Source organism: Thalassotalea montiporae, assembly GCF_053485855.1.
The window spans coordinates 1-115,343 of the sequence record NZ_JBQRUO010000007.1; the positions used below are offsets into that span (position 1 = coordinate 1).

A 115,343-nucleotide genomic window follows, 5' to 3' on the forward strand; every position below is an offset into this window, starting at 1 on the left:
GTAGAACCACCTGACCCCATGCCGAACTCAGAAGTGAAATGCAACTGCGCCGATGGTAGTGTGGGAGGTCCCATGTGAGAGTAGGTCATCGCTAGGCACATATTTTAAAGCCCAGTATAAACTGGGCTTTATCCCGTTTTTGGAGGGGTTCCCGAGTGGCCAAAGGGATCAGACTGTAAATCTGACGGCTCCGCCTTCGGTGGTTCGAATCCACCTCCCTCCACCATATAAATAAAGCTCGACTGATGTCGGGCTTTTTTTATGTCTGAATTAAATATACTGTTTTAACAGGGTGAGCAAATAAGAGTTTCACCTAGCGACAATAGCGTTGTAGAACCATCTGGCCCCATGCGCTATGCAATAGAAAGGCAGAAGTGAAATGCAACCTAGCGTCTATGGTCTATGGGAGGTCCCATGTGAGAGTAGGTCATCGCTAGGCACATATTTTAAAGCTCAGTATAAACTGGGCTTTATCCCGTTTCTGGAGGGGTTCCCGAGTGGCCAAAGGGATCAGACTGTAAATCTGACGGCTCCGCCTTCGGTGGTTCGAATCCACCTCCCTCCACCATATAAAAAAAGCTGCCTAATCGGCAGCTTTTTTTTCGCCTAAAATATATTGCTGCCTGTTATTCAGGGGCGTTTTCTAAATCCTCTCTAAGACTTCTAGCACCATAAATAAAGTGGCAAACGGACCAGAAGCTTACGATCGGCAGAATATAAAGCATTGCATAGCGTAATGAATCAGCACCATAAGTTGGTGCTAAAAAGTCGCTAAGTAAGCCGATTGAAGATGGCCCCAAGCCTAAGCCAATAATATTAATAATTAAAAAGAATATTGCTGATGACATAGCACGCATCTTCAAGCCAACTAAGCTATGCGTAGTTGCTACAACGCATCCGAGGAATAAGTTACCCATCATTGCAGGAATAACTAAGCTAGATAGTGCCATATGTTTATCATCAGCAATACAAAACAACACTAAGAAAGGTAAACCGATGAACGCGGCTAACGCCGGTAACCAGGCATACCATCGCGGATCTTTCTTTGCTAACTTGTCAGCCAGCACGCCGCCACCAAATACACCCACAGCGCCACCTACACCAATGATCAATGCTAACCATGCGCCAAGCTCTGTCGTTGAGATACCGTAGCTGCGAATCATAAAAGACGCTGCCCAGTTAACAAATCCATAGCTCACAAAAGCAGTAAGTGCTGAGCCAATTGCTAAATGAACAAACGAAGAGCGGCTAAGTAATAACTTGAAAGTTTGCTTGAAGCTCGGTGCAGCTTCTTGAGCGGTAACTTTATTTTCGGATAAGCCCCTGATCGGTTCTTTTAAAGTAAATCGAACGACAATCGCTAATATAATGCCTGGTGCACCGACAACGAGAAATGCGGTTCGCCAACCAAATACTTCATTAAGCCAGCCGCCTAGCAAGAAGCCGAAAAGAATACCGATATTAACCCCGGTTGAATAGAAACCTATCGCTCCAGCTCTTGCTTCTCGGGGAAAAATGTCTGAGATAATGGAATGAGATGGTGGACTACAGCCTGCTTCCCCAACACCAACGCCAATACGGGCAAGTAACAACTGAAAGTAATTTTGTACAAAGCCGCTGATTGCCGTCATGAAGCTCCAGACAAACAAAGCGATTGAAATGATATTGCGACGATTACCGCTGTCAGCCCATTTTGCTATCGGTATGCCAGCGAGTACATAAAATAGTGCAAAAGAAAAACCTGTTAACAAGCCAAGTTGTCCGTCAGATAGACCTAAGTCGGCTTTGATCCCTTCTTGTAATATCGACAAGAGTTGCCGGTCGATAAAATTGAAGCTATAGACAATGGTTAGCAGCACTAGCGCGTAATATTTTTGAGGTTGCGTAGCGTATGCTGTTGAGGTTGACGTGATGACCGGATTACTTTGTGGTGTGCTACTTTGCGCCATTATCAGTTTCCTATCCGTCTATTATTGTTGTTTTTGCACAAATAATAGTCAGGTCTGTTGGCTGATAAGTCAACACTGAATTTATTTTATAAATAGTAGATATAGTTAACTATTTAAATGATTGATAGTGTTCGTTTAGTATTTGATAGCGATGATGGGCAGGGTGAGAGTCAGGTAAACCTACCAGCGAAGCTAATAACTCGCCTGCTTTTACAAGCTTCGCTTCGTCATTTTGTTGTTTATGACAAGCAAGTAGTGCTTGAATAAGGTTGAGCTTTATACCGATATGCTGAGGATACAAGCTTTGCGCAGCAGATAAACCGGCCAGCGCTTGCTGATAGTGATTTTGCCGAAAGTATGCTGATGCTTGATTAAGGGCTTGTTGTGCAATTGCTTGTTCGTCTTTTTGCACTGAACCGTCAACTATCATATCAACGTGTGCCATTAATTCTATATTGTCTTGTTCACGTTCAACTACTTGATTAATCAGCTCATTCGCTGTCTCGTTCCTGTTCAAGTCAATCAACAGCTTTGAAATACTGATCATCGATGAAGATTCAAGCTGTTCTGCTACTGAATGAATATACTTTTCCGTTCTAGAGAGCAGCTGTTTAGCATCATATTCGCCATGACTTTTCAGCATTAAACGAGCTGTATGTAGGTTCGATTGCACTCTTACATCAGCTTGGTTAAAGGTTTTACTTGTTTCGTGCAAGGCGTTAATTACACGATTCTTTTTGACCTTTAAGTCGTGTTCGCTAAGCTCAGGGGCAAGTTGGTTAAGTGCCTCTGAAAAGTTAAAGGCGTTATCCGCTTTGTGATGAATTGAATTAAATGAAAGCTGATAATTTTGTTCAAAAGCCCGAGTGGCTTTTTCATAATTCCGCGTATCAAAGCAGAGCTTAGCAAAACGCTCCAATCGCTTTACCGACAATGGTGAAATATTTAATGCGCTCTCTAGTATGTCTTGCGCTTTAGTATATTGCTCAATCGTTTCATAACTTGTGGCAAGCCAATCATATGAAGCAAGATACAGTGGATGTTTATCGACTAATTCTGAAAAATAGTTAATTGCCGTTGAGTAATCTTGCTCCTGAAGGGCGATTTTTCCCAGACCAATACTGGCCCATTGGCAGTTCCTTACCGACTTAAACTGGTGATAAATTTTTGCGGCTTGCTTAAACTGATTTTGCTCGAATAATTGGCGTGACTTTATTCCAAAACATTCAGTCACGTATGGTGTGTTTCTTTCAATCGCGCGGTCACATAGCGCAATGGCAGCTTCTGAATCTTGGGCATCTAGTGCTTGATAAATGTCCTTCATATGGCGCTTTTTGTTATAGCACCTATCTAAACGTTGTAGTAAATCTTTGGGACGATAAGGTTTTGTTAGGTAATCGTCAGGCTTATGTTCTAAAGCTGCCAACACCATGGCTTGAGAGTTTTCTGCAGTGATCAGGATAACCACAGACTGGCGGTTTACTAGTCCGTTTTCTCGCAGCTCTTCCAACAGTTGCTGGCCATTCTTTTGACTTTCGCCCAAGTCATAACCAAGTAATAATACATCGTAGTGATTCTCGGCACAACGCAGCATTATATCTTTCGTGTATCCACTTGCCTCAACGACCTCTGGATCTAAGTTAAATGCAAACTGTTTTAGCAAGTCTCGGGAAGGCTTAACGCTGTCGATAATTAAGAATCGCTTGTCGCGATATTTATTAACAGCCATTTTTATCCTGATTGATCATTTTAGTATTAGTGTTTTTAGCTAAAGTTGGCAGCAATGTCTAATAGATTAGGCCAAGTTGCTCTGCAAAGTTAGCTAAGTTTGCTATAGCTTAAGTTAAACGTAATTACGAAAACTTTAGTACAAATATATTGCTTGAATATTAATCGTTTGTTATAACTTTTTATAAGTATATCAGGAGGATGTAATGGAGTACGGCGAGTCAACAACAAATGGCGGTGTGACATATCAACATCAGTGTTCGCATTGTGGAGGTAATAAGCATCATGTTAAAGGCTGTATACGTTACGCTTATGTTTTTTTGCAGAGTCTGCCCCTATACCCTGTGGGGCGAAGAATTGAGCTAGAATGCACAGAGTGCTTAACTCGTGTGGACCAGCAAGGAATTGATGCTCAACTATACAAACAATTGCTAGGTTCGGCATTTACTATCTATCAGTTCCTGATCAAATTCACCGGCCTAATTCTCCTAATTTATTTGGCCGCTAGCTGGTGGCAGGAGCGACAAGCAGAGCAGCGTCAGCTTGAGCAACTCGTTAGCTATCCGCAGATTAATGACTTTCTGTTAATTGATTATCGAAAACTCAATAATCACTATCGCCCGCATGAAAAGTTTCGCATTGCGAAAGTTGTTGATTTAACTGGCGATACTGTTTCTGTTATTTATGGAAATTTCTTTTATCAACATCAGTCATCCTTTGAAGAAGCAATTTCGTCTGGGCAGACAAGGGCATTCAGTTATTTTGGCAAGAATAGCCATAATTTTACACAAGCCCAGTTCACGGACTTGTATCAACGAGAAGGCATAGTTAAAGCAGCTAGGCCGGAAGGCAATATGCTGTTTGGCAACTTTATTATTAGTGATACGGGTTATCAGGTAAGCACGAGCTACATCCCTGGTGAGCGTGAATACGCCTCAGGTTTAGCCTTTGAAAGAGCGAGCTATATTGAAGATCACTTGGTTAAGGCATTTATGAAGTTTGAACAATCTGCAACACAGGGCTTCGCTGCGGGTCAGATAAAGCTAGCAGAAATCTACTTAGCGGGTGATGTGGTCAAATCGGACTTTGATACTGCACTTTATTGGCTCGAGCAAGCGTCACTGCAAAGCAATAAACGAGCTATCAAAAAGTTTGCGATTGTATGTCAGCAAACCAAAGCCTGTGACTTAGCCAGCTTCTATCAAAGACTGTTAGATTTCGGCGTGAATATTACCGTCAATAAAAAGAACTTATAAAAAAAGCGATGCTATTCATCGGGAATGCATCGCTTTCTCATTAGCAGGTTACAATTTATTTATGATGCTCAAACTGAGTAACTAAGGTATCAAGTGTTTCGGCCAGCTCATTCAGCTGCTCTGTGCTATTAGCAATTGCCTGAACATTGTTCATGTTCTCTTCTGAGATCTCACGAATTTCTGACATATTATTGTTAATATCGTTTAGTGAAATCGCCTGTTGTTCAGTTGCAGTTGCCACCAAATGATTAGTGTCAGAGATTTGTAGCGTTAGCTCACCGCTCAGTTGCAGTTTGTCCTGCGCCTCATTAATCGAGGCATTCGTACTTTCTGATTGCGCGATAATCGCTTTGATCTCTGCGGTAGCAGCGGTAGATGTTTGTTGCAGTTGCTCCATTATGGTCTGAATTTCCGTGGTCGAGTCAGCCGTTTTGCCTGCTAAACTGCGGACTTCTTCAGCGACCACCGCGAAGCCACGACCGTGCTCGCCAGCTCGCGCTGCTTCAATTGCAGCGTTAAGTGCTAACAAGTTAGTTTGATCTGAAATCGATTCAATGACACCTAAAGCTTGCGCGATGGTTTCGGTGTTTTCCGTTAGATTAGCAATAACCGTAGACACGTCGTGAATTTTGCCACCAAGCTGATCAATATCTGATTTCGCATGGGTGATCACTGTTGCGATTTCACTGCCGTTGTTACGTACGTTCTCTGCCAAGTCAGACGCCTGAACAGCACTTTGGGCAATTTCTGAAACTGTGGTGTTGATTTGCGACAGGGCATTAGAAATATGTTGTGTGTTGGTGTCGTTATTAGCGGCACTTGTCTTAGTCTGCTCACTTTTCGAGGCTAGCTCGTCAGCGGTTTTATGTAACTCTCGGCTACTCTGTGCAATCGTCTCAAATAGCTCGGCTAGTTTACCGATAAAGGCATTGTAACCTTTGGCAACTGCAACTAATTCCTGTTGACCAGTTTCCGGAATTCGGTGATTTAGATCGGCTTCACCTTGTCCCATTTGGGTAAATAGCTGTGCTAACTGATTAATTGGCTGAGAAATCGATCGTGCAATTAACATCGCAACAGCGGCAGTTACTACTACAATAAGCAATGTCCAGATGATCATGTTTACTGTGGCATTGTTCAGCTGCTCATAGGCTTCCGCTTGTGACAATTGCCCAATCACAAACCATTGTGCGGAAGGCACATAGCTTGAGCTAATTAGTAAGTTTTCACCGTTAACTTCGGCATCAATTTGATTGTAGCTTGCAGCATTTAGTAACTGTTTGGCCGCAGGGCCATAGACATCAGTGATATTTTTGCCAATAAACTGCTCGTCGTTGTGGAGTTGAATCTTGCCGTCTTTATCGACTAAATAAACAAAGCCGGTTTTCTCAAGACGAAAGGTATTCAGTAGGTTAACCGCATCTTCAAAAGATTTACCAATGCCTGACAAGCCTAAACCGTTAAGCTGTTGGTGATTAACAAACAAATCTACTCGTTGACCGCCGGGGTAGCGATAGATACTAATTGAGGTATCTTGGCCACTATCGCGATATGCAAAGAACCAGCCGTCTTCACCATTGTTTGCTTCCAGTTGCCTTAAAAAGCCTTTTTCATTCCAATAATTACCATTTCGTCGATCGACAAATGAAGTACTACTAAAGCCATTAACGCGGCCAATTTCGGCAAGTTTCTCAATAACCAGTGGCTCTTCGCCTTTGTCGCTGCCAGCTTCTGCCCATTTGATAAGAAAAGGGTCGTTTGAAAGTTGCTTGGCAACGATATGCATCAGCGCGATTTCTTTTTCAATTTCACCACTGATTTGTTGCATGGCACTGGGCAACTCTTTTTCTAACAAGCGCGCTTCAACTACATCGCGTGCTACCCATTGACTAAAAGTTCCTACTGATAACGCGGTTAGTAACACACATAAAAGTAACGCGAATGTTATTTTTTTGTTAATGGAAAACAACAACTTATTCCTTGATCTAAAACAAAGTTACATATTTTAACAGTTAAATTTTAGAAGCCAATTGAACTATACAATCAATCTTTTCATTTGTTGATAAGCCAATGAATCTAGTATTTTTTTATTACTATAGCGATTTGTTATATAGCATATGGCTTTAGCTTTTGGTTGATTGTTGAACAATAAAGGGGGGGGAATGCTTACAACTGCAAAAGAAGTGGTTTATTTTAGCGATATAAGAAGGCTTGATTAGTGCTAACAAAGATCATTGCTTGATGATGGATGGGTGACATTCGCAATGGCTGATAGCAAGTTCAGTCACCCGATTTGCAGCGAGCAAATTTAAAGAAATAGGTAAATCTATAGTTAGTTACTTAGATTAAACTGCAGATAAGGTGTTGCTCACCTTATCTGCATAACTTACCTGAGTATCTTATCTAAGTATTTGTGTATTGAAGAGAATTAAAGATCTGCTTCAACAATACGCTTCATATCTGTCATATAGCCACGTAACTCTTTACCAACAGTTTCTACAGGGTGAGTACGAATCGCTTCATTCACTTCAATTAAACGCACGTTATCAACACCATTGTTGGCAGTAGCTAAGCCTTCACCTAAATCTGCTAGGCTTAATTTGCTAACAAAGTCAGACAATAATGGTACTGCCGCATGGCTGAATAAGTAGTTACCGTATTCCGCTGTATCTGAGATTACCACGTTCATTTCGTACAACTTATTACGTGCAATACAGTTCGCGATCAATGGCGTTTCATGCAGTGATTCGTAATAAGCTGACTCTTCGATAATACCGGCAGCCACCATAGATTCGAACGCTAATTCAACACCTGCTTTAACCATCGCCACTAAGAAAATACCGCGGTCGTAGTATTCTTGCTCAGTAATTTCAGCATCGCTGTCTGGTGCCAATTCAAACGAGGTTTCTGCCGTTTGTGCGCGCCACGTTAATAGGTTTTTATCATCGTTAGCCCAGTCTTCCATCATAGTGGCAGAGAAGTGACCTTCGATAATATCATCCATATGCTTTTCAAATAGTGGGCGAAGGATTACTTTTAACTCTTCTGCCATATCGTATGCTTTGATTTTCGCAGGATTTGACAGGCGATCCATCATATTGGTGATACCGCCATGCTTTAAGCCTTCGGTAACGGTTTCCCAACCGTATTGAATAAGCTTGCGAGCGTAGCCCGCGTCAACGCCATTGGCGACTAACTGCTGGTGGCCTAAAATAGCACCCGTTTGCAACATACCACATAGAATGGTTTGCTCACCCATTAAGTCAGATTTCACTTCTGCGATAAATGATGACTCAAGTACACCAGCGCGATCACCGCCTGTAGCTGATGCGTATGCTTTCGCAATTGCTAAGCCGTTACCGTTTGGATCATTTTCAGGGTGAACAGCGATTAGGGTAGGTACACCGAAACCACGCTTGTATTCTTCGCGTACTTCAGTACCCGGGCACTTAGGCGCTACCATCACAACTGTGATGTCTGGGCGAATTTGCATGCCTTCTTCAACGATATTAAAACCGTGAGAGTATGCAAGTGTAGAGCCGTGCTTCATTAGCGGCATTACCGCGCTAACCGCTGAAGTGTGTTGCTTATCTGGTGTCAGGTTAAGTACTAAATCCGCTTGTGGAATTAACTCTTCGTAAGTACCTACAGTAAAGCCATTTTCTGTTGCCCAGCGCCAAGATTGACGTTTTTCAGCAATCGCCGCTTCACGCAAGGCGTAGCTGATATTTAGGCCAGAATCACGCATGTTTAAACCTTGGTTTAAACCTTGGGCACCACAACCGACAATAACGATATTCCAGTCCTTGATAAAGTTACAGCCGTCAGCAAATTCTTCGCGTTTCATAAAACGACATTTGCCAAGTTGGGCAAGCTGCTCACGCAAGCTTAAAGTGTTGAAGTAGTTAGCCATAGCGGATTCCATTTTTCTAAATTAATTGGTTGAGCACACCATAGCGCAGGGTTATTATTGCCTAAAGTGAATTATTTGCATTGTTGTGTTGCAAAATACGCAACGTAATTCTTTAAGAACTCAGTCGAATTTGTATGGCAGGGAGTTAACCCTATGGATACCAAATCGTTGGCGATGTTTCATCACCTCGCCAAGCAGCTGCATTTTGGCAAAACTGCCGAGCAGTTTTATGTCAGCCCTTCAACGCTGAGTCGCACCATTACGCGCTTGGAAGAAGAGCTAGGTTGCCAGTTGCTGATCCGCGATAACCGCACGGCAAAGCTTACATCTGCAGGTGAACAACTTAAACACTATGCCGAGCAGCAGCTAGAGCAATTATCCCTATTAAAGCTCTCGCTCAACCAACAACAAGCCCAGTTAACAGGTCAGCTTCATATTTATTGCTCAGTTACGGCTGCCTATAGTCATTTACCTAAATTAATTGACAGTTTTCGACAACAACACCCGCTCGTTGAACTAATGCTAACCACTGGTGATGCGGCAGGCGCTCTGCCGCAAGTGCAGCAACAGCAGGTTGATATCGCCATAGCCGCGATGCCAGAGAACTTATCCAGTAGTTATCATTTCCACCATATCGAGCAAGTTCCGCTTAACATTATTGCCCCGACCATGGCATGCCATGTTCAACAGCAATTGCAGGCGAAGATGATCAACTGGTCCGAAATTCCGGTGATATTGCCAGAGCATGGCTCAGCGCGTACGCGATTTGAAAAATGGCTGCGCAGTATGCAATTTGGCAAGCCCAATATTTACGCCACCGTGTCCGGCCACGAGGCAATTGTCAGTATGGTGGCGCTTGGTTGTGGCATTGGCATTGCGCCACAGGTGGTTGTGGATCTTAGCCCAGTGAAAGACAGGGTCTATGCGCTAGATATTGAGCACGGTATCAAGCCCTTCGATCTTGGTGTGTGCTGTTTAAATATTCGCAAAGAGCAGCCACTAGTGAAGGCGTTTTTACAATCAATCAGCCACAGTGCGGCTTAAAGTGCAGCCTAAGCTGTAAGACTAAACTGCGAGCGCATCGGTTAGATGGCGTAAAATGCGATCCATCGCTCGGTATGAGAGTGCTTCAATTAAATGACTATGGGCAATCGCCTCACTGTTATCCATATCTGCCAAAGTGCGGGCAATTTTAAGAATTTTATGATGGGCGCGGGTCGACAGCCCAAGTTTTTCCACGGCTAACTCTAAAAACTCGTTATCTTCTGGCGATAACGTACAATGCTCGCGCAGCTCACTGCTGCTGAGTAAGGCGTTGGCCTTTCCTTGTCGTGTTAACTGAATTGAACGACAGTGCATTACCCGCTCTCGTACCGCCTCGCTGCTTTCCTCATGTTGTTGGTTATCGCTCCAAATGCCTCTGGGCAAGCGTGCCACTTCAATTTGAATGTCAATGCGATCGAGAAAAGGGCCCGATAGGCGGTTGAGGTAACGTAGCGTTTGTTCGGGTGTACTGCGTTTGTCGTTGTAAAACCCCGTTGGGCTTGGGTTCATTGCCGCCACTAATTGAAACTGTGCAGGGAAGGTTTGTTTGTGGTTGGCACGCGAAATGGTGACTTCACCTGACTCCATTGGTTCACGCATAACATCCAACACTTTGCGATCAAATTCTGGTAGCTCATCTAAAAACAGCACACCATTGTGCGCTAAAGATACTTCGCCCGGTTGTGGATATGAGCCACCGCCAATAAGTGCCGCTGCGGTGGCGGTGTGGTGGGGCGAGCGGAAAGGTCGGATCCCCCACGTGGTGCTATCAATATCATGTTGGCTGATTGATTGTATGGCGGCGCTTTCAATTGCTTCGTCGCGACTCATTTGCGGCAATATACCCGGTAAACGGCTAGCCAGCATGGTTTTGCCTGTGCCCGGTGGGCCAACAAATAATAAATTATGGCCACCGCTGGCAGCGATCTCCAACGCCCGCTTAGCCAGTGGCTGGCCAATCACATCCTTCATATCTAATGATACTTGTTGGCTCGGCGGTTGCTTATCTTGGCTGGTAAAAAATGGGAGAGGCGATTGTCTGGCAAAGTGGGGGAAAAGCTGTTGTAAGTGATCTATCGCGATCACTTTAGGGGCTTCAAGCCATTGCGCTTTCTCTGCATTTTTACTGGGGATTACTAAGGTTCTACCTGCTTGCTGGCAGGCAAGCGTCAATGGAATTTCGCCAATAATGGCTCTGAGTTCACCTGATAAGGCCAGCTCGCCCGCAAACTCGTATTCGCTTAAATCGTGATTGGGTAGTTGGTTTGAAGCGGCGAGAATGCCCATGGCGATCGGCAAATCAAAACGGCCACCTTCTTTGGGTAGATCTGCAGGTGCAAGGTTCACCGTAATGCGTTTGGCGGGAAACTCATAGCCGCAATTAATAAGCGCACTACGCACTCTGTCTTTTGATTCTTTAACTGAGGTTTCAGGCAAGCCAACAATCGAAAATGCTGGGAGCCCATTGGAAATATGCACTTCAACCGTCACTAAAGGCGATGATAAACCAAGGCGAGCACGGCTATAAACACAGGCGAGAGACATAAAAATCCTTTTTAAATCAATCCATTTTTATAGAGTGTAGTGGCTATGTGCTAAGTTCGCGAATTAGCTGTTGAATCAGCTAAGTTAGACCCGATTCAGGCATAGATAAATGCTAAGAATAGTAACTATTTCGTAGTCATTAAAATTTGATCTGAAAAGTGCTTGCACACGGGTGATGGGCTGTGATACTAATTTAAAAAGATTAACCAGTTAAATATTTTTTCAGAAAAAATAAATAACTATTCACATTTTTGTCAGTAGAATTTTAGCAAAACATGAATAACGTAAGCGCAGTGATTATTAACATTCTCGTCGTGGTGATTATTAAATCATCGCGGGGAAGTTGGTTGCGCTAAGAAAAATTTCTGAAATCAAAATACCAACCCCCGCTCCGAAAGGACCGGGGGTTTTGTTTTACTTAAGGCTTGAATTTTTTGTCGTAAAGCAGAGCTTGCTCTTAAGTAGTTAAACTGAAACTTAATTAACTCATTGATTAACGATATATTATAGCGAAAACCGCAATGACAACTGAACACACACATACAGGTGCAACCATGCTTTTAAATGTTTTACAGCAGCATGGTGTAAAGCATGTTTTTGGCTACCCAGGCGGCGCGATTATGCCGATCTATGATGCCCTGTATGACAGTGAGGTTCAGCATTTCTTGTGTCGCCATGAGCAAGGGGCGGCGTTTTCTGCGGTCGGTTATGCACGTGCGGCTAAACAAGTGGGTGTCTGCTTTGCAACTTCAGGCCCAGGTGCAACGAATTTGATCACTGGCTTAGCCGATGCTTATGCCGACTCTATTCCAGTAGTCGCCATTACTGGCCAAGTGGCGACAGGTGCGATGGGCTCAGATGCATTTCAAGAAGTCGATATTATCGGCTTGTCGCTGGCGTGCACTAAACACTGTTTTCAAGTACGTGATGTCAATGAACTTGCGTCAACGCTTCACCAGGCGTTTGATATTGCGCTATCTGGCCGACAAGGGCCGGTGCTGGTTGATATTCCAAAGGATATTCAATTAGCTGTGGTCACCAAAACGCTTGAAGCGGTACCGACGAGTGTGATGCCCGCATCAAATGAACCAGCCAATATGGGAACCGCTCTGGCATTGCTTAGCCAAGCGCAAAAGCCGATTTTATATGTTGGTGGCGGCGTTGGAATGGCCAATGCTGTACCTGAGCTGCGTGAATTCTTAGCGCAAACCAAGATGCCGAGTGTTTCAACGTTAAAGGGCTTAGGCACAGTGCCAGCGGATGATGAATACTACTTGGGTATGTTAGGTATGCACGGCACTAAAGCCGCTAACTTGGCGGTGCAAGAATGTGATTTGTTGATCGCTGTTGGTGCTCGCTTTGATGACAGGGTAACAGGCAAACTAGCTGAGTTCGCACCGCATGCCAAAGTGGTTCACTTTGACATTGACCAAGCGGAAGTGGGCAAGCGCAGAACTGCCCATGCTGCGGTATTAGGCGAGCTAAAAGTGAACTTGCCTGCGCTTGCCATGCCACTGTCGATTGAACCGTGGCAACAAAAATGTCAGCACCTAAAAGACAGCTTTGCTTGGGACTATAACCATCCGGGCGAGGGCATATATGCCCCTAAAGTATTAAACGAAATCTCGCTAAAAATGCCGGCGGACTCAGTGATCACCACAGATGTTGGTCAGCACCAAATGTGGGCGGCGCAGCATATGGCGATTAATGGCCCAGAGAATTTTTTAACCAGTGGTGGCTTAGGCACCATGGGCTTTGGTTTACCTGCTGCCATCGGTGCGCAAGTTAGTCGTCCAACCGATACCATCATCGCGGTGACCGGCGATGGTTCATTTATGATGAACGTGCAAGAGATGGCAACTATCAAGCGCTTTCAACTACCGATCAAGATCGTGTTAATCGACAACAGCAAGTTAGGCATGGTGCGTCAATGGCAAGACTTATTCTTTAATGGTCGATTAAGTGAAACAGACCTGTCAGATAATCCTGATTTTGTCATGTTGGCCAACGCTTTTAATATCAAAGCGAAACAAATTACCACTAAAGCCGAGGTGTCTTCGGCTATCGATGAAATGCTCGCGCATAACGGCCCGTATTTATTGCAGGTCAAAATTGATGAAGCAGATAACGTTTGGCCACTGGTGCCGCCGGAAACTGCGAACGACAAAATGATAGAAACCCAAGATAAAGTGAACTAACGCAACGCCGCTAATGCAATTAAGGCTAAACCAAAACGAGACTATTGATAGGAATCGCCATGAACACTGCTACACCAGAACATACGTTAAGAATTTCTGCCGCTCAGCAAAACACGGTACTAGAGCGTATTTTACAAGTGACCCGTTATCGTGGTTTTCAGGTCAATGGTATCAATATGTTTTCTGAGCAAAGCAGTGATGCGCTTGATATTGAAATGACAGTCTCATCAGAGCACCCAGTTAGCCAGTTGCAGTTACAATTAAGTAAATTGTTCGATATTAAAACAATTGAAATTCAAGATACCGCTAGCGCGCAATGTCGCGCATAATGTAGGCGGAATAACAGATAAGGTCAGCAAGACCCAATAGATAGGAATTATTATGGCTAAAGTAAGCGCAGAACTCATTTGGTTTAACGGTAAACTCATCCCTTGGGCGGATGCGACCGTGCATGTCATGAGTCATGCTCTGCACTATGGTTCATCAGTGTTTGAAGGTATTCGCGCCTACAACACGCACAAAGGCACCTGTATTTTCAGGTTGCAAGAACACGTTGATCGTCTATTCGATTCAGCAAAAGTTTACCGTATGGATATTCCATACACCAATGAAGAAGTGGTACAAGCGTGTAAAGACGCCGTGGTTAAAAATGGTTTAAAAGCCGCCTACTTACGTCCATTAGCATTTTTGGGTGATATTGGTATGGGTCTTCGTCCACCACTAGATGCGCAAGCGGATCTAATGGTTGCCGCATTTAACTGGGAAGCTTATTTAGGTGCCGATGCCATTGAAGGTGGTGTCGAAGTGGGCGTTTCAAGCTGGAACCGCTTAGCACCGAACACTATGCCAACAGCGGCAAAAGCTGGTGGTAACTACTTATCGTCGCAGTTGATTTCGATGGAAGCGGGTCGCCACGGTTACACTGAAGGTATTGCATTAGACGTCAACAATATGGTGAGCGAAGGCGCTGGCCAAAATTTATTCCTAGTGCGCAATGGTGTGATTTACACGCCATTTAGTACTGCGTCTATTTTACCGGGCTTAACCCGTGATGCGGTGATCACCCTAGCGCGTGACTTGGGCTATGAAGTGCGTGAAGAGCCAATTTCTCGCGAGTCGCTTTACCTAGCGGATGAATTCTTTATGACAGGTACTGCAACTGAAATTGTGCCAGTGAAGTCAGTTGATGGTTTACCTGTAGGCAAAGGCTCGCGTGGCCCTGTCACTAAAGCCTTACAAGATGCCTTCTTTGGTATCTTTGATGGTACTACCGAAGATAAGTGGAACTGGTTAGAGCCAGTCGAATAAGGAAGCTTAATCGCACTATGACCGTTACCTAGTTGATGGTTGGGAATGCTCACTTATGCTAATAAGCTGCGCGTCCCCGCCTTGCTCTAGCGCGATTAACCCATCCTTATTAATTTAAAGCAGTTAACGAATACAGCAATAGTAGGACAAGAAAATGCCAAAATTACGATCAGCAACGTCAACACAAGGCCGAAATATGGCAGGCGCTCGCGCATTGTGGCGAGCAACAGGGATGACGGATGGAGACTTTGGCAAGCCTATTATTGCCGTAGTTAACTCATTTACTCAGTTTGTGCCGGGCCATGTTCATTTAAAAGATATGGGTCAGTTAGTGGCGTGTGCCATTGAAGAGGCTGGCGCAAACGCAAAAGAATTTAACACCATTGCCGTTGATGACGGTATTGCCATGGGGCACAGTGGCATGCTGTACAGCTTGCCATCGCGCGATCTCATCGCTGACTCGGTGGAGTACATGGTCAATGCTCACTGTGTCGATGCTATGGTGTGTATTTCTAACTGTGACAAGATCACGCCGGGCATGCTGATGGCGGCCATGCGCCTGAATATCCCCGTTATTTTTGTTTCAGGTGGCCCAATGGAAGCGGGTAAAACCAAGCTTTCTGATCAAATCATCAAGCTTGATTTAGTTGATGCCATGATCCAAGGTGCCGACCCAACGGTTAGCGACGAGCAAAGTGATCAAATCGAGCGCTCCGCTTGCCCAACCTGTGGCTCTTGCTCTGGTATGTTTACCGCCAACTCAATGAACTGTTTAGCCGAAGCATTAGGTTTAGCATTACCGGGTAACGGTTCAATGTTGGCGACGCACGCCGACCGCGAACAGCTATTTAAAAAAGCCGGTAAGCAAATTGTAGAACTTACAAAGCGTTACTACTTTGACGAAGACGAGTCTGCACTACCGCGTAATATCGCCAACCGCGATGCGATGCACAATGCCATGTGTTTAGACATTGCCATGGGCGGTTCAACCAATACGATTTTGCATTTATTAGCAGTCGCGCAAGAAGCGGGCATTGATTACACCATGGCCGACATGGACAAGTTATCTCGCGAAGTACCACAACTATGTAAAGTGGCGCCGTCGACGCAAAAATACCATATGGAAGATGTCCACCGTGCTGGCGGTGTTATTGGCATTTTAGGTGAATTGGCTCGTGCCAAACTATTAAAGCCTAACGTGACCAACGTGTTGGGCACTTCGTTAACTGAGCACTTAGCCCAGTACGATATTAAAGTGACTGACGACGAAGACGTTAAGAAATTCTATCGCGCAGGCCCTGCCGGCATTCGCACCACCAAAGCGTTTAGCCAAGATTGCCGCTGGGACACCTTAGACGATGATCGTGAAAATGGCTGTATTCGCTCACTTGATAACGCGTTTTCAACCGAAGGTGGCCTAGCGGTATTATCTGGCAACCTTGCCCTTGATGGCTGTGTCGTGAAAACCGCTGGCGTCAGTGAAGACAACTTGACGTTTACCGGACCTGCTCACGTTTTTGAAAGCCAAGACGATGCCGTTGAAGGTATTTTAAATGGTAGCGTTGTCGCTGGCGAGGTTGTTGTGATCCGCTACGAAGGCCCTAAAGGTGGCCCAGGTATGCAAGAAATGTTGTACCCAACAACGTACCTTAAATCTATGGGCTTAGGTAAAGCTTGTGCGTTGATTACTGATGGTCGTTTCTCGGGCGGTACTTCTGGTTTATCAATTGGCCATGTGTCGCCAGAAGCGGCAAGTGGCGGGGCGATTGCTTTAGTCGAAAATGGCGATGAGATTGTGATTGATATTCCAAGCCGTTCAATCAAGTTGAATATTAGCGATGACGAACTAGCGAAACGCCATGCTGCGATGGATGCTAAGCCTAACAGTTGGCACCCAGCAAGCCGCGTTCGCCCAATTAGTTACGCCTTGAAAAACTATGCGATGTTAGCCACAAGTGCTGATAAAGGCGCGGTACGTAATCGCGAGTTACTTGATAGTGCCGTATCAGACGGCTCAGATAAAACCTAGGGCAAGTAAGAGGCAACCAATGGCAAATCATGCAGGTGAACATCAAGCACAAAGCGCACAAGAACTAGGCGTAGATTACTTACGCCGAATTTTGCTGGCGCCAGTTTATGATGTCGCCAAAGAAACCGATTTAACGCCGCTAACGAAACTCTCTGCGCGCTTGGGCAATCAGATTTTCTTAAAACGAGAAGACCAACAGCCAGTACATTCGTTTAAGTTGCGCGGTGCCTATAATAAGTTAGCCAACCTACCTGAAGCGCAATGTATTCATGGGGTAGTTGCCGCCTCTGCAGGAAATCACGCGCAAGGGTTAGCACTTGCGGCAAGTAAACTTGGTATTAATGCGACCATCTTTATGCCGATCACTACGCCCGATATTAAAGTGGATAATGTCCGTCGCTTAGGCGCGGAAGTACGCTTAGTGGGTAAAAGCTATAATGATGCGCAACAAGCCTCGATTGAGTGTGCAGAGCAAGAGCAAAAAACGCTGATCCACCCCTTTGATGATGTTGATGTCATTGCCGGACAAGGTACTGTAGCTAAAGAATTACTACAGCAACATACTAAGCTTGATGCGGTGTTTGTGCCTGTGGGTGGTGGTGGCTTGTTAGCGGGTATGGCGGTGTATTTAAAGCAGCTACGACCTGATATTAAAGTGATTGGTGTTGAAGCAGAAGACTCCGCTTGCTTAAAAGCCGCGATGGACAAAGGTCAGCCAACCGATTTAAGCCAAGTAGGCTTATTCGCCGATGGTGTTGCGGTTAAGCGAATTGGCCAACATACCTTTGATGTGATTAAGCATTACTGTGATGATGTGATCACGGTTAATAGTGATGAAATTTGCGCAGCCATTAAAGATGTTTTCGAGCAAACAAGAGTCATTGCTGAACCTGCAGGTGCGCTGTCATTGGCTGCGATCAGTAAGTATTGTCAAACCAGCAAAGGTGGTGAGAACTTAGCGGCAGTGCTTTCTGGTGCTAATATGAATTTTCATAGCTTGCGCTATATTTCGGAGCGCTGCGAGCTAGGCGAGCAAAAAGAAGCGGTGTTTGCGGTCACCATTCCTGAGCAAAAGGGCAGTTTTAGACGCTTCTGCCAAACCTTATCAGGCCGTGGCATTACTGAATTTAACTATCGCTTTGCTGATGAGAGCAGTGCCAATATCTTTGTCGGTATCCGTATTGCTGGCGGTGTCGAAGAGCGCTTGCAGCTACAACAAGAGCTCACTAAAGCTGGTTATCAGGTGAAAGACTTTACCGATAACGAGCTGGCGAAATTACATATTCGCTACATGGTCGGTGGACAAAGCTCGGTAGCGGTTGATGAACGTATTTTCCGCTTCCAGTTTCCTGAATATCCGGGGGCATTGGAAAAGTTTTTAGATACACTCGGCGAGCATTGGAACATTACCCTGTTCCACTATCGCAACCACGGCGCGGCGTTTGGTCAAGTGCTGGCGGGCTTCGATGTTAATGAAAAAGACCAATTAGACTTTTTCCGACATCTTAAAGACCTCGGTTATGAGTGGCAGGAAGAAACACAAAACCTTGCTTATCATGCATTTCTAAAGCAGGGCTAGCAGCCTAGCTATTTACTAACTTCTTTGATTCAAGCCCTCATTTTGAGGGCTTTTTCACTCGGCGAACACTATTAATTTCAGCTTTGCGTTAAATAGCCATTGGGCTTCTAACGGCTATTTTCAAAGCTACCCAGCTTTAATTCTCGCCTAGTTTGATTTCACGCTTATTTACCTTTTTATAATTAATCGTTCTGATAAATTTTTGCAAAAAACTAAAAAGCATGACATATTATGTCAATCCGTATTGAGAATTGATATTACCAATACGTTTCACTCTGTAATTGCAAACTTGGCCAATAGTATGTGCCGATATTACAGAGCTCTCTGGGCTCAGTTTAATAGCCCTTGTTGTCAATTTATCTGGCAACGTTCAAACAACATAGAGGAGAATGTTTATGTTTAGTAAAGGATTAACTCAATCAAGCAACACTGAAAATCCTCCAATTTTTCGTCATGCCAAGCTCGGCGGCGTGGCTATAACAGCTTTTATCCTAGTATGGATGGTGTTTTTTACTATCGATGAAGGTCACGTTGGTATTGTTAAACGCTTTGGCGAAGCAACTACCCAAGTAAACCCGGGCTTACATTTAAAAGTTCCTTTTGCCGACTCCGTTGAAGAGCTTGAAATTCGTACCCGTAAAAATACCGAGGCGTTAAAGGCGTCAACTTATGAGCAGATGCCCGTGCAAGCGGAAGTGTCGGTTAACTGGACGGTAATTCGCTCTGAAGCTTTTGAATTGTATAAAAATTACGGTGGTTTAGATCAATTCGAAAACCGTATTCTTGACCCGCGTTTACGCTCTGCGGCAAAGGATGCGTTAGCACGCTTCAAAGCTGAGGAAATAGTGCAAAATCGCGGTAAAGTGATTCAAAAAATAGAAGAAACACTATTGGCGACTATGTCAGAGTTTCCAGTAAAGTTAGACAGTGCCCAAATCGAAAACTTAGTACTTCCAGCAAAATATCTGCAAAGTATTGAAACTAAGCAGACCGAGAAGAACTTAGCAGCGGCTGAAAAACATCGCTTAGAGCGTCAAAAACTAGAAGCACAACGTGAGGTAAATACAGCAGAAGCCAAGCGTGACGCCGAAAAAGCCCGTGCTGACGGTTCCGCTTATGCGATTATGACGGAAGCGAAAGCCGAAGCTGAGGCTATTCGATTGAAAGGTTTAGCTGAGGCTGAAGCGATCAAGAAAAAGGCCGAGGCAATTAAAACCAGTAAAGTGTTGGTTGAATACGTGAAAGCGCAGCAATGGAACGGTCAAATGCCAACAACGGTAATGGGTGAAGGCCAGGGTATTTTGTGGAATATGAAAGAGCAATAAGCTCGAAAAACTAACGGAAAGCCAGACTAAACGTCTGGCTTTTTTATTGCGCCGTATTTGGTCATTGCGACTCATAAAAAATACTAAGTTTCCTGTTTATTCAAGGAAATTCCCTGATATTCTGCTTTCTATTAACCGAGGAATAGCCAAGAATAATAGCCAATCCAATCGAGATAGGGCGGCCGGCAGCCTTATCTTTGTTGGGTTTCTTCAGGTTGTTAACTTTTGTATAAGTAGAAATAGGGAAAAGATAATGAGTTTAGGTGAACAGTTAAAATCGCTTCGACAAGCGAAACAATTAAGCCAGCCGGAGCTAGCAGAATTAGCTGGAATCGAGCAATCGTATTTATCAAAACTAGAAAATGATAAAGCACAGCCTTCAAATGATATGTTACGCAAGCTGATCTCAGCATTGGAAATTGGGTTGGAAGAGTTATTGCGAAAACTGCCAACCACCAGCGTACAAAAGTTGGCGTCATTACCAGATGTTGAGCAGTGGCTAAATAAACAAAACCAACAACAATTTACCCAGCGAAGAAATTATCTACTTATGTCGAGCGCGTTAATCGTATTTGCCATCACATTGTTTTTTACCGGCTACAGCAAACTGATTTTTTCAGAGCAGCAATATGAATATGTTTCAGACGGTGTGGTGCGTGACGGTGAGATCAAAACCATTTTTGATGATTGGCCGCGCTTATTGCCACGAGGCGAAAAAGACGGTCATAAGTTACGCGAGCAAAAAGCCATTGAAATGACAGGGCGTCGTGATGTTGAGCATATTCGCATTGCGACTTGGCTTGGCAATCCTATTGAAAAACCAGTTGATGGTGGAACACGCTATTACTGGTATTCACAAATGGTTGATCAGGCACAACCGATAAATGCTTGGCTGCAGGTGGTTGGTATATTTTTATTTGCTGCGGGTGTGATGGGGTTTGCAATTGAACGCAAACTGTTTAGATAACAGCGAATGAACCATCATTTTGGGAAACAAAAATGCCGCACAAGTTTGCGGCATTTTCTTAATTTTGGTAACAGATGTTTTTACTGATAAGTTAGTGCTACTTGTGTACAAATATTTTGATCTTCCCATAATCCTGGGTAGTCAAAATAAATCTTTCCTTCGACCCTAAATATATATTCTTCACCAGCTTCCGCGAAAAACTCTAATGCATTTAAGTCTCCGCCAGGGAAAAGTAATTCGTTCTCTGGGTTATTGCCTTTTATTGAAGCGTCTAAGTTGTAACTGTGAATACGGTCTTTCTCGTCGGTAACTTCTTCGCTGGTTATCGTCACCATACCTGTTTTATTTGCTTTAAATTTAACGAGCCTTACCGTACCAGGCCTTAACGTATAGCCACTATGTGCACCACTGAAGCAAACGTTGGTGTTTTGACCAGACTCTAGAGGAATATGGATAGGAAGATAGGAGTCCTGTTCCATTAAGCGATCAGTTTCAACAAGAAAACTTGGAATTTCACTTTGGTTATTACCAAAGCTATCTTCTAAATGGCTGTTTAGTTTACTCCCTAACTCTTCAATTTCACTAGCAAGCTCAGGGTTGAGCTTTTTAAGTGCATTGGCTAGCGAGTAAATTGATGTATTTGCGTGCTCCTCAGCCATTAACTGAAGCGCATCGTATAAGCCCTGCATACCCACTTCATTTGCAAGGTTAGTGGTTAACTCACTTGTCTCCTTACTTTTGTCAATGAAAGAGAGAATAAAGTACATAATACCAGCATCATTAAAAGGCGTAGGGATATAACAAGGTCTTCTAATTTCTCTGCCGTCTAGCAATGTTGTTTCGCGATAACAATCTCCTGTGTTTCCCTTTGCTATTTCATAGTAATCATCACCATTTACGTCGCTCGAGAAGTTTGAGGGTACACGAAAATCACGCCAATCCTCTAATACAGCAAAGGGAACCGCTGCTGCCAAGCCTTCCGACAGTGCTAGGGAAATTTCTGAATCTGTAAATAGGCTGTGTGTTCCTCCTCTGTTATCGTCACGACCAATAACTTTAGCTTGGAAGAAATGAGTGAACTCATGAATGATGGTGCCTTCATTCCACTCTTCGACGGCGGGAATGTTGAATGCCTCTTCATCATCTGCCCCAATGGCACTTGGATTAAGGTAGCCATTGAGGAATATTCGGTTTTCAAACTTAGAATAAAAACCCAAGTCACTTTCAACATGATCAGCGCTTCGGCTCCAGTTTATTGTCAATACTGGGAGGTCATCGGATAGCTGTATTTGGTTGTCTTTCATAAAGCTCATTGCTTTGTAGACCGACTCTAAAATGGCAAATGGTTGGGCATTTGAAACAGCAGGATCAAAAGTATTACTATCTGCTAGCCAACCATCCGCTAATTTCATTTCGCCTAATGCAATTCCGTTCGAGAGTGTCTCTTCAGCAAGCGTTACTGAGTATACCTCTTGGGAAGCTAGGTCTTCTGACGTTGACTGATCAGTTACCTTGATATAAAAGCCATCATCCACTTGACCATCAAACTCGAGCTGTGCATAGGCCACAACTTTGATCGCTTTTCCTAGGTGTGATTTGTCAAAATCAAGCACGAATTGACCTTGTGAATTGGTAACTGTACTAGCCAATTCCTCGCCTGATTCACCTATTAAACGAACGACTACAGCTTTAGCATTAGTTGTTACTGGGTTATCAGTGTCAAAAGCTGCATTACCCAATGTTTCACCGTCTTTAAAGCCAAAGCGGTTGAAGGTTAATTGCCCGGTAATCGCATTCTCTTGGATTGGTTCTGGATCAGAATTATCTGTAGTGGCACCTTTTTTATATGCCGCCAGTAAAGGTTGATAGTCTTTATCAAGACCAAAGATATGACGTTGAATGCCATCATTTCTAGTTGAATTAAAATTTGAACCTGTTGAGTTTTTAATAAACCAACTTGAACTTTCTGGACGATAAACAGCAAAATCTGCCAAGCCATCACCATCATAGTCGCTGATTACTGGAATATCGTTGACATTGCGACCAAAAACAACATGCTTGATTTCGCTCGTAGATGATTGCAGCACATACCATGCATGAGTTGAAGCGCGTCTCACAGCAAGGTCGTCAATACCATCGCCGTCGTAGTCAGCAGGAACTGGAATATCATCAATTTGGCGACCAAATACGCGCCTTTGAATGCCATCACCATTTGTGCTTTTGTAATTAGTGCCACTTGAATTAAGGATGTACCAAGTTTGATTTTCTGCTCTTCGTACCGCAATATCTGCTTTACCGTCTCCATCATAATCTGCAGGAACAGGGATATCCGCTTTATCCCGGCCAAATGTGACTTCGACAATATTATTTGTGCTTGATTGGCGAATGTACCAAGTAAAGTTTTCTGGTCGTCTAAGGGCAATATCAGTGATTCCGTCGCCATCATAGTCGGCTGGAACAGCTATATCGCCAGACTTAGTTTCTAAAAAAATACGTTGAATACCATCTTTCTGGGTACTACCAAAATTACTGTTACTTGAGTTCTTGATATACCAAGTAGATGTAGAAGGTCGATGTACGGCAATATCTGCTTTGCCATCACCGTCAAAATCTCCATTAATGATGACGTCAGCAGCGTTTCGTCCAAATACGACAGTTTTAGTTTGATCGTTAGAGGAGAGCTTGAGAGATTGATAAAAGTCAGCTGCTGAGCGTAATGCTAAATCAGCAATTCCATCGCCATCATAATCGCCTTTTGTGTATGATTTAGCTGCCGTTTTTTGGGGTTTTATCGATGAACTAAAAGCTTGCTTTTGCAGCACTCTATTGACCGTTTCGGGTTGATATTTCTTTTTGTGGGATATGACAACATCGGCAAGTGATGGTAAAGAATAGCTAGTCAATACAACAAGAGATAAGAGACTAAAACGCAATTTCATTGTTTATTCCTTTGATACAACAAGATTTAAAATTCTAATTTAAACAGCTATTTATCTCAACCTAAGTGTTTCCTGTTACTTGATGTAAGCTATGTGTCGGGAAAGTAACATCATAAAAATTTAAGCAGTGAGTTAGCTAAAAATGAAATGAAGTGAAATAGGCTTGCACTCTGCTTTTGAGCAAATAATTTAAAAGCAGAGTGAAAATCTGGTTGGGTACTTTGGAAAGTAATTATTCGACTGCCGGTGCAGAACTGTTTTCCAAATCTGCTAACTTTTGCTCTAAGGTTGCAACGGTGGCTTCCAATGCTGAAAGCTTTTCACGGGTTTTGATCAGTACTTGTGTTTGTACATCAAACTCTTCGCGTGTGACAACATCTAGCTCAGATAACTTACGTTGAATCACGGTTTTTGTGCGTTCTTCAATTTCATTTGCAACAGACTTAACGCCCGGTGGAATGGCATCGCTGACTTGCTTCGCGATTTCTTCAATTTTTTTTGCGTTGATCATTTTGGCTGCCTTATCGTTGATTCGAACACTTGCTTGAAAGTCTACCGTAAAAGCTAAGCTAATCGCATAAATTTTTGCGTGATCTACTGGCCTAGGTCAGAAAACAAGGTAAAATTTGCCGCCTTAATAGAGTACGCCGAAATTAACCCATAGGTAGAGCCAAGTAATGCAATTAAACCCTCGCCAAGATGAAGCAAAAAAATATGTCAGTGGCCCTTGTTTGGTACTGGCGGGCGCGGGTAGTGGTAAAACCGGGGTTATTTGTCAAAAAATCGCTTACTTGATCCAAAAGTGCGGTTATAAAGCGCGTAATATCGCTGCGGTGACCTTTACCAACAAAGCGGCACGAGAAATGAAAGAGCGTGTCGCGAAAATGTTAGGGCGCGATCTTACCCGTGGCCTGATCGTTTCTACCTTTCACTCGCTTGGTTTAGATATTGTTCGCCGTGAAATCAAAACCTTAGGCTATAAGCCGGGTTTCACGCTGTTTGATGACCAAGACACCATTGCCTTGCTTAAAGAGCTTACCGAGCAAGAGCTAGAGGGTGATAAAGATTTACTGAGCAAGCTGCAAATGATGATTTCTAACTGGAAAAATGATTTGTTGCTTCCGGATCAAGTACTTAAACAAGCAGGCGATGCTGATACTGCCTTATACGCCGAGTTTTACCAGCGTTATCACAATCATATGAAGGCCTACAATGCGCTCGACTTTGACGATCTGATTTTAATCCCTACTTTGCTGCTTAAGCATTATCCGGAAGTGCGCGCCCGTTGGCAGAAAAAAATTCAGTATATGTTGGTGGATGAATACCAAGATACTAACGCTAGTCAATATGAATTAGTAAAGCTGATCACTGGCGAACGTGGTCGTTTAACTGTGGTTGGCGATGATGACCAATCGATTTATTCATGGCGCGGTGCTAAGCCGCAAAACCTAGTGCTTCTCGGCCAAGATTACCCTAATTTGAAACTGATCAAGCTTGAGCAAAACTATCGCTCTAGTGGCCGTATTCTGCACTGTGCCAATATTTTGATCGCCAACAACCCACACGTTTATGATAAAGCGCTATTTAGTGAGCATGACTACGGTGTTCCGATTCGTATTGTACAAACGCGCAACGAAGAACATGAAGTGGAGCGTGTTGTCGGTGAGCTGATTGGTCATCGCTTTATGAATAAAAGCCACTACAAAGATTACGCGATTCTTTATCGAGGTAACCATCAATCACGGTTGCTGGAAAAAGCGCTGATGACAAACCGCATCCCCTACAAAATTAGCGGTGGCACGTCGTTTTTCTCACGCGCTGAAATTAAAGACATCATGGCTTACCTGCGTTTACTGGTAAATCATGACGACGACAATGCGTTTTTGCGTATCTGTAATGTCCCAAAGCGCGAGCTTGGCCCAGCCACTTTGGAAAAGTTAGGGAATTACGCCAATAAACGCCAAATTAGTATGTTTGCTGCCAGCTTTGAATTTGGCTTAGAACAAACGTTAACGGGACGTGCACTGGTTAACTTACAAAAGTTCACCCGTTGGATAGTTGAAACGGCAGACAACGCCGAGCGTGGTGATACGCCTGCGGTATTACGCTCGATGATCCGTGAAATGAACTATGAAGATTACCTCTACGACAGCTCGCCCAGTGGTAAAGCGGCGGAAATGCGAATGAAGAACGTCACTCAGCTGTTTAGCTGGGTCACCCAAATGCTTGAAGGCGATGAACTGGACGAGCCAATGACGTTACCGCAAGTGGTGTCGCGCTTAACCTTGCGTGATATGATGGAGCGCAACGAGGAAGAAGAGTTTTCCGATCAAGTACAGTTAATGACGCTGCACGCGTCAAAAGGTCTGGAATTTCCTTATGTCTTCCTCATTGGTATGGAAGAAGGTTTATTGCCCCATCAATCCAGTATCGATGAAGACAATGTCGAAGAAGAGCGTCGCCTCGCCTATGTAGGGGTTACTCGTGCTAAGCGTGAGCTGATTTGTACTTATGCCCGTGAACGTCGCCAATTTGGTGAAGTAGCGCGCACTGATCCAAGTCGCTTCTTATATGAAATGCCGCAAGACGACTTAAATTGGGAAAATGAGCGCGCACCGAAAAGTCAGGAGCAAAAACAGGAAACGGCTAAAGCGGGCGTGGCGAATTTACGTGAGCTGCTGAAGAAAAAAGGCAGTTAGCCAAGCGTATTCAGTAGTGTAAAACGTTTGATACAGCGAATTTAAAAAGGAGTGAATAACGAAATGGAGCCAGACTACAGCAAATATTCATTAAGCGAGCTCTATCAAACGTACAATGATATTGATAAACAAGTATATCCAGAAAGAGCACTAAGACTGGAGCGCGAAATCAATGCTAGACAAAGCGATTCGGATTCTGAATTAGTCGTTGATAGTGAAAGCGGGCGATTTGAACTTACTGAATTTAAGTTCATTGCTGTTAAAACCGTAAACTGTGTATTTGTTATTCCTTTGCTTGTTTATATCTTCATTGATGCCATTTTAACTGGTGAAATTAAAACGAGACAGTTTGTTTACTCAGTTGATGGTAATTTAGGTGGCTATATTCTTTTCTTAGTCGCTATTTTTGTTTTAATTTCGCTGTTACTTTCTAGCTTGTTTGTGAAATACAAAGCACCAAAAGACAAGCAATAACTCAGGACAATCCTACCAATAAGCTCGGCTCAACCGCTTGGTGGTTAAGAAGCTTTTGCAGGCTTTCAATTGTCGTTTGTGCGATAGTGGCGATCGCTTCTTCGGTAAAAAAGCCTTGATGCCCGGTGATCAATACATTGGGGAAGCTGCTTAATCGAGCAAAGGTATCATCCTGTAAAATTTCACCACTAAGATCTTCAAAAAACAGGTTGGTTTCCTGCTCATAAACATCAATACCTAAGTAACCTAATTGCTTGCTTTTCAGCGCTTTTATTACCGCTTTAGTGTCAACCAGTGCGCCGCGACTCGTATTAATTAACATGGCATTTGGTTTCATCTGGCTCAACGTTTGTTCATTCACAAGGTGCTTGGTTTGCGGCACGAGTGGGCAATGCAGCGAGATAATATCTGATTGCTGAAAGAGTGTGGCTAGTGGAACATAGTTTGCGGTAAGTATATTGGCTTCGGTTCTAGCCTCTAAGCTTGGGCTTGGGTCATAGCAAAGAAGCTGACAGCCAAAGCCCTCTAAAATTCGCAAGGTCGCCATGCCTATGTTGCCTGTGCCAATAATGCCGACAGTTTTGCCATAGAGGTTAAAACCCATCAGGCCATCTAAAGCAAAATTGTCTTCACGAATACGATTATAGGCTTTGTGAAATTTGCGACTTAAGGTCAGCATTAAACCTACCGTGTGTTCAGCCACCGCTTGGGGTGAATACTCAGGTACGCGACAAACCTTGATATTTAAGCGCTTGGCTTCGGTAATATCGACATTGTTAAATCCGGCGCAGCGCAGTGCTATGGTTTCAATACCAAAGCTCGCCAATTTTGCTAACACATTGGCATTTACTTGGTCGTTCACAAACACGCAGATGGCATTAAAGCCTTGCGCAAGCTCTACCGTTTCTTCGCTAAGCCGACAGTCAAAGTACTCAAAGGTTAACTCGCAGGTGGTATTAAACTTGTCAAAAAAGGTGCGATCATACTTTTTACTGCTAAAGACAGCGATTCGAAACATAGATTGCTCCTGCTTTTGCTATTTAGATATTTGCTGATTACAGTTTGGCTGAATGGTAGGGGGTTATCAAAGCCGTTTAGGTGAAATGATTTCAGTTGTTGTGCGATATCAAATAAATAAACTTATCACGTGATTTCGGCATGCAAAAACTAGGCGTTTGAATATTGTTCGCGATTACCAAGCCAGCGCTGAATAATCGCTTCCGCTTGTTTGGGGTGCTGTTGCCATAGCAGATAGGCGTGTTGTTGTACTTCTGGGATCAGGTCTTTATCACGAATTAAATCAGCAATTTTTAGATCGGCTAAACCGGTTTGTTTGGTGCCTAGCAGCTCGCCGGGGCCGCGGATCTCTAAATCTTTTTGCGCAATAACAAAACCGTCGTTACTTTCTCTAAGCACGCCTAAACGCTTGGTGGCAGTTTTAGACAGTGGTGACTTGTACATCAGCACGCAGTGTGAGGCAACTGAGCCTCGACCAACTCGGCCGCGTAATTGATGCAGTTGGGCTAAACCTAAGCGCTCAGGGTTTTCAATCACCATTAAACTGGAGTTTGGCACATCAACGCCAACTTCAATCACTGTGGTCGCCACCAATAAGTGTAAATCACCGGCTTTAAACGCTTCCATGACCTGCTGTTTTTCAGCGGGTTTCATACGGCCGTGCACTAGGCCAATTTGTAGCTCGGGCAGGGCTTCTTGCAGATAGTTGGCCGTATCTTCAGCTGCTTGGCATTGCAGCACTTCTGACTCTTCAATTAGGGTACATACCCAGTAAGCTTGGCGATTATCATGCATACAACCTTGGCGAATACGTTCAATTACATCATCGCGGCGGCTGTCGGGCAGGGCAATGGTATTGATCGGCGTTCGCCCCGGCGGTAATTCATCAATGACTGAAGTGTCGAGATCGGCATAAGCAGTCATTGCCAGTGTCCGTGGGATCGGCGTTGCCGTCATGATCAGCTGATGGGGGTACTTGTTATCAAACGCGCCTTTTTCTCGTAGCGATAAGCGTTGATGAACACCAAATCTGTGCTGCTCATCAATAATGATTAAGGTCAGCTTGTGAAACTCTACTTGCTCTTGGAATAGGGCATGGGTACCAACCGCCATTTGAATGGTGCCATCGGCGATTTTAGCGAGTGCTTCGCGGCGCGCTTTGGCTTTGGTTTTCCCTGCTAACCAACCCACTGTGATATCAAGAGGCTCGAACCAGCGCTGAAAGTTAATGGCGTGCTGCTCGGCGAGAATTTCAGTCGGCGCCATCAGCGCCACTTGGTAGCCTTGGCTAATGGCGGTAATTGCTGCTAGTGCTGCCACTAAGGTTTTCCCTGAGCCAACATCTCCTTGAACTAAGCGCATCATCGGCACTTCTTTCGCCAGGTCGTCGCGAATTTCTTTAACTACCCGTGCTTGTGCGCCAGTTGGCGCAAACGGCAAGCTATCAAGGAATTTCTGGTTAAGTTTAGTATCCACATGCATTGGCATGGCGTCGTGTTTATCTGCTGATTGACGCAATTTGACCATGCTCAAGTTGTGAGCCAGTAATTCTTCTTTAATTAGTCGGAGCTGCGCAGGGTGCTTACCATTTTCCAATTGCTCGGTGGAAACATCCGGTGGCGGGCGATGAATCAGTTTTAGCGCTTCGGCGAGCGTGTATGGCTCGTTAAGAAATTGCGCTGGAAGTAACTCTTCAACACTACCATGTTCTAGACGCTTTAGTGCCTGTTCGCTGATATTGCGAAAGGTAATTTGCCTTAAGCCGTCTGTTGTTGGGTAAACCGGTGTAAGTGTTTCTTCAACGGCGGTCAATGCTTGGTCGTTATCAAGCGGCTTGTATTCAGGGTGTACTATTTGAAAGCTGCGCGGGCCGCGCTGCACTTCACCATAACAACGTAATTCGGTGCCTATGGCTAAGGCATTTTTCTGCGCTGCAGAGAAATGGAAAAAGCGCAGGTCGACACTGCCTGTGCCATCGTTGATGGTGACTACTAACATGCGCTTGCGGCCAAGCACCACTTGGTTATTAGTAATTTCACCAATAATGTTAGTGTAAATGCCGGGCAGTAAATCGCGCACCGCCGTGACCCGAGTGCGATCTTCGTAACGCAGCGGTAAGTGGAACAATAAATCTTGCACAGAGTTTAAGCCCAGCTTGGCAAATTTGTCTGCCATGGCTGGACCGACACCTTTTAACGAGGCGATAGTGACTTGCGCTAAATTAGTGGTTCCCGACATTTTATTCTTATTTTGATTGAGCTTAGCTTTATTCCGTTAGTGCTATTTCGTTAACGATTATTCGTCGTCAATATCGGCCCAGGCCTCTTGGCTCATTTGCATTTTTTGCCACCAGTCATCTGAGGCAATAATTTCGCCGTCATCGTTAATGTGTGGGTAAGGTAAACCTTTTGACTGGCAAACTTTAGCAAAAATAGGGTGCCCACCTTCAAATAACATACGCTGGCGAGTATCTTCGTCAATGGTTGCGCGGCCATACATACCTGCGGCTTCACGTTGGCGCTGTGCTTCATATAACACCACCGCATTGGCCACTGACACATTCAGCGATTGCACCATGCCCACCATAGGAATTATGATATCTTGATCTGCCATTTCTTTGGCAATATCTGAAGCGCCAAACTTTTCTTGGCCTAAAATGATCGCCGTTGGTTTGGTGTAATCGATTTCACGAAAATCCACTGCTTTGTCAGATAAATTAGTCACCAATACCTGCATATTCTGGCGTTTTAGTTCACTAATCGCATCTTTGGTTGATGAGTAATTGTGAACATCCACCCAGTTCTGACTACCAGCCGCAATGCCACCAGATGCCCGCATTTGCTCATTTTTCCAAACCGCATGTACGGCGCTCACGCCAATGGCGTCACAAGTACGCACTACAGCAGCCAAGTTATGTGCTTTGTGCACACCTTCCATACACACGGTTAAATCCGGTTGGCGGTGGTTGAGCATGCTTAAAATACGGTTATGTCGTTCTGGAGTCATTTTATTCACATTTAAGATTAATTCGATACTGCTGTGTATTTTAACAGTAATTGCTGAGAATGTATGCTGATGAGTAAAAATGGTGTTGGGTTTGGTGATGTGCACCTAAATCTAGCGGTGGCTGACTAGCCAAGTGTAGCGACGTTTAGGTGCGAGTAGGAAATCAACCGACAAAAATCGGTTGATTGATACCAATTAAGCGACGTTAGGAATTTCCATAATACCGTCAATTTCAATATCTACGCCTTTTGGCAGTGCCGATACTTGAATAGCCGCGCGTGCAGGGTATGGCTCCGCAAAGTACTTGCTCATAATTTCGTTAACGGTGGCGAAGTTGGCTAAGTCAGTCATAAAAATATTTACTTTAACCATGTCGTTAATTTCGCCGCCAGCCGCTTCACATACCGCAACGAGGTTTTTAAATACTTGCTCTGCTTGTTCGGCAAAATCATCAGAAACTACTTCCATAGTTTCCGGTACTAGTGGAATTTGGCCTGATAAATATACCGTATTCCTGACTTTAACAGCTTGGCTGTACGTACCGATTGCGCTTGGTGCATTTTCGGTTGAAACAATAGTTTTCATAATCTTCCTTTTTACTACAGGCTTACAAGCTTTGTTGTTAAAAGCTTTTGACGAGCTCTGTTTATTACTTATTGCGAACGACTTTTTGTACGTCGATCATCTTTTTAATTTTGCGAATAATTTCGGCTAAATGAACGCGATCACGACAGGTAATTTCCATGTCGATGGCGTATAAGCCAGTGTCTTTTTCGCCGGAATTCATCGAATGCACGTTGGACTCATTCTTTGCGACAACATTGGTTAGCGCCGCTAATGCCCCTTGATGATTAACAATCTCAACGCGAAGTTTAGCGATAAACTCTTTATCGATATCGCTGTCCCACTTCACTGGGAAAAGCTTACTCTCGTGCGTTTTAACGTTTTTACAGGTTGCTTGGTGAACAATTAAGCCTTTACCTGGGCTAAGGTAGGCCAAAATGGTATCGCCAGGGATTGGTCGACAACATTTACTGTAAGTCACCAGCATACCCTCTGTACCTTTGATTGGCATCTTATTTTTCGTTGGTACGGTTTCTTCGCTGTCGTCAGTAAATTCATCGGTTAAGCGGCGAGCTATACCAATGCTCAGGGCATTACCTAAACCTATATTAACCAGTAACTGATCTAAACTTTCATTACCTGTTTCGGCAACTACTTCAGCAATTTTCTCTTCTGAAATATCTTCCAGTTTGGTGGTACCCAGCGCATGACTAAGTAAACGCAGGCCAAGTGCTTGTGATTCATTTTCTTCTTGTGAGCGTAAGTAAGTGCGCACTTGCAGCCTTGCTTTTGCTGTTACCACAAAGTTTAACCAAGTCGCATTGGGGCGCGCCGCTGAAGAGGTGACAATTTCGATGGTTTGGCCCGAATCAATCGGCTGGCTTAATGGGTAAGGTTTGCGATCAACTTTACAGCCGACACAAGAATTACCCACGTCGGTATGTACAGCATAAGCAAAATCTACCGCAGTAGCGCCCATCGGCAATTCGATAATACGGCCGTCTGGCGTGAATACGTAAATCTCCTCAGGGAAGAGATCTGATTTTACGTTTTCGATAAATTCAAACGAGCTACCAGCACTTTGCTGCAGTTCCAGCAGACTTTGCATCCAACGACGCGCTTTCATTTGTGCAGTTGTGCCTGTGTCGTCACCGTCTTGCTTGTAAAGCCAGTGGGCGGCAACCCCTTTATCCGCCATTTGATCCATATCGTTAGTACGAATTTGGATTTCTACCGGAATACCGTGTGGGCCAATCAGTGAGGTATGTAGCGATTGGTAACCATTGGTTTTTGGAATAGCAATATAGTCTTTAAAACGGGTTTCGATTGGCTTAAATAGGTTGTGTACCGCGCCAAGTGAGCGGTAACAGTCGTCAATTTTTTCCGGCACGATGACGCGGAAGGCGTAAATATCCATTACTTCGTTAAACATCAGCTCTTTGTTTAACATTTTGCGGTAAATCGAATACAAGTGCTTTTCACGGCCAATAACTTGCGCTTGAATACCCGCTTCCGCTAAGCGCTGTTCAATTTCGCCCTGAATATTGTTAATAATTTCTTTACGGTTGCCACGTGCTTGCTTAACGGCAGAGCGCAGTGCTCGCGAGCGCATTGGGTATAGTGCTTCAAAGCCCAGTACTTCCAACTCATTTTTAATATCGTGAATACCTAAGCGGTTGGCAATTGGTGCATAAATCTCTAAAGTTTCACGGGCAATGCGGCGGCGTTTGTCGGGACGCAGTGACTCTAGCGTGCGCATATTGTGGGTGCGGTCGGCCAGTTTAATTAAGATCACGCGAATATCGCGGGTCATCGCTAACACCATTTTGCGGAAGTTTTCCGCCTGCATCTCTTCTTTGTTGTCGAACTTCAACTTGTCGAGTTTACTAACCCCTTCGACCAATTCAGCAACCGTGGCACCAAATTGCTCTGCCAGTTCGTCTTTGGTGACTTCGGTGTCTTCAATCACATCGTGCAGAAGTGCTGCCATTAAGGTTTCGTGATCTAAATGCATTTTCGCCAAATTTAAAGCAACGGCAACGGGGTGAGTGATATAGGGATCGCCACTTGAACGCATTTGACCATCGTGGGCATCGTGTGCCACTACATAGGCTTGCTTAAGTAAATCGAGCTGCACTTTCGATAAGTAACTGGAGGCAAACTCTTTTAATGGTTCAAATAGATACACTCAAAACTCCCAAAATAGGTTGACGAGAAAATTAGAGAAAGAGGGAAAACGCAGCTAAATCAACGGTTGAATAAATTTAACTCACGATATCGCTAGGATAAGCAATATTCGCGGCCTTGCCAAGGGTTAGTGAGGCCAGTTAAAGAGGAAAAGATGGAATTTTTGTTGCTGACCGATTGGCAATAGCAGACATAAAAAAACGCGCTGAAGGTGTTAACCATCAACGCGTTTCTGATTGAATTTCTGGCTAGACTTTTTGCTAGCACAGCAAAGACAAATTAGTCTTGCTGACCACCAACAATGGCAGCAACAGCAGCTAACTCAGCAGATTCTTGCTGAACTTGCTCGTGACGCTCAGCGTCATCCATAATTTCCGAAGAAATTAAATCTGACTCGATTTCACGTAACGCTAATACCGTTGGTTTGTCGTTCTCTAACTCAACTAGAGGGTCTTTACCGCCAGTGGCGATTTGACGAGCGCGACGTGATGCAACTAACACCAAGTCAAAGCGATTGCCGATTTTTTCTACTGCATCTTCAACAGTTACGCGAGCCATGTAGCTACTCCACAATGATTATTTTCAAAAATAGCCGCTTATTATAGTAAACGATCAATCATTAGCCAATAGATCCGTGAATAAATCTTGATGGGCTTGTGCTTGCTGGCTGCGCTTCAATCTTTGATTTTCAACGATCGTGGTTAGGTCGGCCAATGCCGTGTCAAAATCATCGTTAACGATGATGTAGTCAAACTCTTGATAGTGTGAGCATTCTGCTTGCGCTTTGGCCATGCGATCGGCGATCACTTCATCACTGTCTTGGCCGCGACCACGTAAACGATTTTCTAGCTCTTGGCGTGATGGTGGGGCAATAAATATAGATGTTACATCAGGGCGCTTCATACGTACTTGCTGGGCACCTTGCCAGTCGATATCTAAAAATACGTCAATGCCTTTCGCTAACTGCTCGTCAATCGCGGTTGCTGACGTGCCATAGTAGTTACCAAATACTTCGGCATATTCGTAAAATGCGCCGCTTTTGATTTGTTGTTCGAAATCAGCCTTATCAACAAAGTGATAATGAACACCATTTTCTTCACCAGGACGAGGATCGCGAGTGGTGGTTGATACCGATACTTGCAATGGGCGCGCTGAGCCTTGTTTCAGTAGCGCAGAAATTAAACTGGATTTACCTGCACCACTTGGCGCTGAAAGAATAAATAAATTGCCTTGCACTGTCATTTATTTCTCCACAGTTAGGGGGTCTACAGCAAAATGTAGCCGAACTATACAGAAGCTGTCGAAAAATGCCTAACTTTATGGCTAAAGCTTTTACAACTTAAGCCTAGGTTCAATAGGCATTTATAATCTCGGTTGTGTTAATCCTGTATTCCGATTTTGAAACCATCACTCATTTTGACCTACTTTATCTTCCGGCAATTCGTTCAGAAGTTAATACAGACAGTGGTGGTGAATAATGGTTAGTCACCCAAATGGTTGCTCTACTGAGAGATATTGTTGAATTTAGTCGATAGGTGTTGAAGTATTTTTTCCAAATACCTGTTGATCTAATTGACCTAAACTCAGCCCTAGCCTCTCCATTTAAAACAAGGTATTTACAGCTCTTTTGGCTGAACGCACTGCAACATGAACGCTACTCCAATCTGACATAAAACCATAACCGTCGCCTGCAAAATACAGTTTATCACCTACGCTTTTTGCAAGCCGCGTTATATTTCGCCAATGCTCTTGGTCGTGAATATAGCCACCCTTGGCGTAGGGTTCTTGACCCCAATGTTGAGAAGTTAGTTGTTTAAAATGTGATGAAGCTTGACCATCAAAAATTTGATCGAGCTCAGTTAACAGTTTATTTTGCAGCTCGGCATGAGAAAGTTTGCCTAGCGTTTCTGCTGGCTTGCCAACGGTAAAAAGACCTAATACGTGCCTTTCAGAGTTTTGCCCATAAGCTGCGTCGTAATATAGTTTTTGTCCATCTGCTTCGGGTTCAATATCAAAGCTGTACAAGGTTGGATAAAATTTTTCCGAGAATTCGATAAATGCTTTAAAGCCGTCCCAAACAGTTACTTCGTTAATCGCCTGTTGTTTTGAAGTTGGAAGTGGGGGCGTAAAGCCAATGTCGCCAGCTTGCAGTATTTTTACGGGCACAGTGACAATCACTTTATCCGCAATATGCTGCCCATTTTGAGTATCGACAACTACTTTTTGCCCAGAGTAGTTAATGTGTTGAGCGACTTGTTGGTAAGTAATTTTGTTACTAATTGAGGGAAGAACGTAGGTTTCGTAGAAGGTTAACCAAGTGTTGTTGATAAATTTTAAGTCACCACTAAAGCCCGCATCTTTGATCGATATTTGCTCGCCTTCGTGCAGGGCATTATCGGTATTTGGGTTATAAGCTAAGGTTGGAACATCAATTGTCGCATTAGGGGTGTTGACTATTTCGGCTAGAACGTTCTTTCCGGCGTGTATCCATTCAGCGCCAAGTGGTATCGGAAAATCGACAAAATCTTTATTGGTTTTTACCCTGCCACCCACAATTGAAGAGGCTTCAAGAATTTCAAAATCAATACCCTGTTGCTGCAACAAATAGCCAGCTGTTAAGCCAGCAACACCCGCACCAATGATAATGACTTTACCTTTAAATTTTGCTACTTGAGGGGACTTGCATGACATTAGAATCCCGCCTGCTGGCAACCCTATACCTAGCAAAGCACACATCTGTAAAAATTCTTTACGTGTCATATTTTTTATTCACATACTAAACTAATTCAAGAAGTACGTAGCTTGCTCATTATTCTTTAAAGCTATCGAACTTAAATTTCTCCAACAACCTCTGCAACCGAGCTAGCCAAAACTCCATAACCAACAAACCAATAAAAACAAAAAAGCTCGCATTTAGCGAGCTTTCCCATCTCATTAGTTATTACTAATATAGCGCTTAAAGCACTTTGGCAATAGATTGCGCTAGGTAATCAACATTTGCTTTTGAGATACCAGCAATGCTCATGCGGCTTGAACCGACCATGTAAACGCTAAATTCGTCTTGCAAGCGTTGTACTTGCTCTGGCGTAATGCCAAGGAATGAGAACATACCTTTCTGACGAACAATATGGCTAAAATCGCGTGTTACGCCATTTTCGACTAGCTTATCAACGATCATTTGACGGTTGCCGTTAATGCGATCGCGCATTTCTTTCAATTCGTCGTACCATTGATTGCGTAACTCGTCTGAGCTTAAAATGGTTTCTACTAACGCCGCGCCATGTGCTGGTGGCATTGAGTAAATTACGCGAACTACGTGCAATAATACTGAAGTAGCGATATCTGCTGCCGCTGCTGATTTAGCGATCACGGTTGTCGCCCCAATGCGCTCGCGGTATAAGCCGAAGTTCTTAGAACACGAGCTACAAACTACCATTTCTTCTACGCTATCTGCCATTAAGCGCAGGCCGTAAGCGTCTTCGTCTAAGCCGTCACCAAAGCCTTGGTAAGCCATATCTATCACAGGTAAGAAGCCAATTGATTTAGCTACTTCGGCAACTTGTTGCCATTGCTCTTGGCTTAAGTCCATACCACTTGGGTTATGACAACAAGCGTGCAACAACACAGCGTCGTCAGCACTAACTTCTTTTAGGGCAGCTAACATGCCATCGAAGTCTAGCTTTTTGTTTTCAAAATCGTAGTAAGGGTAAGTTTTTACGGTCAGGCTGGCTGCTTGGAACAAACCTGTGTGGTTAGCCCATGTTGGATCGCTCACCCAAATGGTTGCGCCCGCCTTACAAGATTTAATAAATTCTGCAGCAACGCGCAAAGCGCCAGTGCCACCTGGCGTAGAAACAGTGCGGGCACGGTTATTGGCCAGCACTTGATGCTCACCAAAAATTAACTCAGCCATTTTTTCGTTGAATAACGGCGAGCCGGTCGGGCCAATGTAGACCTTGGTATCTTCGGTATCGAAACGATGTTTCTCTGCTTTTTTAACACAATCTAAAATTGCGGTGTGACCAGCTTCGTTCTTATAAACGCCGACACCTAAATCAATTTTTTGCGAGTTTTCATCTTCACGATATTTTGCCAATAGACCCAGAATTGGATCTGCAGGACGTGGCTTTAAGCTACCAAACATGACTCCATTTACCTTCTTGTTTGCGGGAGAGAAATACTGCGAAAGGACAGTACGATTACTGCCTAAGCATAGCTATTTAGATGGCTAAATAAAAGCGAAAAAAGCAACTTTCGCTTATCGTCAAAATAAAAATAGCGAATGAAAATTTTCATCCGCTATGACAAACAGTTAGAGAATTGATTAAAGTGATTTAGAAGGTATTGGTTAAGGCGGCAATCAAGCCAATAATACCACCAAATACACCGCCCCAAACCACGAGCCAGCCCAAGTGTTTGCGGATCATATCTTGAATAATCTCTTTCACTAGCTGCGGGGTGAGTTCATCCAGTCGTTGCTGAATAATGTCGCTGACTTTTTCTTGCATATGGGCAATATTGCTATCGCCTTCTAAGGACTCACGCAAATTTGTATGAAAGTCATCGGTTTGGGTAATGTCTTTAACCGCACTTTTCATTTTTTCGATAAAGGGCTCACGCATCGGCTGTAGCGCTTCACTACCACCAACCATGGCCAGCATGCCGCCGAATTGAGAATTTTCAATCACATCGACCAAGCCATCAAATGCTGGGTTTAAATCCACTTTTTCAATCACTGGCTCTAAGTTAATACTGGCAGCGCCACCTTTGTCATCTGATAAGAAGCGGTCGATATTTTCCTTGGTGAAAAACTGCTTCATCATCAGCTCACGAATACCGACTTTGAAGTCTTCAAAGCGCGCAGGGATCACGCCAGAGCCATATAAACCGGGCACTTTTTCGAACAACATATGCACGGCTAACCAGTTGGTCACGGCGCCAGATAGAGCAAATAAGCCAATGGCAAAAAGAATAGGCTGTGCACTTATATGGCCGATGATCACCAGCACCAGTGCGATAAGGTTAGTGACACTGCTTTTGTTCACTTGCGATCCCTTATTGGTAGATAGTTTTCGATGATGGCAATGGTAGCAAGTCTATTGAATTGCTGACAATAGTTGCGCAAGATAAGTAAAAACAAGGCAATAAAAACTTAAGAAAATAGGCTATGTTGAAAAAACTCCTCACCAGCTTGGTAACGGCTGGCATTATGTTAGCGAGCAGTCAGACGCTTGCTGAAACCCAATGGCGTACCGTTAGTCCAGATAATTTAATGGTCATGACGCTGCCGCATGGCAAAGTTGTGTTCGAACTGGCACCACAGTTTTCACCTAAGCATGTTGCTCACTTTAAAGCGTTAGCCGCGAGTGGCCATTATGATGGCAATCAGTTTTATCGGGTCATTGATGGCTTTGTCGCCCAAGCAGGACCAGATGAAAGCGCGCCAGAAAACAAGGACAAGAAACCTCAGACCATCGCCATGGAAAGCGAATGGCCTTTGGCGAAATCACCTAAGATTACGCCAGTGCAATCGCCGGATTTATTTGCGGAGCAAACCGGTTTTAGTGGCGGTTTTGCACTCGCTAGTGATAGCGAAGCAAACAAAGCTTGGCTTACCCATTGTCCGGGCGTGCTGGCGCTAGCGCGCGGTAATGAGCCAGATTCTGGCAGCAGTCACTTTTATATTACTAATGGCCAAGCACCGCGTTATTTAGATCGCATTATGACCATATTTGGCCGCGTGGTTTACGGCATGCCACATGTACAAGCCATAACCCGCACAGCGGTAATTGAAGGCGAGGCGCCAGTCGATAAAGCGGACTTTACGCCCATTGTTAACATGGCCTTGATGTCGAGCTTGCCTGAGAATGAGCAAGTGGTGATCCAAGTAGAAGATACAGAATCAGCAGCGTTTGCTCAAAAACTCGTAGATCGTCGTAATCGCTCCCATGCATTTTTCTACAAAAAACCACCGCCCGTGTTAGATGTTTGCCAAGTACCAGTGGCAAGCAGAATCGTGCCCGCGAAAACCAATAAAAGCTAATAAAAGTTAATAAAGGTAAAGGCTAACGGCAATGTGTCGTTAACCAATCAGTGGTGCGTTTTGCTAGCGCAATGCGGTTCCATGAAAAACTATGATCGCCGGCCATTTCTAAATAGCTGGCATTAGTTGCCCCTTGCTGTTTAGCACTGGCAATTAAGTTTGCGCTGTCTTGTGGTGAAATAATCACTAAATCGCCGACTTGGTAGGTATCTTGTTTGCCTTGCACGATCAATACTGGCTGCGCTTTAAACTTACCCATTTGTGGCGCTAAGTGAAAGGTCTCTGCTTTCGCCTCTTTTAACGCATCAACAAATGAATAGCCTTTGAGCGGTAGCAATGGATAGCTCATGTAGGGATCGCTGGCAATGACACTAAAATCAGTAAGCTGTTTCGCGACACCGCCAATATCGGTTGGCGCAATCGCTAAGGTACATTGTGTGCTTTGGTTGATGCCAGAATAGAGCGCATTAAAGCCACCTAAGCTGTGACCCACTAGGCTAATTTTCTGGTGATCAATGAACTCACCGTGTGGAAATTTACCTGTGCGAATGAGTTTAATGACATTCGCCGTATCAGCCACTTGATTGGCAATGCCGTACTGACCTTCGGCGCCCCAAGCGCCGCGATAATGGAAAAAGATCACGTTAAAACCTACGCGGCGATAGACTTGTGCTAAGTCCAAGTTTTTCTCATTGCCGGGAAAGCCATGCAGTAAAATGATGGTAGGGTGTGGCCCTTTGCCATTCGCCTTGTACATGATCATTGGCATCGCTGAGCCATCTGATTCGATATTGCCCTCAAAAATGCTGGGTGGCGAGCTAAAGTCCACTTTGTCGAGATCTTCAACTACAGGGTTAAAGGTATTGGCAAGCGCACCAGTTGCTAGTGATAGCGTTGAAACAAACAACATCAAGCGTAAAAGTAAGTGAAGCATCTCATTGTCTCTTCTCTTAGTTAATTATTTTAGTCAGTTATTTTTCGTCCATTGAATTCACCATAAGCTTTGTCATTGAGATCTGCAACAGGAGTGGATTACCTAACAGTGAAGATTAATGTCATCTTATCTTGGCCTGACAACGTAATGTAAACACATGCTGTTTTAGCAAGTTATCGTCTGGGTAGGCATCACGTGATGAACACTGGCATATTTATTTTTAGCAATGATTTACGCATTCAAGACAATCGTGCGTTATTTGAAGCGGCGCGCCAATGCCAGCGGCTGATACTTTTGTATGTGATTGATGAAAGGCAAAATAACCACGAGCAGTATCAATGCAAGGCGGTTGGCCAGCATCGACAAGCATTTATTGCACAAGCACTGACTGACTTGGCGCAACAAGTACTTTTGCTCGACCAGCACTTAGTCATTCAAAAAGGTGCTACATCAGAGGTGCTGAAGCATCTGGTCACCGTTTACGATGTGGATACCATTTATTACTCGGCAACAGGCGATCACCGTCAACAGCGATTGTTTGCCCATTATCAACAACAAATCACGCCGATTAGAATCGGTGCTGGGAAAGCTGATGTTAAATGGCAAGGCATTTGGCAGCACACCTTGTTTGAGCAAGCCCAGTTACCTTTCGCGCTTGATGATATTCCCACAACGTTCAGTAAATTTCGTCGCCAGCTTGAGAAACAGTTGCCCGCCATTGCTAAACCACAGCAGCTTACTAGCTTGCCGCCAAGTCCTGAATTACTGGCTTTTGATTTAGGTAGTGATGCAGCCTTGACCGCGCTGTTAAACCCAGACACCACCAGCTTTTTTGACGGTGGTAGCCATGCTGGCGAATTACAGTTGGCGATTTATTTTCAAAGTGAACTGCCACAGCACTACAAAGAAACCCGTAATGCCCTTGATGATTGGTCGTCGTCAACCAAGTTTAGCCCATGGTTAGCTACTGGCTGTTTGTCGCCACGACAAGTGTATTGGGCGCTAAAAAAACATGAAGGTCAGCAAGGTGAGAACGAGTCAACCTACTGGATATTCTTTGAGTTACTGTGGCGTGACTACTTTCACTGGTTGGCACAAAAGATTGGTGCCCATTTGTACGCATTTACGGGTATGCATGATCACAAACCGCTAACGAGCTTTCACGGTGAGCGCTTTGTTAAATGGCAGCTGGGCCTAACACCTTATCCACTGGTTAATGCCATTATGCATCAGCTTAATGACACGGGTTATATTTCAAATCGAGCGCGGCAAATTACCGCTAGCTGTTTAGTTAATGAGTTGTCGTTAGATTGGCGTTATGGCGCCGCTTATTTTCAACAGCAATTAATTGATTATGATGCCGTGGTCAATTGGGGTAATTGGCAGTATATCGCCGGTGTTGGTGCTGACCCACGCGGTGGTCGCCACTTTAATCTTCAAAAACAACAGCAGTTGTTTGACCCCAACAATGAATATATTGCTAAGTGGCACGGTGAGCAGCTAGCGGAGCCGATTGATTCTGTTGATATGGTTGATTGGCCGATAGCCAAATAGCCAAATAGCTGTTAGAGCTTGGCTCACTATGGCTTAGCTAATAAAACATGGTGTTGAATGTAATGCATAGCAAACCGCATTTACCTTATAAAACTTGCCCTGTGTGTGATCGCCCGTTTTCTTGGCGCAAAAAATGGCGCAACTGTTGGGCTGAGGTGATCTACTGCTCTAAGCGTTGCCGTAGCAACAAGCCCCAACGAACCTTAACAGAGTGACGAGGATGTTTAGATGCCACTTCAACGTTTGATGCCTGAGAACAGCGCCAATGAAGGCGCTAACAAAGGCAACCCAAAAGCATACAAAGAACTTAGATTAATTTTAGGTGATCAGTTAAATGCTCGGCACTCGTGGTATCAAACCAAACATAGTGATGTCTTGTATGTGATTGCTGAACTCAAACAAGAACAGAGCTATGTGAAGCATCATGTGCAAAAGATTCAGGCATTTTTCTTGGCGATGTCACAATTTGCCAATGCACTTAGCCAAGCAGGTCATCAAGTCTTGTACCTGACCTTAGATGATACGCAAGATTTTCAAGATTTACCGAGTTTACTTACTCATTTACTAACGCGTTATCAATGCCAATGCTTTAGCTATCAGCGCCCTGATGAGTATCGCTTAGCGGAGCAATTATTTGATTTTGCTAGCCGTTTTAGTCGCCAAAGTCGATGTGTTGAAACAGAACACTTTTTCTTAAAATTCAATGAGCTTAGTGATTATTTTCAAGCCGACAAACGCCACCGTTTGGAAGTGTTTTACCGCAAAATGCGCAAGCGTTTTAATTACTTAATGGCGGGTGATGAGCCAGCAGGGGGGCAGTGGAATTATGATCAGGACAATCGCCACAAGTTAAAGCCCAAAGATATTGAACAGCTACCTGAACCACTTGTGTTTGCCAATGACGTTGCTGCGATCAATCAACGTTTGCAAAAGCACAATATTGCTCATTTTGGCGAGCAATCGGATCAATTGCTCTGGCCAGTTAATCGCCGTCAAGCAAAGGAATTACTGGAACACTTTTGTGCCAGATGTTTACCAAAGTTTGGCCAATTTCAAGATGCGATGACCTGCCAAGGGCAAGATATGATGTCCGATCGTCAGTGGAGCTTGTATCACGCCCGCTTATCGTTTGCGCTGAACGCGAAAATACTGTCACCACAGCATGTGGTAGACGCGGCAATTGATTACTATCGTGGGCAACCTGCACTTATATCGCTCGCGCAAATTGAGGGCTTTGTTCGTCAAATTCTGGGGTGGCGTGAGTTTGTTCGCGGTATTTATTGGGCGAATATGCCTAATTACGCTGAGCAGAATACTTTGTCAGCTAATGAACAACTACCAGCTTGGTTTTGGACGGGTAAAACGAAAATGAACTGTCTGCACCATGCGATACAACAGTCATTGCAGTATGCCTATGCCCATCATATTCAGCGTTTAATGATCACTGGTAATTTTTGCTTGCTGGCGGGGATTCACCCCGATCAGGTCGATGCTTGGTACCTTGGCATTTATATAGATGCCATCGAATGGGTTGAAATGCCAAATACGCGTGGCATGAGCCAGTTTGCTGATGGTGGTATTGTAGCTTCTAAAGCCTATGCTGCGTCGGGTAACTATGTTGATAAAATGAGTGATTACTGCAAGTCGTGCGCGTACAAAGTGAAAGAAAAAACAACCGATGACGCTTGCCCACTCAACAGCCTGTATTGGCACTTTATGACCCGTCATCGCGATAAATTTGGTACGAACCCGAGGCAGGCGATGGTCTATCGCAATTGGGACAAGCAGTCAGAGAGTCAGCGGGCTGCAATTCTAGCGAAAGCAGATCGCTTGCTATTGCAGCTTGATAAGCTGTGAGCCGCGTTTAAATCGCCAATAGGTTTTAATTTTTCTGGTTAGTTTTCGACAATCGCAAATTGCCCATCAAATGACGTCGATTGTTTGCCGTCTAATGTCAGGTTACTGACTGGTTTATCGGGTTTTGCATAGCTTAAGCGCGATAGTCGCTGGGTAACGTGATAACTGTCTAATCCTGAAATAGCCACAGTTTCAATGGTTTCAATATCGAGATAACCGTCAGCGCGTAGGGCATTTTCCGCAACGTGAATTTGTTGTATTTCACCGATAATAAACTCCGTGTTGTTGGCTTCGATTGGCTTAATATCAATTAACTTAACACCATATTTTAACTGACTTTCCCCAACAAAAGGGGCGTCGAAATCGGCAAGAAACTCAGCGCTCAGGCCGACCAAATCAAATTCACTTTGCTCTTGTGCATAACGTGCTGAGGTTTGATGCGCGGCTTGCCAAAATTCTGCTGAAACTTGGTTAACGGTAAACAGGCCGGTTTCAGTAATATTTGAAAAGGTATGGCGTGGCACTGAGTTCGGTCGCATGATTAACCCAATCAGCGGCGGGTTTGCTCCTAAATGAACGACTGAGCTCACAATCGCGAGGTTTAGCTGACCGTCAGCGTCTTGTGAGCCAATAAGGTTAGCACTCTTAAAGCCAGACAAGCTGTTGATCAGTCGAGCGCGGTATCTGTGCTCTAAATTGTTTAAATCATCACGTTCAAATGTTTTCATTACTGCCTATACCTATTGCTGTCTTTATACCTTGCTTACTGGTGTGGTTTACTGATGTCGATTATTGGTTTCAAATACTGCTGTAGATCATGGCCAATAGTTACTGCCAACCCTGACGCCATGTTGAAGAATCTTTTAGATCGCGCCAATTAATCGCTTGAATGCGTTTACTCATCACCGCTTGCAGTTCACAAAGGATTACTTTGCCGTCTTCATCAAATTCAACCTTAGTCACGGCAAAGTGCTTTTCTTTATTCACAGGTTGGGTGTGCGTCCATTTCGAATGGAGCAACTTACGTGGTGCAACTTGATTCATGCTAGAGAATGCGTTTTAACAACTGATTAGATAGCTTCAAGCACTTCAATCGCTTGCACTTGCAGTTTGAACTTGCCCGCGGTTTTATCGCCAATCAACAAGCCAACTTGTATGGCATCGCCAAACTTAAGTGGTGGCGCATCTTGAATATCGCGTCCACGAAAGCGTGGACTAAAATCATCCTCGGTAAAGCTGAGTTGTTGCCATTGGTTGGGTTTGGTGGTGAACTCAGCTACGTAGGCAGCACCTTGATAAACGTCGTGAGTCTTAAGGCGTAATTGATATTTGCGGCCGTCACCTTTAACAACCAAGCGAACCACGCCACCATTGCTGAAATCCGGTGAAATAACACGTCTAATCGAGGCAAAACCGCCGTTATTTGCCAGTGACACGTCACCTTCAAACACGCCATAGCCAAATTCGCCTTGGTCATATTGAAAATAAAAGCGACTGGTAGAAATACCGCCCATCACAGAGTCGTTAATGGTCTGCCAATGCTTGGTTTCGATATTGTCAAAAAGGATGTCATTCGCTAAAACTAGTGACGGAAATGCTGCGAGCAAAACAAGTACCTTGAAAAATTTCATTGCGATAGCTCCAAATGAAGCCTTGAGCTTTTTACTAGTACTGTTTTACGCGCAGAGTGCTTGGAAAGTTCAACGCTCCCTTGTTGACTGCTTACTTATACCAGATTTCGATCACTTCGAGATAACGCTCGCCCTCAGGGGTTTTAACTACCACTTCGTCATCAACTTGTTTGCCGATCAGTGCGCGTGCGACCGGTGAATCAATGCTAATTTCACCTTTTTTAACATCCCATTCATCAACCCCGACAAGGCGATAAGTAAACTCGTTATCGTCTTCATCAATCAGCTTGACCCAAGCGCCAAAGAACACTTTGCCTTCTTGCTGTTTTTCAGGGTAAACGATTTGTAGATCTTCAAGGCGTTTACTTAAAAAGCGCACGCGGCGGTCAATTTCTCTGAGGCGTTTTTTACCATAGATATATTCGGCATTTTCACTGCGATCACCCAGTGCTGCGGCCTCAGAAACCGCTTTGGTGACTTTTGGGCGCTCGTCTTTCCATAGGTATTTCAGTTCGCGATCAAGGCGTTCATAGCCTTCACGGGTAATGTAATTTGATTTTCGCATGGGTGCCGAGTTTATCTTAAAAGCAGTTATAACAGTAAATTATCATCAATTGCGGTAAAGCTATCAACCGCATTGACTAGGGTGTTGGCGGTTAGTTGCTCAACGCCAAACACTTGGGTAGTTACTTGATGTTTATCGCGAATATGGTGCATTAGCAAATCAAAGTCGCCATCGCCAGATAGTAAGATCACTTTATCAAGCTCAAGCCCAGCCGCAGCCTCCATTATATCGATGGTAATGCCGACATCCCAATCGCCTTTGGCGCTGCCATCTGAGCGTTGAATAAAGGGCTTGAGTTTAACGTTAAAACCTATGTGTTTTAGTGCTGTTTGGAATTTGTGTTGCTGATCATCACTGTGCTGTATTGCATAGGCATTGGCGAGCTGAATATCGTGGTCTTGGCTAAGCTGCTGCCAAAATGCGCGATAGTTAAACTGACGACCATAAATTTGGCGAGTAGTGTAGTAGATATTTTGTACGTCAACGAAAATCGCGGTTTTTATCATGAGGAGCGGTCATCAGGTTAAGGAAGTTTTTTAACGGTTACTGAGCATATATTGAGTGCAGTTAATAGTCGAATTGAATGCGGGGCTGATAGCGAAATTGCGAGTAGAATAAACACAGCGCATGTGGCCACTAGCTGATACAATTAGGCTCTAACAGTTATATACCCAAACCACTTTTAAAAGGGCATCGATTTGCAGTCAGCCAAGTTCTCAACCTTGCCGTTGAAAAAACCATTGTTAACTAATTTAGACACCTTAGGCTATGTCGAAATGACCGACATTCAAGCGCAAAGCTTACCGCTGATTTTGGCGGGTCAAGATGTGATTGGCCAAGCCAAAACGGGCTCAGGTAAAACCGCCTCATTTGCACTAGGGTTGCTAAATAAGCTGGATGTGAAAAAGTTTCGCGTACAAAGTTTGGTGTTGTGTCCAACGCGTGAACTTGCCGATCAGGTGGCAAAAGAAATTCGCCAACTGGCACGTGCGATCCACAATATTAAAGTGCTGACGTTGTGTGGCGGCATGCCGATAGGCCCACAAATTGGCTCGTTAGAGCATGGTGCACATATTATTGTTGGCACGCCGGGTCGCATTGAAGATCACCTTAGCAAAGGGCGATTGGATTTAACGCATTTGAATATGCTGGTGCTCGATGAAGCTGATCGCATGTTGGAAATGGGCTTTCAGCAATCACTCGATGCAATTATTGATTATTGCCCTGTGGTAAAACAGTCGCTGCTGTTCAGTGCCACTTTCCCTGACAAGATCAAGGCCATTGCGAGTCGATATTTATGCAAACCTGAGCATATTAAGGTGGAGTCGGTGCACCAAACCAGCACGATTGAACAAGTGTTTTATCAGGTGGACAGTAATGATGACCGATTAGATGCCCTAAGGCGCTTGCTGCTTGCTCATAACCCCGCCTCAACCGTGATTTTTTGCAATACCAAAGTCGCGGTACAAACCGTAGAGCAGGGGCTGCGTGATTTTGGCTTTAGCGTACTCGCGCTGCATGGCGATTTAGAGCAGCGCGATCGCAATGAAACCTTGATCCGTTTCGCCAATAAAAGCGCCTTAGTGCTGATTGCTACTGATGTTGCTGCCCGAGGGTTGGATATTGATGAACTTGAAGCGGTGATTAATTACGATATTACGCCAGATCCAGAAGTGCATGTGCATCGCATTGGCCGCACAGGGCGCGCTGGCGAAAAGGGTATTGCCTGTTCAATTTATTGTGACAAAGACACGCGCCGCATCGCCGATATTGAAAACTACCAGCAAATCACCATTAATACTCTGCCGCTGCCAGATAGCAGTGTGCTAGCCCAATCGCCCGCGAAAGCAAGCATGACCACATTACAAATTGACGGCGGTAAAAAGCATAAGTTGCGCCCAGGCGATATTGTCGGGGGCCTAACGGGGAAAACAGGTATTGCTGGCGATCAAATTGGCAAAATTCAGGTATTGGATGTGAAGGCCTACGTGGCGGTTGGCAACAAAGTCGCTAAGGCGGCGCTGAAAAAAATTAGCGACGGCAAAATGAAAGGCCGTAATTTTCGTGCCCGCATTTTGCGCTAGTCATATTTTACTTTCGCAAAGGTTTTCGGCTAAATTGCGCATGACATTCGCTCTGCGCATTAATGTTATCAAGCAAGCATATTGCCGTTAATTGAGTATATAATTTTCGGCAATATTTCGTTTACACGAACAGATGTTCAAAATTTTCAAAGGTTTTCTATGAGCCAGATTGCTCACCAAATCGCCCGCGAACTGCAAGTCAAACCATCGCAAGTCAACGCGGCTATTCAATTGTTAGATGATGGCGCAACTGTGCCTTTTATTGCCCGTTACCGTAAGGAAGCAACTCAAGGTTTAGATGATGGTCATTTGCGCAACCTGTCTACTCGACTAGTCTACTTGCGCGAGTTGGCAGAGCGTCGCCAAGTAGTGTTAACCAATATTGAGCAGCAAGGTAAATTAACCGATACCTTGCGCCAAGCCATCGAGCAAGCTGACAACAAAACCCGATTGGAAGATTTGTACCTACCGTACAAGCCAAAACGCCGCACTAAAGGGCAGATTGCTATTGAAGCAGGGCTCGCACCGTTAGCGGATCAACTTTTTGCTGATCTTAACTTAGTGCCAGAGCAAGCTGCGCAAGCTTTTCTCTCGGCTAACAAAGAGAATGTCGATAAAGGTTTTACCACTAGCGAAGAAGTGTTAGCTGGCGTGGTGAGCATTTGGGCAGAGCGCAGCGGTGAAGATGCTGAGCTACTGGCAAAGCTGCGTAATCACCTGAAAAAACAAGCGCATTTAGTCAGCAAAGTGGTTAAAGCTAAACAGCATGAAGCGGCGAAATATCGTGATTACTTTGCTCATCATGAAGCACTCACTAAAGTACCCGCGCACCGCATGTTAGCTATGCTACGTGGCAAGAACGAAGGTTTCTTGCGCTTAAGCATTGATGTTGACCCAAATAGTGATAGCAAAAGTTACTGCTCAGCACACGATGTGATTGCTCAGCATTTTGGTTTGCGTTTATCAAATCAAGCAGCGGCAAAGTTTATTGGCTCGTTAATCCAACAAGTTTGGAAGACCAAGTTATCAGGGCAGTTTGAAACCGAGTTTTTTGGCGCCTTGCGCGAGCAAGCCGAGCTTGCTTCAATCAAAGTATTTGCCAGCAACTTAACTGATTTATTGATGGCAGCACCGGCTGGTGCGAAAGTGACTATGGGCATTGACCCAGGGCTGCGCACAGGCTGTAAAGTGGCAGTCATTGATGAAACAGGCAAGCTAGTGCAAACCGCGACGATTTACCCACATGCACCGCAAAATAATTGGGATAAATCAATGCGCACGCTTGTAAACCTAGCGCGTCAGCAAAAAGTTGAGCTGATCGCCATTGGTAATGGCACCGGATCGCGTGAAACTGACAAGCTTGTCGGTGAAGTCATTGCGGCGTTTGAACAACACAAACCAACTAAAGTGATGGTGAGCGAAGCAGGCGCTTCTGTGTATTCCGCATCAGAATTAGCCGCGGCTGAATTCCCAGAATTAGATGTCTCTATTCGTGGCGCGGTTTCTATTGCTCGTCGTTTGCAAGATCCATTAGCTGAGCTGGTTAAAATTGATCCGAAAGCCATTGGTGTAGGGCAATATCAGCACGATGTTAGCCAAAGCGCATTAACGGCATCGCTTGATGATGTGATTGAAGATTGCGTAAATGCGGTCGGGGTTGATGTTAACAGTGCTTCGCCATCGTTGCTTGCACGGGTAGCGGGCTTAACCAAAACTATTGCACAGAATATTGTTGACTATCGCGACCAGCACGGTCGCTTCAGCGATCGCCGTCAGCTATTAAAAGTCGCGCGTTTAGGGCCAAAAGCGTTTGAGTAAGCGGCGGGCTTTTTACGTATTCGTGAAGGTGACAACAAGCTAGATAACACCGGAGTTCACCCAGAAAGTTACCCTGTGGTTGAAGCCATTATTCGCCAATTACAAACGCAAGTTGATGAGCTGGTTGCGAACCAAACCTTGCTATCACAGGCCAATTATCAAAACCTGCCAGCTAATACCGTTGGTGAGTTAACCTTTAACGATATTATCGACGAGTTAAACAAGCCCGGTCGTGACCCGCGCCCTGAATTTAAAGTGGCGCAGTTTAAAGAAGGGGTTGAAAGCCTTGCCGATCTTAAGCCGGGTATGATACTCGAAGGCGTGATTTCCAATGTGGCTAACTTTGGTGCCTTTGTTGATATTGGCGTTCACCAAGATGGTTTAGTGCATATTTCAGCACTGACTAACAAGTTTGTTAGCGATCCGCGTGAAGTGGTGAAAGCGGGTGATGTGGTGAAAGTGAAAGTGTTGGAGTGTGATGTTGAGCGCAAGCGTATAAACCTTACCATGCGTTTAGATGATGATGTTAAACCATCAGGTAAGGGACAGGCTGGTAACGCGCAACCTAGCCGTAAACATGAGGGTAACTCAAATGGCAAACCACAACATAAAGCGGGTGGTGCCAAGCATAAACCACGCAAAGAAAAGGCTCCTGCAAATGCTGCGATGGGTAATGCCTTTGCCGATGCATTTGCCAAATTAAAAAAATAAGCCACGCCAATTAGCCCGAACTCAGTGAAGTGGTCTTTCAAATAATGAACGGTCACTTCACTACCCCTTACTTTTCAACACACTCAAACTTAATTTATCAGCCGAACAAAGACTAATAATAATCAATCGAGAGGAGTACCCTGATGAATGGCTATCGTATTAGTTACCAATTAGCAGACATGGACTTTGAGGTAATACACGGTTTTATTTCAAGCAGTTATTGGGCAAAAGGAATGCCAGCAACAACATTACACAAGGCGCTAGCTAATTCGCTGTGCTTTGCAGTGCTTAACCAACAAGAGCAAACGCTTGCCTTTGCACGCGTGATCACGGACAAAGCTACGTTTGCTTATTTGGCTGATGTGTTTGTCCTAGAAAGTGAGCGAGGCAAAGGGCTAAGCAAGTACCTTGTTGAACATATCGTTAGCCATGAGGATTTACAGGGACTGCGTCGTTTTATGCTAGCAACACAAGACGCACATAGCTTATACGAAAAGTTCGGCTTTAATTCGGTTGATGAAAACGAGTCAAAATCTTTGATGCAGATTCGTGACCCTGATGTTTATTTGGCCAAAAAATAGCAGTAATAATTTGTGCTAGATCAATATCCTACAACGCACTCGGCGTAAACTGAAATTATCGATTAAGGACTTATGTTTCCTTATCACATGATTAATTTGAGCCTAAGTAGGAGAAGTTGAATTATGTTTAATGAAAAACACGATTTGCATCATGAATTTCCTGAGTTTAAAGACGCTATCCGCCATTTAAAGATGAACGATGCTCATTTCGCGCGCTTGTTTAAAGAATATCACGAGCTTGATCACGAGGTGATTCGCATTGAGCAGGGGGTTGAAAATACCTCTGATGAATATTTAGAGCAGCAGAAGAAGCAACGCTTACACTTGAAAGATGCCTTGTTTACCATGCTGAAAAAGCATGAGTCTGATGTAGCTACGGCTTAAAATTCAGTCATATTTTATCCTCTATGCTTTCCCAACCTTGTAAGTAAGCAACTTTGAAATTTAGCATTTTGCTAGGCTACCTTCGGGTAGCTTTTTTTATGCCAATACCTTATTGATGTAGGCATAAAAAAGCCCTAGCCGGTTGGGAGGCTAGGGCAAACGTCACTATTGATCCAGAGATATCAATACAACTAGTGATTGGGTTATATGGTGCTCTTTAGTTAGCAGCTAGCGCTTGGTTACTAGCGTAGTAAAAGCCGTCTTTTACTTCTGTTTTTGTACATAAGTGCGTTGGCTTTTTCGAACCTAAGGTTTTGGTATTACGGCATTTCATTTTCTGTGCTTTTGCACCGTACTGAGCTTGATAATCTTTTGCCTGCTCTTTTGCTAACGCTAAATAATCAGCTGGTAATTTTTCATCTAGCATGGCTAGAGGTTTCTTCCAATGTTTAGACTTTTGTTCATTAGCAACGGATAACCACGCGTAGCTTTTCAGTAAATCTTGCTCTGTGCCTTGGCTGTTTAAATACATAGTACCCAAAATATATTGAGCTTGTTTTTCACCGCGCTTTGCCACTATTTCTAATGCTGATAACGCTTTTTCGTAATCTTTCGCTTTGTATAAATCTAATGCTGATTGGTATTCGGCTTTGTAAGTATCGACTTCAATCAAATTGGCATTGTTAGCACTGGCAAATACAGATGTGCTGCTGATAGCTAAACCTAAAAAGATGCTGGCTAATTTGTTCATGGTGATTCCCTGTCAGTAAATGTAATACTTATTAAGTTGCACAAAGTGTTACAAAGGTTGTGCCAATCACAAATTATTTTTTAAGTAATTGAAATATAAGTAAATATATTTTATGTGGATAGCGTGATAAAACGCTTGGCTTAGGCGAGGATTCAATATTTGGTCAAATTGATTAAATGTTAGCGGGTAAGCGCACTTAAGGGCTTATTTGGTTGAAAAGTTTATTGTTGAATCAGTTAATGTGCTGATTTGAGTAGAATGTTTTTGGTGTTTGAAAAGAGGTGAGGAGATAAGCGCAGACTAACTGTGCTCGGTTATCTCGCCACCTAAAATAATCTTGATAGCTATTATCTGCTTTAAAGTACGTACTTCACCGAAAACTGTGCGTAGTCAGAATCTGCATTTGAATCTTTTTGTTCAAAGTTACCGACTTCAAACCCCCACGAAAGTTGCTTGGTAAGGTTGTTAAAAATATTGATACCCCAGTGAATACGCTCAGCGTCGGCAACATCAGTGGTTGTTTTGCCATAGAATACGTTGGTACGGTAGTCATCAACCCAAAAGTGGCGGTAGGCAACCATAAAGGAAGTAGACTCTTCTACTTCTTCGCCAACGAGGTCACGGGCTGCAACAACACCTACGTAACGACCTGTTTCGCCGCCATGGTATTGGAATCTAATGTCGTCGCGACCAAAGGTTTTTACTTTACCCGCAATACCATAACCAAAGGCAGATTCTGAGTTACCGCCAACCGTATTAAGCTGACGTGCTAGCCCTGCGACTGAAACATTGCCCCAGTCACCGGAGAAGGTGTATTTGGCGATAACATCAGGTACAGAATCTTGGCTAGAGTTACCGCGATCGGATTCTGGGTTTTCAATAGCCACTTGCAAGCCACCATAGGTGTATCGAATTTGCCCTTGGCGGATAAAGGCGACAGAGTTAAGTGGACCGGCAAAATCAGCAGCTTCAGCTAAAGCGCTGGTGTTCACAAATGTTGACCAAGTTTGCCCCACTAGGAAGTCTTTGTATTTAATGAAGGCGTGACGAATACGAGGGTTCGATGAGTTAGAGACAATTTCGTTGCCACCACCACCGTGAAAGTCCATTTCAATAAAGCCAGTAATATCGCCGTGAACATACTTCGTGTTGAAACGCGTTTCCGTTGCTCTAAAACTAAACCTAGAAATATCACCGACATTACCTGCGCCGACCCAATAGTCATTGGTAATACTGTTTACGTTGCCATCGACATATCTTGCATCGAGTTTGATATAGCCGCCGAATGTCAGGCTATCTTTGTCAGTAATTTTTATTTCAAACCCTGCGTTTGCCTGTGATGAGGCCGCAAGAATGCCTGCCACGAGTAGTGACTTGTTAGACGTTTTCATCTTGATCTCCCGTTACTATTAGCACCGAGACTTGGCTTGTTGAATCAATCTAGGGGCTAAGTTGCTTGTTGTAATTAACTGTTTTAGCTTTTTGTTTTAATCGTTTTTATCGTTAGTTGTTCTGGCGCTTTTGTTCAGTTTTGCCGTGTTAAGGAAGTAAGGCATACCGGTTGAGATAACGGGCGCAATATCGAAGCACAAGGTTGGGTTTGATTATCGTTATTGCGCCAGTGTTTTCTCGTAGGTGCGCTATTCCTTACAGGTTCTATTCTTCCAAAGTACTATTCTTCTAGGGTGCTACTCTTCTAAGGTACTAAGGTCACCTTCATCTTGCCCTAACGCACGGGCTTTAAGGACACGGCGCATAATTTTGCCAGAGCGCGTTTTAGGTAAACTTTCCACGAACTCAACTGCTTCTGGCGTCGCGATTTTGCCCATTTCATGAGCGACATGTTCTTTGAGCGCTAGTGCTAGGTCTTTTGATGGTGCAATCCCTTGCTTCAAAATGACATAAGTGTGAATGGCGTTGCCTTTTAGCTCGTGTGGTAGGCCAACGGCTGCGGCTTCACTTACTTCTGGGTGACTGACTAAGGCACTTTCAATTTCTGCAGTACCTAAGCGATAACCACTGACTTTAAGTACTTCATCCATACGGCCAATGACCCAGATATAGCCGTCTTCATCTTTTTTCGCACTATCGCCCGCAAGGTATCGCCAACTGCCATCGTCAGTTTGCTTCCAGTACAGATCTTGGTAGCGTTCAGGGTCTTTAAAAATGGTGCGTGCCATGCCCGGCCAAGGGTTGTTAATGACTAACTTGCCTTCTTCATTGGCTGCAACTTCATTACCATCGTCATCAACAATGGTCATTTCATTGCCAAAGAAAGGTTTAGTGGCCGAGCCAGGTTTTAGCGGGGTAATTGGCAGTGGGCAAATCATAAAACCGCCAGTTTCAGTTTGCCACCAGGTATCAATGATCGGGCATTTATCTTGGCCAATCACATGGTGATACCAACGCCACGCTTCTGGGTTAATCGGCTCACCAACACTGCCGAGTAAACGCAAGCTAGATAAATCATGCTTTTGCGGCCAGCGATCACCGAAGCGCATTAAGCCGCGAATTGCCGTGGGCGAGGTGTATAAAATATTGATGCCGTAGTTTTCAATAATTTGCCACCAACGATTTGGGTAAGGGTAGTTAGGTGCACCTTCGTACAACATAATAGTGGCACCATTAATCAGTGGTCCATAAACAATATAGCTGTGACCCGTTATCCAGCCGGGATCAGCAGCACACCACCAGCGGTCTTGCGGCTTAATATCAAACGCCATGCGATGGGTGGTCGAAGTGTAAACGGCGTAGCCACCATGGGTGTGCAGCATGCCTTTAGGTTTACCTGTAGTGCCTGAGGTATACAGAATAAAGAGCGGATCTTCCGCCGAAGTTTGCTCAGTTTCACACTTGCTACTGGCGATAGGCAGTGCTTTTAAGTCGTGCAACCAAAAATCGCGGGTTGGTTCCATTTCCACATCAAGCTCGTTATTTTTGACGCAAATACATACTTCAATGCTGGGTGAACGCATCATGGCGTCGTTAGCGATAGATTTTAGGTCAATCGCTTTGCCGCGACGCCAGCCACCATCGGCAGTGATCAGTACGCGTGATTGCGCATCATCAATGCGCGATGCCAAGGCTTCGGTACTAAAACCACCGTAAACCACTGAATGCACGGCACCGATCTTAGCGCAGGCGAGCATGGCAAAAACCAGCTCAGGAATTTGTGGCATATAGATGGTCACGATATCGCCTTTACTCACCCCCATGCTTTTTAGCACATTGGCGAACTGACACACTTCTCGGTTTAAGCCGTTGTAGGAAAAGTTACGCACTTGGCCGTTTTCACCTTCCCAAATAATTGCCATCTTATTGCGATTGGCGTTATTGAGGTGACGGTCGATGGCGTTGTCGACGATATTAATCTCACCACCATCAAACCACTTGTAAAATGGCGCGTTAGACTCATCTAACACACTATCCCACTTTTTGTACCAGCTTAGGGTGTCGGCTTGCTCTGCCCAAAAGCCTTCGCGATCTTCAATGGAGCGCAGATAAGTTTCTTCGTAATCTTGAACGTTCGCTTGGGCAACCACGTCTGCACTTGGGTGAAATAAGTCATTTGGCTTAGTTGTCGTCATAGTAATTCTCTGCCTGTTGAATGCTGTTTTATCGCTATGGTTTTAAGGTAGAGAGAGTTGGCCGATTTAGGAATTAGACCTAAGTCTAACTCTGAGCAAAATCGGCTTAGACTTTAGTCGTAGAAAGTTGAATGTTTATGACTGGCAGTTACTTATATCAGCTTTTTAATAAAGGCTTAGCGCAGTAATTTCGCTAGTGGTGTGCTGGGTAGATGATGATGGGCAATTTCAGCCAGCAGCAGCTCAGCAGTTGCGACGGCGTCATTTAACGCGTTGTGAGCATAATGGCTAGGCAGTTGGTAACTATCACGTAAATTGGTGAGTCGCAGCTCAGATGGGTCGTAGGCAATTTGCCTGCTATCTAAACGCCTTTTGGCAAGGGCTAAGGTGTCAATCACCGGAAAAATCGGTTCATAGCCATACAGTTGCTTACAGGCTTTAGCTAAAAAGCTTTGTTCGATTTTAGCGTAATGGGCGACCACTACTTTACCTGCCATAGCGGTTAGTAGTCGTTCAATGGCTGATGCTAGCGGTTCACCTTGTTGTGATTCTTGCTCAGTGATCTGGTGAATGATAACAGTTTCTGCTTTTGTCTCTGTATATGCGCTTGAAGTTATACTATCCGCGCTACTCGCTTCTGGCCGAACAAGATAATGAACACTTGAACTAAGCGCTATGCTGAGCTGTTCAATATCGACAAAGCCGGCACTCAGCAGTTGGCCAGAGTTTGCAGAAATAGCGGTAGTTTCAAAGTCTAAGGCGAGTAAAGGTGTTTCCTTGATAGTTTGGTTAGGCTCAGGAAAAGGTATTGAAAGAAAATCTTTTAACGGGCCATTTGGCACTTTGCGAGCTAGGCGTTCACGTCGCTTGTTGAGGCTAAATGGGTTTAGGCTAAAAAAATCAGCGCTCCAGAATTTACCTTGTTCCATTGGTTTGTTAAGTCCTATCAGTAAACCGCCTGACGGTTATCTTGCAGTGTTTTAATCACTTTAAACGCATCTTTTAAATGCTCCCGCTCAAGTTTAGAAATCTCTTTGGGGGATAAATAGTTATCCGCTTTTTGGCCCTGGGTTAATTGGGCAGCTTGGTGATTAAGCCTAAGTGTGGTTAAAAACTCGAAAGCATCAATGAGGTTGTCGGCGGATGCTTTGGTGATCGCCGGTGTACCTGCCGCTTGGCGCAAACGTTCTATGGTGTTTACTGCGCTAATCCCTTGTTGCAGCGCATAAATACGGGCTAAATCAACAATCGGTGCGATGCCATTGTGCTTTAGATCCATGGTCTTCTTATTGTCACCATTGGAAATCAGCACAAAATCGCGGAAAAAGCCTAACGGTGGTTTGAATTGCAGCGCATTTCTCGATAAATGGGCAACAAACAAACTCGCTTTTTGGGTTCGCGCCAAGGTTTGTTGTTGCAGGCGAGCGAGCAAGGTGGTGTCACCGTAGATGGTGGTTAAGTCAAAGAAAACACTGCACTGGAGCAGTGCTTTTGGATCTGGCGAACTTATCCAAGTATGAAAGTATTGCTGCCATTTTTCTTCGGTTTGTCGCCATTTCGGGTTGGTCGCCATAATATCGCCGGGACAATAAATAAACCCACACTTGGCTAATCCGTCACACACAAATGTTGCAAGCTTTTCAAACCAAGAGGCGTGCTCTGGTTGCATGCTATTATCGATAACCAGTGCGTTGTCTTGATCCGATTGTGCCATTTGCTCTTGTCTAGCCTGCGAGCCAGCCGCTACCCAAGCAAAGGGCACAGGCGCTTGACCGTATAGCTGCTCGGCAATCTCAATTAAGCGAATGGTAATTGCCATGATGATGGCACTGACACTTTTACCCACTTGCTCCGCGGGTATACCAAGTTTTGCCATTCTGATCTGTAGTTTCGGTAACAACTGACTAAGCTCAACCAGTTCATCCACCGAGCTTGATTTATGTATTTGGCTAGTCAAACTGATGGCATTTTGTTCGGCAAAATACATTAAATCAGTAATGGTGAGCATGCCGCAAAGTTGGCCTTGGTCGGTAATTGGCAAATGGTGAATATGGCGGCTAGTCATAGTGATCAAGGCATTAAAGGCGGTATTTCTAACATCCATGGTGGTGATGTCGGCAGTCATAATCGCGCTAATTGGCTCACTGGGGGCTATGCCTTGGGCAATGCAGCGGCGACGAAAATCTTTGTCGGTCACTATGCCGCATACTTTGTTCGCGTTATCGACAACAACCAGACAGGAGAAACCTAATTCCGTCATCTTTTGTGCCGTTTCGCTGATGCTGCTAGTGAGCTTAATCGTAGCGGCTGGCGACTGATACAGCTGATCGATCCCGGTATTGGCTAATGTCGCATCCACCATGGCCTGCTCATGCAAGGCGGTGACTTGGTTTTTTAGTCGCTCTGCTGCTGAACGCTCAAAAAAGTGAATAATGGCGGGGGTATCACTGAAACAATCTAATAAGGCTTGCTTTTCAATGCAGTAGAGTAGGCAATCTTCTTCGGCAACCACCTCAATATCTGGATATTTATCCGGATAGCAAAATACCGTACAGATATCGCCTTCGCCATATTTGCCTATTAATTCCTTGCCTTGCTCTTGATCAGAGAGCTCGGTTTTGGCTTCTGTTTTTACATAGCTAAGTGCCCCTTTGCGCACAATATAAAAACTAGGGGCACTGTTTGTTTTTAAGTTATTGCTTGCCTTTAAATTCTCTAGGGGCAGCTGCTGATGCTGGGTGATATAGCAAATATTAATGTAACTGACGAGCTTGACGATACGTTCAAGTGGTACCTGCTCAAACGGCGCTATGCTGCCAATAAAGGCATAAATTTCACTGAGTTCGTTATCCATGCACTGCCTACCTTGATATAGCCTACCTTGATATGGCCTACCTTATTCGTATCTGCCACTTGCTATTACCTTGTTCTTTTTTAGGCGAGCACAGCGGTCTGGTCAACGGTTTTCACTCCAACCTAGACTAAAGTTGAATATCTCAGCGAAAACTTCCTTGCTAGTGTTTAGCTCAAGGTAGGCTCAATAACATTCTAAAAAAGCCTACTTACAGATTGATACTAATAACACAACAGGCGACACGAGGAGATCATTGTGGAAACAAGTTACTGGCAGGAGAACCTGCGACTTATTTTAATCTGTCTCGCAATATGGTTTATCGTATCGTTCGGCTTTGGCTTATTGCTTGTTGAACCGCTAAACACAATTCGTTTAGGTGGTTACAAACTAGGTTTCTGGTTTGCTCAGCAAGGTTCAATTTATACCTTTGTCGGATTGATATTCTGGTATGCCCACAAAATGAATCAACTAGATAAAAAATATAATGTGGAGGACCAGTAATGGACGAGTTAAAACTTTATACGTGGATCGCCGTTGGCGGTACCTTCGGTTTATATTTCTTCTTAGCTTGGTGGGCACGTGCTGGCTCAACCAGCGAATTCTATGCCGCTGGTGGTGGCATAAGCCCATTGCAAAACGGTATGGCGATTGGTGCTGACTGGATGAGTGCGGCATCGTTTATTTCGATGGCGGGTTTAATTGCCTTTTTAGGGTATGGCGGCTCGGTATTCTTGATGGGCTGGACAGGTGGCTATGTACTGCTAGCTATGTGTTTAGCGCCTTATATGCGCAAACACGGCAAATTTACTGTACCTGAATTTATTGGTGACCGATTCTATTCACGCACCGCTCGTATTGTCGCTGTTGTCTGTTTAATTATTGCATCGGTAACATACATTATCGGCCAAATGAAAGGGGTCGGCGTTGCCTTCTCTCGCTTCTTGGAAGTGGAATACGACATGGGGCTTTATATTGGCATGGGTGTGGTCTTTGTATATGCCACGCTGGGTGGCATGAAAGGTATTACCTACACGCAAATCGCCCAGTATGTAGTGCTGATCACCGCTTATACCATTCCAGCAATTTTCATTTCACTACAGTTAACCGGTAACCCAATCCCGCAATTAGGCTTAGGTTCAACACTCGCCGATGGCAGTGGTGTCTACTTGCTTGATAAGCTGGATATGGTGGTCACCGATCTCGGTTTTAAAGAATATACCACCTCAACGCTTGGCTCGGTTGAAATGTTCGCCTATACCATGTCGTTGATGATAGGTACGGCGGGCTTACCACACGTTATTATGCGCTTCTTTACTGTGCCTTCAGTAAAAGCGGCTCGTCAATCTGCGGGCTACGCCTTGGTTTTCATCGCATTGCTTTACACCGTTGCCCCGGCCGTTGGCGCAATGGCACGCTTCAATTTGATGAATACCATTGAGCCAGCAGCGGGTGAGAATCTGGTATACGATGAGCGTCCACAGTGGTTTAAAGACTGGGAGCGTACTGGTTTACTGCAATTTGAAGACAAAAATGGCGATGGCAAAATTCAATACACCTCAGATGCGGCGACCAATGAAATGGTCAAAGTTGACCGTGACATTATGGTGTTGGCGAACCCATCAATTGCGAATTTACCAAACTGGGTAATTGCACTTGTTGCGGCAGGTGGCCTAGCGGCTGCACTCTCCACAGCGGCAGGCCTCCTGTTAGCGATATCGTCAGCGGTATCCCATGACTTGATGAAAGGGGTTTTGGTGCCTGATATGAGTGAGAAAACTGAGTTGCGTGCCAGTCGGATTGTGATGACCTTGTCGATACTGTTTGCTGGCTACCTTGGCCTGAATCCCCCCGGTTTCGCCGCTGGTACTGTTGCACTCGCCTTTGGTTTAGCAGCATCCAGTATCTTCCCGGCACTGATGATGGGTATTTTCTCGAAGAAAATGAGTAGCAAGGCCGCAATTGCAGGTATGTGTGCAGGCCTTGGGGTAACCATGCTGTACGTGTTCCAGCACAAAGGCATCATGTTTATTCCAGGTACCTCATTTATGGGCGGTATGGAGCAAAACTGGTTCTTCGGAATTTCACCAAACGCATTTGGTTCGGTCGGCGCTTTGGTTAACTTTGCCGTCGCCTTTATTGTACTGAAAGCGACTGGTCCAGCGCCAAGCGAAATTCAAGAGTTGGTGGAAAACTTCCGTACGCCACATGGCCAAATTGCCAGTGCGCATGACCATTAATTCTATTCGTAGAGAGGCGTTAGCTGAAATGCTTTGAGAGTTTGTTGTACTCGAGGCTTTGGGTAATCTAGGTGTCACCCTAGATTACCCTTTTTTCACTCATATTTATTAGAGGTTATATGAACAAACATACCAAGCTGGCAATTTTTATTGCGCCATTTTTACTACTCGGTGGCTATATCGCCTCAGATTACTATTTGGAATATCAAGCGAGTCAAGACAAGGTCGTTGAATTGGTGCCTGATGGTCATTGTGATGTCATCAATGAAAAGTGTGTTTTTGCAGCCGGTGATTTGCTCGTTAATGTTTATGATAAAAATGGTGTTACTGGCGTTAACTCAACCTATCCCATCGACAGTGCAGTACTGTTTATTGTCGATAGTGCTAAGCAATATCAAACCTATAATTTAGCCATGGCAAACAGCCCTTACTATTGGCAACAACCAACGGATTTACGTGAGCGAATTAGCGAAAAAGGTGAAAAACAGCGGATGCGGGTGATAGTGACAATAAAAGGTGGTAAATATATTAGTGAGTTTTATAGTCAAACTGTGCAATAAGCGAAGGGTATTTGCTTATCGTTTCATTTATCTAACAAGGATGCTTTAAATTTATGTTCGCCAATTGGCAATTGATCGTTGTTAGTTTTAGTTATATTGGCTTGTTGTTTGGTATTGCTTATCTTGGCGACAAGTATCGCCATCAGTTAACTAAACAGTGGCAGCCGCTAATTTATGCCATGACCATGGGCGTGTATTGCACCTCGTGGAGCTTTTTAGGCACAACGGGACAAGCGGCAACAGATTTTCTCTCTCATCTCCCAATCTTCTTGGGCCCCATTTTACTCTTTGTTTTTGCGTGGCCGTTTTTGTTGCGCATGATCCGCGTCAGTATCAAGCTTAACCTCACATCGATTGCTGACTTATTGGCGGCGCGTTTTGGTAAATCTCATAACTTGGCGATTTTAGTAACGATCGTTGCTTTGGTTGGTACCATGCCGTATTTGGCCTTGCAGCTCAAAGGCATTGTTTATTCATTTGAGCAATTGCAAGGCAGCTCGCCAATCAACACCACCCAGCTTGGTCTGATCATTAGCTTGGTCCTAGCAGGCTTCACTATTGTATTTGGCGTGCGCCAGCTCGATGTGACTGAGCGCCACCCCGGTGTGATGTTGGCTATAGCATTTGAGTCTATGGTTAAACTGATTGCCTTTATCATTATTGGCGTGTTTGTTTGCTTCTTTTTGTTCGACTCGCCACAAGCCTTATGGCAGCAATCAAATGCTCAAGCACAAATAGCAAACCAGTTAGAGTTTTCTAACTTAACTGGGTTATTGGCCATGTTATTTGTTGTGATGGCGGCGTTTTTATCATTGCCACGGCAGTTTCAGGTGATGGTGGTTGAGCTGCAAGATGAGCGAGATACTCGACTAGCGCGTTCATTGTTTCCTATTTACTTATTAATTTTTGCGTTGCTGGCGATTCCAATGGGCTTAGCGGGTAAAGAATTGTTAGGTAATCAAGTACCAGCAGATACCTACGTACTCTTTTTACCTGCCGTTGGTGGCCAGAACTGGATGTCATTACTGGCCTTTTTAGGGGCGATTTCGGCAGCCAGTTCTATGGTGATTATTGCCGCCATAGCACTTAGCACTATGCTCAGCAATGAAATTGTTTTTCCATTGCTGTACCGATATCGCGGTCGAAAACAAGATCTTTCATTCAATGAGTTTCGCGTTAATTTACTGAAAATAAGAAAGCTATTAGTGCTGTGCGTGATCATGCTGGGCTATATGGTGTTTTTACTGGCATCACCAGATACGTTAGCGGCACTTGGCGTGGTGGCATTTGGCGCTTTTGCGCAACTAACCCCTGCCTTGTTGGCTGCGTTCTATTGGCGAGGCGCTAGTTTAACTGGCGTTTTTGCCGGCATTTTAGTGGGTTTTTCGATGTGGCTCGTATTGAGCTTTTTACCGCAAATGGGGCTGGGGTTTGACGGCTATAGCGATGCTTTAGCTGAAAGTAGCACTATGGTTAGCTTATTGAGCTTGCTCGCTAACATTTTTGTGATGTACATCATTTCGCAAGTGAGCCGCCAAAGTGTGCAAGAACGCGTGCAAGCTTCAGTATTTCTTGAATGGCAGGCACCCGAGGCGAAGACCAAACAACACAAGAAAACTGTCAGCCCCAAAGAGCTTGAGCTACTGGTGTCGCGCTTTATTGGTCAGCAAAAAGCACGTGAGCATTTTGCTGCGTTTAATGCCTCAGTGAATAAAGTCGTGATTGGTGCTGCGCAATATAATCAGCAATTATTGGAATTTACCGAAAACAAGCTGGCGAGCACAATGGGAGCATCGTCAGCGCGTTTGGTTTTGTCATCGGCACTAGAAGGACGAGACTTTGCACTGGACGAATTGGCGATACTGGTGGAAGAAGCGTCGAGCCAACAGCAACGCTTTAGCCAATCACTGCTGCAAAGCGCAATTGAAAACGCCAGCGAAGGTATTTCCATTATTGATAAAGATCTTAATTTAGTGGCGTGGAATAAAAAGTATATCGACTTATTTGGCTATTCAGAGTCTGTGGTGTATGTCGGTAGCCCTGTTGCTTCGCTTATCCGCTTTAACCTTGAACGCGGTCTTTATGAAGCGGATCAAGTTGAGCAGCAAGTTCAGCGTCGTATTGATTTCCTTAGACAAGGTAGTCCGCATAGTTCAGAACGGGAACTTGGCGATAAAGTGATCCGTATTCAAGGAAATCCTTTGCCAGATGGTGGTTTTGTGATGCTGTTTTCCGATATTAGTGCCTACCGTCAGGCGGAAAAAGTACTAAAAGATGCCAATGTAGATTTAGAAGCCTTAGTGGATGAGCGCACCGAAAAGCTGGCGAAAGTGAATCGTGAGTTGGCGCAGGCACGACACAAAGCCGAGCAAGCACATCAACAAAAAAGCTTGTATTTAAAAGCTTGTAGCCACGATTTGATGCAGCCAATTGAGGCGGCGCGTTTATTTAGTGAAGCTTTGGCAAATCAACCGTTATCGGCACAGCAGCAAAAGCAAGTTGAGAACATTGGTCACTCGCTTAAAGTTGCTAATGACTTATTGTCAGACTTGGCAGAAATCACTCGAATTGAGAGTGGTAAAATTAGCCCTGATGTTGAGCCATTTGCGCTGCAAAGCTTATTTGATGAAATTGCCAATGAGTTTTCACTCTCCGCTCAGCAACATGGTATGCGTTTCACCGTCAAGCCAACCAAGATTTGGGTGTACTCTGATCGCTACCTGCTAAGGCGCATGTTGCAAAATTTGATCACTAACGCATTTCGCTATGCCAGCCCTGGATGCTTGTTATTAGGGGTAAGACGCCGTGCCAATAAAGTACAGATTCAAGTGATTGATACTGGGCCAGGTATCGCCCAAACGCAACAAGCACTGGTGTTTGAACAGTTCACTCAACTGGCGAGTGAATCACAACACAAAGGCAAGGGCTTAGGGCTCGGCTTAAGCATTACCCAAGGGATCAGTCAGGTACTTGGTCACGAGCTAACGCTGCACTCGGAGCTCGGTCACGGCTGTTGCTTTGCCATTGACGTTCCGCGAATAGAAGCTGCGAGCAAACCTGTTGCTCAAGCGATTAAGCCAGTCGCACTCGATGGTATTTGCGTGCTGTGTATTGATGATGACGAAGACGTCTTAGCTGGTATGGTTGAAATGCTTTCCAGTTGGCATTGTGAGGTATTAGCAGCCAATAACGCCACTAGCGCTGTTGAGATGTTTGAGCAGCATAAGTTTAATATCGATATTCTTTTAGTGGATTACCAATTGTCAGCAACAGAAAATGGTATTGCATTAATCAAAACATTACGTGAGATGACGAATGTTTATTTACCCGCTATTTTAGTTAGTGCAAGCAGTGAACAAGGGCTCAGCGACAACGCTGCTGCTGCCGATATCGGCTTTATGCGTAAAATGGTTAAACCTGCCGCATTAAGAGCAATGATGAGTGCTAAGTTAAGTGAGCAACTGCACCGTCAGTTTGTTGGTGAACGAGGCTAATTGCTTGTGCAAGTCGCCTCGCTAAGTCAACGCTACTTGTTGCTAGTGACACTAGTGTGAAAAGTCATGATCGCCTAAGTCTAATTGACTAATGGCAATCACTGCCTGCGTGCGATTGCGGACATTTAATTTCTTAAATATCGCTGTGGCGTGTGCCTTAATTGTGGCTTCTGAGACATTCAAATCGTATGCGATCTGCTTGTTAAGCATACCTTCGGCGAACATCAGTAATATTTTATGCTGTTGTTGCGTCAGGCTGGCGACGCGCTCGGCAATATCATGACACTCATCTGCTGCTGAGTGCGCACTGAATTGGGCGGGTAGCCATTGTTTACCAGCAAGCACTTCGATAATTGCTTGGTAGATAATGTCTATCGGCGTGGATTTTGGAATAAAGCCAACAGCACCAAGGTCGATAGCCTTATTCATTGTATCGTTATCTTCGTGCGCAGACATGATCACCACCGGAATTTGCGGGTGGTTTTTCCGGATATTGATCAGGTTGTTAAAGCCGTGGCCGCCAGGGATGTTTAAATCTAAAATCAGCAGGTCAGCATCTTGGTGTGTAGCAAGCTGCTGCTCCAATTCACTGATGGTTTCTGCGTCCAGCCATTGGCATTGAGTGATCTTCTGCGAAAGCGTGGTTAACAGTGCCTGTCGAAATAACGGATGATCGTCAGCTATTATTATTTTATCTGGCTGAATCATACATTTATCCTATTGTAATAGCCCAAAAGGGTAAGCTTTATGGGACTATAGCGTATGTTAATTGCAATTGAAAAGGGAACACCAATTTCAATAAATATTCGATCATTCTGGCTTGTTAAAACGCCCATCAACTGTGTTGTTACTTTTGAAATTAGAATAACTAGTTACCAAAAAATAACGCCTTGTTTATGAACCTTTTTCCTGCGCCATAATTGATCAACTCTTTAATTCAATTGGTATAAAATATAGCGCCACTTTTACGATCAAAAAAGGCGGCTTGTTGCCACCTTTTTAACGGATAACGTTTGCTTTATTTGAACGTTATTTTGCAGGGATGTTTTTCAGTACTGCTAACAATAATTGCCAGTATTGACCAACGGTTTCAACATTCACTTTTTCATCAGGTGAATGCGGGAATTTAATGGTTGGGCCAAATGAAACCATATCCCAATGTGGATAGGCGGTTTTAAATAAACCACACTCTAGACCTGCGTGAATCACCATAATTTCAGGCAATTTACCAAATTCTGCCTGATAGGTTTCACGAACCACCTGCATAATTGGTGAGCTGGTATCTGGTTGCCAGCCAGGGTAGGCACCCGTAAATTCGATATCGGCACCCGCTAACTCAAATACTGAGCGCACGGTTTCTTCAGTGGCTAAGCGACCATCGTCGTGCAAGCTACGAATCAAGGTTTGTGCAACAAACTTACTGCCTTTAGTGCGCATCACACCTAGGTTAAGCGAAGTTTCGACAATACCTTCAATGTCATCACTCATGCGAATAACGCCATTAGGGCAGGCATTTAACGCATTTAGAATCGTTAATTGGCACGCTTTTGACCAACACAGATCAAAATCTTCTGGCGAGATCAACAGCATATCCAGATCCGTTTCAATCGCTTTCAGATTGTCTTTAGCTTGTGCTAGATAGTCAGCTACTGCTTTCGTTAATGCCGGTACATATTGCTTGGCAACGACAAAACTGGCATTTGCTTCGCGTGGAATGGCATTGCGCAGGCTACCACCGTTTAGCTCGGTTAACTGAATATCAAACTGTTTAACAGCACTCAATAAGAAGCGCACGAGCAACTTATTGGCATTGGCGCGACCCGTATGAATATCAACACCTGAGTGGCCACCTTTTAAACCTGACAGCGACAGGTTGAATGCCTGATAGTCAGCAGGAACGGCTTCTGTCTCAATCGCAAAGGTTGCGTTGCCATCAATACCGCCAGCGCAGCCCATGTAGACTTCACCTTCTTGTTCAGAGTCGGTGTTGATCAGAATCTCGCCGTCAAACTCACCTGCCTGTAAGCCGAATGCGCCTGTCATACCAGCTTCTTCATCAATGGTTACTAGCACTTCAAGTGGGCCATGTGCAATATCATCACTTGCCAATACGGCTAATGCCGACGCTAGTCCAATACCGTTATCGGCACCTAAAGTTGTATCTTTGGCGGTTACCCAAAGGCCATCGGCTTCTTCAACTGTGTATGGCTGAATGGGGTCGGTTAAAAAGTCATGTTCAGTACCGCTATTTTTTTGCGGTACCATGTCCATATGCGCTTGAAGAATAACGCCTTTTCTAGCTTCCATGCCTGCGCTTGCTGGTTTCTTTAAAATTAGATTACCAACAGCGTCTTCTTTCACTGCGATGCCTTGTTCTTTCGCCCATGACTGGATCCAAGCGGAAATCGCTTGTTCGTGTTTAGACGGGTGAGGGATGCTGCAAATACGGTCAAATAATTGCCAAAGTGAGTTGGGGGTAAGTTGTGCTAGTTGCGACATGGTTTTACCTTTCAATTAAAAACGCCAGCTCTCTATCAGGCGAGAAGCTGGCGCTGTTAGAATATTTTATTTGGGTTATACCAATTTCAATAAATACTTGATCATTATGGCTGGTTAAAACGCTCATCAACTGTGTTGTTATTTTTGAAATTAGAACAACTAGTTACCAAAAAATAACGCCTTGTTTATGAGCATTTTTCCTACGCCATAATTGTTCAACTAATTAATTCAATTGGTATTAGGCTTATTTGCTTGCCATTAAAAATTGCCATTGTTCATTAAACTCATCGCTTGGCTTTTTGCTAAAACCAGAGCGCACGTATTGGCTAATTTTACCTTCAGCAAACGAGACTAATAAATTCGCAAGCGCCTGCTCTGAGATCTCAAAACCTTTACCTTCACGTAGCTTGCGCTCGCGTAAGACCTGCTTAAATTGAGACTCGAGTTTTTCAAAAAACTGGTTAACGCGCAAACGTAAGCGCTCGTTTTCACCCATCAGCGCGTCGCCAGATAAGATACGGCACATACCAGGGTTGCGCTCTGCAAAAATCAGCAACACATGCAAAATATGATGGCAGCGGATCACTGCTTCTTTGTGGTCTGATAAAATTAGGTTAATGCGAGAAAAAATCGATTCTTCAATAAACTCAATTAAGCCTTCGAACATGCGGGCTTTCGACGGAAAGTGGCGGTAAAGCGCGGCTTCAGAGACACCTACTTCGGCGGCAAGCTTAGCAGTGGTAATACGCTGTCCAGGACTTGATTGCAGCATCATAGCCAAGCATTCAAGAATTTGCTGTTTACGATTCGGTTTTTCGGTGGTTGACATCTAAAACTTCTCAGTCGAATTGTTATTGATTTTATCGCCGTAATTTTAGCGGCTTGATGATACTAACATCAAGCCAAAGGGCACAAATATGATGTAGCGCAATAATTATGTTAGTAAGCAAATACTTACGATTTGAGTTCTGCTTTTGCTGAAATAATCGCCACAAGATCTTTTGCTAACTGTGTTTTGCTGGCCAGCGAAAGCTCGGTTTTATCGGTTGCTGAAAACACGGTTAAGGCGTTGTCATCGCTGTTAAAGCCTTGACCTGCAACAGACACATTATTTGCGGCAATCAAATCTAGATTCTTGCGCTGTAATTTACCACGTGCATATTGTTCGACGTCTTGCGTTTCTGCGGCAAATCCCACGGTAAACGGACGGTTTTCGGTTAGCGCGGCAACATCGGCAACAATGTCAGGGTTTTTTACCATGTTGATTTGCATGGCATCTTCGTGCTTTTTGATTTTTTGCTCGGCAACTTGTGCAACGCGGTAGTCGGCTACAGCCGCACATGCCACAAAGACATCTGCTTTTGGCGCGTTGGCAAGCGCTTGCTGGTGCATTTCTTGCGCGCTAACGACAGGTACATGCTGGCTGTGACTTGGCGGTGTTAATTTTGTTGGCCCAGAGATCAACGTGACATTAGCGCCAGCCTCAATCGCCGCCTGTGCTATCGCATAACCCATTTTGCCTGAGCTATGGTTGGAAATATAACGCACAGGATCTATTGGCTCTTGTGTTGGGCCAGCAGTTATGACCCAGTGCTGGCCGGCGAGCGCTTGCTGGTCACGAGCAAACAGCTCAGTTACTGCACTGACTAATTCAGGCACATCTAACATGCGTCCTAAACCAACATCACCACAAGCCTGTTCACCAGCTGCTGGACCAAATTGTTTGATGCCAAACTTAGCCAATTCATTAAGGTTTCGTTGGGTGATCGGGTTGTGCCACATTTGTTGATTCATTGCTGGTGCGATGGCAACAGGTGCCGCTGTTGCTAACGCAATCGTAGTCAATAAGTCATCTGCCATACCGTGAGCGAGTTTGGCAATGGTGTTTGCTGTTGCTGGCGCGACAAGAATTAAGTCGGCCCATTTCGCTAGCTCGATATGTCCCATGGCTAATTCGGCTTGCGGGTCGAGTAAATCGTCAGCAACTGGATTAGCAGAAACAGCCTGCAGCGATAGTGAGCTAACAAATGCTTTCGCTGATTCTGTGATGACCACGCGAACATTCGCGCCTTGTTCTTTTAAGCGTCTAACGAGCTCAGGTCCCTTGTACGCGGCAATCCCACCAGTAATTCCTAAGACAATGTTTTTATTGTGTAAAATTTGCATACGCTGCTAATCTTAAAGCACTTCTGCTCAATATAAATACGAATGGGCAGCAGTATATCAGGGATGAGATGTCAGCATAAGAGTCAGCGAGAGATAAGGAGCACATGGATGTTAAAGACATGGCCAGCACAGGAAAGGCCGCGTGAAAAGTTGTTGAATCAAGGTGCGCACGCACTCAGTGACGCTGAGCTTTTAGCAATATTTTTACGCACCGGAGTAAAAGGCTGCTCGGTGGTTGATTTGGCGCGCCAGCTGCTCAACAATTTTGGCAGTATTGCCGCTATTTACCAAGCCAGCATGCAAGACTTTTGTCAGCATCATGGCTTAGGGCAAGCTAAATATGTTCAGCTTCAAGCATGTTTAGAAATGTCTAAACGCTATCTTAAAGAGCAAGCTGGCGTGCAGCAGTATTTAACCAGTTCTAGTGATACCAAAAATTATTTAATTTCAGAGCTTCGTGGTGAACGCCATGAAGTGTTTGGCGTTGTTTTGCTCAATAGTCAGCATCAAGTGATCGGCTTTGAACGATTATTTGAGGGGACGATAGACGCCGCTGCGGTATACCCGCGTGTTGTTGTCGAAAATGTCCTGTTACAAAGTGCTGCGGCCGTAATTTTGGTTCACAATCATCCGTCTGGATTGGCGACACCGAGCGAGGCAGATCAGCGTATTACGCAGCGGTTAATTCAGGCATTGGCCTTGATTGAGGTAAAAGTACTCGATCATTTAATTGTCGCTAAGCATCAGTGTTATTCATTTGCAGAGCATGGGCAATTATAAAGCGGTTGCAAATCAGCATAATGGTAGCTAATTTTAGCTTAATAAGGGAACAATTGTCCCGATGAACAAAGTACTGAGCAATGCACTAAACAAAGTTTTAAGCAAAGTATTTTCAATCAAAAGCAACAAGCAAGGATTGTCTTATGACCGACAGTAGTAACCATGAGATAGAAAGGCGTCAATCAATTCGATTAGATATGGAAAAAGAACTGGTCACAGTCAGTTGGTCTGACAGTGATGGCAGGCAATGGACAAAAACCTTGGCTTGTTTAGATTTTTCGCGCGGTGGTGTGCGCGTCGATAGCGATATGGCAATTGCAGAAAATACGCAAGTGGTGATCACCTTTAAATCTAACAGTTCAGCACAGCAAGAGTTTGATTGTACTGTGTTGCGTTGCATTGAGCAGCCAACGGGCTGGTATGAAGTTGCCTTTACGTTAGATGATAAGAAGTAAGCGTTAAGTGCACACAGCGATGTGAGATGATATTTGAACTATACTGGTGTACAAGTAAACAAGAATTCTACCTGTTTTGATAGGAAGTTAGCAGCATGATGATATTGGTTGGTGGTGAAAAAGGTGGTAGCGGTAAAAGTTGTTTAGCGCAGAACATGGCGGTGTACTTTGCTAAACACAAAAATGCCATTGTCTTGATGGTTGATTGTGATCCGCAACGCACAACGTCTGATTGGATTCAGGCGCGTAATACTGACCCTTCGCTGCCGGCTATCAATTGTATTCAATTATACGGCAAGATCCGCAATGATTTACTCAGTTTAAACCAACATTACGACTACGTTGTGGTTGATTGTGGTGGTCAAGACAACCTTGCGCTGCGCGCTGCAATGTCGGTTGCTGACCATGTGGTGATTCCACTTCGCCCGAAACGTCGAGACTTAAAAACCGTGCCTCATATGGAAGACATGCTAAGCACGTGTAAAATGGTTAATCCGAAAATGCTCGCCTCATTTGTGATTACTCAGTGCCCAGCACTGCCAACCCAAGCCAATCGAATTTTAGAAGCTAAAGAAGTCTGTGCCTCATATGGCATTAATGTACTTAACGCAGTCACTTATAACCGCAATGTTTACGATGATAGCGAAGAGTCTGGCTCTTCGGTGTTAGAAAATGAGCCTGATGGCAAAGCTGCACAGGAAATGATAGCGATTGCTGAGGAGCTGCTTGCGATGAAGCCGGATAACTCTCATGAGTTTAACTGATCTTAAAAAGGGCAAAGGGAAAGCGGTAAAAAGGAAGAACTTTACTGTTGATGAGTTTATCTCTGACGCTGAAGACTACGCGAAAGGCCAACCTAAACTGGTTAAAGAAGGTAAGAAAGCGCCTAATACTGGTCTAAATCTCGAACAGGCTATTGCGGCTGCTGAGCAACAAGTGGTGGCCAAAAGTAAAAGCAAAGAAAGTAACCGACCATTTCGTCATGCAACGTTTACCTTGAGCGAAGATGCCATTGCACAGCTGAATGTTTTAGCTAAAGAGTCTAAGCTGGCGAAGTCACATATTATTCGTATTTTGATTGATCAACTCGCGACACAAGATCAAAAACAACAGCTAGCGGCCCTGTTAGGATCGAAAACCCTCTAATTCGGTACAATTAATCAGCACTTTGTTGGTTTTTTAAGGGCTAAATCTTGTTGTGCATCACCTCTATCTCTATGATAAATAAGCTAGTTATCATTGTATTTGGTTAAAATATGATTAGTACTAGCATTCGAGGATTAGTTTCACTATAATATGCCACCTTTTTCAGGATCCCGAGGCGACGGCCAAGGGGAATTAGCTCGAGCTGAAATTAATTTTGGAGTGACTCAAATGTCTAAAGTTTGCCAAGTAACTGGCAAAAAACCAGTTGTAGGGAACAATCGTTCTCACGCTAGAAACGCGACACGTCGTCGTTTCTTACCAAACCTTCAATCTCACCGTTTTTGGGTTGAGAGCGAAAACCGTTTCGTAAAATTACGCCTTACTCCTAAAGGTATGCGTATTATCGATAAGAAAGGCATCGATGCAGTATTAGCTGACATCCGTGCTCGCGGCGAAAAAGTCTAAGGAATAAGTCATGCGTGATAAAATTCGTTTAGTATCTTCTGCTGGTACAGGTCATTTTTATACTACTGACAAGAATAAAAAGACTATGCCAGAGAAAATGGAAATCAAAAAATTCGACCCTGTAGTACGTAAGCACGTTGTCTACAAAGAAGCTAAAATCAAGTAATTTTACTTCTCGAATTTTCTAAAAACCCAGCAATTGCTGGGTTTTTTATTGCCTAAAATTTATCTAATATCAAATTGAGTGGTTATTTGCTCACTCAGCGATAATTAATCAAATTGTTATAAGCTAATGTAATAGCGCCATAGTTTTCGTATGATATAGCGCTAATTGACGATAAATGAAGATGTTATGAGACTTTCCCGCGCCGCTTGGAATAATGTGATTATTTTTTCAGTGATGGGTTTTATTCTGTTAATCAATTTTACCCAACAAGGTGAAAGCGACGATCCGCAATCAGCTGCGGTTGAACAGTTCGTCATTGGTGAAAATAAAGTGATTCTAACGATGAATATTGATCAGCAAGTCACTATTGAGCGAGCTGGTCAGGGGTGGCGATTATTGCCAGCGCAGCGTTTATCGAATCAACTTATCGAGCAAATGATGCGTACTTGGCAACAAGTGCAGGGGCAAGTGATTGATATTGAAATAGATCACTCCCAGCAATCTGGCTTGTTTATTAGTATGGTATTAGCTGATCAACCCAATATTCAGTTATTTACTTTGTATTTACTGGCAGAACAAGTCGTTGTTCATAACCACCAATTGGATCGCTATTTTTCGCTGCCATTGCCAATGTTTAATCAAATCATACCAACTGGTTTACTGATAAATCAGTCATAACCTGATAGTGAATTAAGATGCCCGAATTACCTGAAGTCGAAGTATGCCGTTTAGGCATCAAACCACATATTGATGGTGAAACAATTACCGATATTGTGGTCCGCCAACGTCAACTGCGATGGCCGATACCAGAGCAAATTAGCGATGCGGTTGGCGAAGTGATCGTCGCCGTTGAACGCCGCTCAAAGTACTTAATTATTAAAGTGGCAAGTGGCAGCATACTCATTCATTTAGGTATGTCAGGTACAATTCGCGTTATTGATAAGGCATTAGTGCCAGTAAAACACGATCATGTTGATATTGTTTTGGGCAATGGCAAGGCATTAAGGCTCAATGATCCGCGCCGTTTTGGCGCAGTGCTATGGCTTGCCGGTGATCAAGACGAGCAAGGAGTACTTGCTAAACTGGGACCAGAGCCACTGACAGACGATTTCCATGCCGATTATCTCTATGAGAAATCGCGCAATAAAGCGGTGCCTGTTAAAACCTTTATTATGAATAATCCGGTCGTGGTTGGTGTTGGCAATATCTATGCAAATGAATCACTTTTTTTAAGTGGTATTAGGCCAACCAAAAAATCGGGTAAGCTGACTAAAAAGCAATGCCAAGTCCTCACTCATAACATTAAAGAGGTACTTGCCGCGGCAATTAAACAGGGCGGTACAACGCTGAAAGACTTTACCCAAGCCGATGGTCGCCCAGGTTATTTTAAACAGTCTTTGTATGTCTATGGGCGCGCAGGTGAGCCTTGCTTAACTTGCCAAACGACGTTGAAAGAGGTACGCCAGTCAAATCGTAGCTCAGTGTATTGCCCACACTGCCAAAAATAACCTAACAACCTAGACTGTGATAATTAGGCTATGAAAATCTGTGTTAAGTAGAGTTCAATTGCAGGTGATAGAAAAGGCGCTAAAAGCACCTATTTCATAGAGTCTTCAAGTGCTTGTTGAACGACCGGATGAACAAATTGGCTAACGTCACCTTTGTGCAACGCAACTTCTTTCACTAGGGTTGAGGAAATAAACGAGTTTTCTTCAGCAGGCGTTAGAAAAACACTTTCTAAATCCGGTGATAAACGGCGATTCATGTTGGCGAGTTGAAATTCATACTCGAAATCCGACACTGCACGCAGGCCACGGATCAGCACGTTAGCTTGGTGTTCTTTCGCCAGATCGACAAGCAGGCCAGTAAAGCCAATCACGCTGACATTGTCTAAGTGAGCGGTGACTTGCTCAAGCATTTTTACGCGGTGGTCTAAATCAAAGCGCGGCTTTTTACTCGGGCTAAAGGCGACGCCAACAACAACTTCAGAAAATAATTTGCTGGCACGCTCAATCAGGTCAGTATGACCGTTGGTTACAGGGTCAAAAGTACCTGGGTAAATTGCTTTTACAGACATCTTCTATGCAATAATTTAAATTAAAGTGCCGATCATTCTAGTGATCAGCACGGATAAATTCAAAGTGATTGTGCGGTTAAGAGAGTTAAGTGAACATTATACTTGTTGCTGCGCTTTATATTGCTCAAGCAAGGCTGTCATACGTTCGTTAATTAAATTGATTGCCTTGAGCGGCCTAACCATGACTTTAAAATCAATAATTTCGCCTGAATCGTTCCACGTGATCATATCGATACCATTGACAAAAATGCCATCAATTTCTGTGCTGAATTCAAGTACTGCGCCATTTTCACAAAGGAATTCTCGATCATAGGTAAAGGCTTTATTGGCAAAAGTATGGAGGGCGGCAGTTAAATACATACCAACCATTTTTTTACCTTCCACTGGGCGATGAATAATCGGTGAGTGCAGTATCACGTTATCTGCCAGTATTTTTTGTAACATATTGATATTACGTGTTTTAACCATTTCGTGCCAGTGCGCTAACATACTCTTTCCTTTGTTCTTTTGTTTGATCTTGTCAGTGTCAAGATAAGGCGGCTTGATGAAAATAGCAACAACGAATCACAAGTTTTTTTGAGCAAATACTTTAAGTCAGATTGACTTTGATAGTATGATAAAACGACAGCTGGGAAGAGGGGTACACAATAATAATGAAAACATGGGATAAAATTATTCAAGCTAGTATCGAATTGTTTAATGAACATGGAGAGCGTAATGTCACTACAAATCACATTGCCGCACATTTAGGTATTAGCCCAGGCAATCTCTATTATCACTTCAGAAACAAAGAAGACATTATTCTGTCGATATACGAACAATATGCGCGTAACTTAATTCTCGATACGTTCCCGTTAATGTCTGACGATATCGAACCGCTTGATGCGATTATTTTGTATATGGATGCGGTTTTTCAGGCAATGTCTAAGTTCCGTTTCTTTTATGCAAATCTTCCTGTATTGCTGGCAAAGAATCCGTCGTTGCGAGAGAAGTATGTTGAGGTTCAGGAGCTGATCAGTAAGCGAGTAAGCGATATGATGATTTCATTGCGCGATGCTGGCATGATTAATTTTAACGACGAAGAGCTCCCTGATCTCGTTAGCATTTTGCGTTTGGTTAATACTTTCTGGTTAAGCTTCTACCAAACACAGAATATGGAAAATGAGATTGATGCCTCAGTATTCTACGAAGGGGTGTTAAAGATTCTCGTTATCTTAAAACCTTACACCACAGAAAAAGCGCTACCTGAATTTCTAAAAGCCCGCGAATTGTATTTAGCGCGCCATGAAGAAGCCCGTTTAGCTGGCTAGTGACTCTACGTACAGCTAGCAGAGAAACCTTTCTAAGATAGGTTACTTGAACGTTTGCAGATAGCTTTGCTCGAGTAACTGCCAATGTGCATCTTGCCAATGAATCGCAGGGTGCTTGGTTTTTTCTTTGTGAAAAGACCTTAACAGCCTTGCCATATTAGCTTGCTGCCAATCGCCACCCGAACGTATTTCACCTTGGTCAAAATCAATCAGCCAAACCTGCTGTTTGTCATCTAATAAGATGTTGTGAATGTTCAGATCGTGATGATATACACCTTTTTGGTGAAACGCCGCAATGGTCTTGCCAATACGTTGCCAAAGTTCGTCTGTTAATGGTTCGCGTAACAATCGCGCGTAGAGGTCTTCCGCGTTGTTGATCCGCTCAGAGATGATGTCTGCGCGATAACTCAGCCCACTGCGACGAATTCGACAAGCAACAGGTCGTGGCGCTGGTAATTGCCATTGAGCCAGTTGGCTCAACAGAACATGCTCTTTAACTGCACGAGTGTTGTTGATGCCAGTGTACAAATAACTGTCATGGATAAGTTTGCCAATCAGGCCACCGCGATAGTAATGTCTAAGCACCCAATCATGCGCTTCGCATTTGACAAAGTAGGTTGTGCCGCGCCCCTGTGCACTGCCGGTCACGGCGTTTTGATTCTGCCAATAGTCACTGTCGAACATTTCATTGTTTAACAAATGGGCAAATTGTTTGTTGTAAAGCAGCCATTGGTGCGGTTCTTTTACAAGTGAGGCAAGTCCAGAATTTACAATTGCATCGAGGTTCAAGATAATAGGCCAAATTCAAATACCAGCATAAGCTGCCTATTGTGGTGATTCCTCTATGGCGGGTCAAATGATCGCTCCAAAAAAACTCTGTATTTTACGTTTATCCGCTATTGGCGATGTTTGTCATGCGGTTGCTATGGTGCAAGCGATCCAGCGACAACATCCTGATTGCGAAATCACTTGGGTGATCGGCAAAGTGGAAGCCATGCTGTTAAGCGAATTACCCGGTGTGAAATTTGTCGTATTCGATAAAAAAGCCGGCTGGCAAGGCTATATGGCATTACGCAAAGCCTTGGCAGGCCAAGTGTTTGATGTGTTGTTGCATATGCAAGTTGCACTGCGCGCTAGTATTGCCAGCTTAATGATTAAGGCAAAAACGCGCATTGGCTTTGACCGCGCTCGTGCCAAGGAAGGGCAATGGTTGTTTACTAACAGCCAAATTCAGCCGCAAGCTGAGCCTCATGTGTTAGACGGCTTTATGGGCTTTGCCCAGCAACTTGGGGTGAGCGATACGAAACCACACTGGCATATGCCAATCAGTGATGAGCAGCAGCTATGGGCGAGTGAGCAGCTAGTGAGTGATAAGCCTATTGCAATTATTTGTCCTGCGGCTAGCAAAGCTGAGCGCAATTGGTTGGCACAGCGTTATGGCGAAATTGCCTACCACCTGCACCAGCAGGGCTTTGCTGTTGTACTTTGTGGCGGCCCAACAGACCTTGAACAGAAGTTAGCGACCATTATTCAAGCCAACTGTCCTGAGCCTTTGATGAATTTGGTTGGTAAAACTTCGCTTGTGCAATTAGCAGCTTGTTTGAAACTGGCACACTTGGTAATTGCACCTGACACTGGGCCCGCTCATATGGCAGTGACTGTTGGTACACCTGTCATAGGCTTGTATGCACACAGCAATCCTAAACGCACTGGCCCATACTTGTACCCTCAATATGTTGTCAGCTACTACCAGCAAGCCATTCAAGCGCAATATCATCAGCCCATTAGCAAACTCCCTTGGGGGGTAAGAGCGAAAGGTGATGATTTAATGGAAAACATTTCTGTTGAACAGGTGAAAGATAAAATTCGACAGCTAATCGCCGATCTCTATCCTGAGCTATCAAACACACCTTAAAATCACTTGAGCGAGTTCCACGGTTGATGTGTCAGCACTTAGATCATTACAGGCCATTTCAAGACAATTTAGCTCAGTTCCGTTTTTAGTGCCGCTAGGGTTCGCTCGCTACATCCTTGGTTGGCTTTCACCACTTGATAAGCGTTACTCCCCAACGTTTGCGCTTGTGTGTTGTTAGCTAGTAGCTGGCTAACCTCTAAGCTTAATTGCTGAGCGAGTTGCTGTTTGTTGTCCTGATGCGCTAGCGTGATAATGCCGTTTTGTTGCACTAACTGTTGATGTACTTCGGCAAAATTAGCCATGTCTGAACCCACAATTGTTGGCTTTTGATAAAGCGCAGGTTCAAGCGGATTGTGGCCACCAATGGTGGAAAACGTCCCGCCGATGGTCACGATATTGGCGAGTTGATAGGCAGCTAACAGCTCTCCTAACGAGTCCATCAACCAAACTTGTGTTTCTGGCAATATTGGCTGAGCATCACTGCGTCGCTGATAGCTAAAGCCTTGTTGGGCAAGTAACTGGGCAACTTTGTCGAAGCGCTCTGGGTGGCGTGGAACAATCACCAATAACAGTTCGCTATGTGCTTCACGAACTTGGCGATAAGCATCCAAAATTAGCTGCTCATCACCTTGATGACTGCTGGCAAGTAGCCATACAGGGCGTGCTGGCGAAAACATTGGGCTTAGCGTTTGGTACTTAACCTTGGTGTCACTGCCTTCACTGATGTCATATTTAAGATTACCAATGTTATGACAGCGAGCTTGCCTTGTCCCCAAGGCGATAAGGCGCTCTTTATTGACTTCACTTTGCGCGAATACTTGATCAAATTTTGCTAGGCAGGGTTTGATAAGCGCTGAAAACTTTTGGTAGCTAGCTACCGATTTATCTGAAATTCGACCGTTGATCAGCAGTAATTTGGTATTTCGCTTATGCGCTTGTGCTACTAAATTGGGCCAGAGTTCGGTTTCCATGACCACTAAAGCTTTGGGTTTGAGTTTAGTTAGAAACAGTGTAGTGCAAGGCCAAACATCAAGCGGAAGGTAGCAATGCTGAACCCGATCACCGAAAATTTTTTGCACTTGCTCTGAGCCTGTCGGCGTAAAGGTGGTTACCGTTATGGGTGTATTGGGAAATTCAGCTAAGCACTGATTAATAAAAGGTTTAAGTGCCAATACTTCACCGACACTTGCGCCATGAATAACAATACCGCCTGAGCCAAACTTATTGGGCACTATACCTAGTCGCTCGTGTAGCCTTTGTCGATAAGCTGGCTGGCTTAATGAGCGTAATATTGCCGCGAGCAACACAACAGGTAGTAGGAAAATAAGAAGCAGTCGGTAGGTTAGCAGTGCCAAGGTAATGTCATTATGTCGAAAATTTTCGCTATTATAGCCCCCGTATTTAGAAAAGTAATTGTTGATGGTTTTCCTCTGACATTGGCTTTGCTATCTTATTGAATTACATCAACTACTGCGCGATTAGTGTTCCACTCACCATGAAACTATCTACTATTTTCCCCGCTTTGTGCTCTATTTTATTATCGTTCGCTTCTAATGTAAGTGCATTGCAAACTCACTCAAGCACTAACTCAAGCACTAGGGCAGCAGGTATTAACGTAGAAGGCACTAATACAGCAGGTGATAATGCGAGTGACGCGCTGAATTTGATGGCTGAAGTGAGTATCACCACTAAAGATAAATTTACCTTAAACGCTGATTATTATGAGGGCTCGCCGCGCAGCGATGGCTTTTTGTTATTGCACGGGTGCCAGTCTGATCGCCAATCGTTAACCCCAATTGCTAAGCTATTGGCTGAGCAAGGTCATCACGTATTATCAATGGATTTGCGCGGCTATGGTAAAAGCACTTCAGAGCAATATTCACATGCCAACATTAAGCGTGATACCAAAGACATCATTAATTACCAACAACGTATGGCGCAACTGATGGCGTACTGGGAAGAAGACGTACTCGCTGGCTATGAACATCTCGCGACTAAGCTAGATAAAGAAAACAATATCTCAATTTTATCGGTTGGCTGCGCCGCTCGCTATGCTGTTTCAACAGCCGAGCAGTTATACGTTGCGAATATGGCGCTACTCAGCCCGGATATGGACTATGCCACCAAAGAACGTTACAAAAATTTAAGAGATATCGCGAGTTTCTTTATTAGCTCAGTGCATCATGTACAAAGCTACCAAACGGCCAAAGAGCTGTTTGAATGGAATGGTCACGATCGCTCAACAATGTTGCTCTACAAGGGTAATTATGCGGGCAATCAGTTGCTGCGCCGCAATAAGTCATTGGCAATTGATATTGCCCACTGGCTAAGTGAAAGAGCGAAGTAGCTCAAGCTAAGTATTTCAATCTGAGGCATGGCGCAGCACGCCATTGCCTGCCTTTTGATTTTTCCCTGCCAATAAAAGTTGTCACCTTGGCTTGGTTTAGCCTCAGTTTATTTCACTGATCGGACTATACCTGCGCCAGTAAATCCGTAGAATACGCCGACATTAAAACGCGGCTTGAAAAATCAAGCTGCTAGGCTAATGCTTAGCTATTACTGGCCAAATTGATACACCCATTAGATTCGGTTGGAAACGCACGGTATTTTACGACAAAAATAATTAGAGGCACTTATGTCATCGAACTTTTATGCGCATCTGCAAGAGCAAATAGATCAAGTTAAAGCCGACGGCTTGTATAAAGCTGAACGCATTATTACAACAGCACAACAAGCTGAAATTGCGGTTACGAGTGGCGAAGAAGTTATTAATTTCTGTGCTAATAATTATTTAGGCTTGGCAAATCACCTGGCGTTAATTGACGCGGCAAAATTGGGCTTAGATGATCATGGTTTTGGTATGGCGTCTGTGCGTTTTATCTGTGGCACACAAGATATTCACAAAACGCTTGAGCAAAAGTTAAGTGACTTCTTAGGCATGGAAGATACCATTTTGTATTCTTCTTGTTTCGATGCTAATGCTGGTCTATTTGAAACCCTATTGGGGCCTGAAGACGCGATTATTTCTGATGCGTTAAATCATGCCTCAATTATCGACGGCGTACGTTTGTGTAAAGCAAAGCGTTTTCGTTATGCCAATAACGATATGGCAGAGCTAGAAGCAAAATTGCAAGAAGCCGATGAAGCTGGCGCTCGTTTCAAACTGATTGCGACCGATGGTGTGTTCTCAATGGATGGTGTCATTGCCAACCTGAAGGCCGTTTGTGATTTAGCTGATAAATACAACGCCTTAGTGATGGTAGATGATTCACATGCCGTTGGTTTTGTTGGTGACAAAGGTCGAGGCAGCCATGAGTTTTGCGATGTAATGGGCCGTGTCGATATTATTACTGGCACCTTAGGCAAAGCGATGGGCGGTGCTTCCGGTGGTTACACTTCGGGTCGAAAAGAAATTGTTGAATGGCTACGCCAGCGCTCGCGCCCTTATTTATTTTCAAACTCATTAGCACCAGCCATTGTTTCTGCGTCAATTCGCGTGCTGGATTTATTGGCAGACGGCGATGATTTACGTAAAACCTTGCGTGAAAACCAAAGCTACTTCCGTACGCAAATGGAAGCTGCCGGCTTTACCTGTGCAGGCGCTGATCACGCGATTGTGCCTGTGATGATTGGGGATGCAGCATTAGCCAGTAAAATGGCAGATAAGTTGTTGGCCGAAGGTATTTACGTGATTGGCTTCTCGTTCCCAGTCGTTCCGAAAGGGCAAGCGCGAATTCGCACGCAAATATCAGCAGCACACACTCGTGCACAATTAGATAAGGCGATTGCAGCCTTTACGCGCATTGGGCAAGAGCTAGGTGTGATCTCTGCGAGCTAGTGAGGAAAACAGATGAAATCTTTAGCTAAGTTACATGCCAAAGAAGGCATTTGGATGACCGACTCGCCAATGCCTGAGTTAGGTCACAATGATTTATTAATTAAGATTAAGAAAACAGCCATTTGCGGCACCGACATTCATATTTACAACTGGGATGAGTGGTCACAAAAAACTATTCCGGTTCCTATGGTTGTAGGGCATGAATACGCCGGAGAAGTTGTCGGCATAGGTCAAGAAGTTAAAGGCTTTGCTATTGGCGACAGAGTGTCTGGGGAAGGTCATATTACTTGTGGTCACTGCCGCAATTGTCGTGGCGGTCGTACGCACTTGTGTCGCAATACCGTCGGCGTTGGTGTTGATCGCACTGGTTGCTTCGCAGAGTACCTAGTGATCCCCGCTTACAATGCATTTAAATTGCCGGATGAAATATCTGATGAACTAGCTGCTATTTTTGATCCGTTTGGTAATGCAGTGCATACAGCATTGTCTTTCGATCTCGTCGGAGAAGATGTGCTGATCACAGGAGCAGGGCCAATTGGCATTATGGCCGCTGCAGTGGCAAAACATGTTGGCGCGCGTCATGTGGTGATCACGGATATTAATGAGTACCGTCTTGATTTAGCAAGACAAATGGGCGCTACTCGTGCGGTTGATGTGTCAAAGCAAAAGCTGAGCGATGTCATGGCTGAGTTAGGTATGACAGAAGGCTTTGACGTTGGCTTGGAGATGTCTGGTGTACCTGTGGCATTTCATGACATGCTCGAAAATATGAATAATGGCGGTAAAATTGCCATGCTCGGTATTCCTGGTCAAGATATGGCAATCGACTGGAGCAAGGTGATTTTTAAAGGGTTAACAATCAAAGGTATTTATGGCCGTGAGATGTTCGAAACCTGGTACAAAATGGCTAGCCTAATACAGTCTGGCTTAGATCTAACGCCTATCATTACACATCAATATTCAGTAGATGACTTCCAGCAAGGTTTTGATGTGATGCGCTCTGGCCATTCAGGAAAAGTTATTTTGGATTGGCAATCATAGCACTGCTGTAGCAAAGCTAACGGATGAATCGGCACGTAATAGTACGTGCCTTTTTTGTTTATGCACTGTTATTTTAGCTCAGATATTTATGCTCAGAGACTTATGCTCAGAGATATAGGCAAAATGGTATAAGGTTATTTATTGAGAATATTCGTATAATAGCGACCAGACGATACTCTATTTTATGAGTTAAGAGGTTTTAAATATGCAGCAAGCAAGTAACTTTACGCATTTATCGGCCAACCAATTGGCGGAGCAGCTTGGCGAAGATCACTATGTGGTACTTGATATTCGAGATGCGAACACGTTTAACCAAGGGCGTATTCCTGGTGCAATTCATTTAACCAATGAAAACCTAGCCGACTTTATGCGCGAGGCTGACTTTGATAAACCCACAGTCGTTTGTTGTTACCACGGGATTTCTAGCCAACCAGCAGCGGATTTTTTACATAACCAAGACTTTACCGATGTCTATTCGCTTGATGGCGGTTTTGTTCAGTGGCAGCAACTTTACCCAGAACACATTGAAAAATAATGGATAGTTTGCCGTTGCAACCGCTTGTTAAAGTAGATCAACAAGCTATTGGCCAATTGTTTGTCGATTATCTCAGAAGCCTAGAAATACCCGCTAAGCTTGTTGAACAAGATCATGCCCATTGGATATGCGTTGCCGCTAATCAAGTTGAGCAAGCGAAGCAACTATTCAATGAGTTTGCCCTGCAGCCGTATCACCCTAGATATCAGCAAGCTGCTCAGCAGCATAATGGGGCTCAGACATCGATGCCTAGCCATGCGTTTTCAGGTGTAAAGCAGCAATTCTTTGCGCAAGCTGGCCCGTTCACTTTGATTGTATTTGGTGCCTGCTGGCTAGTGTATATACTGGCGAATTTAGGCTTAGGGCGAGACCTTTTTTCCAGTTTATCGTTTTACAGTCAGCTTGATGCTCAAAGATTAGTGACTGAGCCATGGCGGCTTATTGGCCCAGCATTTCTGCACTTCTCGTTACTGCATATTGCTTTTAATACGCTGTGGTGGTGGCAATTAGGCGGCGCGATTGAGCGTATTTTTGGTCGTTGGCAAATTGTGAACTTATTTCTGTTATCGGCGATTGCCTCGAATGTCGGCCAGTTTATTGTTTCTGGCCCGAATTTTGGTGGCCTATCAGGTGTTGTTTATGCGGTGGTTGGTTTCGCTTGGTTTGCTGGCTGGTTAATGCCAGAGCGCGGTATTGGCTTATCAAAGTCGATAGTTGGCTTTTTACTGATCTGGCTGCTGTTAGGTTTTGTTGATGTGTTACCGATTAATATGGCAAACACAGCACACTTAGTCGGTTTAGTTGTTGGTTGCGCGATGGCTTGGTTGATTGCTAAACAGCAAAAAGCAAGCTAGCTAGTTTTAGGTGCTGGGATACTTAGTTCGATTTGAACAGCCCAATTCGGTAGATATAAAAGGTAGCTAGGGTTTAGCTACCTTTTTTTGAATTTATTATGCGCAGAGCCTTTGGTTTGCAAGCTGCTAGTTATCGAGCCACTGGGTAAACATTAATCTTTTAACCAAAGGCTGGCCAGTTTCCTGCGTAAGTAGCTCTTTTACCTTAGCTTCACATTCCCGTTGGATTTGTTGCCTGCCATTAATTGACTTTATTTTTTCTTCCGGTTGCTGACCAATAATGTTGATAATGGCGTCGCGCAGCAGTGGGGCATGGTGCTCAACGGCTTCTAGGTTTCCACTTCCTTCAATCATTAACTCTACTGTTAATCGGACATAGCCGAGCTTTTTCTTGACCGCAACATAGTTAGTTACGATATCTGGCTGGAAGCCATAATAAACGTAATCGGATGCTTTAACTGCTAACGAGGAAGAAGCGAGTAACAACAGCAGGAAGAGTTTTTTCATGTAATTAAAACTTAATCGCAAGGCGTTCTTAATATATGTAAATCATTGTAACTTGATGGCAAAAAAAGGGTAGTTCTTGAAGTAAATTTATTCACTTTGTTTGGCAAATTCCCGCCAAAACTGGTGTAAATCGTTATTGCCCTGTTATTATTGCGCCATTGCCAATGATTTCTTTTGTTATGTTCGACTATACACGTCTATTCCCCGTGACCTTAAATGCCAACTGGCTGACCGAGCCACAATTGCCACTATCGCCAGAGCTTAAATCTTGGTTGTATGATGGTGGTTCTTTGACGGCAAGGTTAAAGGCACACTGTCATCAATTTGAAGTGATTGTATTGGGTCAATCAGAGCAACTTTGCAGCGCCGAAGAAGCTTGCAGCCATATCAAAGAAGGTGAACCGGTTATCGTGCGCGAAGTGTTATTGTTATGCGATGGTAAACCACAAGTGTTCGCCCGTAGCTTGATGCCACTTTCCACATTAACAGGCGACGAAGCTTGCCTAGCTGGGCTAGGCAATATGCCCTTAGGGCAGGCTATCTTTAATAGTCCGCATTTACAGCGCGGTGAGTTTTCTGTCGCTAAATTTTCATCACAGAGTAGTGTCGCCCAGCTAGCTGAACAACTTGAGTTGACGCCACAGCACGAGCTTTGGGGCCGTCGTTCTATCTTCTTTTTACACGATAAACCGCTAGCAGTAGCGGAAGTATTCCTTCCTCAAGCGTTGGCGTATCAAGCAATGGAGGCAAGTGCATAGCGATGACGACGTTAAGTTGGCAGGCGATTAAGCAGATCACTCGCATCGACAAACCCATAGGTACTTATTTATTGTTGTGGCCGACCTATTGGGCGTTGTGGGTGGCGTCAGACGGTTTACCAGATGGTATCTTGCTGCTGATTTTCACTATGGGCGTGGTGATTATGCGCAGCGCTGGCTGTGTCATTAATGATTTTGCCGATCGTAAAGTAGATGGCAAAGTAAAGCGTACCGAGCAGCGTCCCTTGGTATCGGGTTTAATGACACCTGAGCAGGCGATTATGCTGTTTGGCTTTCTAATTGGTGCGGCAATGGCTCTTGCCATTAACCTCAGTTGGCTAACTATTCAATATGCTGTGGTGGCGCTGGTTTTGGCAACCAGTTACCCGTTTATGAAGCGCTATACTCATTTACCGCAAGTGGTGCTTGGCGCAGCATTTAGTTGGGGCATGATAATGGCGTTTGCCGAAATTCAGGGGCATGTACCGATCGTAGCCTGGCTTTTGTTTGCGGCAAACCTATTGTGGACGGTTGCTTACGATACCATGTACGCCATGGTGGATAGGGACGATGACTTAAAAATAGGGGTCAAATCAACTGCTATTTTATTTGGTCGTTACGATATTCGAATTATTGGCTTTTTGCAGTTAATGGTCTTGGCTATTTTGCTAACCGTTGGTGAGATGATGGCGTTTGGCTGGCCATATCAGTTGTCACTAGTGGCGGTTGCTGGGCTATTTTGTTTTCAACAAATTTTGATCAAAGACCGACTGCGTGAGCCTTGTTTTAAAGCGTTTCTAAATAACCACTATGTTGGTTTAGCGGTTTTTGTTGGCTTGGTGATTGAGTACTGGGGTTATTGATCAAAGGTTAGCTACCAAACGAGATCAAAAAAGACGCTTAGGCGCCTTTTTGTTTATTTAAGAGACTAAGCACTATCTTGCAATACTCTGCAGTACTTCAATATCGACCAAGTTATTGATCAACTCTTTAAGCTGTCTTAGCTCGGCGGTATCGCTCAAATAGCTGTTATCGCTATTGGTTGCATATCCTTGCTCTTTCAGTACGCTAATAAGTGCGGATTGTGCTTTTTTGTCGATAAATTCCGGCGCGTTAATATTGTTTAACTTCGACAGTCGTTTCGCAATCGTGATGACTTGTTCTTCCAGCGCACTTTTACTGACTGGCGCTAATTGTGTCAGTAGGTTGGCGATAATCGCGAGGCGCTGTAAGGTTTCATCAATACACTCGCCCATCACTCTCAACTTAGTTTTTACTGTCGTGTCGTCAATCACTGACCAAAAACCAGCTTTGGTTTGTTTGATCATGTTTTGCTCGGCAAGTGCTTTCAAGACCTGCTCAGTTTGAGTATGAACCTCATCTTGGCTTTGCCATAAAAACAGTTCAGCTTTAATCAAAGCAAATAGCTGACTGACCTGTTCGAGCATTTCTTGGTGACTGGTTTTCGCGTTGCGCTCTAAGATTCGACAGACGAGTGACGGAACAACATAGGCGTGCAAGATGTTGTTGCGGTAGTAACGCATCTCTAATGCAGCAGTACTATTCAAAGATAAAATAGTCCCTAAGTTATCTCGCTCAATAGTAACTTTAGCTAGCGATTTAATATGACTAATCAATGTTTCTGCATCATCTTCTGGCAGTGTCATTGACTCGCTATAGGGGGCTAGCTTCTGCATATCAATAAAGAATTTAAGTTGTTGTGCAAGCTCGCTCTCAGCCATAGCTTTGTTTTCAGTCGCCAGCAGTATAAGTGCTGTTAGTGATACTGAATTGAGCGCGACACTCTTGTTAACAGAAACCATTACATCGTTGGCAAGCGTATTCACGGTTGGGGTTAGCCAACTGGGCTTTTGCGGGTCGATTGGGTCGATCGCATCTCGCCAGTCATCGACATGCTTATTTAGGAACTGATTAATGTTAATCGGCTCGCCAAAATTCACATAACCTTTACCGTAGTTACGAAGACTCTTGATGGCTTTAATGACACCACCAATGGATTCCTTTTGCTTTTTACTGCCGCTGAGTTCTTTGTGGTATGAGCCAACTTCCATGACATGTTCATAACCTATGTAAACAGGCACTAAGGTCAGTGGTCGGTCAATGCCGCGTAACAAACTTTGAATGGTCATCGCTAGCATGCCAGTTTTAGGCTGAAGTAAACGACCAGTGCGGCTGCGGCCACCTTCGGTATAGTATTTTACTGCGTAACCTCGCTCGAATAACAAGCCCAGATACTCACGGAAAATCGTTGAGTACATACGGTTACCACGAAAACTGCGGCGGATGAAAAACGCGCCTGCTTTTCTGAAAATCGGGCCAGCTGGCCAAAAGTTCAAGTTAATACCAGCAGCGATACGGGGCGTGACTAGTCCTTCATGGAAAATTACATAAGTCAGTAATAAGTAATCCATGTGGCTGCGATGACATGGTACGTAGATAATTTCATGTCCGTCTTGAGCGACTTCTCTCAGCTTACTGGCATTGTTTACTTCGATGCCTTGATATAGACGATTCCAAAGCCAAGTTAAAATGCGATCGCCAAAGCGAATCATTGAGTCACGGTAATCGCCAGCGATCTCATCCATCATTTTAAGCGCGTTTTGTTTGGCTTTTTGTTCAGAGATTTTTTTACTGGCTGCCTCGTCAGCAATCACACGTTTTACCGCAGGGTTTGCAAGCAAAGCAGTAAACATTTGATCGCGATGCATTAGGCGTGGGCCAGTTGCTGCAATAGTTTGGCGATGAAAATGGAAACGAGCAACGCGTAATAGCTTGTGAGCAGTTGATTTGTCCGTACCATGATCGTCAGCCATTGCACGGAGTGACAATGCTTCGCTAAAGCGCACTAGTGTATGACGGCCTAGAAAAAGGACGATAAAAAACTTGCGCAGTGGAGTTGGAGACTCTTGATCTGCGAGCAGAGTGCCGACATTGGCATTGTTTTTCTCTAATGTTGGACGACGCCCCCAAACAAGGTTTGCTGGTATTAGTTGTGCGTTAAGGTCGCTGTCTTCGGCATGAAGTTTTAGTAGCCTGATACCTTGGATAAGTGCTTTTGTTTTGCGATGCTTTTTGCCAAATAGCAGGGCGGTTGGCTTTTCCAAGCATAAGGTGCGATCGAAAGTTTGCCCTTTGATGGTAACTTGGCTTAATGGATCAGGTAAACCCATGCGCTTACATGCTTTTTGCAGCGCGAGTAAATCACTGGCCGATTGGTGTCGAACAATATAGAAAATCGGCTGTTTGTCATTCTTTTTGGTAAGTTCAGGTAGGCTGTCTGGTACGATTTTACAGCGAACCAATAACCTGACAGGCAGTGACAGTAAAAAGTAAAAAAGTGAACGTAATGCTAACATGTGATATCGCTCAGATTTATCAGACCGCTGATTTTAGCATTAATGCTAGGCGTTGTCGCACCTGTAAATGTTGCAACTAGTGTCGTTTAGTCTGATTTAGTTTCGTCAATATTGGTGGTAACAGAGGCTTCAGCAAGTTGACGATTCTTTTGCTTGAGTAACTTATCAACGTAACGGGCCATTTTTACTTTTTGCTTTATCGATGTTTCTAAAATATCTTCTATTTCGCGCAGTACATCTTTAATGTTTTCGACATTTTCTGAGGAATTGACAATAAGTTGCTCTTTGCTCGTTTGTGGCGCCGCTTCACTTTGTTCAAGACTTAACGAGCCAGTTAATTCAGCGCCCATTTCTTCTGCGACGGCGTTAATCGCGTCGACGTCTATGCTTGGTAATTCTTCTAAAAAACCAAATAGTAGTATACGGTCAACAAAGATATTGATTTTCCGTGGCACACCCAAGGTTTTTTCGTGAATTAGGGCGTAAGTTTGTTCAGAGAATAGCTCCTCTTTGTCGCAGCCTGCTAATTGAAGCCGATGTTTAATATAGTTTTCAACTTCTTCCACGGTGAGCGGACGTAAGTGAGCAGATGCAATAATTCGCTGGCGAAACTGCTCCATATTGGGCGCTTGGATAATACCTTTAAGCTCTTCTTGGCCCAGTAAGAAGCTTTGAATAAGAGGCTGGTTATCCAGCTGAAAGTTTGAAAGCATCCGCAATTCTTCAACCGTTTCTGCGGGTAGATTTTGCGCTTCATCAACTAACAGCAATGCGCGTTTGCCTTGCTCATGTAAGGTAACTAAAAATTGCTCAATTGCTTTGAGCATCTCAGCTTTGCTATCCCCTTGATAGTTAATACGAAACTCGGCAATCACAAGCTCTAACAACTCTTCAGGGTTAAGCTTGGTGGTCACTAACTGGGCTGCAACGATGTTGGCTTCCGGCAAATTGCTCATTAAGTTTCGCGCAATGGTGGTTTTCCCGGTGCCAATCGGCCCAGTGATCACAATGAAGCCTTCTTTTTGATCTAAGCCATATTGTAAATAAGATAATGCTCGTTGGTGATGTTTCGAGGCGAAGAAAAAACGAGGATCTGGACTGAGCTGAAACGGACGCTCAGTGAAGCCGTAATAACTTTCGTACATAATTAAAAATCTTTTGTTATCGAGAGCGTTGCGCGGTTTTCGTCGTAGTCTCGAGTATTGGTATTAGATGTTCGCGCAAGATGTCTGAGATCAAAGTTTACAGAAACAGATTTACCAAGAGTTCGTGAATAGCCAATCGTATAAGTGCGGTAATAGTCGCGTCGCTCGGTATCAATGTCGACATTTCGAGTAAAAAAGTCATTTCGAGAAAATTGATAAGCTGCTGTTAGCTGACTTCTTGCGTTTAACTGCCTACTTGTGCTTAAGCCAAAGGATACGTCGTCTTGGGTATTGCCAGTATTAAGATCTTCCCGTTCATTGCTGGAAATCGTGAGGGAAAAAGTTGTTCGCGATAATGAGAGTGTTGAATTCCATGCAAGACGTTTGTTCAAAGAAAATTGATTATCCTCAACGGGTCTAATATCGAAAATAGGTAGTTCAAAAAATAGTTCTGGCTGCGTTTCGTTGTCTAAGTTTGATAAGCAGCTATCGATATCAATTGGTTGATTGAGTGGGCAGAACAAAACAGATTCAGTGAAAACCTCAAAGTTATCCCTTTGAAACGCTTGAATTTGTTCGTTGTAGCTAATGGTGTTGGTAAGTCTTTTGTTTCTGTGATTAACGTTTAACCCATATGAATCACCAAAAAATCGTTGGTTATAACTAGCAGATATTTGGGTGCGAGTAGTTGGCTGCCAGTTAAACTCAAATGCGACGTAATCATCGCTTAATTCTTCGTCTTCCGCTGCATTATATGACAAGTCTATTATCATTAGGTTGACGGGCTGCCAACGAAAACCAGCACCATATGACTCACCCTGATTCAAGCTGTTGTTTGACACACTGCCAGAAAAATTCTCGTCAAAATAGCGTATAAACGGATTGAGTTTCCATGATGTAATGACACCAAATCTTGCTTGAACTTGATAGCTTCTGGCAGACTCTCCCCTATTTTTTCGATCTGAGTAGCTGCTCGAGATATCCCAAAATACATGTTTTTGGCCAATACCATTTTGGAAGCTAAAACTGTTGGTGTAGCCATAGCTTTCACCTACGTTGTCACCTGATCGGCTATCATTATATTGGCCACCTATAGATAACAAAAAGTCGCTGTTTTGAACTTGATAATTAAGGCCCGCTCCGTAATTAGTTGTTCGTACGGTGTCACCGGATATTAGGTCTGACGCAAAATTGCCACCTGTGCTACGTGGTACGTTAGCAATATTAGCCTGTAAATTAACTGTTGGTCCTTTACGCCAGGGGGTAATGTTTATTTGAGAGCTTAATGATTCATAGCCTTCATTTGCGTCACTGTCATGACTATAAAACTGATGAGTATAATTGCCATTTATGTTGGCATTGATGATAGCCGATGAAATAGAGTGGTTAAGGCCTAAAATAGCTCTGGTAACAAGGCTGTTTTGCTCATCAAAAGAGCTGAGTTCGACATTGTCAGAAAACACCTCTTCAATACTGATGGTAGGCGTAAAGCTTGAATCAGCTGCTTGAACAGAAAAGTGTAGCAACTGGCATAGCATTGCTATTGATATTTTACCTTTTACGTCCATAGCCATATCCGTAATAGCCATACACATCCTTGCTGGTTTTAATGGTTTTATTGAGTACAAAGCCAACGGCAAGATCTTCATCAAGCTGCATAGTCGCTCGCTTAATATCTTCGATTTTAGTTTTTGACTCTTCTGCAACAACCACCGCTTGCCCTACTAGGCTGGCAAGTACGGGTGTCTCAGTGACACCGAGCAATGGCGGACTATCGAAGATCACAACCCGGTCAGGATAGCGCTGAGATAATTCGTTGGCTAGTTTAGCCATACGCTCACTGGCTAGCAGTTCGTTAGTTAAATGATGCGCAGTGCCTGCCGGCATAATTTTTAAGTTAGGTAAATTAGTTGGATAGATTATGCGAGCGACATCATCGGTATCGCCACAAAGGTAATCTAGTAGGCCAGTGTCATTCTCGAACTCTAATTCGCGGTGTAAACTCGGCCTTAATACATCAGCATCAATGAGTAGAACGGTTTTATCTTGTTCGAGTGCAACACTTAACGCTAGGTTAATGGAAACAAAGGTTTTCCCTTCGTTAGGGTTCGCGCTGCTAACCATGATTAAGTTGCTTTGACGTAATGTTTTGGCGGCAGGGCCAAATGCATTATTGAGCAGTTTACGCTTGATATGCCTAAATTCTTCTTGCTGGTGATGTGAATCTCCACCACTGTGCAGGAAACCACGTTCTGTTAGTTTGTCATTGTCGACAAAAATGCTGTGCTTTTCTTGCGGTACATTTTCTACAGGGGGAGGAGTCGCGATTTCTTCGCTCTGAGATTGACTCGACTGCTCTACAATCTGTGCTGATTTTCGCTTAGCAAGCGCTTTTTCAATAGTACTCATTAACCTAGTACCCCTTTTAATGGTGCTTGAACGATATCAGGAAACGCAAAATAGCTAATAAAGCCAACAAGCAAAACAAGCAGCACTAAATTAGACATCATAAATAGCACAGTTTTTCTACGGTGCCATTGATGCAGCCCTAAAGTCTCATTCGCAGAAACAGTACCAAATACTGGGATACCTGTAACTCTCGATAATTGTTGAGTGGAAGTAATGACTGGGCTAATTTGACTCATTAATAACGACATTCCAAGTCCAGCACCAACCCCGAGGATTGTCACTCCGATAAAGTAAACTAATCTTGGCGGACCAGAAGGCTGTAAAGCCGCTCTCGGCGGGTCAATAACTCGGAATTGAATTTTATCAGTTGTCTCGTCTGCCTGTTGTGCCAGTTGAGCGGTTTCTTTACGTGCTAATAACTCTTCGTATTTATTTTTTGTGATGTTATAGCCGCGGTTTAGTGCGGTAAGCTCTGCTTCTATCTCCGGCAGAGAGTGTATTTTGTTTCCTATTTCAGTTACGCGCCTTTTAAAATTTTCTACGCGCACTGTCAGTGAAGCGACCTCATTTTCATATTGGTTAGCTTGTATTTTTAGCTCTTGATAAACTGGGTTTTTATCAACGCTTGTAACAGCTTTGTTAGTCTCTTCTTCAGAAGTTTTAATAGATGAGTAATAAGCTTCTATTTCTTCAGTTCGAAGGCGGTTGAGTTCATCTAATCGACGCTGTAATTCTTGAACTTCTGGATGCTTTTCAGTAAAGCGAAGTAATTTCTCATCCATACTGCGTTCAAGCTGTTCGATACGAGAATCATAAGTGGTAGCGACGCTATTATTGCTTTTAACCCGACTCGTGAATAAACCGAATACTGGCTCCTCACCGGCAAGTTGTGCTTTAGCGGAAGCTAATCGAGTTTTGGCTTCTTCTAATTGAAGTTGGGCTTGCTCTAATTGCTTTTGCTCGGAGTTAAGCGTCGCGTAAAAACCGCCACTATTGTTTAGCAATACATCGCCGTACTTCTGTTTAAAGCTTGTTAAACGTGTTTCAGCCGCAACTAAACGATTTTCATAATCTCTAATTTGAGTATTTAAGAACTTTTGTGCTTCGTCTGAATCACTGCGCGTCTCACCCAAAGTATTTTCAATAAAGACGGTAAGTGCTGCCTGAACTATATTTTTCGCAACTTCTGCATTTTTGTCTTCGATAGACAATGTATAGATATTTTCGCGGCCCGCGCTGGATATCCTTAGGTCTTTTTTTAAATCTTCAATGATTTTATCGTACTCTTCGGTTGTATTGGCCTGCACGTCCAAGTCTGTCATACGAGAAATACGTTCTAGATTTGGCCGGCTGAGTAAGGTTCTAACCATTAAGCGGATTTGGGTATCTGGATTAGTTTCTACGGTCAATCCGCGAAGTAGAGGGCGAAGTAACGACTGTGTATCGACATAAACACGCGCAGAAGACTGATATACATTTGGCATTTGGGCGATAAAATACCAGCCGATAGGACATATCGCCCAAGTTGCGATAATGATATATCGTCGCTTAATCCAAATACCTTTCAGATAGTCGACTATCTGTTCAAGTAATTCTTGCATTCCTGACCTCTTACTAACAGGCTCTTGTCTTATTGATTAAAACCATGTTTCTGGCACGATAATGATGTCTCCAGGCAGCATATCAACATTGGCAGTGATATCACCACTTTTGATAAGGTCATCGATTGCTAGAGGATACTGCTTCTGTACACCGTTTTCGATTCTTACCAATACTGCATCATTACCATCGGCAAATTCTGTTAAACCACCAACAGTGATCATGACATCGAGCAGTGTCATGTTCTTTTTGTAATTTATTGCAAGTGGCTGTGCGGCTTCACCGATAACGCGAATTTGTTCGCTAAATGGGCCAACAAAGCCACCAACGGTGACGGTAACGATTGGATCTCTTAGGTAAGTGCTCAGCACTTCTTCTATATCTCGAGCTAATTCAGTAGGCGTTCTGCCTGATACCGGAATATCCTCAACGAGTGATGTAGTAATCATACCGTCAGGTCGAACAATGAAACTGCCCGAGACTTCAGGATTGCCGTAAACAAAAATATTGACTGAGTCACCAGCACCAATAAGATAGCGATAAGAGTCAATATCGGTTGTTTTTGAAGGGTGCAGTGTTGCTTGAGGTAGTTGGTCTACAGAGCTACAAGCCACAAGCAAGTTTACGAAAAACAGTGCCGCAATGGTTTTTATAGTGTGGATAATACGTTTTTCCATGGTTAGTACCTTAATACCCGACATTCTAGTGATATTGCAAAATGATTGTATTGCATTTTTTTATTGTGTGCACACTTTTTAACAAATGGGTTACGCTATTTAAAGTGTGTAAATGCATAGTTAACTCTGCTAGAGTTATCAACGCGCCAAAATAAGTGTTTTTCTGTTTTTTAAGCGTACTCAAAGGAATAGTATAACTAATATGCCAGTCATTGCATTTCGAGACTTATCCATAAGTAGCAAGTCGTTTGTTCTGCTGGAGCTACTTGTTTTTATGTCTAGCTTATTGGTGGCGATATCTGTCGATCAATGGCTTACCATCGCAGAATTTGCTTTACCGCCGAACAATGTATTGTTCATATACGCCTTGGTTTTTGCACTAACCTCTCAGTTAACTTGCTTAGCACTTGGCTTATATAACTCTAAGCTGAGAGAGAACTTTAGAGGCTTATTTCGTCGCATACTGCTAGCTATCGCAATTGCATTTTCAATCGTCACCCTGATCAACCCTCTATACGGTGACTTTGCTTTACCCATTGAATTACTGGCACTGTCCTCATTAATCGGTCTATTGTTGGTACTTGCGTTGCGCTATGGCGCTCATCGCTTAGATTTCTTTGGTTTCAACAAAAGAAAGGTGTTAGTTATTGGTGCTGGTCAAAGGGCTTCTATTATTGAAAAGCGTATGCGCCGTGATGTTGATAGGCAGTCGTTTAAAGTACATGCCTATGTGCAAATGGAAGGTGATAGCCCAGATGGTATTGAGCGAGAAACTAAGATTCGCCTCGATAGTTCGCTAGTTAGCTATGCGCTTGACAACGAAATTGATGAGATTGTTGTCGCCAGTGATGAAAGGCGCAACAACCTGCCAGTTGATGAACTCTTTGCATGCAAAATTCGTGGTATCGAAGTTACTGAAATTCTGGATTTTATCGAGCGAGAAACAGGGCAAATCGCGGTTAATTTAATCTACCCGAGCTGGGTGATTTATTCTAACGGCTTTACCTCGACGAATTATTTACGCAACACTTTGGACTGGCTCTTTAACGCTGCAATCGCCTTTGTACTGTTATTGATTACATGGCCAGTGATGTTGATTACGGCCATCATTATTAAACTAGATGATGGATTTTCCGCACCGATATTTTATCGTCAAGAACGTGTAGGTGTAGATGGTCATCCATTCTATATCATCAAGTTTAGAAGCATGCGCGTCGACGCGGAAAAAGATGGCGCGCAATGGGCGTCAAAAAATGACGATAGAACAACGCGCATCGGTAATTTTATTCGCAAATATCGCATTGATGAACTACCGCAAATTTATAATGTTATGCGTGGTGATATGGGCTTTGTTGGGCCGCGACCAGAGCGTCCAGAGTTTGTACAAAGCCTGGTTAAATCAATTCCATATTACAATGAGCGACACAATGTTAAGCCTGGCTTGGCTGGCTGGGCACAATTAAAATATCCATACGGTGCAACTGAAGCTGATGCATTGGAAAAACTTAAATACGACCTGTATTACATCAAGCATCGCAGTTTCTTTTTAGATTTGTTGATTCTGATCCGCACGGTCGAAATTGTTGTCTTTGGCAAGGGTAGGTAAGGTCAGATGACTAAACGTACTCACCAAGCCATGACAGTTGATGTGGAAGACTACTTTCACGTGTCTGCGTTTGAGCAAAATATCTCTCGGCAAGACTGGCAGAAGTTACCACTTAGAGTGGAACAAAACACCTATCGTTTGCTAGAACTGTTTGATCAATACAACGCAAGAGCGACTTTTTTTACCTTAGGTTGGGTTGCTGAGCAGTGTCCACAATTGATTAAAGATATTGTTGCGCAAGGTCATGAACTTGCCAGTCATGGTTATGACCATCAGCGCGCTATTATGATGACGCGTGAGCAATTCAAGCAAGATGTCGCAAAAAGCAAAGACTTATTAGAACAAGCGAGCGGTGAACAAATCTTGGGATACCGCGCTCCTAGCTTTTCAATTGGTGAGCAAAATGTCTGGGCGTATGATGTTTTAGCTGAGCTTGGTTTTGAATACAGCTCGAGCACTTACCCTATTGAGCATGACCTTTATGGCGTTCCTCATTGGCCGAGATTTAAATTCAGACGTGATGAGGGCATAGTCGAGATTCCGGTACCTACAATACGTAAAAATGGCAGTAATATCGGTATTGGTGGTGGCGGCTATTTTAGGCTTTACCCATACTCCTTTTCTAAACGCAGAATTGACAAGTATTTATCACAAGAATCAGCGCCTTATAGCTTTTATTTTCATCCATGGGAGATCGATCCTGAGCAACCTCGTATAGAAGGGGCTTCGTGGCGCTCGAAAGTTCGTCATTACATCAACTTGTCAAGAATGGAAGGCAAGATAGTTAAACTGCTCAATGATTATCAATGGTCAACAATGCGGGCCGTTTATTTAGAGGGGTAATCGCATGGGGATCATGGATGTGAATAATAACGCGGTACAAACAGAATCATTAGCGGCAGAACACTTCATTGTGACTGAGCTAACGTCCGAGCATGAATTGTGGAATAGCTATGTACATAGCCATACTCAAGGGTCATTTTTCCATTTAAGCAATTGGCAGAAAGTCATTTCATCAGTGTTTGGTCATCGCTGCTATTACTTGATAGCTTGGCATGGTGAAAAAATTGCTGGTGTGCTCCCCTTAGTCCAGGTGAAAAGTCAGCTTTTTGGTCATGCATTGGTGTCTACACCTTTTTGTGTCTATGGTGGCGTGTTAGCAGACAGCTATGAAGTGCAGCAAGCACTGGAGCAAAAAGCGTGCAAGTTAGCTGAACAATTGGCAGTAGATTATTTAGAACTGCGTTATCGCCACGCTCAACAAAACAACTTTCTTCTTAAACAAGTGCATAGCACTTTTGGCTGTGAAATAGCAGCTTCAGATGAAGCTATTTTGGCGGGGGTCAAAAAGAAGCAAAGAGCGGTTATTCGTCACTCACTTAACAACGAACTAGCTATTGAACATGGCGAAGATGTCGATAACTTCTATCACTTATTATCGACGAGTTACCGCAACTTGGGCACCCCCATATTTACGAAAAAATATTTCGCTGCCTTGCTAGAGCATTTCGGCCAAGATATTGATATTTCGATAGTTCGAGATAGCAGCGGCCAAGCATCCAGTGCGGTGATGAACTTTTACTATCAACAGCAAGTGTTACCATATTACGGTGGTGGGAATGACGCTGCTAGAGCCCTTAAAAGTGCAGACTTTATGTACTATCAAGTGTTATGTCATGCGCGAGCAAAGGGCTGCAATTATTTTGATTTTGGTCGCAGTAAAAACGACAGTGGACCTTATAAGTACAAGAAAAACTGGGGAATGACTCCTGAGCCTTTGCATTATTACTATTACTTAGTAAAAGCCAAAGAGCTGCCTAACTTGAGCCCCAATAATCCTAAATACCAGTTATTCATTCGTCTGTGGCAAAAACTGCCACTAGCTGTTAGCCAGTGGCTTGGCCCATTATTGTCTAAATATTTGGGATAGCGTTTATGAACAAGCCGCCGCTACTATTTTTGTGCCACCGCATTCCATTCCCACCAAATAAAGGGGATAAAATTCGCTCGTTTAATATTTTACAAATGTTGAACAAGCATTATGACGTTTACCTCGGCTGCTTTATTGATGACCCTTACGATGAGCAGTACGTTGATGAACTTAATAAGCACTGTCATCAGCTGTTTTACCGCACTCAGAACAAACTCGTCGCTAAGCTTAAAGGCATGACGGCTTTTCTTACTGGTAAACCAATAACCTTGCCATACTACTATGACCGAGAAATGGCGAGGTGGTGTCAAGAGGTCGCTGATAGACATGCTATCGAAAAAGTATTTGTCTATTCATCGTCAATGGCACAATACTGCGAAACACCGCAATTTAATCAATGCCAACGGGTGATAGACTTTGTCGATGTCGACTCTGATAAATGGCGCCAGTATGCAGAAAATAAGTCAGGGCTATCAAAATTCATATTCCAGCGCGAGTTTAAAACACTGGCGCGATACGAAGACAAAGTTTGCCAGCAATTTGATGCCTCGCTCTTTGTTTCGCCTGATGAAGCAAAGTTATTTAGAGCACGCCAGCAAGTCACTGCACAGGCAAAGGTACAAGGCATATTAAATGGTGTCGATATTGGATTTTTTAATCCAAATGCTTCACTTGCGACGGAAAATAAAGTGCCTGATGGCTCTTTTATCAGTTTTACGGGCGCTATGGATTACTGGGCAAATGTTGATGCCGTGCTTTGGTTTGCAGAAAACGTGTGGCCGATTGTTAAAAAAAATATCCCGTCGCTGAGTTTTGTGATTGCTGGCGGTAATCCAACCAATCAGATTAAATCATTAGCAACACAGCCAGATGTTATTGTCACTGGTCGGGTTGAGGATATACGTCCTTACATGGCTCAGGCTGCGTGCATTGTCGCACCGCTGCGCATTGCTCGTGGTATTCAAAACAAGGTGCTTGAAGCCATGTCATTGGATAAACCGGTAGTGTGTACTTCAATGGCAATGGAGGGGATCAATGCTCCGCATCATCAATATTGTCAGGTGCATGATGAACCGGAAGCCTTTGCGATCGCGGTAATCGAGTTGGTTAACGCAGCACAAGTTTCAGCAACTACCGAGCTTGTCACTGAAAATCGAGCATGGATAAAAGAACATTTTACTTGGCAGGCAACCCTAGCGCCGCTTGCTAAGCTTTATCAAATAGAATCTTTAGAGGTTACAAGCCAATGATGGCGATCAACAGTCGACTGTTTATCTTGATGTTTGCTGTCCTGATGGCAGCTTGGATGCTGGTATTTTGGGATGGTATTACTGGCATGGAAGCAATTTGGCGTCGTTCTGACACATTTGCGCATGGTTATTTTATTTTACCGATAGTGATCTGGTTGTTGCATCGCGATCGTGCTTATTTACAATCCGCTAAAGTCCAGTCAACTTGGTTACCTTTGCCACTTTTAGCTGCCAGTAGTTTTGTTTGGCTCTTTGCATATGCAGCTGACATCAATGTGTTGAGTCAGCTTGCTGCCGTGACCGCGCTCATATTTCTAGTTTGGATGTTAATAGGTAATCAGCTGGCATGGCGATACAAGTTTCCACTGGCTTATTTACTCTTTGCTGTGCCTATGGGGGAAAACTTAATTCCTAGCCTACAAGATATTACGGCGTGGATAACAGTTTTCTTGCTTAAGGTACACGGCATACCCGTATTTCGAGATGGCTGGTATATCCAGATTCCAACGGGCATGTTCGAAGTGGCTGTGGCTTGTTCTGGTATTCGTTACCTCATTGCTTCTATGGCGGTTGGCACCTTATACGCTCACTTAACTTATCGTTCTTTCAAAAAACAGCTACTGTTTATTGTTTTCGCTTTCTTACTGCCAATTTTAGCCAATGGCGTGCGTGCATACTTGATTGTAATTATCGCCCACTACTCAGACATGAAGTATGCAACTGGTGCTGATCATTTAGTTTATGGTTGGATATTCTTTGGTTTTGTCATCATGCTGATGTTTTGGGTGGGTGGAAAGTTTGCCGATCCTGAGCCCAAGACGGAGCTTTATAGCGATGGTGAATCGACGAAATCTAAAGGGCAGTTTAACAAACTTTGGGCAAGTGCCTCTGCGTGTTTGCTGATGATGGCAACCTGGTTGGTTGAACATAATATTGATGTACTTGAGTTACCCGAGAGTGCAGATACAGTTGTTCAAATGCCTGACTCGAATTGGGGGGTTAGTTTTACGCAACCGATGCAGTCTAATTTTCAGCGTGAAAGCAATGGTATAGAGTTGTTTTTTGCTCGCTACGGAATTAAACAAAGTGAAGGCGAGTTAGTGAGTTTTTCAAATAAGCTCTATGACCCTGATCGCTGGACGGTGATCGATCGAATCACAAAAAATGAAAATGGAAAAGTATACCGATATCTGCTGTTAAGAGATGTTCAAGGTCGAGAAAGGGCGCTGTTATATTGGTATCAAATAGGTGATAGGAAAGTGGTAAGCCCAGCATTTGCCAAGTTGTATCAAGCATTGGCATTGCTTACCGGTCAAGCAAATTTTGCTAGCTTTGTCGCAGCATCTACTCAGGCTACGGAGCAGCAAGATATTGTGGCTAGTTTGCTTAAAAGTGCTGATTCCATGATGAATCAAATTACACTCAATCAAGTGGGTAATTAATTGATGAGCCAGCCTCAAATTCATATCGCACATATTGTCTATTCTTTTGCTACGGGCGGCTTAGAGAATGGTGTCGTAAATCTAATCAATCATTTGCCTGAACAAGATTATCGTCACTCGATTATTTGTATTTCAAAGCACGACCCTAAATTTTTTAGTCGTATAAAAACGAGTAATGTTAGGGTCTATGACCTACATAAAAGGCCTGGTAAGGGCATCGCATGGCTGATCGCGTGTTGGCGATTATTAAAAAAGATAAAACCTGATATTTGCCACTCAAGAAATCTAAACCCTTTGGAAGCGCAGGTAGCAGCTTGGCTTGCCGGTGTCAGTGTTCGTATCCATGGTGAGCATGGCTGGGATGTTAACGACCTAAATGGGGGCAATAAGAAGAATCAGCTTATCAAGAAACTTTTTAAGCCATTCGTACACCGTTATGTCGCTTTGTCAAAAGAAAGCCTAGCGTATTTAGCGCATCAGATAGATGTTCCGGTAAATAAGCTTACGCATATTTGCAATGGAGTTGATGTTGAGAAGTTTTCTCAAGATACGAAAGGGGGTGACTTTGGTTTTTCCACTCCCCCAACTCGTAACTTTGTGTTTGGAACAGTTGGTAGGCAAGTAAGAGTTAAAAATCATCAACAACTGTTAGATGCGTTTATAAAACTTAAGCAAAGTGGTATTCCAAATGCTCAACTAGCAAAGCTATTGATTGTAGGTGATGGAGTGTTGAAAGATTCCTTAATAGCAGCGGCTCAACAGTCAGAATATTATGAGGATATTTGCTTTGCTGGCCACCGTGACGATATTCCTCAAACAATGGCCGCAATGGATGTATTTGTGCTGCCGTCACTCGCTGAAGGAATCTCTAATACGATATTAGAGGCGATGGCATCAGGTCTACCGGTGATTGCCACCAATGTTGGCGGCAACCCAGATTTAATCATGGCAGAACATCACAGTTCTCATCTTGTTGAAGTCAACGATGTAACCGCATTATCCAATTCAATGGCTCAATATCTGATAAATCAAGAACGCTTGGAAAAAGATGGCATCAAGGTCAGAGAGCATTGCGTTAAACACTTTAGTATTGAGTCTATGGTCGCTAAATATCATGACCTTTACACTTCGTTATACCAACAAAAAGTCTCAGGAAGGGGTAAGACATGTGCGGCATAGCTGGAATTTTTCATGTAACCGAGCAACAAGCAATAGATGCAGATCTTATCTCCTCGATGAATGATAAACAGATCCACCGTGGTCCAGATGCTGGCGATTATTATTTTGAACCAGGGCTAGCATTAGCCCACCGTCGCTTATCGATTATCGACTTGGAAGGCAGTCCACAACCAATGACAAGTGCGTGTGGGCAGGCTGTGATTGTGTTTAATGGTGAAATTTATAACTTCAAAGCCCTGCACACTGAACTCAAGGCGAAAGGCTACCAATTTAATACTGATGGTGATACCGAGACCATTCTAAATGCTTATTTGGAGTGGGGCGAAGATTGTGTTCATCATCTACGCGGTATGTTCGCATTTGCAGTGTGGGACAGGCAAAAGCAATCTTTATTTATTGCTCGCGACAGATTAGGTATTAAGCCGTTATATTTTTCGCTGTTAGATAATGGCCACTTTGTTTTTGGTTCTGAGCTTAAAGTCCTCACTCATCACCCGCGTTTTGATCGCACTTTGCGTGATACTACAGTCGAAGATTACTTTACCTTTGGTTACGTGCCAGAGCCGCATACCATCTATCAAAACGCCTATAAACTTAGGCCAGGTCATTGTTTTACCATTGTTCGCGGTCAAACCCAATTGCCCGAACAACAAGAATACTGGGATATTCCGGTTAACCCCAATGCTGAGCTCTCAGAGCAAGAAATTAGCGAGCAGTTAGTTGAGCGATTGAAAGAAGCTGTCGACATTCGGATGGTTGCCGATGTGCCTTTAGGGTCATTTTTATCTGGTGGTGTTGACTCGAGTGCTGTTGTGGCGCTGATGTCTCAACTACAAGAAGACCCCGTTAATGCTTGCTCTATTGGTTTTGATATCGCGGAATTTAATGAAACTGACTTTGCAAAGCAGGTCGCTCAGCGCTATAACGCGAAACATCATATCGAGATGGTTGATCAAAATGATTTTGATTTGATTGATAAATTGGCGTTTTTATACGACGAACCTTATGCCGACAGTTCAGCAATGCCAACTTATCGGGTCTGTGAATTAGCACGCAAGCATGTCACCGTAGCCCTTTCGGGTGATGGCGCAGATGAGTTATTTGCCGGTTACGGACGTTATCGACTTCATGGGCATGAAGAAAAAGTGCGGGCGATGTTACCGCTATCGATGCGCAAGCCGATTTTTGGCCCGTTAGGGGCTTTATATCCGAAAATGGATTGGGCGCCACGTGTATTAAGGGGGAAAACGACGTTTCAATCTATGGCACTTGATACGGTGCAGGGCTATCACAACTCAATGTCAATTCTTCGCCAAGATGAGCGCATGAAGCTGTTTTCACAAGAATATAAACACAGGTTAGGCAGCTATTCTTCTGTGGCTGTTTTTGATCAGTACCGCGACAAAATCACTGGCTTAGATCCCATTAAACAAGCGCAATATCTGGATATGAAAACTTACCTTGTTGGCGATATTCTCACCAAGGTAGACCGTGCCAGCATGGCGCACTCATTGGAAGTTCGCGTGCCATTTCTCGATCACAAATTTGTTGAATGGGGTTTTAACGCGCCAACGCATTTAAACTTGGTAGCAGGGGTTGGTAAACATACGCTGAAAAAGCAGATGGAACCACATTTGCCTCATGATGTACTGTATCGCAAGAAAATGGGATTTTCTGTGCCACTTGCCAATTGGTTCCGCGGGCCACTCAAAGATCGCCTCTATGATAATTTGTTAAGTGAAGCGATGGGGCAGTCGGGTTATTTTTCTTCAACACAGCTTAAAACATTAATTGATCAGCATGTTAAAGGTGTTCGTGACAATAGTGCTTCGCTGTGGACGCTCATGATGTTTGAGTCGTTTTTACGTCAAAGCAAGGCAGCCTAGTGATGAAAGTGTTACATGTGCTCGACCATTCAATACCACTGCATAGTGGCTATACTTTTAGAACTCGTGCGATATTGAAAATGCAGCATCAACTGGGCATAGAAACCTGTCATGTAACTAGCCCGAAACACGGCAATACAGAGGCTTTGGTTGAGCAAATCGATGATTTATTGTTTTATCGAAGTGGATCTGCCAACGGTATATTGAGCAAGTTACCAGTGTTGAATCAATGGTCAATTATTGCGCCCTTGGAAAAGCGCATTCTCGAGGTTATTGAGCGCGAACAGCCCGATATTATTCACGCTCATTCACCCGCACTTAATGGCATGGCAGCTTTAAGAGCAGGTAAAAAAGCAGAGTTACCTGTAGTTTATGAAATTCGCGCTTTTTGGGAAGATGCCGCAGTTGATCACGGTACCTGTAAAGAAGGTGATTTGCGTTATCAAATGACGCGTTCGTTAGAGTCTCACGTTGTTAAGCAAGCCGATGCAGTGACCACGATTTGTCAGGGCCTTAAAAACGACTTGATAGCCAGAGGCGTTGCTGAAAACAAACTGACGGTTATCCCTAATGCGGTTAACGTTGAGCAGTTTGAGTGCATCACAGAAAAAGATAATGAGTTAGTTGAGCAATTGCAGCTGAGCAATAAAAAAGTGCTTGGTTTTATTGGCTCGTTTTACGCTTATGAAGGCTTGGACTTGTTAGTCTCTTCACTGCCAGCGATTCTTGAGAAAATGCCAGATGTTTGTTTATTACTCGTTGGCGGAGGCCCGCAAGAGCAAAATCTTAAATCACAGGTAGCAGCGCTTGGCCTTTCTGAACACGTTATGTTTACAGGCCGAATACCGCACGACCAAGTGAATCAGTATTACTCGCTTATTGATTTACTGGTTTATCCGCGTAAGTCGATGCGATTAACGGATCTTGTCACCCCGTTAAAGCCACTTGAAGCGATGGCGCAAGGACGTTTGTTTTTGGCGTCAGATGTTGGTGGTCATCATGAGCTGATTGTTGATAAGCAAACCGGCTATTTATTTTCCGCTGATAATAGCTCGGCGTTAGTCACCAAAGTGGTTGATATTTTTCAACAGCCCCAAGCATGGTCAGAAATATTGGCTAATGGCAGAGCGTATGTTGAGCATGACCGAAACTGGAAAAACAGTGTAAGTAATTACATGCCCGTTTATAAAAAATTACTAAAATCTTATGCGAAGACCTCCTAGAGTCGCTATTGTTGGTCCAATACCTCCTCCTAATGGTGGTATGGCAATGCAAACAGCGCAGTTACTAAAACTATTAAAACTGAGCAATGTTGAGGCTTCACTAATTGCTGTCAACGCGCCTTATAAGCCCAGCTTTGTAAGAAAGATACCAATTATTAGAGCCTTATTTAGGTTAATTCCCTATCTTTTTAAACTCTGGCGAAGCTTTAAGCACTATGATGTGGTGCATGTTATGGCTAACTCTGGCTGGTCATTTTTTTTGTTTGTTGTACCAGCTATTTATATCGCTTCTCTTCGCCAACTTCCCGTTATTGTTAATTATCGAGGAGGTAAGGCTGAACAGTTTTTTGCTAAGAATAAACGCCTTATACAACACGTATTTGCTAAAGTAGATAGAATAATTGTACCTAGTAAATTTTTATTAGAAGTATTTGAAAAGCATGATCTTGAGGCTCAAGTAGTCCCTAACATCATAGATCTATCAATATTCAGCTTTCAGGATAAAACGCCAGATATTGAAAAATTACACTTTATTGTTACGCGCAATCTAGAACAAATTTATGATATTGCATCAGCAATTAAAGCGCTGTCAATTTTGGTCACGCATTACCCTAAAAGCAAGCTCACAGTTGCAGGAACAGGCCCAGAAGAATCTAATTTAAAGCAGTTAGTGCATGATTTAAAACTTTCTAACAACGTAACTTTTGTTGGCCGACTATCTAAGAATCAAATCGCCGATTTGTATTTTGAAGCCGACATCATGATTAATCCGAGTACCATAGATAACATGCCTAACTCGCTCTTAGAGGCGCTAGCTAGTGGTGTCGCAGTTGTCAGCAGTAATGTGGGAGGGATTCCGTTTATGGTTGACAACGAAAAAGAGGCTTTGCTTGTGGAGCCGGGAGATCCGCAGGCAATAGCAGATAGCGTTATTCGACTGATTGATAGTCCTGCACTATTAAAATCGCTCAGGAATAATGGCGTGAACCGTATTAAGTCTTTTTCTCCAGACCGTGTCTTGCCTATGCTTATAGAGCACTATGATGAAGTCACTGAAATTTGAAACCCAATGAAAGTGTAGCTCATAAACTTTACGACGTTGCTTAGTGCTTTGATTTTAAAATTGTATTTAGAAACATACGTGCGTGAAATTTCCATGGTTGCTCGTCCCAAGGAGTGAAACGCTTCAACTGCCATAAGTCTGCACTTGGGGTAGCTATACCCCACTGTGTAGACACAGCACATCGAAATCCTTGTTTTTTAATGACGCTTATCGTTGCTTCGTCATAATCTTGATTAGGGCGGCCATTGGGGTATGCAAACAAGTCGATAGTTTTCCCTGTCCATTGTTCTAACAGCGATTTATTTAATGCCACTTCTTTCAGACAGTCTTCCTCGTTCATACCTTTTAGTATGGGGTGATTATGTGTATGGCTTCCTATTGTAATGCCTGCGTCAGACAACTCTTTGACTTGCTGTGGTGTCATCATTAAAGCTTTTTCGTTTGCAGTTGGGTTGTTTTTATAAAGCTGAGACACCTTGTTTAAGCGCTCTTCGATAGGCAAGTATTTAAGCGCTTTTAACGTTTTACCAATCCATTGCTTTTTCTGCTGTATTGTCTTGATTTCAGCTAATCCTAAATCAATAGAGGATAGGTTTAACTCACCATGTTCATGTTGTGCAAAAATTTCTATTACCCTGTCATTCCACATATTTTCGCCATCACTAAACGCCGTCGCTACATACACTGTCGCTGGAATATTAAACTTTTTTAGAATGGGCAACGCCTTAGTTAAATTGTTCAGGTAACCATCATCAAAAGTGACACAGACGCTATTGGCGGGTAGTGTTTTATTTTCAAGTTGGGTTATCGCGTCATTAAGTGATATCGGATTAAAGTAACGTTCCAGAAGTGCCATCTGCCAGCTAAATTTCTTTTCATCTGGCTCTGTGGGGCGCAATGGGTCTCGTTCTGGTAATACTTGGTGATAAATTAAAATGGTAAGCTTATTTCGTGTAAAGACCTTACCTAGCAGTTGTAAAAGGCTATGAATCACATTCGATTCCTCGACTTTGTAGCCAAAGTTCCAGCACAGTTAAAATCCATATTAGCTCACCATAGTAGGCAGAGTGCTGCTCTTGTTGCATTTGGAGGGCCGTATCTATGAACTCACTTTTGACGATGTTTCTGTTACGTAAACTCTCTAAAGCATTTTGAGTTACCTGAATTAAGCTCGGGTTTGAGCGCATCCAGCGCCCAAAAGGCAAACCAAAGCCATGTTTTGATTTATTTAAAGTTTCTTCTGCTAAAAAGCCTTTGACTGTATTTTTAAAAAACTGACGTAATTTCTGCCCCGGTAATTTAGTACTAGCGGGTAAGGTGCAGCTAAAATCGGCTAGCTCTTTTTCAATCAAGGGAAATTTCACATCTACGCCAGCTAGCTCACACATTTTGGAAACTTTAATTAAATCATTGTCAGCCAACGTAAATTTCCAATCTAGATATAACATCTTATCGATAGGAGAATTGGCGTTTGTGTCTTGATAACGCGCCCTTAATTCATCAATTGGTTGACTAGTATCAACATTTGCTAAAAATTCAGGTGTGAAGATATCGCTAGGTGAGAAGCGATGAAGGAAGTTATATGCTTGTAGCCTATCAGGGAGCGGATTTTCAGCTTGCTGAATATAGCTGCTTGCTTTGCTAAAGCCAGGCAGTTTTGACAGTGGTGATTTTACGAATAGCAGCTTTAACAGTTTTTTGAACGCATTTGGAGCATTCTCGTAAGGGAAAAAGAGCTTTTGCTTTGCGTATCGGCTATTACCCGCAAAAAGTTCGTCACCTCCATCGCCAGCTAGCAAAGTATCTATACCTTGCTCTTTAGCGTAACTTGCACAGAAATAAGCTGCTAGTGCCGAAGAGTTACCAAAAGGTTCATCGAAGGAAGTTGCAACCTTGTTAAAATTGTCTGCTATGTATTGAGGCTCTAAATAAGCAGCGTGATGCTGAGTACCAAACTTGTTTGCAGTTATTTCTGCATAGTGAGTCTCATCGTATCCAGGCTCATTGAAGCCAACAGAAAAAGTTTTTGCTGGGTGATGAAATTTCGCCAACATGCCAGAAACAGTTGAACTATCTAACCCTCCGCTTAAAAACGCGCCGCACTGCTCAGTTAAGTTGAGTTCGACAGCCTGTTCTATCGATTCTATACACTTGGATTGGGCGTGCTGTTCGTCAATTGCTTCATCACTAAAATGAGGTCGATATATATCTCCTTTCGATGTGATGCCGTTTGCATCTATTTCGAGCCACTCAGCCGGTTTCATTTTGCAAACCCCTTGATAAATAGTCATCGGGGCAGGAATGCAGTGGAAATAGCAATAATGGTAAAGGGCCTGTGGCGATATTTTTGTGGTACCTTTGTTGTCCTGGCAAATGTTAGATAGTCGGTCAGTTAGCCGGAGTTGCTTGCCTTTCATTGAATAATAAAAAGGTATGCTAGCTAGATGATCATTAATGACGTGCGTTTTTTGATTTTTTAACTCAGAGATAATTACCACGAAACGGCCAGCTAACTGGGCATAAAGTGCGTTGATATCTTCCTTAAATAACATCGCAATATGCTGTGCAGATAGTCGCGCTTTCTTTCCATACGCTCTTGGTTCTCCAAGCACAACAACGTTGATACTATCAGTTTGGGCTTGGTCAACGCTATCTGTTGCTGGGTAAATCTGAGTCATAATCTGGTCGAGATTTAACTCAATTACTTGTCCTTTTGGTTTCACTGTTCTTTGCTGGCTATCAAGCATTTATTCTTATCTTCCATTGAGTGAGCTAGACTACTAAGCCTATACTGCATACTTGTTCTGCGTTATTCAATTGTTCGAGTTTTTAAACCTTGGATGATAGTAAGCTAAATCTGAAGAAAACTCCCCTATACCTAGCTTTTGTAAATTATTGGCTGGCCGTTGTGCAATTCCATAAATTAATTGCCTCAATCTATCTTTTGATGAAGGAGCTAATAACATCTCTAGCTTAAATTTTTGGTTTTTCTCCAAAAACTTTACCTTTACTGTATTTTGATTTGGGTTAGCTAATATTTTTAGTTGGGCAGGCGCGATAGTTAAGATTTGATTAAGTTTTCGGTAAGGTAACTCTACAGTTGACGCTTGTCGCCAGTTATTTTTTTGGCTGACAAAATAATACATAACTAATGACCTTGTTCCCCAAAAGGCGCTTGCAGGGCCACTGTAAGGATCAAGCCAACGAATATCATCGCCAAACACACCTTGGGACATTCGACCTTTTACCACGCCGCCGTTGCTGATAAAAAAGCGCAGCGTTGCATCTAAAATGCTGGCAACAATGTCTGGTGAAAATCGTTCGGCATTGTAATCATTGGCAGCAATGAGCGGGACAGGTAATGCCATTTTGTAACACAAACTACGCCCAAATAAAGGAAACCCATGCTCTGTAAATAAATATTGAAACCATTCGCTATACTCACTGATAGCGCGGTGAATAAAATCACTGTCGAAATCAGGGTCTATCTGATCTATCCAATATAGTGCGTAATGAAATCCCCAAGCATTATATAAGTCTACTGCACCGCCAGAGCCGTCTTTAAAACACCCTTCGCCCTGATAAAAGCACTTAACCCGATTAAACCTGCTTTTAGCATCAAAATTAACCGCTGGTTCAAAAGATGCGATAACCTTTGCTACGAGTACAACAAATAAATGCCAGTTATTATCAGCGGTTTGTTTATATGGAACTTGTTTAAGCCAAGATAAGATTTGCGTTTGCTGTTGTTTAGAAAACTTGTGCCAAAGGGTGTCTCTAACTAGCCATAAAGCTAGTGCGACATCAGCAGCTTCACAAATCAGTGTGCTTTTATCCGTTATTTCTCCCCAAAAGCTTGTGTGTTCTGGGTTAGTTCCATTAAGTAAACTGTTAAATAAGTGAGATTGCAGCGATGCCTGTTCAGATTGCGAGAAATTTTGGTTTAGGGTCATGACCGCCCATAGCGGCATCAATCGAGTAACGCCCTCAATACCATCATTGTTAGCACCATAAATGCTGGCAGCACCGGGGTAATAGGCACGTGTTCGGCTATGGTTCGCATAGTAACTTTGCCCTTGCCAGAAGTATCGAGCTAAAAGGTTGCACCTATCTTCGACCGTTAACTTGGCATTCGAAAATTCTTGGATTAACTTGTCAGTACCGAGAGTCTTGGCTCTTTTTGAGCTCCACTGCCTTTTTAAGTTCTGTGATTGATTTAAAAATATAAATTTTAGATCAGGTAAGCTTATCATCGCGGGCTTTTATCCCACGGCATTTTAAGTAAGCAGCGAAAAATTTGTTTATATGGATCAAATCGAGTGGGGTATATTGCACATGTCTTGAAAAAAGCTTTTATTGCTAGTCGATACCAGCCTGCTAGTAGCAGTTCATATCCATATTCGAACCATACTTTATAAAACACTTTATCTAATTCTTTCTTTGATGCTCTTTGCCCAGATTGGCTCGCATCACCCATTGTATTGAGAGCGTTGGTGATGATCTCGGCTCTGTAATTACGCAGGTGAGGTTTGTGAGAAATACTTTCTTGATTTTTTCGATAGTAAGCGTAATTAGCGCTCAACTGAGCGATCTGGGTATGATGAGCTAGTTGCAGCCAAAAATCATAGTCCTGTCCTCGTCGATAAGAGGGATTAAAGCGAACTTTATTGAGCACCTCTCGACGGACTAGGGCTGCGATAATGTGATACCAAGAAGTTTCAAATAAGGTATGGTAAACCCAGCCAGAACGTTCAGAAATTATACTGACAGGCTTGCCGTCATCTACCGCTGCTGCATTTGATAATTCAAATTTGTCGTCAACATGAGTAAATTTACCTGTAGCAACACCATATTCTGGGTGCTCTTGCAGAAACCTAACTTGCTGGTGTAACCGGTTAGGCGCCCATAAATCATCACCATCATTAAAGGCGATAAAGTCCCCTAGTGCGTTATCAATGCCTGTATTTCTTGCCACAGCAGAACCAGCGTTCTCTTGGTATATATACTTGATATCTCCATCAATACTCTTGATAACTTCAGCTGAGTTATCGGTGCTGCCATCGTTAACAATTATAATCTCTTTATTTGGGTAGCATTGTCCCAGGACACTCTCTACGCAGGGCTTTATGTACTTTGCGCCGTTATAAACTGGGATGATAATAGAGACGAGGGGGTGTATAGCAGCCAAGATAGTTCCTTAATGATAAAGCCCAGTTATTATGAAATAAAAGGTGAATATATGTATATGTTACGCTGAATATGCGATTAATTATTGTATTTCAATTCGCTAATTGTCTTCTGCAAAGTATGCTTTTAATCCCATTTTCTTTATCAGCTCTAAGTTAGTCTCAGAAGATAAGTTTCTTCGCAAATGGTTAGTATCTTTGTAGATAAGTTCATTATTAAATACTGTCGGGCATTCATTGTCATTGCATAATTGTTGTACAGAGCTAATAAAAGTTACCATTGGAAGCTGTTCGGCAACTTCGGCTAAAGCTTCCTCAGTTGGCTGGTGCCAATGATTTATCTTTTCCCTATCTAAATGGGTATAAGGCTCGGCGCAATTTGAACGTATCAACAGATCTCTGGCATTAAACGCACATTCGTTTAAGTTGCGATTTGGCCGAGCAACATCGCCGAGTAAGAGGATTCGTTTATTTGCAGTATCAAGTGACTCTATAGTGTTTATTAGCGCCATCTTGCTTAAGTCAGAACCAGGTTGCCCATTTCTTGAAATCACGGGTACATGGCTGTGTAAATTCTCCGGTATTTCGTCTGTATATAACATTCTGGCATGGCCAGTCCATGCTGCGGCCATTACGATTTCTGTAACTTGAGCGTTTGCATTTAGCCAATTCACTATACTTTTATGCTTTTCGCTGCATTTTTCAGTAAATTGCGGGAAGGTAGGGTAATGCTCTTTAACGTAGTCACTATTTAAATAAGCGGGACATTCCAGAGGGGCAACAATAAAAGCAATGCCTAACTCTCGTCCTAATAAATCAAAAGAAGGTGCCCAGTGTAAAGAGTGACTGTCGCCCCAAATAACACCATAAGTGTTTGCATCTTGCCACGTTTCACCAATAACGCAGTACGACTCATGATCTGATGTTTTTAACTTTTTTTGCTGCTTGCATTGCCAGTACCACATTGCATTTCTGTCTGTGAACTCAACGACTTCCTGCGGAATCCTGTTGGTTAGTCCTGCCTGAACATAGATTATTAGTGCGCACGCCACTGTGACGGCACTAGCACCTGCAGTAGCTGCTAGAGTTTTGAAAAAGCTTAGCTGACTATACCGAAATTTTTCCTCAATGAATCGCCATGATAGGAATCCAGCAACAATGCTGGCTGAGATCAGTAGGAAAGACTCGAAAGGAGTGAATGGCTGTTCAAGTCGGTAAATACGATAGAAGACTATTACTGGCCAATGCCACAAATATGCTGAGAAAGATATTGTACCTATGAATTGAAATGGCTTACTGGCCAATATGTTGAAGCCAATAACGTTTTTCTGATTCATAGATAAGATAATCAGCGCAGTTCCCAATGTTGGAATAAGTGCGTGGTATCCAGGATATGGGGAGAGCTCTGTAATTAAAAGTAACCCCAGCGCTATTAATGAAAAACCTGTGAGCGCTAATGTATTAGCAATGATTGGTAATAGCGCTCTGCGCATAGGATAAAGCGCAAGTATTGCGCCAATCGCCAGTTCCCACATGCGAGTATGTAGCAAATAAAAACTATAGTTAGCATATAACGCTGTGAAATAAATGCTAATTGAAAGTGAGCATATGAAAATAGCTAACGTTAGGCGGCGTATGGCGCTTATTCCACCAAATTTAAAACTTAAAGCGTATACGACGGGAATAACTAAATAGTACTGCTCTTCAACAGCGAGTGACCATAAATGAACCAGGGGAGATATATCGGCTGCTTGGTCAAAATAACCGCTGTTGTTGGCAAACCATAAGTTTGCTAAAAAAGCGCTAGCATAAATTGCGCTTTTGGCTAACTCGACAAACTGATCCGGCGTAAGAATAAATGTAGCAAAAGCCAGCGTGGCCAAAATGGTGAAAAAGGTCGCAGGGAAAAGTCGCTTAATACGACGACTATAAAAATTAGAGAACGAAAAAGACCGATCTTCTAGAGATTTAACTATATTTGTTGTTATTAGGAAGCCCGAGATGACGAAAAATATATCGACCCCGATAAAGCCACCAGAAAGCCAATGAACTTCGGCGTGAAACAAAATAACGACTATAACAGCTATAGCTCTTAAGCCGTTAATATCCCTTCTAAACTTTGATTTAGCTTCCATTGAATTTATCTTTATATGCTAATTGCCAATTAATGACAGACTAGGCGATTAATTGTCCAGTTCACTATATAGTTGGCAAAATGCTTCGGTCAACAGCAGCTTACATTTTTATTTCTTTGCCTTACGGTTGTTTTGAAATGACAAGTAGCGTTTTATTCGTTAATTTATGAGTTTAAAAATACTAGTGGCTTGAAAGTATTTATTAATTAAAAAATAGCTTGAATCTCTGCTTACCAGCTAGTGCGTTAATCTATGGCAAGCTGTAATTGAGATGTCATTGATTAGCGACATGAAACCTGATAAAAATTCGGGGTTAAAAATTGGCCAGCAACCATAAATTATTGATATTGAGCATCTGTTTTTTACTTAGTAGATTTTCTGTAACTGAGGCTCATTACTGAGAGATATTGCAATGAGGGATCTTGCGTTTTTTTTACTTCTGTTTGGCTCTATACCCTTTATTTTTCGTCGACCATTTATAGGGGTATTACTGTGGTGCTGGATTAGCTACATGCTACCGCATCGAATGATGTGGGGGTTTATGTACACGTTTCCTGTTGCACAGATGGTCGCAATTGTAACACTCGCCGCTTACGCGTTAAGCAAAGAACCTAAAACAATCGCTTTCGAAGGGCCTATTAAGTGGCTGATTGCCTTCTATTTCATGATGTTTCTATCGTGGCTTTTTCATGACAAAACACCATTTGTTAATATGCTGGCGATAAAAGTGATAAAAGTGCAGTTTTTTACATTAATTATTTTGGCGATGCTGACGACCCGAAAGCGAATAGAAGCCGCACTGTGGGTTATTGCATTGAGTATTGGGTATTACGGTGTCAAAGGCGGCTTTTTTACATTAGTTACGGCTGGAGAGTATAGAGTCTGGGGGCCACCCGATGGCTTTTTCGGAGAAAATAATGCGATGGCGGTGACTAACTTAATGATTGCACCTATTTTTCTTTACTTGAGCACGACGGTGAATAGCAAGTGGGCAAAGTGGGCATTAATTGGGTGTGCAGGCCTGACAACCATAGCGGTGTTTGGCTCCCATTCGCGAGGTGCCTTATTATCATTGCTCGCGGCAGCATTTTTCTTTTGGTTAAGATCAAAGCGTAAGTTGTTACCTGCAGTTGCCGTACTACTGGCATTTCCTGTTATGGTTTCTTTTATGCCTGAGCATTGGCATGACAGAATGGCGACAATATTTATTGATGAGGAAGCAGGTGAAGTCAGGGAATCATCATCAGCAAGTCGATTGAATGCTTGGCAGGCTGGATTCAACATGTCTATATCCCACCCGTTTGCAGGTGGCTTTAATGCCGAGAACCCAAGGAACTGGCTAATTTATGCTC

The 115,343-nt window shown here is 43.7% G+C and carries 97 protein-coding genes, 2 tRNA genes, 2 rRNA genes and 1 pseudogene (1 of these 102 running past the window's edge); 54 read left to right on the plus strand and 48 right to left on the minus strand.

The window, feature by feature from the left end:
• From rrf (ACSLUR_RS16350) to ACSLUR_RS16365, 4 genes are all read left to right on the plus strand, one after another.
• Nucleotides 1–97, plus strand: a 5S ribosomal RNA gene (rrf, locus tag ACSLUR_RS16350); the annotation flags it as partial.
• A gap of 44 nt (nt 98–141) precedes the next feature.
• A tRNA-Tyr gene (locus ACSLUR_RS16355) sits at nt 142–226 on the plus strand.
• A gap of 86 nt (nt 227–312) precedes the next feature.
• A 5S ribosomal RNA gene (gene rrf / locus ACSLUR_RS16360) occupies nt 313–439 on the plus strand.
• 44 nt (nt 440–483) lie between these two features.
• Nucleotides 484–568, plus strand: a tRNA-Tyr gene (locus ACSLUR_RS16365).
• 58 nt (nt 569–626) lie between these two features.
• Here ACSLUR_RS16365 and ACSLUR_RS16370 read toward each other — a convergent pair.
• On the minus strand, nt 627–1,949 hold the full coding sequence (locus tag ACSLUR_RS16370; protein WP_448556320.1) for a spinster family MFS transporter: 1,323 nt from the start codon (nt 1,947–1,949) through the stop codon (nt 627–629).
• A 109-nt stretch (nt 1,950–2,058) separates the two neighbouring features.
• On the minus strand, nt 2,059–3,678 hold the full coding sequence (locus tag ACSLUR_RS16375) for a response regulator (protein WP_448556322.1): 1,620 nt from the start codon (nt 3,676–3,678) through the stop codon (nt 2,059–2,061).
• A gap of 388 nt (nt 3,679–4,066) precedes the next feature.
• Here ACSLUR_RS16375 and ACSLUR_RS16380 point away from each other — a divergent pair, with 388 nt between their 5' ends.
• The gene (locus tag ACSLUR_RS16380) at nt 4,067–4,933 is read left to right on the plus strand and encodes an SEL1-like repeat protein (protein ID WP_448556324.1); all 867 of its coding nucleotides are present in this window, start codon (nt 4,067–4,069) and stop codon (nt 4,931–4,933) included.
• A 55-nt stretch (nt 4,934–4,988) separates the two neighbouring features.
• On the opposite strand, the gene ACSLUR_RS16385 is transcribed toward ACSLUR_RS16380, so the two are convergent.
• Together ACSLUR_RS16385 and ilvC are read right to left on the minus strand one after the other, a co-directional pair.
• Nucleotides 4,989–6,905 carry a methyl-accepting chemotaxis protein gene (locus ACSLUR_RS16385; RefSeq protein ID WP_448556326.1) on the minus strand — a complete coding sequence of 639 codons (1,917 nt, stop codon included), beginning with the start codon at nt 6,903–6,905 and terminating at the stop codon, nt 4,989–4,991.
• A 456-nt stretch (nt 6,906–7,361) separates the two neighbouring features.
• On the minus strand, nt 7,362–8,846 hold the full coding sequence (ilvC, locus tag ACSLUR_RS16390) for a ketol-acid reductoisomerase (protein WP_448556328.1): 1,485 nt from the start codon (nt 8,844–8,846) through the stop codon (nt 7,362–7,364).
• 153 nt (nt 8,847–8,999) lie between these two features.
• Between ilvC and ilvY the strand changes: the two genes are divergently transcribed.
• Nucleotides 9,000–9,890, plus strand: coding sequence for an HTH-type transcriptional activator IlvY (gene ilvY, locus ACSLUR_RS16395; RefSeq protein ID WP_448556330.1), 891 nt, complete (start codon nt 9,000–9,002; stop codon nt 9,888–9,890).
• Nucleotides 9,891–9,911: 21 nt separating this feature from the next.
• Here ilvY and ACSLUR_RS16400 read toward each other — a convergent pair whose 3' ends face one another.
• Nucleotides 9,912–11,435 carry a YifB family Mg chelatase-like AAA ATPase gene (locus ACSLUR_RS16400; protein WP_448556332.1) on the minus strand — a complete coding sequence of 508 codons (1,524 nt, stop codon included), beginning with the start codon at nt 11,433–11,435 and terminating at the stop codon, nt 9,912–9,914.
• Nucleotides 11,436–11,956: 521 nt separating this feature from the next.
• Between ACSLUR_RS16400 and ilvG the strand changes: the two genes are divergently transcribed.
• The 7 genes from ilvG (at nt 11,957) to relB (ending at nt 20,841) form a co-directional block, all read left to right on the plus strand.
• A complete protein-coding gene (ilvG, locus tag ACSLUR_RS16405; RefSeq protein WP_448556334.1) occupies nt 11,957–13,633 on the plus strand; it encodes an acetolactate synthase 2 catalytic subunit in 1,677 nt (558 codons plus the stop codon).
• A 59-nt stretch (nt 13,634–13,692) separates the two neighbouring features.
• Nucleotides 13,693–13,962 (plus strand): acetolactate synthase 2 small subunit, encoded by a 270-nt coding sequence (ilvM, locus tag ACSLUR_RS16410; RefSeq protein WP_115998584.1) that lies wholly within the window; start codon nt 13,693–13,695, stop codon nt 13,960–13,962.
• Nucleotides 13,963–14,014: 52 nt separating this feature from the next.
• The gene (locus ACSLUR_RS16415; RefSeq protein WP_448556336.1) at nt 14,015–14,941 is read left to right on the plus strand and encodes a branched-chain amino acid transaminase; all 927 of its coding nucleotides are present in this window, start codon (nt 14,015–14,017) and stop codon (nt 14,939–14,941) included.
• 154 nt (nt 14,942–15,095) lie between these two features.
• Nucleotides 15,096–16,970 (plus strand): dihydroxy-acid dehydratase, encoded by a 1,875-nt coding sequence (gene ilvD, locus ACSLUR_RS16420; RefSeq protein ID WP_448556338.1) that lies wholly within the window; start codon nt 15,096–15,098, stop codon nt 16,968–16,970.
• Nucleotides 16,971–16,989: 19 nt separating this feature from the next.
• Nucleotides 16,990–18,549: a threonine ammonia-lyase, biosynthetic gene (ilvA, locus tag ACSLUR_RS16425; protein ID WP_448556340.1), complete on the plus strand. Its 1,560-nt coding sequence runs from the start codon at nt 16,990–16,992 to the stop codon at nt 18,547–18,549.
• A 395-nt stretch (nt 18,550–18,944) separates the two neighbouring features.
• The gene (locus ACSLUR_RS16430; protein WP_115998588.1) at nt 18,945–19,874 is read left to right on the plus strand and encodes an SPFH domain-containing protein; all 930 of its coding nucleotides are present in this window, start codon (nt 18,945–18,947) and stop codon (nt 19,872–19,874) included.
• 253 nt (nt 19,875–20,127) lie between these two features.
• Nucleotides 20,128–20,841: a type II toxin-antitoxin system RelB family anti-toxin gene (gene relB / locus ACSLUR_RS16435; RefSeq protein ID WP_448556342.1), complete on the plus strand. Its 714-nt coding sequence runs from the start codon at nt 20,128–20,130 to the stop codon at nt 20,839–20,841.
• An 80-nt stretch (nt 20,842–20,921) separates the two neighbouring features.
• Here relB and ACSLUR_RS16440 read toward each other — a convergent pair whose 3' ends face one another.
• Together ACSLUR_RS16440 and ubiK are read right to left on the minus strand one after the other, a co-directional pair.
• On the minus strand, nt 20,922–23,780 hold the full coding sequence (locus tag ACSLUR_RS16440) for an FG-GAP repeat domain-containing protein (protein WP_448556344.1): 2,859 nt from the start codon (nt 23,778–23,780) through the stop codon (nt 20,922–20,924).
• Nucleotides 23,781–24,012: 232 nt separating this feature from the next.
• A complete protein-coding gene (ubiK, locus tag ACSLUR_RS16445) occupies nt 24,013–24,291 on the minus strand; it encodes a ubiquinone biosynthesis accessory factor UbiK (protein WP_448556346.1) in 279 nt (92 codons plus the stop codon).
• A 166-nt stretch (nt 24,292–24,457) separates the two neighbouring features.
• Between ubiK and rep the strand changes: the two genes are divergently transcribed.
• Together rep and ACSLUR_RS16455 are read left to right on the plus strand one after the other, a co-directional pair.
• Complete coding sequence (gene rep, locus ACSLUR_RS16450; protein WP_448556348.1) at nt 24,458–26,479, plus strand: DNA helicase Rep; 2,022 nt, start codon at nt 24,458–24,460, stop codon at nt 26,477–26,479.
• Nucleotides 26,480–26,542: 63 nt separating this feature from the next.
• On the plus strand, nt 26,543–26,953 hold the full coding sequence (locus ACSLUR_RS16455) for a hypothetical protein (RefSeq protein ID WP_448556350.1): 411 nt from the start codon (nt 26,543–26,545) through the stop codon (nt 26,951–26,953).
• A 1-nt stretch (nt 26,954) separates the two neighbouring features.
• Here the strand turns inward: ACSLUR_RS16455 and ACSLUR_RS16460 are convergent, their stop codons facing one another.
• From ACSLUR_RS16460 to ACSLUR_RS16505, 10 genes are all read right to left on the minus strand, one after another.
• Entirely contained in the window at nt 26,955–27,971 is a 1,017-nt protein-coding gene (locus ACSLUR_RS16460; protein WP_448556352.1) for a 2-hydroxyacid dehydrogenase, read from the minus strand.
• 149 nt (nt 27,972–28,120) lie between these two features.
• Nucleotides 28,121–30,208, minus strand: coding sequence for an ATP-dependent DNA helicase RecG (gene recG, locus ACSLUR_RS16465; RefSeq protein ID WP_448556354.1), 2,088 nt, complete (start codon nt 30,206–30,208; stop codon nt 28,121–28,123).
• A gap of 57 nt (nt 30,209–30,265) precedes the next feature.
• The gene (gene trmH / locus ACSLUR_RS16470) at nt 30,266–30,976 is read right to left on the minus strand and encodes a tRNA (guanosine(18)-2'-O)-methyltransferase TrmH (RefSeq protein ID WP_448556356.1); all 711 of its coding nucleotides are present in this window, start codon (nt 30,974–30,976) and stop codon (nt 30,266–30,268) included.
• A 195-nt stretch (nt 30,977–31,171) separates the two neighbouring features.
• The gene (gene ridA / locus ACSLUR_RS16475; protein WP_115998595.1) at nt 31,172–31,561 is read right to left on the minus strand and encodes a deaminase RidA; all 390 of its coding nucleotides are present in this window, start codon (nt 31,559–31,561) and stop codon (nt 31,172–31,174) included.
• Nucleotides 31,562–31,625: 64 nt separating this feature from the next.
• Nucleotides 31,626–33,728: a bifunctional GTP diphosphokinase/guanosine-3',5'-bis pyrophosphate 3'-pyrophosphohydrolase gene (gene spoT, locus ACSLUR_RS16480; protein ID WP_115998596.1), complete on the minus strand. Its 2,103-nt coding sequence runs from the start codon at nt 33,726–33,728 to the stop codon at nt 31,626–31,628.
• A 278-nt stretch (nt 33,729–34,006) separates the two neighbouring features.
• Nucleotides 34,007–34,285 carry a DNA-directed RNA polymerase subunit omega gene (gene rpoZ, locus ACSLUR_RS16485; RefSeq protein ID WP_115998597.1) on the minus strand — a complete coding sequence of 93 codons (279 nt, stop codon included), beginning with the start codon at nt 34,283–34,285 and terminating at the stop codon, nt 34,007–34,009.
• Nucleotides 34,286–34,339: 54 nt separating this feature from the next.
• Complete coding sequence (gmk, locus tag ACSLUR_RS16490; RefSeq protein WP_448556359.1) at nt 34,340–34,969, minus strand: guanylate kinase; 630 nt, start codon at nt 34,967–34,969, stop codon at nt 34,340–34,342.
• A gap of 360 nt (nt 34,970–35,329) precedes the next feature.
• Nucleotides 35,330–36,418 carry a flavin monoamine oxidase family protein gene (locus ACSLUR_RS16495; RefSeq protein WP_448556361.1) on the minus strand — a complete coding sequence of 363 codons (1,089 nt, stop codon included), beginning with the start codon at nt 36,416–36,418 and terminating at the stop codon, nt 35,330–35,332.
• 265 nt (nt 36,419–36,683) lie between these two features.
• Complete coding sequence (locus tag ACSLUR_RS16500) at nt 36,684–37,871, minus strand: amino acid aminotransferase (protein WP_448556363.1); 1,188 nt, start codon at nt 37,869–37,871, stop codon at nt 36,684–36,686.
• A 190-nt stretch (nt 37,872–38,061) separates the two neighbouring features.
• On the minus strand, nt 38,062–38,772 hold the full coding sequence (locus tag ACSLUR_RS16505) for a DUF445 domain-containing protein (RefSeq protein ID WP_448556365.1): 711 nt from the start codon (nt 38,770–38,772) through the stop codon (nt 38,062–38,064).
• Nucleotides 38,773–38,894: 122 nt separating this feature from the next.
• On the opposite strand from ACSLUR_RS16505, the gene ACSLUR_RS16510 reads away from it, so the two are divergent.
• A complete protein-coding gene (locus tag ACSLUR_RS16510; protein WP_448556367.1) occupies nt 38,895–39,770 on the plus strand; it encodes a peptidylprolyl isomerase in 876 nt (291 codons plus the stop codon).
• A 22-nt stretch (nt 39,771–39,792) separates the two neighbouring features.
• Here the strand turns inward: ACSLUR_RS16510 and ACSLUR_RS16515 are convergent, their stop codons facing one another.
• Complete coding sequence (locus tag ACSLUR_RS16515) at nt 39,793–40,704, minus strand: alpha/beta hydrolase family protein (RefSeq protein WP_448556370.1); 912 nt, start codon at nt 40,702–40,704, stop codon at nt 39,793–39,795.
• 198 nt (nt 40,705–40,902) lie between these two features.
• Between ACSLUR_RS16515 and ACSLUR_RS16520 the strand changes: the two genes are divergently transcribed.
• From ACSLUR_RS16520 to ACSLUR_RS16530, 3 genes are all read left to right on the plus strand, one after another.
• Complete coding sequence (locus ACSLUR_RS16520) at nt 40,903–42,258, plus strand: DASH family cryptochrome (protein WP_448556372.1); 1,356 nt, start codon at nt 40,903–40,905, stop codon at nt 42,256–42,258.
• A 62-nt stretch (nt 42,259–42,320) separates the two neighbouring features.
• Nucleotides 42,321–42,473 carry a DUF2256 domain-containing protein gene (locus tag ACSLUR_RS16525; RefSeq protein WP_448556374.1) on the plus strand — a complete coding sequence of 51 codons (153 nt, stop codon included), beginning with the start codon at nt 42,321–42,323 and terminating at the stop codon, nt 42,471–42,473.
• A gap of 31 nt (nt 42,474–42,504) precedes the next feature.
• Complete coding sequence (locus ACSLUR_RS16530) at nt 42,505–44,115, plus strand: cryptochrome/photolyase family protein (RefSeq protein ID WP_448556540.1); 1,611 nt, start codon at nt 42,505–42,507, stop codon at nt 44,113–44,115.
• Nucleotides 44,116–44,153: 38 nt separating this feature from the next.
• On the opposite strand, the gene ACSLUR_RS16535 is transcribed toward ACSLUR_RS16530, so the two are convergent.
• From ACSLUR_RS16535 to ACSLUR_RS16555, 5 genes are all read right to left on the minus strand, one after another.
• On the minus strand, nt 44,154–44,843 hold the full coding sequence (locus ACSLUR_RS16535; RefSeq protein ID WP_448556376.1) for a flavin reductase family protein: 690 nt from the start codon (nt 44,841–44,843) through the stop codon (nt 44,154–44,156).
• A gap of 100 nt (nt 44,844–44,943) precedes the next feature.
• Nucleotides 44,944–45,159 (minus strand): TIGR02450 family Trp-rich protein, encoded by a 216-nt coding sequence (locus tag ACSLUR_RS16540; protein WP_115998604.1) that lies wholly within the window; start codon nt 45,157–45,159, stop codon nt 44,944–44,946.
• Nucleotides 45,160–45,185: 26 nt separating this feature from the next.
• Nucleotides 45,186–45,746: a CIA30 family protein gene (locus tag ACSLUR_RS16545; protein ID WP_448556378.1), complete on the minus strand. Its 561-nt coding sequence runs from the start codon at nt 45,744–45,746 to the stop codon at nt 45,186–45,188.
• 91 nt (nt 45,747–45,837) lie between these two features.
• Nucleotides 45,838–46,311: a transcription elongation factor GreB gene (gene greB, locus ACSLUR_RS16550; RefSeq protein WP_116015851.1), complete on the minus strand. Its 474-nt coding sequence runs from the start codon at nt 46,309–46,311 to the stop codon at nt 45,838–45,840.
• A gap of 26 nt (nt 46,312–46,337) precedes the next feature.
• Nucleotides 46,338–46,817, minus strand: coding sequence for an NYN domain-containing protein (locus ACSLUR_RS16555; RefSeq protein WP_448556381.1), 480 nt, complete (start codon nt 46,815–46,817; stop codon nt 46,338–46,340).
• 192 nt (nt 46,818–47,009) lie between these two features.
• Between ACSLUR_RS16555 and dbpA the strand changes: the two genes are divergently transcribed.
• The 4 genes and pseudogenes from dbpA (at nt 47,010) to ACSLUR_RS16575 (ending at nt 51,889) form a co-directional block, all read left to right on the plus strand.
• The gene (dbpA, locus tag ACSLUR_RS16560; RefSeq protein ID WP_448556383.1) at nt 47,010–48,395 is read left to right on the plus strand and encodes an ATP-dependent RNA helicase DbpA; all 1,386 of its coding nucleotides are present in this window, start codon (nt 47,010–47,012) and stop codon (nt 48,393–48,395) included.
• Between the two features lie 159 nt (nt 48,396–48,554).
• Nucleotides 48,555–50,924 (plus strand): annotated as a pseudogene (locus tag ACSLUR_RS16565) (Tex family protein).
• 143 nt (nt 50,925–51,067) lie between these two features.
• A complete protein-coding gene (locus ACSLUR_RS16570) occupies nt 51,068–51,505 on the plus strand; it encodes a GNAT family N-acetyltransferase (protein WP_448556385.1) in 438 nt (145 codons plus the stop codon).
• Between the two features lie 123 nt (nt 51,506–51,628).
• On the plus strand, nt 51,629–51,889 hold the full coding sequence (locus ACSLUR_RS16575; protein WP_115998610.1) for an HP1242/YdcH family protein: 261 nt from the start codon (nt 51,629–51,631) through the stop codon (nt 51,887–51,889).
• Nucleotides 51,890–52,106: 217 nt separating this feature from the next.
• On the opposite strand, the gene ACSLUR_RS16580 is transcribed toward ACSLUR_RS16575, so the two are convergent.
• The 5 genes from ACSLUR_RS16580 to ACSLUR_RS16600 all read right to left on the minus strand — a co-directional run bounded on the left by ACSLUR_RS16580 (nt 52,107) and on the right by ACSLUR_RS16600 (nt 59,081).
• Nucleotides 52,107–52,640: an SEL1-like repeat protein gene (locus tag ACSLUR_RS16580; protein WP_115998611.1), complete on the minus strand. Its 534-nt coding sequence runs from the start codon at nt 52,638–52,640 to the stop codon at nt 52,107–52,109.
• A 356-nt stretch (nt 52,641–52,996) separates the two neighbouring features.
• Entirely contained in the window at nt 52,997–54,031 is a 1,035-nt protein-coding gene (locus ACSLUR_RS16585; protein ID WP_448556387.1) for a DcaP family trimeric outer membrane transporter, read from the minus strand.
• Nucleotides 54,032–54,328: 297 nt separating this feature from the next.
• Nucleotides 54,329–56,227 (minus strand): acetate--CoA ligase, encoded by a 1,899-nt coding sequence (gene acs / locus ACSLUR_RS16590; RefSeq protein ID WP_448556389.1) that lies wholly within the window; start codon nt 56,225–56,227, stop codon nt 54,329–54,331.
• Between the two features lie 176 nt (nt 56,228–56,403).
• Nucleotides 56,404–57,156, minus strand: a complete 753-nt coding sequence (locus tag ACSLUR_RS16595; protein ID WP_448556391.1) for an exonuclease domain-containing protein — start codon at nt 57,154–57,156, stop codon at nt 56,404–56,406.
• A 17-nt stretch (nt 57,157–57,173) separates the two neighbouring features.
• Complete coding sequence (locus tag ACSLUR_RS16600; protein ID WP_448556393.1) at nt 57,174–59,081, minus strand: putative nucleotidyltransferase substrate binding domain-containing protein; 1,908 nt, start codon at nt 59,079–59,081, stop codon at nt 57,174–57,176.
• Between the two features lie 255 nt (nt 59,082–59,336).
• Here ACSLUR_RS16600 and ACSLUR_RS16605 point away from each other — a divergent pair, with 255 nt between their 5' ends.
• From ACSLUR_RS16605 to ACSLUR_RS16620, 4 genes are all read left to right on the plus strand, one after another.
• Nucleotides 59,337–59,582, plus strand: a complete 246-nt coding sequence (locus ACSLUR_RS16605; protein WP_374188917.1) for a DUF4212 domain-containing protein — start codon at nt 59,337–59,339, stop codon at nt 59,580–59,582.
• A complete protein-coding gene (locus ACSLUR_RS16610; protein ID WP_115998617.1) occupies nt 59,582–61,318 on the plus strand; it encodes a sodium:solute symporter family protein in 1,737 nt (578 codons plus the stop codon). The genes ACSLUR_RS16605 and ACSLUR_RS16610 overlap by 1 nt, the downstream gene beginning before the upstream one ends.
• A 119-nt stretch (nt 61,319–61,437) precedes the next feature.
• The gene (locus tag ACSLUR_RS16615; protein WP_448556395.1) at nt 61,438–61,878 is read left to right on the plus strand and encodes a hypothetical protein; all 441 of its coding nucleotides are present in this window, start codon (nt 61,438–61,440) and stop codon (nt 61,876–61,878) included.
• Between the two features lie 53 nt (nt 61,879–61,931).
• Nucleotides 61,932–65,372 (plus strand): hybrid sensor histidine kinase/response regulator, encoded by a 3,441-nt coding sequence (locus tag ACSLUR_RS16620; protein ID WP_448556397.1) that lies wholly within the window; start codon nt 61,932–61,934, stop codon nt 65,370–65,372.
• Between the two features lie 51 nt (nt 65,373–65,423).
• Here the strand turns inward: ACSLUR_RS16620 and ACSLUR_RS16625 are convergent, their stop codons facing one another.
• From ACSLUR_RS16625 to coaBC, 4 genes are all read right to left on the minus strand, one after another.
• Nucleotides 65,424–66,080: a response regulator transcription factor gene (locus ACSLUR_RS16625; protein WP_448556399.1), complete on the minus strand. Its 657-nt coding sequence runs from the start codon at nt 66,078–66,080 to the stop codon at nt 65,424–65,426.
• 321 nt (nt 66,081–66,401) lie between these two features.
• Nucleotides 66,402–67,871 carry an aminoacyl-histidine dipeptidase gene (locus ACSLUR_RS16630; protein ID WP_448556402.1) on the minus strand — a complete coding sequence of 490 codons (1,470 nt, stop codon included), beginning with the start codon at nt 67,869–67,871 and terminating at the stop codon, nt 66,402–66,404.
• A gap of 244 nt (nt 67,872–68,115) precedes the next feature.
• The gene (gene slmA, locus ACSLUR_RS16635; protein WP_115998622.1) at nt 68,116–68,700 is read right to left on the minus strand and encodes a nucleoid occlusion factor SlmA; all 585 of its coding nucleotides are present in this window, start codon (nt 68,698–68,700) and stop codon (nt 68,116–68,118) included.
• 125 nt (nt 68,701–68,825) lie between these two features.
• Nucleotides 68,826–70,037, minus strand: coding sequence for a bifunctional phosphopantothenoylcysteine decarboxylase/phosphopantothenate--cysteine ligase CoaBC (gene coaBC, locus ACSLUR_RS16640; protein WP_448556404.1), 1,212 nt, complete (start codon nt 70,035–70,037; stop codon nt 68,826–68,828).
• A 108-nt stretch (nt 70,038–70,145) separates the two neighbouring features.
• Here coaBC and radC point away from each other — a divergent pair, with 108 nt between their 5' ends.
• The 8 genes from radC (at nt 70,146) to mutM (ending at nt 74,557) form a co-directional block, all read left to right on the plus strand.
• Nucleotides 70,146–70,817: a RadC family protein gene (gene radC / locus ACSLUR_RS16645; protein WP_448556406.1), complete on the plus strand. Its 672-nt coding sequence runs from the start codon at nt 70,146–70,148 to the stop codon at nt 70,815–70,817.
• 143 nt (nt 70,818–70,960) lie between these two features.
• A complete protein-coding gene (locus tag ACSLUR_RS16650; RefSeq protein WP_448556408.1) occupies nt 70,961–71,272 on the plus strand; it encodes a PilZ domain-containing protein in 312 nt (103 codons plus the stop codon).
• A gap of 95 nt (nt 71,273–71,367) precedes the next feature.
• Nucleotides 71,368–72,036 carry an AAA family ATPase gene (locus ACSLUR_RS16655; RefSeq protein WP_115998626.1) on the plus strand — a complete coding sequence of 223 codons (669 nt, stop codon included), beginning with the start codon at nt 71,368–71,370 and terminating at the stop codon, nt 72,034–72,036.
• Nucleotides 72,023–72,418 (plus strand): hypothetical protein, encoded by a 396-nt coding sequence (locus tag ACSLUR_RS16660; RefSeq protein ID WP_116015815.1) that lies wholly within the window; start codon nt 72,023–72,025, stop codon nt 72,416–72,418. The genes ACSLUR_RS16655 and ACSLUR_RS16660 overlap by 14 nt, the downstream gene beginning before the upstream one ends.
• 228 nt (nt 72,419–72,646) lie before the next feature.
• Nucleotides 72,647–72,883, plus strand: a complete 237-nt coding sequence (rpmB, locus tag ACSLUR_RS16665) for a 50S ribosomal protein L28 (protein ID WP_084692866.1) — start codon at nt 72,647–72,649, stop codon at nt 72,881–72,883.
• A 10-nt stretch (nt 72,884–72,893) separates the two neighbouring features.
• Entirely contained in the window at nt 72,894–73,049 is a 156-nt protein-coding gene (rpmG, locus tag ACSLUR_RS16670) for a 50S ribosomal protein L33 (protein WP_115998628.1), read from the plus strand.
• 186 nt (nt 73,050–73,235) lie between these two features.
• Nucleotides 73,236–73,727: a hypothetical protein gene (locus tag ACSLUR_RS16675; protein WP_448556411.1), complete on the plus strand. Its 492-nt coding sequence runs from the start codon at nt 73,236–73,238 to the stop codon at nt 73,725–73,727.
• 17 nt (nt 73,728–73,744) lie between these two features.
• Entirely contained in the window at nt 73,745–74,557 is an 813-nt protein-coding gene (gene mutM / locus ACSLUR_RS16680) for a bifunctional DNA-formamidopyrimidine glycosylase/DNA-(apurinic or apyrimidinic site) lyase (RefSeq protein WP_448556413.1), read from the plus strand.
• Between the two features lie 89 nt (nt 74,558–74,646).
• Here mutM and coaD read toward each other — a convergent pair whose 3' ends face one another.
• Together coaD and ACSLUR_RS16690 are read right to left on the minus strand one after the other, a co-directional pair.
• Entirely contained in the window at nt 74,647–75,126 is a 480-nt protein-coding gene (coaD, locus tag ACSLUR_RS16685) for a pantetheine-phosphate adenylyltransferase (RefSeq protein WP_116015809.1), read from the minus strand.
• A 96-nt stretch (nt 75,127–75,222) separates the two neighbouring features.
• A complete protein-coding gene (locus ACSLUR_RS16690) occupies nt 75,223–75,615 on the minus strand; it encodes a hypothetical protein (protein WP_448556416.1) in 393 nt (130 codons plus the stop codon).
• Between the two features lie 164 nt (nt 75,616–75,779).
• Between ACSLUR_RS16690 and ACSLUR_RS16695 the strand changes: the two genes are divergently transcribed.
• Nucleotides 75,780–76,436 carry a TetR/AcrR family transcriptional regulator gene (locus tag ACSLUR_RS16695; RefSeq protein ID WP_115998633.1) on the plus strand — a complete coding sequence of 219 codons (657 nt, stop codon included), beginning with the start codon at nt 75,780–75,782 and terminating at the stop codon, nt 76,434–76,436.
• A gap of 42 nt (nt 76,437–76,478) precedes the next feature.
• Here ACSLUR_RS16695 and ACSLUR_RS16700 read toward each other — a convergent pair whose 3' ends face one another.
• Nucleotides 76,479–77,225 carry a 3-deoxy-D-manno-octulosonic acid kinase gene (locus tag ACSLUR_RS16700; protein WP_448556418.1) on the minus strand — a complete coding sequence of 249 codons (747 nt, stop codon included), beginning with the start codon at nt 77,223–77,225 and terminating at the stop codon, nt 76,479–76,481.
• Between the two features lie 67 nt (nt 77,226–77,292).
• On the opposite strand from ACSLUR_RS16700, the gene ACSLUR_RS16705 reads away from it, so the two are divergent.
• Nucleotides 77,293–78,351, plus strand: a complete 1,059-nt coding sequence (locus tag ACSLUR_RS16705; RefSeq protein ID WP_448556420.1) for a glycosyltransferase family 9 protein — start codon at nt 77,293–77,295, stop codon at nt 78,349–78,351.
• 68 nt (nt 78,352–78,419) lie between these two features.
• On the opposite strand, the gene waaA is transcribed toward ACSLUR_RS16705, so the two are convergent.
• Nucleotides 78,420–79,706: a lipid IV(A) 3-deoxy-D-manno-octulosonic acid transferase gene (gene waaA, locus ACSLUR_RS16710; RefSeq protein WP_448556422.1), complete on the minus strand. Its 1,287-nt coding sequence runs from the start codon at nt 79,704–79,706 to the stop codon at nt 78,420–78,422.
• A 140-nt stretch (nt 79,707–79,846) separates the two neighbouring features.
• Between waaA and ACSLUR_RS16715 the strand changes: the two genes are divergently transcribed.
• From ACSLUR_RS16715 to glpG, 5 genes are all read left to right on the plus strand, one after another.
• Nucleotides 79,847–80,698, plus strand: coding sequence for an alpha/beta hydrolase (locus ACSLUR_RS16715; RefSeq protein ID WP_448556424.1), 852 nt, complete (start codon nt 79,847–79,849; stop codon nt 80,696–80,698).
• A gap of 288 nt (nt 80,699–80,986) precedes the next feature.
• Nucleotides 80,987–82,189: a glycine C-acetyltransferase gene (gene kbl / locus ACSLUR_RS16720; RefSeq protein WP_448556426.1), complete on the plus strand. Its 1,203-nt coding sequence runs from the start codon at nt 80,987–80,989 to the stop codon at nt 82,187–82,189.
• Nucleotides 82,190–82,201: 12 nt separating this feature from the next.
• A complete protein-coding gene (tdh, locus tag ACSLUR_RS16725; protein ID WP_115998638.1) occupies nt 82,202–83,230 on the plus strand; it encodes an L-threonine 3-dehydrogenase, zinc-binding type in 1,029 nt (342 codons plus the stop codon).
• 205 nt (nt 83,231–83,435) lie between these two features.
• Nucleotides 83,436–83,765 (plus strand): thiosulfate sulfurtransferase GlpE, encoded by a 330-nt coding sequence (glpE, locus tag ACSLUR_RS16730; RefSeq protein WP_448556429.1) that lies wholly within the window; start codon nt 83,436–83,438, stop codon nt 83,763–83,765.
• Complete coding sequence (gene glpG / locus ACSLUR_RS16735) at nt 83,765–84,619, plus strand: rhomboid family intramembrane serine protease GlpG (protein ID WP_448556431.1); 855 nt, start codon at nt 83,765–83,767, stop codon at nt 84,617–84,619. The genes glpE and glpG overlap by 1 nt, the downstream gene beginning before the upstream one ends.
• A gap of 126 nt (nt 84,620–84,745) precedes the next feature.
• Here glpG and ACSLUR_RS16740 read toward each other — a convergent pair whose 3' ends face one another.
• The gene (locus ACSLUR_RS16740) at nt 84,746–85,126 is read right to left on the minus strand and encodes a flagellar basal body-associated protein FliL (RefSeq protein ID WP_115998641.1); all 381 of its coding nucleotides are present in this window, start codon (nt 85,124–85,126) and stop codon (nt 84,746–84,748) included.
• A gap of 179 nt (nt 85,127–85,305) precedes the next feature.
• Between ACSLUR_RS16740 and ACSLUR_RS16745 the strand changes: the two genes are divergently transcribed.
• Together ACSLUR_RS16745 and ubiA are read left to right on the plus strand one after the other, a co-directional pair.
• Entirely contained in the window at nt 85,306–85,884 is a 579-nt protein-coding gene (locus tag ACSLUR_RS16745) for a chorismate--pyruvate lyase family protein (RefSeq protein ID WP_115998642.1), read from the plus strand.
• Nucleotides 85,885–85,886: 2 nt separating this feature from the next.
• Nucleotides 85,887–86,747, plus strand: coding sequence for a 4-hydroxybenzoate octaprenyltransferase (gene ubiA / locus ACSLUR_RS16750; protein WP_448556433.1), 861 nt, complete (start codon nt 85,887–85,889; stop codon nt 86,745–86,747).
• Nucleotides 86,748–86,819: 72 nt separating this feature from the next.
• Here the strand turns inward: ubiA and plsB are convergent, their stop codons facing one another.
• The 6 genes from plsB to ACSLUR_RS16780 form a co-directional block, all read right to left on the minus strand.
• Nucleotides 86,820–89,261 (minus strand): glycerol-3-phosphate 1-O-acyltransferase PlsB, encoded by a 2,442-nt coding sequence (gene plsB, locus ACSLUR_RS16755; protein WP_448556435.1) that lies wholly within the window; start codon nt 89,259–89,261, stop codon nt 86,820–86,822.
• An 86-nt stretch (nt 89,262–89,347) separates the two neighbouring features.
• Nucleotides 89,348–90,406, minus strand: coding sequence for an XrtA/PEP-CTERM system-associated ATPase (locus ACSLUR_RS16760; protein ID WP_448556437.1), 1,059 nt, complete (start codon nt 90,404–90,406; stop codon nt 89,348–89,350).
• A 2-nt stretch (nt 90,407–90,408) separates the two neighbouring features.
• Nucleotides 90,409–91,995, minus strand: a complete 1,587-nt coding sequence (locus ACSLUR_RS16765; RefSeq protein ID WP_448556439.1) for a TIGR03016 family PEP-CTERM system-associated outer membrane protein — start codon at nt 91,993–91,995, stop codon at nt 90,409–90,411.
• Nucleotides 91,958–92,815, minus strand: coding sequence for an XrtA-associated tyrosine autokinase (locus ACSLUR_RS16770; protein ID WP_448556441.1), 858 nt, complete (start codon nt 92,813–92,815; stop codon nt 91,958–91,960). The genes ACSLUR_RS16765 and ACSLUR_RS16770 overlap by 38 nt, the downstream gene beginning before the upstream one ends.
• A complete protein-coding gene (locus tag ACSLUR_RS16775) occupies nt 92,815–94,416 on the minus strand; it encodes an XrtA system polysaccharide chain length determinant (protein ID WP_448556443.1) in 1,602 nt (533 codons plus the stop codon). The genes ACSLUR_RS16770 and ACSLUR_RS16775 overlap by 1 nt, the downstream gene beginning before the upstream one ends.
• Nucleotides 94,417–94,452: 36 nt before the next feature.
• Nucleotides 94,453–95,091 (minus strand): XrtA/PEP-CTERM system exopolysaccharide export protein, encoded by a 639-nt coding sequence (locus ACSLUR_RS16780; protein ID WP_448556445.1) that lies wholly within the window; start codon nt 95,089–95,091, stop codon nt 94,453–94,455.
• A gap of 274 nt (nt 95,092–95,365) precedes the next feature.
• Here ACSLUR_RS16780 and ACSLUR_RS16785 point away from each other — a divergent pair, with 274 nt between their 5' ends.
• Genes ACSLUR_RS16785 through ACSLUR_RS16825 form a run of 9 tightly spaced genes read left to right on the plus strand, consistent with a single transcriptional unit; the run spans nt 95,366 to nt 106,670 of the window.
• Entirely contained in the window at nt 95,366–96,697 is a 1,332-nt protein-coding gene (locus tag ACSLUR_RS16785; RefSeq protein WP_448556447.1) for a TIGR03013 family XrtA/PEP-CTERM system glycosyltransferase, read from the plus strand.
• Between the two features lie 6 nt (nt 96,698–96,703).
• Nucleotides 96,704–97,540 carry an XrtA system polysaccharide deacetylase gene (locus ACSLUR_RS16790; RefSeq protein ID WP_448556449.1) on the plus strand — a complete coding sequence of 279 codons (837 nt, stop codon included), beginning with the start codon at nt 96,704–96,706 and terminating at the stop codon, nt 97,538–97,540.
• A gap of 19 nt (nt 97,541–97,559) precedes the next feature.
• The gene (locus tag ACSLUR_RS16795; RefSeq protein WP_448556451.1) at nt 97,560–98,627 is read left to right on the plus strand and encodes a FemAB family XrtA/PEP-CTERM system-associated protein; all 1,068 of its coding nucleotides are present in this window, start codon (nt 97,560–97,562) and stop codon (nt 98,625–98,627) included.
• Between the two features lie 5 nt (nt 98,628–98,632).
• Nucleotides 98,633–99,877 carry a TIGR03087 family PEP-CTERM/XrtA system glycosyltransferase gene (locus ACSLUR_RS16800; protein ID WP_448556453.1) on the plus strand — a complete coding sequence of 415 codons (1,245 nt, stop codon included), beginning with the start codon at nt 98,633–98,635 and terminating at the stop codon, nt 99,875–99,877.
• Nucleotides 99,874–101,319, plus strand: coding sequence for an exosortase A (xrtA, locus tag ACSLUR_RS16805; protein WP_448556455.1), 1,446 nt, complete (start codon nt 99,874–99,876; stop codon nt 101,317–101,319). The genes ACSLUR_RS16800 and xrtA overlap by 4 nt, the downstream gene beginning before the upstream one ends.
• Before the next feature lie 3 nt (nt 101,320–101,322).
• Nucleotides 101,323–102,498 carry a TIGR03088 family PEP-CTERM/XrtA system glycosyltransferase gene (locus ACSLUR_RS16810; protein WP_448556457.1) on the plus strand — a complete coding sequence of 392 codons (1,176 nt, stop codon included), beginning with the start codon at nt 101,323–101,325 and terminating at the stop codon, nt 102,496–102,498.
• Entirely contained in the window at nt 102,486–104,384 is a 1,899-nt protein-coding gene (locus ACSLUR_RS16815; protein WP_448556459.1) for an XrtA/PEP-CTERM system amidotransferase, read from the plus strand. The genes ACSLUR_RS16810 and ACSLUR_RS16815 overlap by 13 nt, the downstream gene beginning before the upstream one ends.
• A 2-nt stretch (nt 104,385–104,386) precedes the next feature.
• Complete coding sequence (locus ACSLUR_RS16820; protein ID WP_448556541.1) at nt 104,387–105,607, plus strand: TIGR04063 family PEP-CTERM/XrtA system glycosyltransferase; 1,221 nt, start codon at nt 104,387–104,389, stop codon at nt 105,605–105,607.
• A 46-nt stretch (nt 105,608–105,653) separates the two neighbouring features.
• Nucleotides 105,654–106,670, plus strand: a complete 1,017-nt coding sequence (locus tag ACSLUR_RS16825; protein ID WP_448556461.1) for a glycosyltransferase family 4 protein — start codon at nt 105,654–105,656, stop codon at nt 106,668–106,670.
• Between the two features lie 40 nt (nt 106,671–106,710).
• On the opposite strand, the gene ACSLUR_RS16830 is transcribed toward ACSLUR_RS16825, so the two are convergent.
• The 5 genes from ACSLUR_RS16830 to ACSLUR_RS16850 all read right to left on the minus strand — a co-directional run bounded on the left by ACSLUR_RS16830 (nt 106,711) and on the right by ACSLUR_RS16850 (nt 113,991).
• A complete protein-coding gene (locus ACSLUR_RS16830) occupies nt 106,711–107,664 on the minus strand; it encodes a polysaccharide deacetylase family protein (RefSeq protein ID WP_448556463.1) in 954 nt (317 codons plus the stop codon).
• Nucleotides 107,654–109,417: an asparagine synthetase B family protein gene (locus tag ACSLUR_RS16835; protein ID WP_448556465.1), complete on the minus strand. Its 1,764-nt coding sequence runs from the start codon at nt 109,415–109,417 to the stop codon at nt 107,654–107,656. Before ACSLUR_RS16835 ends, ACSLUR_RS16830 begins: the two co-directional genes overlap by 11 nt.
• Before the next feature lie 66 nt (nt 109,418–109,483).
• Nucleotides 109,484–110,923: a DUF2264 domain-containing protein gene (locus tag ACSLUR_RS16840; protein ID WP_448556467.1), complete on the minus strand. Its 1,440-nt coding sequence runs from the start codon at nt 110,921–110,923 to the stop codon at nt 109,484–109,486.
• Nucleotides 110,920–111,858 carry a glycosyltransferase family 2 protein gene (locus tag ACSLUR_RS16845; protein ID WP_448556469.1) on the minus strand — a complete coding sequence of 313 codons (939 nt, stop codon included), beginning with the start codon at nt 111,856–111,858 and terminating at the stop codon, nt 110,920–110,922. Before ACSLUR_RS16845 ends, ACSLUR_RS16840 begins: the two co-directional genes overlap by 4 nt.
• Nucleotides 111,859–111,957: 99 nt before the next feature.
• Nucleotides 111,958–113,991, minus strand: coding sequence for an acyltransferase family protein (locus ACSLUR_RS16850; RefSeq protein WP_448556471.1), 2,034 nt, complete (start codon nt 113,989–113,991; stop codon nt 111,958–111,960).
• A gap of 412 nt (nt 113,992–114,403) precedes the next feature.
• Between ACSLUR_RS16850 and ACSLUR_RS16855 the strand changes: the two genes are divergently transcribed.
• Nucleotides 114,404–115,343, plus strand: partial view of a putative O-glycosylation ligase, exosortase A system-associated gene (locus tag ACSLUR_RS16855; protein WP_448556473.1) — the 5' portion only. It continues 371 nt past the right edge of the window; 940 of the gene's 1,311 nt are visible here — the first part of the coding sequence; it begins with the start codon at nt 114,404–114,406; its stop codon lies beyond the right edge, outside the window.

Coding starts and splice junctions, on each gene's coding strand:
- ACSLUR_RS16370 (WP_448556320.1), bottom strand. CDS start 1,949: ATGGCGCAAAGTAGCACACCACAAAGTAATCCGGTCATCACGTCAACC.
- ACSLUR_RS16375 (WP_448556322.1), bottom strand. CDS start 3,678: ATGGCTGTTAATAAATATCGCGACAAGCGATTCTTAATTATCGACAGC.
- ilvC (WP_448556328.1), bottom strand. CDS start 8,846: ATGGCTAACTACTTCAACACTTTAAGCTTGCGTGAGCAGCTTGCCCAA.
- ilvY (WP_448556330.1), top strand. CDS start 9,000: ATGGATACCAAATCGTTGGCGATGTTTCATCACCTCGCCAAGCAGCTG.
- ACSLUR_RS16400 (WP_448556332.1), bottom strand. CDS start 11,435: ATGTCTCTCGCCTGTGTTTATAGCCGTGCTCGCCTTGGTTTATCATCG.
- ilvG (WP_448556334.1), top strand. CDS start 11,957: ATGACAACTGAACACACACATACAGGTGCAACCATGCTTTTAAATGTT.
- ilvM (WP_115998584.1), top strand. CDS start 13,693: ATGAACACTGCTACACCAGAACATACGTTAAGAATTTCTGCCGCTCAG.
- ACSLUR_RS16415 (WP_448556336.1), top strand. CDS start 14,015: ATGGCTAAAGTAAGCGCAGAACTCATTTGGTTTAACGGTAAACTCATC.
- ilvD (WP_448556338.1), top strand. CDS start 15,096: ATGCCAAAATTACGATCAGCAACGTCAACACAAGGCCGAAATATGGCA.
- ilvA (WP_448556340.1), top strand. CDS start 16,990: ATGGCAAATCATGCAGGTGAACATCAAGCACAAAGCGCACAAGAACTA.
- ACSLUR_RS16430 (WP_115998588.1), top strand. CDS start 18,945: ATGTTTAGTAAAGGATTAACTCAATCAAGCAACACTGAAAATCCTCCA.
- relB (WP_448556342.1), top strand. CDS start 20,128: ATGAGTTTAGGTGAACAGTTAAAATCGCTTCGACAAGCGAAACAATTA.
- ACSLUR_RS16440 (WP_448556344.1), bottom strand. CDS start 23,780: ATGAAATTGCGTTTTAGTCTCTTATCTCTTGTTGTATTGACTAGCTAT.
- ubiK (WP_448556346.1), bottom strand. CDS start 24,291: ATGATCAACGCAAAAAAAATTGAAGAAATCGCGAAGCAAGTCAGCGAT.
- rep (WP_448556348.1), top strand. CDS start 24,458: ATGCAATTAAACCCTCGCCAAGATGAAGCAAAAAAATATGTCAGTGGC.
- ACSLUR_RS16455 (WP_448556350.1), top strand. CDS start 26,543: ATGGAGCCAGACTACAGCAAATATTCATTAAGCGAGCTCTATCAAACG.
- ACSLUR_RS16460 (WP_448556352.1), bottom strand. CDS start 27,971: ATGTTTCGAATCGCTGTCTTTAGCAGTAAAAAGTATGATCGCACCTTT.
- recG (WP_448556354.1), bottom strand. CDS start 30,208: ATGTCGGGAACCACTAATTTAGCGCAAGTCACTATCGCCTCGTTAAAA.
- trmH (WP_448556356.1), bottom strand. CDS start 30,976: ATGACTCCAGAACGACATAACCGTATTTTAAGCATGCTCAACCACCGC.
- ridA (WP_115998595.1), bottom strand. CDS start 31,561: ATGAAAACTATTGTTTCAACCGAAAATGCACCAAGCGCAATCGGTACG.
- rpoZ (WP_115998597.1), bottom strand. CDS start 34,285: ATGGCTCGCGTAACTGTTGAAGATGCAGTAGAAAAAATCGGCAATCGC.
- gmk (WP_448556359.1), bottom strand. CDS start 34,969: ATGACAGTGCAAGGCAATTTATTTATTCTTTCAGCGCCAAGTGGTGCA.
- ACSLUR_RS16495 (WP_448556361.1), bottom strand. CDS start 36,418: ATGTCATGCAAGTCCCCTCAAGTAGCAAAATTTAAAGGTAAAGTCATT.
- ACSLUR_RS16500 (WP_448556363.1), bottom strand. CDS start 37,871: ATGTTTGGTAGCTTAAAGCCACGTCCTGCAGATCCAATTCTGGGTCTA.
- ACSLUR_RS16510 (WP_448556367.1), top strand. CDS start 38,895: ATGTTGAAAAAACTCCTCACCAGCTTGGTAACGGCTGGCATTATGTTA.
- ACSLUR_RS16515 (WP_448556370.1), bottom strand. CDS start 40,704: ATGCTTCACTTACTTTTACGCTTGATGTTGTTTGTTTCAACGCTATCA.
- ACSLUR_RS16520 (WP_448556372.1), top strand. CDS start 40,903: ATGAACACTGGCATATTTATTTTTAGCAATGATTTACGCATTCAAGAC.
- ACSLUR_RS16525 (WP_448556374.1), top strand. CDS start 42,321: ATGCATAGCAAACCGCATTTACCTTATAAAACTTGCCCTGTGTGTGAT.
- ACSLUR_RS16530 (WP_448556540.1), top strand. CDS start 42,505: ATGCCTGAGAACAGCGCCAATGAAGGCGCTAACAAAGGCAACCCAAAA.
- ACSLUR_RS16535 (WP_448556376.1), bottom strand. CDS start 44,843: ATGAAAACATTTGAACGTGATGATTTAAACAATTTAGAGCACAGATAC.
- ACSLUR_RS16540 (WP_115998604.1), bottom strand. CDS start 45,159: ATGAATCAAGTTGCACCACGTAAGTTGCTCCATTCGAAATGGACGCAC.
- ACSLUR_RS16545 (WP_448556378.1), bottom strand. CDS start 45,746: ATGAAATTTTTCAAGGTACTTGTTTTGCTCGCAGCATTTCCGTCACTA.
- greB (WP_116015851.1), bottom strand. CDS start 46,311: ATGCGAAAATCAAATTACATTACCCGTGAAGGCTATGAACGCCTTGAT.
- ACSLUR_RS16555 (WP_448556381.1), bottom strand. CDS start 46,817: ATGATAAAAACCGCGATTTTCGTTGACGTACAAAATATCTACTACACT.
- ACSLUR_RS16570 (WP_448556385.1), top strand. CDS start 51,068: ATGAATGGCTATCGTATTAGTTACCAATTAGCAGACATGGACTTTGAG.
- ACSLUR_RS16575 (WP_115998610.1), top strand. CDS start 51,629: ATGTTTAATGAAAAACACGATTTGCATCATGAATTTCCTGAGTTTAAA.
- ACSLUR_RS16580 (WP_115998611.1), bottom strand. CDS start 52,640: ATGAACAAATTAGCCAGCATCTTTTTAGGTTTAGCTATCAGCAGCACA.
- ACSLUR_RS16585 (WP_448556387.1), bottom strand. CDS start 54,031: ATGAAAACGTCTAACAAGTCACTACTCGTGGCAGGCATTCTTGCGGCC.
- acs (WP_448556389.1), bottom strand. CDS start 56,227: ATGACGACAACTAAGCCAAATGACTTATTTCACCCAAGTGCAGACGTG.
- ACSLUR_RS16595 (WP_448556391.1), bottom strand. CDS start 57,156: ATGGAACAAGGTAAATTCTGGAGCGCTGATTTTTTTAGCCTAAACCCA.
- ACSLUR_RS16600 (WP_448556393.1), bottom strand. CDS start 59,081: ATGGATAACGAACTCAGTGAAATTTATGCCTTTATTGGCAGCATAGCG.
- ACSLUR_RS16610 (WP_115998617.1), top strand. CDS start 59,582: ATGGACGAGTTAAAACTTTATACGTGGATCGCCGTTGGCGGTACCTTC.
- ACSLUR_RS16615 (WP_448556395.1), top strand. CDS start 61,438: ATGAACAAACATACCAAGCTGGCAATTTTTATTGCGCCATTTTTACTA.
- ACSLUR_RS16620 (WP_448556397.1), top strand. CDS start 61,932: ATGTTCGCCAATTGGCAATTGATCGTTGTTAGTTTTAGTTATATTGGC.
- ACSLUR_RS16625 (WP_448556399.1), bottom strand. CDS start 66,080: ATGATTCAGCCAGATAAAATAATAATAGCTGACGATCATCCGTTATTT.
- ACSLUR_RS16630 (WP_448556402.1), bottom strand. CDS start 67,871: ATGTCGCAACTAGCACAACTTACCCCCAACTCACTTTGGCAATTATTT.
- slmA (WP_115998622.1), bottom strand. CDS start 68,700: ATGTCAACCACCGAAAAACCGAATCGTAAACAGCAAATTCTTGAATGC.
- coaBC (WP_448556404.1), bottom strand. CDS start 70,037: ATGCAAATTTTACACAATAAAAACATTGTCTTAGGAATTACTGGTGGG.
- radC (WP_448556406.1), top strand. CDS start 70,146: ATGTTAAAGACATGGCCAGCACAGGAAAGGCCGCGTGAAAAGTTGTTG.
- ACSLUR_RS16650 (WP_448556408.1), top strand. CDS start 70,961: ATGACCGACAGTAGTAACCATGAGATAGAAAGGCGTCAATCAATTCGA.
- ACSLUR_RS16655 (WP_115998626.1), top strand. CDS start 71,368: ATGATGATATTGGTTGGTGGTGAAAAAGGTGGTAGCGGTAAAAGTTGT.
- ACSLUR_RS16660 (WP_116015815.1), top strand. CDS start 72,023: ATGAGTTTAACTGATCTTAAAAAGGGCAAAGGGAAAGCGGTAAAAAGG.
- rpmB (WP_084692866.1), top strand. CDS start 72,647: ATGTCTAAAGTTTGCCAAGTAACTGGCAAAAAACCAGTTGTAGGGAAC.
- rpmG (WP_115998628.1), top strand. CDS start 72,894: ATGCGTGATAAAATTCGTTTAGTATCTTCTGCTGGTACAGGTCATTTT.
- ACSLUR_RS16675 (WP_448556411.1), top strand. CDS start 73,236: ATGAGACTTTCCCGCGCCGCTTGGAATAATGTGATTATTTTTTCAGTG.
- mutM (WP_448556413.1), top strand. CDS start 73,745: ATGCCCGAATTACCTGAAGTCGAAGTATGCCGTTTAGGCATCAAACCA.
- coaD (WP_116015809.1), bottom strand. CDS start 75,126: ATGTCTGTAAAAGCAATTTACCCAGGTACTTTTGACCCTGTAACCAAC.
- ACSLUR_RS16690 (WP_448556416.1), bottom strand. CDS start 75,615: ATGTTAGCGCACTGGCACGAAATGGTTAAAACACGTAATATCAATATG.
- ACSLUR_RS16695 (WP_115998633.1), top strand. CDS start 75,780: ATGAAAACATGGGATAAAATTATTCAAGCTAGTATCGAATTGTTTAAT.
- ACSLUR_RS16705 (WP_448556420.1), top strand. CDS start 77,293: ATGATCGCTCCAAAAAAACTCTGTATTTTACGTTTATCCGCTATTGGC.
- ACSLUR_RS16715 (WP_448556424.1), top strand. CDS start 79,847: ATGAAACTATCTACTATTTTCCCCGCTTTGTGCTCTATTTTATTATCG.
- kbl (WP_448556426.1), top strand. CDS start 80,987: ATGTCATCGAACTTTTATGCGCATCTGCAAGAGCAAATAGATCAAGTT.
- tdh (WP_115998638.1), top strand. CDS start 82,202: ATGAAATCTTTAGCTAAGTTACATGCCAAAGAAGGCATTTGGATGACC.
- glpE (WP_448556429.1), top strand. CDS start 83,436: ATGCAGCAAGCAAGTAACTTTACGCATTTATCGGCCAACCAATTGGCG.
- glpG (WP_448556431.1), top strand. CDS start 83,765: ATGGATAGTTTGCCGTTGCAACCGCTTGTTAAAGTAGATCAACAAGCT.
- ACSLUR_RS16740 (WP_115998641.1), bottom strand. CDS start 85,126: ATGAAAAAACTCTTCCTGCTGTTGTTACTCGCTTCTTCCTCGTTAGCA.
- ACSLUR_RS16745 (WP_115998642.1), top strand. CDS start 85,306: ATGTTCGACTATACACGTCTATTCCCCGTGACCTTAAATGCCAACTGG.
- ubiA (WP_448556433.1), top strand. CDS start 85,887: ATGACGACGTTAAGTTGGCAGGCGATTAAGCAGATCACTCGCATCGAC.
- plsB (WP_448556435.1), bottom strand. CDS start 89,261: ATGTTAGCATTACGTTCACTTTTTTACTTTTTACTGTCACTGCCTGTC.
- ACSLUR_RS16760 (WP_448556437.1), bottom strand. CDS start 90,406: ATGTACGAAAGTTATTACGGCTTCACTGAGCGTCCGTTTCAGCTCAGT.
- ACSLUR_RS16765 (WP_448556439.1), bottom strand. CDS start 91,995: ATGGCTATTACGGATATGGCTATGGACGTAAAAGGTAAAATATCAATA.
- ACSLUR_RS16770 (WP_448556441.1), bottom strand. CDS start 92,815: ATGAGTACTATTGAAAAAGCGCTTGCTAAGCGAAAATCAGCACAGATT.
- ACSLUR_RS16775 (WP_448556443.1), bottom strand. CDS start 94,416: ATGCAAGAATTACTTGAACAGATAGTCGACTATCTGAAAGGTATTTGG.
- ACSLUR_RS16780 (WP_448556445.1), bottom strand. CDS start 95,091: ATGGAAAAACGTATTATCCACACTATAAAAACCATTGCGGCACTGTTT.
- ACSLUR_RS16785 (WP_448556447.1), top strand. CDS start 95,366: ATGTCTAGCTTATTGGTGGCGATATCTGTCGATCAATGGCTTACCATC.
- ACSLUR_RS16790 (WP_448556449.1), top strand. CDS start 96,704: ATGACTAAACGTACTCACCAAGCCATGACAGTTGATGTGGAAGACTAC.
- ACSLUR_RS16800 (WP_448556453.1), top strand. CDS start 98,633: ATGAACAAGCCGCCGCTACTATTTTTGTGCCACCGCATTCCATTCCCA.
- xrtA (WP_448556455.1), top strand. CDS start 99,874: ATGATGGCGATCAACAGTCGACTGTTTATCTTGATGTTTGCTGTCCTG.
- ACSLUR_RS16810 (WP_448556457.1), top strand. CDS start 101,323: ATGAGCCAGCCTCAAATTCATATCGCACATATTGTCTATTCTTTTGCT.
- ACSLUR_RS16815 (WP_448556459.1), top strand. CDS start 102,486: ATGTGCGGCATAGCTGGAATTTTTCATGTAACCGAGCAACAAGCAATA.
- ACSLUR_RS16820 (WP_448556541.1), top strand. CDS start 104,387: ATGAAAGTGTTACATGTGCTCGACCATTCAATACCACTGCATAGTGGC.
- ACSLUR_RS16825 (WP_448556461.1), top strand. CDS start 105,654: ATGCAAACAGCGCAGTTACTAAAACTATTAAAACTGAGCAATGTTGAG.
- ACSLUR_RS16835 (WP_448556465.1), bottom strand. CDS start 109,417: ATGCTTGATAGCCAGCAAAGAACAGTGAAACCAAAAGGACAAGTAATT.
- ACSLUR_RS16840 (WP_448556467.1), bottom strand. CDS start 110,923: ATGATAAGCTTACCTGATCTAAAATTTATATTTTTAAATCAATCACAG.
- ACSLUR_RS16850 (WP_448556471.1), bottom strand. CDS start 113,991: ATGGAAGCTAAATCAAAGTTTAGAAGGGATATTAACGGCTTAAGAGCT.